Source organism: Streptomyces changchenzhani, from assembly GCF_039766235.1.
GTDB lineage: Bacteria > Actinomycetota > Actinomycetes > Streptomycetales > Streptomycetaceae > Streptomyces.
This window is the reverse complement of record NZ_JBDHNH010000010.1, coordinates 285,089-366,942: the sequence shown is the minus strand read 5'-3', so window position 1 is coordinate 366,942 and position 81,854 is coordinate 285,089. Positions and strand designations below refer to the sequence as shown.

General features: G+C 69.3%; 65 protein-coding genes and 4 pseudogenes (1 of these 69 cut by a window edge). 47 read left to right on the top strand and 22 right to left on the bottom strand.

Annotated features, from left to right (window positions below; translation table 11 throughout):
• The 3 genes from ABCR94_RS30125 to ABCR94_RS30115 all read left to right on the top strand — a co-directional run.
• Window positions 1–376 (top strand): hypothetical protein (locus tag ABCR94_RS30125; RefSeq protein WP_347123586.1); only part of this gene is annotated, 376 nt, incomplete at its 5' end.
• A gap of 559 nt (window positions 377–935) precedes the next feature.
• Window positions 936–1,253, top strand: coding sequence for a transposase (locus tag ABCR94_RS30120; protein WP_347123584.1), 318 nt, complete (start codon window positions 936–938; stop codon window positions 1,251–1,253).
• A 5-nt stretch (window positions 1,254–1,258) separates the two neighbouring features.
• Window positions 1,259–1,858 carry an IS3 family transposase gene (locus ABCR94_RS30115; RefSeq protein ID WP_347123631.1) on the top strand — a complete coding sequence of 200 codons (600 nt, stop codon included), beginning with the start codon at window positions 1,259–1,261 and terminating at the stop codon, window positions 1,856–1,858.
• Window positions 1,859–2,052: 194 nt separating this feature from the next.
• Here ABCR94_RS30115 and ABCR94_RS30110 read toward each other — a convergent pair whose 3' ends face one another.
• The gene (locus ABCR94_RS30110; RefSeq protein ID WP_347123583.1) at window positions 2,053–2,601 is read right to left on the bottom strand and encodes an SMI1/KNR4 family protein; all 549 of its coding nucleotides are present in this window, start codon (window positions 2,599–2,601) and stop codon (window positions 2,053–2,055) included.
• Window positions 2,595–10,760 (bottom strand): DNRLRE domain-containing protein, encoded by an 8,166-nt coding sequence (locus ABCR94_RS30105; RefSeq protein ID WP_347123582.1) that lies wholly within the window; start codon window positions 10,758–10,760, stop codon window positions 2,595–2,597. The genes ABCR94_RS30110 and ABCR94_RS30105 overlap by 7 nt, the downstream gene beginning before the upstream one ends.
• A 252-nt stretch (window positions 10,761–11,012) precedes the next feature.
• Here ABCR94_RS30105 and ABCR94_RS30100 point away from each other — a divergent pair, with 252 nt between their 5' ends.
• On the top strand, window positions 11,013–11,636 hold the full coding sequence (locus ABCR94_RS30100) for a hypothetical protein (protein ID WP_347123581.1): 624 nt from the start codon (window positions 11,013–11,015) through the stop codon (window positions 11,634–11,636).
• The gene (locus tag ABCR94_RS30095; RefSeq protein ID WP_347123579.1) at window positions 11,636–14,083 is read left to right on the top strand and encodes an N-acetylmuramoyl-L-alanine amidase; all 2,448 of its coding nucleotides are present in this window, start codon (window positions 11,636–11,638) and stop codon (window positions 14,081–14,083) included. Before ABCR94_RS30100 ends, ABCR94_RS30095 begins: the two co-directional genes overlap by 1 nt.
• 209 nt (window positions 14,084–14,292) lie before the next feature.
• Here the strand turns inward: ABCR94_RS30095 and ABCR94_RS30090 are convergent, their stop codons facing one another.
• Both ABCR94_RS30090 and ABCR94_RS30085 read right to left on the bottom strand, forming a co-directional pair.
• Window positions 14,293–15,177, bottom strand: a complete 885-nt coding sequence (locus ABCR94_RS30090) for a sigma-70 family RNA polymerase sigma factor (protein ID WP_347123629.1) — start codon at window positions 15,175–15,177, stop codon at window positions 14,293–14,295.
• A complete protein-coding gene (locus ABCR94_RS30085) occupies window positions 15,177–15,503 on the bottom strand; it encodes a hypothetical protein (protein WP_347123577.1) in 327 nt (108 codons plus the stop codon). The genes ABCR94_RS30090 and ABCR94_RS30085 overlap by 1 nt, the downstream gene beginning before the upstream one ends.
• Window positions 15,504–15,663: 160 nt before the next feature.
• Between ABCR94_RS30085 and pcaDC the strand changes: the two genes are divergently transcribed.
• From pcaDC to ABCR94_RS30045, 8 genes are all read left to right on the top strand, one after another.
• The gene (gene pcaDC / locus ABCR94_RS30080) at window positions 15,664–16,962 is read left to right on the top strand and encodes a bifunctional 3-oxoadipate enol-lactonase/4-carboxymuconolactone decarboxylase PcaDC (RefSeq protein ID WP_347123575.1); all 1,299 of its coding nucleotides are present in this window, start codon (window positions 15,664–15,666) and stop codon (window positions 16,960–16,962) included.
• Between the two features lie 12 nt (window positions 16,963–16,974).
• On the top strand, window positions 16,975–17,607 hold the full coding sequence (locus tag ABCR94_RS30075) for an MBL fold metallo-hydrolase (protein ID WP_347123573.1): 633 nt from the start codon (window positions 16,975–16,977) through the stop codon (window positions 17,605–17,607).
• A gap of 30 nt (window positions 17,608–17,637) precedes the next feature.
• Window positions 17,638–18,417: an exodeoxyribonuclease III gene (locus ABCR94_RS30070; RefSeq protein ID WP_347123572.1), complete on the top strand. Its 780-nt coding sequence runs from the start codon at window positions 17,638–17,640 to the stop codon at window positions 18,415–18,417.
• Between the two features lie 85 nt (window positions 18,418–18,502).
• A complete protein-coding gene (locus ABCR94_RS30065) occupies window positions 18,503–18,949 on the top strand; it encodes a DUF6278 family protein (protein ID WP_347123570.1) in 447 nt (148 codons plus the stop codon).
• Window positions 18,950–19,083: 134 nt separating this feature from the next.
• Window positions 19,084–19,827, top strand: a complete 744-nt coding sequence (locus ABCR94_RS30060; protein WP_347123568.1) for an amino acid ABC transporter ATP-binding protein — start codon at window positions 19,084–19,086, stop codon at window positions 19,825–19,827.
• Window positions 19,828–19,845: 18 nt separating this feature from the next.
• Window positions 19,846–20,751, top strand: coding sequence for a glutamate ABC transporter substrate-binding protein (locus ABCR94_RS30055; RefSeq protein ID WP_347123566.1), 906 nt, complete (start codon window positions 19,846–19,848; stop codon window positions 20,749–20,751).
• A 7-nt stretch (window positions 20,752–20,758) separates the two neighbouring features.
• Window positions 20,759–21,403: an amino acid ABC transporter permease gene (locus ABCR94_RS30050; protein WP_347123564.1), complete on the top strand. Its 645-nt coding sequence runs from the start codon at window positions 20,759–20,761 to the stop codon at window positions 21,401–21,403.
• Complete coding sequence (locus tag ABCR94_RS30045) at window positions 21,400–22,260, top strand: amino acid ABC transporter permease (protein WP_347123562.1); 861 nt, start codon at window positions 21,400–21,402, stop codon at window positions 22,258–22,260. Before ABCR94_RS30050 ends, ABCR94_RS30045 begins: the two co-directional genes overlap by 4 nt.
• Window positions 22,261–22,318: 58 nt before the next feature.
• On the opposite strand, the gene ABCR94_RS30040 is transcribed toward ABCR94_RS30045, so the two are convergent.
• Window positions 22,319–23,917 carry a CocE/NonD family hydrolase gene (locus ABCR94_RS30040; protein ID WP_347123560.1) on the bottom strand — a complete coding sequence of 533 codons (1,599 nt, stop codon included), beginning with the start codon at window positions 23,915–23,917 and terminating at the stop codon, window positions 22,319–22,321.
• Between the two features lie 150 nt (window positions 23,918–24,067).
• Window positions 24,068–24,553 (bottom strand): annotated as a pseudogene (locus ABCR94_RS30035) (L,D-transpeptidase); the annotation flags it as partial.
• Window positions 24,554–24,683: 130 nt separating this feature from the next.
• Here ABCR94_RS30035 and ABCR94_RS30030 point away from each other — a divergent pair.
• The 3 genes from ABCR94_RS30030 to ABCR94_RS30020 are packed head-to-tail and all read left to right on the top strand — an operon-like array spanning window position 24,684 to window position 28,836.
• Complete coding sequence (locus ABCR94_RS30030) at window positions 24,684–25,844, top strand: tyrosine-type recombinase/integrase (protein WP_347118536.1); 1,161 nt, start codon at window positions 24,684–24,686, stop codon at window positions 25,842–25,844.
• Window positions 25,841–28,318: a site-specific integrase gene (locus tag ABCR94_RS30025; RefSeq protein WP_347118538.1), complete on the top strand. Its 2,478-nt coding sequence runs from the start codon at window positions 25,841–25,843 to the stop codon at window positions 28,316–28,318. Before ABCR94_RS30030 ends, ABCR94_RS30025 begins: the two co-directional genes overlap by 4 nt.
• Window positions 28,315–28,836, top strand: a complete 522-nt coding sequence (locus ABCR94_RS30020) for a DUF6262 family protein (protein ID WP_347118540.1) — start codon at window positions 28,315–28,317, stop codon at window positions 28,834–28,836. Before ABCR94_RS30025 ends, ABCR94_RS30020 begins: the two co-directional genes overlap by 4 nt.
• Before the next feature lie 202 nt (window positions 28,837–29,038).
• Here the strand turns inward: ABCR94_RS30020 and ABCR94_RS30015 are convergent.
• Window positions 29,039–29,728, bottom strand: a pseudogene (locus ABCR94_RS30015) (Ig-like domain-containing protein); the annotation flags it as partial.
• Between the two features lie 151 nt (window positions 29,729–29,879).
• Window positions 29,880–30,626, bottom strand: coding sequence for a hypothetical protein (locus tag ABCR94_RS30010; protein WP_347123558.1), 747 nt, complete (start codon window positions 30,624–30,626; stop codon window positions 29,880–29,882).
• A gap of 115 nt (window positions 30,627–30,741) precedes the next feature.
• Here ABCR94_RS30010 and ggt point away from each other — a divergent pair, with 115 nt between their 5' ends.
• Window positions 30,742–32,574 (top strand): gamma-glutamyltransferase, encoded by a 1,833-nt coding sequence (gene ggt / locus ABCR94_RS30005; RefSeq protein WP_347123557.1) that lies wholly within the window; start codon window positions 30,742–30,744, stop codon window positions 32,572–32,574.
• 194 nt (window positions 32,575–32,768) lie between these two features.
• Here the strand turns inward: ggt and map are convergent, their stop codons facing one another.
• A complete protein-coding gene (map, locus tag ABCR94_RS30000; protein ID WP_347123555.1) occupies window positions 32,769–33,536 on the bottom strand; it encodes a type I methionyl aminopeptidase in 768 nt (255 codons plus the stop codon).
• 50 nt (window positions 33,537–33,586) lie between these two features.
• Between map and ABCR94_RS29995 the strand changes: the two genes are divergently transcribed.
• The 12 genes and pseudogenes from ABCR94_RS29995 (at window position 33,587) to ABCR94_RS29940 (ending at window position 45,587) form a co-directional block, all read left to right on the top strand.
• A complete protein-coding gene (locus tag ABCR94_RS29995) occupies window positions 33,587–33,838 on the top strand; it encodes a helix-turn-helix domain-containing protein (protein ID WP_347123553.1) in 252 nt (83 codons plus the stop codon).
• A gap of 46 nt (window positions 33,839–33,884) precedes the next feature.
• Window positions 33,885–34,274, top strand: a complete 390-nt coding sequence (locus tag ABCR94_RS29990) for a PPOX class F420-dependent oxidoreductase (protein WP_347123551.1) — start codon at window positions 33,885–33,887, stop codon at window positions 34,272–34,274.
• Between the two features lie 156 nt (window positions 34,275–34,430).
• Window positions 34,431–35,864, top strand: a complete 1,434-nt coding sequence (locus tag ABCR94_RS29985; RefSeq protein WP_347123549.1) for a hypothetical protein — start codon at window positions 34,431–34,433, stop codon at window positions 35,862–35,864.
• A 164-nt stretch (window positions 35,865–36,028) separates the two neighbouring features.
• Entirely contained in the window at window positions 36,029–36,871 is an 843-nt protein-coding gene (locus ABCR94_RS29980) for a nitrilase-related carbon-nitrogen hydrolase (RefSeq protein ID WP_347123548.1), read from the top strand.
• The gene (locus tag ABCR94_RS29975; protein ID WP_347123546.1) at window positions 36,868–38,154 is read left to right on the top strand and encodes an aspartate aminotransferase family protein; all 1,287 of its coding nucleotides are present in this window, start codon (window positions 36,868–36,870) and stop codon (window positions 38,152–38,154) included. Before ABCR94_RS29980 ends, ABCR94_RS29975 begins: the two co-directional genes overlap by 4 nt.
• Window positions 38,155–38,215: 61 nt before the next feature.
• Window positions 38,216–39,619 (top strand): dihydropyrimidinase, encoded by a 1,404-nt coding sequence (gene hydA / locus ABCR94_RS29970; protein WP_347123545.1) that lies wholly within the window; start codon window positions 38,216–38,218, stop codon window positions 39,617–39,619.
• 11 nt (window positions 39,620–39,630) lie between these two features.
• On the top strand, window positions 39,631–40,632 hold the full coding sequence (locus tag ABCR94_RS29965) for a TIGR03842 family LLM class F420-dependent oxidoreductase (RefSeq protein WP_347123543.1): 1,002 nt from the start codon (window positions 39,631–39,633) through the stop codon (window positions 40,630–40,632).
• A gap of 3 nt (window positions 40,633–40,635) precedes the next feature.
• A pseudogene (locus ABCR94_RS29960) lies at window positions 40,636–40,782 on the top strand (cytosine permease); the annotation flags it as partial.
• A gap of 200 nt (window positions 40,783–40,982) precedes the next feature.
• Window positions 40,983–41,795 (top strand): inositol monophosphatase family protein, encoded by an 813-nt coding sequence (locus tag ABCR94_RS29955; RefSeq protein ID WP_347123541.1) that lies wholly within the window; start codon window positions 40,983–40,985, stop codon window positions 41,793–41,795.
• 263 nt (window positions 41,796–42,058) lie between these two features.
• Entirely contained in the window at window positions 42,059–43,477 is a 1,419-nt protein-coding gene (locus ABCR94_RS29950) for a phytoene desaturase family protein (RefSeq protein ID WP_347123539.1), read from the top strand.
• A 114-nt stretch (window positions 43,478–43,591) separates the two neighbouring features.
• Complete coding sequence (locus ABCR94_RS29945; protein WP_347123627.1) at window positions 43,592–45,055, top strand: AlkA N-terminal domain-containing protein; 1,464 nt, start codon at window positions 43,592–43,594, stop codon at window positions 45,053–45,055.
• A 25-nt stretch (window positions 45,056–45,080) separates the two neighbouring features.
• On the top strand, window positions 45,081–45,587 hold the full coding sequence (locus ABCR94_RS29940) for a methylated-DNA--[protein]-cysteine S-methyltransferase (RefSeq protein WP_347123537.1): 507 nt from the start codon (window positions 45,081–45,083) through the stop codon (window positions 45,585–45,587).
• Between the two features lie 41 nt (window positions 45,588–45,628).
• Here the strand turns inward: ABCR94_RS29940 and ABCR94_RS29935 are convergent, their stop codons facing one another.
• Window positions 45,629–46,801 carry a hypothetical protein gene (locus ABCR94_RS29935; RefSeq protein ID WP_347123535.1) on the bottom strand — a complete coding sequence of 391 codons (1,173 nt, stop codon included), beginning with the start codon at window positions 46,799–46,801 and terminating at the stop codon, window positions 45,629–45,631.
• Between the two features lie 384 nt (window positions 46,802–47,185).
• Here ABCR94_RS29935 and ABCR94_RS29930 point away from each other — a divergent pair, with 384 nt between their 5' ends.
• The 3 genes from ABCR94_RS29930 (at window position 47,186) to ABCR94_RS29920 (ending at window position 50,242) form a co-directional block, all read left to right on the top strand.
• Complete coding sequence (locus ABCR94_RS29930; RefSeq protein WP_347123533.1) at window positions 47,186–47,407, top strand: hypothetical protein; 222 nt, start codon at window positions 47,186–47,188, stop codon at window positions 47,405–47,407.
• Window positions 47,408–47,555: 148 nt separating this feature from the next.
• A complete protein-coding gene (locus ABCR94_RS29925) occupies window positions 47,556–48,710 on the top strand; it encodes a glycerate kinase (RefSeq protein WP_347123531.1) in 1,155 nt (384 codons plus the stop codon).
• A gap of 224 nt (window positions 48,711–48,934) precedes the next feature.
• The gene (locus ABCR94_RS29920) at window positions 48,935–50,242 is read left to right on the top strand and encodes an MFS transporter (protein ID WP_347123530.1); all 1,308 of its coding nucleotides are present in this window, start codon (window positions 48,935–48,937) and stop codon (window positions 50,240–50,242) included.
• On the opposite strand, the gene ABCR94_RS29915 is transcribed toward ABCR94_RS29920, so the two are convergent.
• Window positions 50,142–51,338 (bottom strand): PucR family transcriptional regulator, encoded by a 1,197-nt coding sequence (locus ABCR94_RS29915; RefSeq protein WP_347123528.1) that lies wholly within the window; start codon window positions 51,336–51,338, stop codon window positions 50,142–50,144. The genes ABCR94_RS29920 and ABCR94_RS29915 overlap by 101 nt on opposite strands.
• 193 nt (window positions 51,339–51,531) lie before the next feature.
• On the opposite strand from ABCR94_RS29915, the gene ABCR94_RS29910 reads away from it, so the two are divergent.
• The 5 genes from ABCR94_RS29910 (at window position 51,532) to ABCR94_RS29890 (ending at window position 56,467) form a co-directional block, all read left to right on the top strand.
• Window positions 51,532–52,332: an ABC transporter ATP-binding protein gene (locus tag ABCR94_RS29910; protein ID WP_347123526.1), complete on the top strand. Its 801-nt coding sequence runs from the start codon at window positions 51,532–51,534 to the stop codon at window positions 52,330–52,332.
• Window positions 52,329–53,168 (top strand): ABC transporter ATP-binding protein, encoded by an 840-nt coding sequence (locus tag ABCR94_RS29905; protein ID WP_347123625.1) that lies wholly within the window; start codon window positions 52,329–52,331, stop codon window positions 53,166–53,168. Before ABCR94_RS29910 ends, ABCR94_RS29905 begins: the two co-directional genes overlap by 4 nt.
• Window positions 53,165–54,055, top strand: coding sequence for a branched-chain amino acid ABC transporter permease (locus ABCR94_RS29900; RefSeq protein WP_347123524.1), 891 nt, complete (start codon window positions 53,165–53,167; stop codon window positions 54,053–54,055). Before ABCR94_RS29905 ends, ABCR94_RS29900 begins: the two co-directional genes overlap by 4 nt.
• Before the next feature lie 82 nt (window positions 54,056–54,137).
• A complete protein-coding gene (locus ABCR94_RS29895) occupies window positions 54,138–55,217 on the top strand; it encodes a branched-chain amino acid ABC transporter permease (RefSeq protein WP_521978146.1) in 1,080 nt (359 codons plus the stop codon).
• On the top strand, window positions 55,214–56,467 hold the full coding sequence (locus ABCR94_RS29890) for an ABC transporter substrate-binding protein (RefSeq protein WP_347123522.1): 1,254 nt from the start codon (window positions 55,214–55,216) through the stop codon (window positions 56,465–56,467). Before ABCR94_RS29895 ends, ABCR94_RS29890 begins: the two co-directional genes overlap by 4 nt.
• Window positions 56,468–56,570: 103 nt before the next feature.
• Here ABCR94_RS29890 and pssA read toward each other — a convergent pair whose 3' ends face one another.
• The 9 genes from pssA to ABCR94_RS29845 form a co-directional block, all read right to left on the bottom strand.
• Window positions 56,571–57,425 carry a CDP-diacylglycerol--serine O-phosphatidyltransferase gene (gene pssA, locus ABCR94_RS29885; protein ID WP_347123520.1) on the bottom strand — a complete coding sequence of 285 codons (855 nt, stop codon included), beginning with the start codon at window positions 57,423–57,425 and terminating at the stop codon, window positions 56,571–56,573.
• Entirely contained in the window at window positions 57,412–58,068 is a 657-nt protein-coding gene (locus tag ABCR94_RS29880; protein ID WP_347123518.1) for a phosphatidylserine decarboxylase, read from the bottom strand. Before ABCR94_RS29880 ends, pssA begins: the two co-directional genes overlap by 14 nt.
• A 169-nt stretch (window positions 58,069–58,237) precedes the next feature.
• Complete coding sequence (locus ABCR94_RS29875) at window positions 58,238–59,443, bottom strand: acyl-CoA dehydrogenase family protein (RefSeq protein ID WP_347123516.1); 1,206 nt, start codon at window positions 59,441–59,443, stop codon at window positions 58,238–58,240.
• Window positions 59,440–59,958 carry a MaoC family dehydratase gene (locus ABCR94_RS29870; RefSeq protein WP_347123514.1) on the bottom strand — a complete coding sequence of 173 codons (519 nt, stop codon included), beginning with the start codon at window positions 59,956–59,958 and terminating at the stop codon, window positions 59,440–59,442. Before ABCR94_RS29870 ends, ABCR94_RS29875 begins: the two co-directional genes overlap by 4 nt.
• Before the next feature lie 2 nt (window positions 59,959–59,960).
• Window positions 59,961–60,926: an HpcH/HpaI aldolase/citrate lyase family protein gene (locus tag ABCR94_RS29865; RefSeq protein WP_347123513.1), complete on the bottom strand. Its 966-nt coding sequence runs from the start codon at window positions 60,924–60,926 to the stop codon at window positions 59,961–59,963.
• The gene (locus tag ABCR94_RS29860) at window positions 60,923–62,935 is read right to left on the bottom strand and encodes an ethylmalonyl-CoA mutase (RefSeq protein WP_347123512.1); all 2,013 of its coding nucleotides are present in this window, start codon (window positions 62,933–62,935) and stop codon (window positions 60,923–60,925) included. The genes ABCR94_RS29865 and ABCR94_RS29860 overlap by 4 nt, the downstream gene beginning before the upstream one ends.
• Complete coding sequence (gene ccrA / locus ABCR94_RS29855) at window positions 62,935–64,296, bottom strand: crotonyl-CoA carboxylase/reductase (protein ID WP_521978117.1); 1,362 nt, start codon at window positions 64,294–64,296, stop codon at window positions 62,935–62,937. Before ccrA ends, ABCR94_RS29860 begins: the two co-directional genes overlap by 1 nt.
• Before the next feature lie 521 nt (window positions 64,297–64,817).
• Window positions 64,818–65,660, bottom strand: coding sequence for a TetR family transcriptional regulator (locus tag ABCR94_RS29850; protein ID WP_347123510.1), 843 nt, complete (start codon window positions 65,658–65,660; stop codon window positions 64,818–64,820).
• A gap of 79 nt (window positions 65,661–65,739) precedes the next feature.
• Window positions 65,740–67,545, bottom strand: coding sequence for a 3-hydroxyacyl-CoA dehydrogenase family protein (locus tag ABCR94_RS29845; RefSeq protein WP_347123508.1), 1,806 nt, complete (start codon window positions 67,543–67,545; stop codon window positions 65,740–65,742).
• 376 nt (window positions 67,546–67,921) lie between these two features.
• Here ABCR94_RS29845 and ABCR94_RS29840 point away from each other — a divergent pair, with 376 nt between their 5' ends.
• The gene (locus tag ABCR94_RS29840; RefSeq protein ID WP_347123506.1) at window positions 67,922–68,497 is read left to right on the top strand and encodes an adenylosuccinate lyase; all 576 of its coding nucleotides are present in this window, start codon (window positions 67,922–67,924) and stop codon (window positions 68,495–68,497) included.
• Here ABCR94_RS29840 and ABCR94_RS29835 read toward each other — a convergent pair.
• Both ABCR94_RS29835 and ABCR94_RS29830 read right to left on the bottom strand, forming a co-directional pair.
• Complete coding sequence (locus ABCR94_RS29835) at window positions 68,446–69,018, bottom strand: GNAT family N-acetyltransferase (RefSeq protein ID WP_347123504.1); 573 nt, start codon at window positions 69,016–69,018, stop codon at window positions 68,446–68,448. The genes ABCR94_RS29840 and ABCR94_RS29835 overlap by 52 nt on opposite strands.
• Window positions 69,019–69,139: 121 nt before the next feature.
• On the bottom strand, window positions 69,140–70,738 hold the full coding sequence (locus tag ABCR94_RS29830; protein WP_347123502.1) for an alpha/beta hydrolase: 1,599 nt from the start codon (window positions 70,736–70,738) through the stop codon (window positions 69,140–69,142).
• Window positions 70,739–71,156: 418 nt separating this feature from the next.
• Between ABCR94_RS29830 and ABCR94_RS29825 the strand changes: the two genes are divergently transcribed.
• The 9 genes and pseudogenes from ABCR94_RS29825 to ABCR94_RS29785 all read left to right on the top strand — a co-directional run.
• Window positions 71,157–71,603 carry an SRPBCC family protein gene (locus tag ABCR94_RS29825; RefSeq protein WP_347123501.1) on the top strand — a complete coding sequence of 149 codons (447 nt, stop codon included), beginning with the start codon at window positions 71,157–71,159 and terminating at the stop codon, window positions 71,601–71,603.
• Between the two features lie 233 nt (window positions 71,604–71,836).
• Entirely contained in the window at window positions 71,837–74,260 is a 2,424-nt protein-coding gene (locus ABCR94_RS29820) for an MFS transporter (RefSeq protein WP_521978112.1), read from the top strand.
• Between the two features lie 145 nt (window positions 74,261–74,405).
• Window positions 74,406–76,919 (top strand): ATP-binding SpoIIE family protein phosphatase, encoded by a 2,514-nt coding sequence (locus ABCR94_RS29815; protein WP_347123499.1) that lies wholly within the window; start codon window positions 74,406–74,408, stop codon window positions 76,917–76,919.
• A gap of 120 nt (window positions 76,920–77,039) precedes the next feature.
• On the top strand, window positions 77,040–77,765 hold the full coding sequence (locus ABCR94_RS29810; protein WP_347123497.1) for a class I SAM-dependent methyltransferase: 726 nt from the start codon (window positions 77,040–77,042) through the stop codon (window positions 77,763–77,765).
• Between the two features lie 127 nt (window positions 77,766–77,892).
• Window positions 77,893–78,546 carry a GntR family transcriptional regulator gene (locus tag ABCR94_RS29805; protein WP_347123495.1) on the top strand — a complete coding sequence of 218 codons (654 nt, stop codon included), beginning with the start codon at window positions 77,893–77,895 and terminating at the stop codon, window positions 78,544–78,546.
• Window positions 78,543–79,494, top strand: a pseudogene (locus ABCR94_RS29800) (dihydrodipicolinate synthase family protein). Before ABCR94_RS29805 ends, ABCR94_RS29800 begins: the two are co-directional and overlap by 4 nt.
• Window positions 79,416–80,510 (top strand): Gfo/Idh/MocA family protein, encoded by a 1,095-nt coding sequence (locus tag ABCR94_RS29795; protein WP_521978144.1) that lies wholly within the window; start codon window positions 79,416–79,418, stop codon window positions 80,508–80,510. Before ABCR94_RS29800 ends, ABCR94_RS29795 begins: the two are co-directional and overlap by 79 nt.
• A complete protein-coding gene (locus ABCR94_RS29790; protein WP_521978109.1) occupies window positions 80,507–81,376 on the top strand; it encodes a DUF6807 domain-containing protein in 870 nt (289 codons plus the stop codon). The genes ABCR94_RS29795 and ABCR94_RS29790 overlap by 4 nt, the downstream gene beginning before the upstream one ends.
• Window positions 81,373–81,854 carry the start of a glycoside hydrolase family 43 protein gene (locus ABCR94_RS29785; protein WP_347123493.1) on the top strand. The gene runs 1,084 nt beyond the window's last position, so the window shows 482 of its 1,566 coding nt (coding positions 1–482); it begins with the start codon at window positions 81,373–81,375; its stop codon lies beyond the right edge, outside the window. Before ABCR94_RS29790 ends, ABCR94_RS29785 begins: the two co-directional genes overlap by 4 nt.

Below are 81,854 nucleotides of genomic sequence, written 5' to 3'. Positions count from 1 at the left end.
GGCTGATGGGGCATTGCGGGAAGTGCCGGATCGACCGAGATCGGACTTTGAGGCGTGGCCGGACCGGGACTCTGATCTGTACGATTTCCTTCCCATGGCCTTCGTCCGGCCCATCCTGCTTCCCGAATTGAGTAAGGAGCCGGCCAACCGCGAAGTCTTGGTTCCATGCTTCGAGTTCATCGAAGGATTGGCCAGTAATGAAGATGAATACATTCAAGGAGCTCTATATTTTGAGGTTTACGAACAATTCCTCAGGGGGCGTGATGTGCTGGCCAAGGCCCTCGAGTTCAGCCTCCCCGTAACCCGTTCAAGCGTCATTCGTATGTTGACCGAAAATTACCCGGAAACGTTCAGGGAATTCAACCTAAAAATCTGACAACGTCGGTTGATAATAACTCACACCAATCCCGTGCATAGTGATCAGGACTGCCGCAATAGCGGCAATTTGACAGCTGTCAGCAAGAGATTCCAGACGCGCATCATGGAGCGCTGGGCATCTGGACAAGCCGCGCTCGCCATGGCCGCCGTCGACGCCCATTCCGGCTATTGGGGGATCCGTGGGGCCGACGCCAGCGCACCAGCAGCTTCTTGGCACCGGTGCACTGCGGAGCCGCAGCCTCAACCGCCAAAAAGGATCAAGGTCCGGGCCGCCCGACCAGCGACGCAAAACGCCTGACGGTCCATCAGAGCGAGCGTCAAATGAGCGTCACGAGCCCTATTTCAGCGTCAAGATATCGCCCCGTAACGCCCACACTGCACATAATGTGCACGCACAAAACCGCAGGTCAGGCGCCCTTTGTGGCAGGAAACAAGTTGGCACCGCTGAGGGGATAGCCAAGTGCATCCCAATTCGCCTGACAAGGCCGTACAGAAACGACCTATGAACCGTTCCGGGTTTGATCGAGGCTCGATCTTTTGGAAGGATCGAGTGCGTTATGGCGAAGCAATATCCGAAGGAGCTCAAGGAGCGGGCCGTGCGTCTGGTCCTGGAGACTCGTGATCAGTACAAGACCGAGTCCGCGGCGATCCGCTCGATCGGAGCGAAGCTCGACATCGGGCCGGAGTCCTTGCGGAACTGGGTGCGGCAGGCAGAAGTCGACGCCGGTGCCCGGACCGGGACCACAACCGAGGAATCCGCCCAGCTCAAGGCCCTGAAGAGGGAGGTCGCCGAGCTGAAGCGGGCGAACGAGATCCTCAAGGCTGCGGCAAGTTTCTTCGCGGCCGAGCTCGACCGGCCACACACACGCTCGTAGCGTTCATCGACGAGCACCGGGACCGCTTCGGCGGAGTCGAGCCGATCTGCAGGACGCTCACCGAGCACGACTGCAGCATCCACCCGTCCACCTACTACGCACACAAGAAGCGCCCACCGTCGGCCCGTGCCATGCGGGACGCGGAACTGGCACTCCTGATCGTGGAGATCTTCCGGGACAACTACAGCGTCTACGGAGCCCGCAAGATCTGGGCCGAACTGAAACGGCAAGGTCATCAGGTGGCCCGGTGCACCGTCGAGCGCCTGATGAAGGCCGAAGGCATCACGGGAGCGGTGCGCGGGAAGAAGATCGTCACCACCAAGGCGGACAAGGAAGCAGAGCGGGCCCCGGACCGGCTGGGCCGGCAGTTTGTGGCCAGCGCCCCGAACCGGGTCTGGGTCGCAGACTTCACCTACGTGGCCACCTGGTCCGGCACCGTCTACGTCGCCTTCGTCGTCGACACCTTCTCCCGCCGGATCGTCGGCTGGTCCGCCGCGACGAACAAGCAGACACCGCTCGTGCTGTCCGCACTCGAAATGGGCCTGTGGCAGCGCGACCGCGCGAACACCCCAGTCATATGCACCGCCGACTCCACGGTGAGATAGGCCACGTCCCGCCAGCCGAATACGAAGCCGTCCACTACCAACAGCAGACAAATCTGCAGGTCACAGCCACAATCTAGAGTCTCTACCGAATCCGGAACGGTTCACTGTGCCCCGCCCGATGACATCGGGCGGGGCACAGTGGGAGCCTTCACGCGGGCGGCGTCAGCCGATGGCGTGGTGGGGACTTGCATGTGTCAGGTGGCGGACCTTCGGTCGTGGCCCATCACCTGGGGGTGCTCGCTCGGGAAGTTCGCCGGCATGCCCGGGATGTCGATGGTCCGCCGGTAGGTGGCGGCCAGGAATTCCACGACACCCATCTCGAACTCCGACCAGTCCCCGTTGCGACCGAAGACGACCACCGGCCACGCATCCGGATCGGGGGAGTTCATCTTCCAGTAGAGCTGGTCCCCCGAGTAGGACTCACCCCAGCACAACACACCACCGGGCTCGGGGTACGGAGCGTATCCCTCGGTCTCGTCGATTTCCCAGAGGTCCCTGAGGATCTCTGAGCTGTACCGGCGACCGGCGACGAAATTCGTCTCGAACCCGGGCGCCGGGAGCGCCACCGACAGAAAGTCATCGATGACCAGCGTGGGATACGCCTCCGCCAGGACGCGGTAGTCCGCGGGGAGCGCCGTACCCAACCCGCCTTCCAATGCCGCCCAGTCCACACGGCGAGGCGATCCCGCTCTCCACCGCGTCATCGTGGGGAGCGCCGCCTCCAGCTCTTCAATCCTCAGCATGTGGTCTGCCAATCCTGGACGTTCTTGATGGTGGTGGCTGAGAACAACTGACCCTCCTTCGTGGACGCGGTCATCGTAATGCTCTCCGCGAGGCCGCCCGCGTCCGCATAGTTGACCTTTCCGGCGTATTGCACCCAGTTACCGGCCTTCAGCTGCTTCTCCATCTTGATCTCGCAGCGTCTCATACCGCTGGTGTTCATCCGAGCGAACCCCGTGAACAGATTCTCTTTGGACCAGACACCGCCGACCTTGTCGCCGATGATGTGCGAGCGGTGGTAGATGGGATTGTCGTTGGAGTCCAGGTTGTTGCCCTCCGGGAACCCGTACACATTCACCGTCCCGCCGTCGCTCCTCTTCGCGCCCACGGGCTTGTAGTCGCTCGGGCAGAGCAGTGCGCTCGCTCCTTGAGCACGGCCTTTCTCGTCCGTCGGCTGGTACTGGTGACGCTCCTCCTTGGGCTGGGAGTCACACCGCTCCTTGTTCTCCGTGTCGTTGTCGGAGCCCGAGTCACCGCCCGGCCGGCCCCTGGGGGCAGGGGCCGGCGTCGGCTCGTCCTCTTGACCGGCATCTTCGATGGCCCCATCGATGGCCTCACCGGCCTCCTGGGCCGCCGTGACCACTACCGCGGTCGTGACCGTGGCCACCACCGTGGCGGCGATGATCTCCACGGCGGGGATCGCTATCAGGATGAGCGGGAAGAAGTGCCCGTCGATCTCGACGTTGCTCACCGGGTTGCCGCCGGTGAAGGCGTAGCGGTTGCCGGTGAACGGGTCGCTGCCGAGGCTCATGTCGGCGAGGGCGCCGTTGTACATGTCCCGCGAGGTGAAGCGGTTCAGGCCCGGGCTGTAGTCGCGGAAGCCCATGTCGTAGGTTCCGCTAGCGGCGTCCCATCGCTTCGCGTTGAAGCGGTAGGAGTTGTACATCTCCTTCTCGGGCTGGGCGGCATCGGGCTTGTCGATGCCGGTGAACTCGGAGGTGTCGTCGCTGCCGTAGGCCGTGTACCCGTACGTCGACGCGGTGTTGCCGTTCTTGTCGGTGAGGGTCTCGGCGTCGGTGTGGCCGTTGTAGCCGTAGACGCCCAGGTCCTCGGTGCCGTCGCTGTTCTGCTTGATCTGCGACAGCCGCTCGCCCCACGGGCTGTACTGGTAAGACGTGGTGATCTCACCGGCTACCCGCTCGTCGAGTATCTCCCCGGACATGCCGAGGTAGTTGAAGTCGGTGGTCTTGGTTCCCTCCGTCTTGGCCGTGGTGCGGTCCAGCGGGTCAAAGGCGTACTTGGTGGTCCGCGACGTCCCGTCGGGCTGCGCCTTGGTGTGCTCAACGACATGGTCGAAACCGTCGTACGTGTTGTCCGCCAGGACCTTGCCGCCGGACGTGACGTTGTCCATGCGGCCGTAGGCGTCGTAGTTGTACGTCTGGAGGACGCCGCCGGTGGTCGCGTTCAGCAGCCGGTTGCGGTCGTAGGTGAAGCTGGTCGTCGTGCCCTTGAGGTTCTGGCTGATGACGTTGGCGTTGTCGTCGTGGACATACGTCTCCGTGCCGGCGCCGTTGCCCGCCTTGGTCATCTTCGCGAGCCGGTTGGCCGGGTCGTAGGTGTAGTCCGTGGTGGAGTCGAGGTACGCCGAGTGGTTGTCGGCGTTCATCTTCTTCGAGACGTCCTGCGACTTATTGCCGTTGGCGTCGTAGCCGTAGGTGTGCGAGGCGACCAGCGTGGTGCCGTCGGCCTTGTTCTCGACGGTGCTCCTGAGAGTCCCGTTCAGGTAGTAGCCGTAGTCGACCGTGTTCTTGTTGGCCTTGGTCTCCTTCAGCCGCTCGCCGCGGTCGTTGTAGGTGTACTCGGCGATCTTCGGGCCGGCGTCCGATGCACTCTTTCCGACCTTGACCGTCTTGACGAGGTCCCGCAGGTCGTAGGTGTACTGCGAGTACTGGTCGGGGTGAGTAACGGTCTCCGGCTGGCCGTTGGCATCGTAGGCGTACGAGGTGGACTTCTTCTCCTGGCCGGCGAGCGCCTCGGTGACCTTCTGGACCTGGTTGAAGCCGTCGTAGGTCATCGTGTACGCGTCGACCTTGGTGCCTGAAGAGGTGTCGTCGATCGACGTGGTGTTGCCGTTGGCGTCGTAGGCGTACGCGAAGGACCTGCGCTCCGTGCCCGCGGACGGTGCGTCCGAACGGGTCTTCAGCAAACCGTCCTGGTAGTACGTCCAGTTCATCGTCCGCGACGCCGTACCGCCGGCCGAGGTCAGCGTCCGCGAGGCCTGCTGTCCCATCGCGTCGTAGTCGTATGCGGTGCGGATGTCCCATGGGTCGAGGGCAGTCTTGGGCCAGCCGTTGTCCCAGTAGGTGTAATCGGCGTCGTTGCGGACCGTCTGGCCCTCCGAGGGCGGTGCTGAGACCTTCTTGACCCGTCCCACCTCGTCGTACACGGTCTGCGTGTAGACGTTCGGGCTGTTGTAGCGGGAGTCCGCCGGGTCGTACGGCAGGTACGCCTTGACCGGCCGGTTGAGCCTGTCGAACTCGGTACGGGTGGCGAAGTCCTCGCTGTTGGAGGTGTTCGCACCGCGGGGAGAGACGACCTTGGTGCGGTTGCCGACCTGGTCGTACTCGAACTTGGTCGTGCGGACCGTGGTTCCCAGGTAGGGAACCCGCTGCTCGGCTACCGCGCCCCGCTCGTCGTAGACGGTCTCGGTCTTGTTGCGCTCCGGGTCCGTCGTCTCCTTGGGCTTCGAGTCGCGGTCGTAGCCGATGGTGGTGTACTTGCCGGCGGCATCCGTGACCTTGACGACCCGGTGGTTCAGGTCGTAGACGGTCTTGGACGTGTAGTCCGTCGTATCGGCGGTGGCGTTCTTCTTCGGGTCGCCGACCGTGACCAGGTTGCCGACGTTGTCGTACTCGTAGGAGACCTTGTCGCCATCCGAGTTCAGCACGGAGCTGATCTGATAGGTCGCGTCGTAATTGTTGGTGGTGACGTAGTCCGTCAGGTCGGCGGTGGTCGCTGAGCCCTTCGGCTCGGTCGATGACTTGAGGTTGCCGACCTTGTCGTAGGTGTAGGTGCTCTTCCGACCGGTGGTGACGTTGTTGGCCGGGGCGCTGGCCTCCGTGATCAGGTCGTTGCCGTCGTAGACCGCCTCGGAGACCGCACCGTTCGGCGCCGTGGACTTGGTGATGTTGTCGTTCGCGTCATAGGCCGGTGCCGGCGTGGTGATGAAGAGACCCGCGGCCTGGTCCTTCGGGACCGTGCTGACGAGCGGGCGGCCGAAGGTGTCATACGTCTGCGTCTTCGACTTGTTGAGCGCGTCGGCGACCTGGGTGACCTGGCCGCGCTCGTCGTAGACGTACTTCGCCGCGTGCGACTCGGGATCGGTGATGGTCTTCGGGTAGCCGACCTCGTGGTAGTCCGAGTTGACGGTGGCGTTGCCGTTGGCGTCGGTGGCCTTGGCCAGCTGCCCGAAACCGTCGTAGTCGTACTTCGTGGTGTAGTCGTCGGCGGTCGACGATGCCACGCCCTTGGGGTCGGTGACCGTCTTCACATTGCCGAAGGAGTCATAGCCGAACTGCCAGGTACGGCCCTCCTGGGAGGTCTTCGTGAACAGGTCCGCGGAGTACCCGTCCAGACGCGTCTGGTACAGGTACTTCGAGGAGTTCGGCAGACTGCCGTCGTTCGCCGGGTTGCAGTAGTAGGTGGCGATCAGCTGCTCGGACGTCCAGGACTTGGTCGTCTCCGCATCCCACTGCCGCAGCGGATAGCCGGTCTTCTGGTCGAAGCAGAAGGCCGTCTTGGCGCCGTTCGCCTCCTCCAGATACGTGACGTTGTTGTCGGCGTCCCAGTTCATCTTGGCCGGCTCGGACTTGGCGTTGGTGACCTGCACCTGCCGTCCGAAGTCGTCCGTGACGTAGTCGGAGGCGTGCGCCTCGGCGTCCGTCACCTTGGTGTCCGTGAACTTGTTGTTTGCGGCATTCACCTGGTACGCGAAGCCCGTGTTCCCGTTCCGCCGGTCGGTGACCGCCTTGGTCCACCAGTGGTACTTCGGGTCGTCGCCTGCCTTCGGCTCGTTGTACGCCATGTCGGTCGCGTTGCCGCGCGGGTCGGTGGCCTTGACCAGCTTGACGTTCTTCTTTCCTTGGACGGCGTCATAGGTGAACTTGAAGACCTTCGGCGCACCGCTGGTCGAGCCTTCACCATCGATGAACTGCCCGAGCAGGCCCTCCTCGGTGTAGTAGAAGGAGACCTTGCGGCCCGAGATGTCCGTCATGGACTTCACGTGGTCGTAGATCTTGGAGTTGTTCAGGTTGGTGCCGGTGACCTTGGCGCCGGTGGCATCGATGTACTCGTAGGTCGCGTCACCCTTGCTGTAGTAATCGAGCGTCAGCGTCTGGCGGCCGGCCGGGTCGGTGACATACGCGAGGAACTTGACCGGCTTGCCGTGGGCCTTGCGCTCCTCGTAGGTGAACGACTGCGTGTTGCCGTTCTGGTCCACGGCCGACGTCATGTATCCGTCGCAGCCGAACAGGAACCGGGTACCGTCCGGACGGGTCATCGTCCAGGCGTCCGGGATCGGGTCCTTCGCCGGCGTGCAGTCCAGGTTCGCCTTCGGGGCGAGCTTGTAGTGCACACCCGCCGGGGCCTTCCAGCTGCCGTCCGGCTCCTTGCGGAAGACGTGCGTCGTGCCGTCGCCGTCCGGGAGTCTGATCTCGGTCGGGTTCGACTTCGGGTGCAGCTCCAGCGGCGCACCCATCCGGATGGGCCCGGCCGCCTGCCCGGACCAGCCCGCGCCGAGCACCGTGTCCGAAGTGTCCAGCGAGTTGTAGGAGAAGCGGGCGAAGGTATTCAGACCGCGGCCCGGGTTGGTGAACGCGTTGTACGACCACACGGCGTTACCGGCCGCGAGGTTGTTCATCACCGTGGAACCGGCGCCGGTGTTCTTGCCGGAGTAGGCGTAGAACTTCTCCAGGCCGATCTGGTTAGAGGTGGGGTCCTCGACCGCGACGTTCTGCTTCAGCGACGGAATGCCGCCGGTACCGGCGGACAGCCAGCTGCCGTCGGAGATCTTACGGACGTCCCAGCCCAGCACATAGTCGGTGCGCTTGTTCCCCGAGTCCGAGTTGATCGGCGTCGATACTTGCGCCTTGATGGTCGCAGACTTGCCCGGCAGCAGCGCCGGGATTGCCGTCTTCAGCTGGTTGCCGCCGGTCGTGACATCCGTGCCGTCGGGCAGTTTCCAGGTGTACGACAGCTCGCGCTCACCCGCCGCCCACGCCGCTGCGGTGGTGTTGGTGACCGTGAAGTCCACCGTGTAGGTGGAGTTCGGGGTCATCCGGGCCGGCGTCTGCGGCGCGTAGTACGTGTCCTCCGTCGTCGCATCCACGTAGATGACCTGCATGTACGGACGCAGCTGCGGGTCGGCGGCCTCGGCGTTCAGGAACAGGGTGCGCTCTTGCGGCCCGGTGCCCGACTCGTCCTTCAGCTTGACCGCAACGCCCTTGTTGGCGATCGGGGTCTTCACCCAGGACTGCATGAGGCCGGTGGCGTCCCACCAGTGCCGGCCGACGTCTGTGACCTGGGTGACGGTGTCGGAGACGGTGGCGGACATGTCGCCGCCGGCCGTGGTCCAGGGGGTGGTGGCGGTGGCGTTGTTCCAGGTGGCGGTGGTTTCGGTGAAGTCCTTGGTCAGGGAGTGGAGTTCGTAGATCGCGCCGTTGGTGTCGGTGGTGGACTCGGCGCCCCACATGTACATCTTGTTCTCCAGCACCGTGGCGGTGCTGGGGATGGCGGTGGTGGGGAACTTCAGTACGGCGCGTGTCTTGCCGTACGTGGTGGAGTTGTTGCCGACGCTCAGCCAGCTCTGGCCCACGCCGAAGGACTGGATCGTGTCCTGGTTGACGGTCGGCTGGGCGGAGGAGAGCGTGGTGTCGGTGACGCCTCCCTGGCTGCCCTGGATGATTTTCATCGTCCGGCCGGCCTTCGGAATGCCCACCACGCGGGTCGGTGAGCCGAGCAGCTGCCCGTCCGTGGTCTTGACCGCGAGCTGGTAGTAGTACGACTTCTCGATCTCCGCGGAGGAGGAGTCCGGGGTCGGTACCGCGGTGGTGTCCGTGTAGGCGGTGGCGGCCTTGTCGACCGGCGCAACCAGGGTCGCCGCGGACGGCGTGAAGACCTGCTGGGTGGAACGGTGCAGCTGGTACTCGGTAATGTCCAGGCTGGTGTCACCGGTGGAGTTGGTGTACTTCGGCCAGGACAGTTCGGGGCCCGTGGAGTGCACCACGGTCGGCGAGTTGAGCGAGGTGCCCACCTTGCCGTACGTCACCGTCAGCCGCGGGATCGTCGAGGTCTCACCGCCGTAGGCGCTGCCGTCGCCCGCCTCGTAGCGCGGACCGCCGGTCAGGGTGCCGGCCAGGGTGTCGTCCTTGGCCTGGAGCACGAAGCCGTAGTTGGCGGCGGTGCCCGACACCCACTTCTGGACGGTGTCGGTGACCGCGAGATTGTGCCACTGGTTGTACTCGCCCGTGTTCTTCACGATCTGGGCGGGGTTCACCAGGCGGATCGAGTCGGCGAGGGTACGGGTGGTGGAGCTGCCCGTGTCACCGAGGACGATCTTGCCGGTGTTGCCCTTGGCGAAGTACCGCTCGGTGGTGTCCAGCGCCTTCCAGGTGCCGGCCGTGCCGGTCTGGTTGAGCGTGTAGGAGTTGACCCCGTCCCGGTGGGTGACCGTGTACGGGGCGGCAGTGGCCGCGTCCGAGGCCGCCGGGTAGTGCGCCTCCACCCGGTACGAGGCGGTCTCCGCGACCTGGGGCTGCCAGGTGTAGGACTCGCCGGTCGCGGTGTTCTTGTTGTACGCGAAGTCGTCGTTGGTTGCCGCCCCGCCGGTCGTGGTGCCCCGGGGCCACTCACCGACCGCCGCCGTGCCCGCGTCTCCGTCGTCGATCGAGGTGGTGGTGCCGGACAGCTCGCCCACCAGCGCGCTGGTGTTGTTCCAGGTCGCCGTCGTCTCGTCCCAGGTGCCGGTCGCCCGGTGCGCCTCGATGGTGACGTCGTTGGCGTTGGTGGTGTGCGCCTGGTCGAAATACATGTTCAGGCGCGCGGAGTCGACCTTCGTGCCCGCCGGGATCTCGGTCAGCGGAAACTTGATCAGCGACCGGGCGATGCCCGTGTCGGTCTTGCCGGCCGACAGCTTCCAGGAGCTGTTGAAGTTCACCGCGGGCTGGTCAGACATGACCATCGTGTCCTGCGAGGCCGTCGGCGACGGCGCGATGGTGATCGTCGGGTCGATCACCACCGGGTACTGGCGCTGCTTCGCCGCGAGCCACTTGGCGTCCGGCGTGACGGTCAGCTTCCAGTTCTTGCCGTCGCGGGTGAGCTTCTGGCTGACCTCGGTGGAGTACGTGCCCCCGGTCGGCGACCGCCGGTCCTTTTTGGCGTCCGTCATGTAGGGCGCCGGGATCACCATCACCGGGGTGTTCGGCAGCTCACCGTAGAGGGCGACCGAGCCGTCCTTGCGGGCCTTCGGCGTCAGCCCGTCGGTATTCAGCGTGAAAGTGTACGCCACCGGGCCCGACGGAGCCTGGGCCAGGACGATGTTCTCCTTGACCTGCCCCCGGCCCACCCGGTACTGCAGATCCGCGCCGGACACGGCGTCCTGGTACGTGACCGTGTCGCCCTTGGCCTGCGGCTTCAGTGACTTGCCGGCGCCCTTCAGGCCCATCGTGACCGAGCGGCCGTCCGGCGCCTTGAAACGCAGCAGCCTCTCGGCGTCCGAGCCGAACCAACTCTGACCGGTATTCGCGGTGTTCGCGAAGTCGAAGCCCTTGGTCTTCGTCGAATGAAGCGCGGTGTCGATCGGCTTCCAGGACTTCCCGGACTTGTACGAGACCGGCACGGCCGCCAGGTCGGCCTCGACCCGGCCGTCCGACATCTGCCAGAACCGCGCCTGCGCAGTGCGCCGCTCCGTCAGCTCCTTGACCCGCTTGGGCTTCGGCAGCTTCTTGCCCTTGGGCAGCTTCTGCCGGCTGGGTATCTCCAACTGACCGCCGGTGGGCGGCTTGTTGTCGTCATCGTCGTCGTCGGAGAACCAGCTTTTGAAGGTGTCTACGACCCCCTTGTCATCGCCGGTGGACGATGAAGCCGGGGCCGCATACGCGACCTGCGGAAGCAGCGTTCCCGCCATCGCCGAGACTATTAGACAGGAGACATATCTCCTGTACGGAACTTTCACGCCTGCACCTTTCGATTTCCGCGCACAATTTGCGCGCACACGAATGCCATAACCGAATGGACGAGACGCGAAATCAAGGCACACCACTGGTCAGAGGCGCACCGAGAGACGCCTCCCACCAACCCAGACCAGGGGCCGACCGTGGCAGCGTGATTCTTAGCTGGTCTTCATCTCTCAAGTCAACCAGGCACACATTCCCGACAGTTGACTCTGCCGGACGGCTATTTGCCCGCTATTTCCGCTCGCTCGACTTTGCCGATTCTGATGGTGTATAACCCGTACTTCTGCACCGAGTTGATTCACCGTCAGGAATTCGCACCGACCGAAAGCCGGACCTCCATGCCACCGACGGAAACGACGGAAACGACCGAAAGCCCCGAAACCTCGGAATTGCCGAAGCCGAAGGGCACGGACCGGCATGCGTTCGTCATCGCCGGAGTCCTGCTGGCCGCCTGCGGCGGGCTCGTCCTCTACGGCGTGCTCAACACGGACGACAAGCCCACCCCGCGCGCCGTCCCCACCGCCGAGGTCAGCTACGAGGTCACCGGCAAGGGCACGGTCGAGATCTCCTACCTCGCGCGCAGCGAGTCCGGCGATGCCACCGTCGAGAAGGCCGCGAAGCTGCCCTGGAAGAAGACCGTCCGGGTGCCGCTCGGCAAGGCCCCCAGCATCAACATCGTCCTGGACCAGAAGGGCGGCCAGGCCGGCTGCGCCCTCGCCATCCGCGGCAAACACGTCCAGAGCGCCACCGCCTTCGGCAAGTACGGCCGCGCCACCTGCACCGGTGAACTGCCCGCGCCCGCCGCCACGGAAGAGAGCACCGGCTGATGTCATCCACAGCGCGCGCTGCGACACGTACCGCCGTCGCGACCGCCGTCGTCCTCAGCGCCGTCGGCCTGACCGCCCCGGCCCAGACCGCCTCCGCCGCACCCACCGGCAGCGTGCACACCGTCGCCGTGCCCGCCGGGGCCGATCCCGCACAGCGTGCCCTCTCCGCCCGCTCCACCGAGCCGTTCAGCATGGTCGGCGTCACCTGGGACGACCCGTACGCGCAGCTCGGCGGGTCGGCGCAGATACGCACGCGGTCCAGCGCGACCGGAAAGTGGTCCGGCTGGCGGGCGCTTGACACAGATGTCCGTACGCCGGAGTCGGGGCCCGACCACGCCAAGCGCGGGGTGCGCGCGGGCACGCAGCCGCTGTGGACCGGCACTGCCGACGGCGTCCAGGCACGCATCACCGGTAGCAAGGGACGGAAGCTTCCGCAGGGGCTGCGCGTCGACCTGGTCGATCCGGACGGCGGGACCACGCCCCGTACCAGCGCCTCGAACACCGCGGCCGAGGCCACTGCGGCCACCGCCACCGCGGCCGGGCAGCCGCCCATCACCTCGCGGGCCGGCTGGGGCGCCGACGAGTCGATCGTCGCCGGCCCGCCCACGTACACGACCGACACCAAGGCCGTGTTCGTCCACCACACGGCTGGCACCAACGCCTACACCTGCGCCGAGTCGGCCTCGGTCATCCGCGGCATCTTCACCTACCACGTGAAGAGCAACGGCTGGAACGACATCGGCTACAACTTCCTGGTCGACAAGTGCGGAACGCTCTTCGAGGGCCGCGCGGGCGGCGTCGACAAGCCCGTCTACGGCGCGCACACCTACGGCTTCAACACCGATACGAGCGGCGTCGCCGTCCTCGGCGACTACAACACGGCGACGACCACCGCCGTCGTACGCGAATCGATCGCGAAGCTCGCCGCGTGGAAGCTCGGCCGGTACGGGATCAACCCGTCCGGGACCGTGGTGATGGCCGCCGGCGCCGACAACGGCAAGTTCACGGCGGGCCAGCTGGTCACCATGAACCGGGTATCCGGGCACCGTGACGGCTATCCGACCGAGTGCCCGGGCAACAACCTCTACGCCGATCTGCCCGCCATCCGCACCCTCGCCGCTGCCGCCAACTCCCCTGCGGACAAGGGCGACTTCAACCGCGATGGCCATGCCGACCCCGCCGCAGGCGTCCCGCAGGCCACCGTGGGCGGCTTCGCGACCGCCGGCCAGGTATCCGTCGTGCCCGGCGGGCGCAGCGGCCCCTACGCCGCGGCCAAGGCCGCCATCAGCCAGGACACCGCGGGTGTGCCGGACGCCTCCGAGGCGGGCGACGCCTTCGGGCGGGCCACCGCGTACGGGGACCTCGACCATGACGGCTACGCGGATCTCGTCATCGGCGCGCCCGGCGAGGAACTCACCGCGGGGGCGAGTGACGAGGGTGCGCTGACCGTACTCCGTGGCACCGCCAACGGCCTTGTCGCGCAAGGTGCTTCGATCAGCCCCAAGCAGAGCGGCGACCGCTTCGGCGAAGCCATCGCCACTGGGGACTTCGACGCGGACGGCGGTGGCGACATCCTCGCAGTGGCCGCCGGCAGCGGACGCGCGTACGCCGTCGACGGCGCCGACCGCACCTTCTCCGCCCCCGCCGTACTCGCCGAGGGACCGGTCCAGGACGCGGACATCGCGACCGGCGACTTCGACCACGACGGCTTCACGGACGCGGCGATCACCTTCAGTACGGCTGCGGGGCCCTCCCTGACCGTGCTGCGCGGTTCGGCGGCCGGGCTGCGGACCGCCGACCCGGCCGTCCTCACCGGGGCGGGCGGCCGCTCCGTCGCCGCGGGCGACCTGAACGGTGACGGGTACGCCGACCTCGCCGTCGGCCGGCCCGATGCGCCGAACGGCGGGCAGATCGCGACGTACCACGGCTCGGCGGACGGCCTCACGACCACCACAGCGCCCGCCATCGACCAGGCCACCGCGGGTGTGCCGGGCGGCGCCGAGGAAGGTGACGGGCTCGGCACCTCGGTCGCCGTCGGCGACACCGACGGCGACGGGTACGCCGACGTCCTGGCCGGGCTGCCCGGCGAGGACCTCACGGCCGGCGGCGCGGACCAGGCCGACGCAGGCGCGGTGCTGCTCGCGCACGGGAGCCCGGAAGGGCTGAGCGCGGCTGGATCGGCGACGTACAACACCGACCAGGCCGGAGTGCCGGGCGCGGCCGAGGCCGCCGACCGGCTCGGATCCGCGGTGGCCGTCGCCGACTTCACCGGGGACGGCTATGCCGACCTCGGCATCGGCTCCGATGGCGAAAACGCGGGCGACGGCACCGTACTCACGCTGAACAGCGGAGCGTCGGGTGTCGTCCCGGCGAGCGGGCTCTACTTCGGACCGGCCACGCTCGGCACGCCCGTCGCAGCCCACATCGGAACCGTGTTGGCGCCATAGCACCCCGAGACGATCTGGCTCCGGACTCCTACCTCAGACACCAGCCGCAAGCTAACTAGCCGGTAGCTCCCGCGTCGTCAGGTGGCCCGTTTTCTCGTACTCGGACACCTCGTTGGGCTGATCGGGTGAATCGGGCTTGGCGAGGCGACCCGGCTTCGCAGGGTCACCTCGCCAAGTGTTTCGTCACGGCGCTGGGCGGAGGAGTTGTGTCAGTCGTCGAGAACGGCGAGGTCGAGTTGGCGGAGGCGGTCCGGGTCCGCGATCACTTCGATTTCGGTGATCTTGTCATCTGTGATCGTGAAGCTGAGTATCAGGAACAGCCGTCCGTGGGGGGCCATCGCGAGTCCGACCGCTCCGGTGACCAGCGCCGGTCCGGTGAACCGGGCCCGTCCCGTGGCGGCCATCGCGCCCTTGGCCACGGTGTGAGCACCGCGGACCACGATGGGTTCGGGGGTGGGGCCGACCGCCTTGTCCGCTCGGTGCACCACGCCGGGATGGAGCAGTGCGACCAGCGCGTCGAAGTCCCCGCCGCGGGTGGCGGCCAGGAAGGCGTCGACGACTCGACGCTGGAGGGTCAGATCGGCGTCGGACACTGGGGCGCCCCCTTTGACCCGGCGGCGGGCGCGGCTCGCGAGCTGTCTGGCCGTGGCCGGGGAACGCTCGATCATCGGGCCGATCTCGTCGAAGGGCACGGTGAACATGTCGTGCAGTACGAAGGCGAGCCGCTCGGCCGGCGTCAGCGTGTCGAGCACCACCAGCAGTGCCAGCCCGACCGAGTCGGCCAGCAACGCTTCCTGCTCGGGGTCGCGCCCGTCCTCGTGGCCGAGGGCCGGGACGGGCACCTGCACGTCAAGGGGATCCTCGCGCCGCGCCTGGCGCGTGCGCAGCATGTTCAGACACACCCGTGCCACCACCGTGGTCAACCACCCGGTGAGGTTCTCGACGCTGCTGGTGTCCGCGCGACTGATGCGCAGCCAGGCTTCCTGGACGGCGTCATCGGCCTCGCTGAGCGCGCCGAGCATCCGGTAGGCCACCGCTCGCAGGTGAGTCCGGTCCAGGGCCGAGCTGCGGAGCAGGTCCACCAGCAGGCGGATCACCGGCCCCGGTAGCCCGTCCGGTCAGCGGTCCCGCCCGACGCCTTTCGGGCCACCCGCTGGTGCCGGCTCTTCTCGTACTGCTCCACCCAGGTTCGGCTACTGCGCCAGGTGCCGTCAGCGGCCTTGACTGCTTTGAGGCGGCTCCGCGCCGCAGCGTCGCGAAGGGCGCGTTCGGTCATGTTCTCGGTGACCAGCGCGGCCAGGGGTACGTGCTTCACGGGCCCTGCCACGGCGGGCAGGACGAAGCGGTAGAGGCTGGCGGTCACACCGCGTGCGATCATCTCCGCGAGCGGACCGGGCTCGCCGTGGTCGGCGCGCTGCATGGCTCGCAGGTACTTGGCAGAGAGGGGTACACGCCGGTGAGCGCGTACCTGGGCTCTCGAGAGTTCCAGCAGTGCCGGATTTGCCGTCACGAGGGAGGCAGGACCCGCAAGGTCCACCCCGGCGATGTGACATCTCGTGACAGATGAGAGGGTCGGACGAGTGAGCGAGACACCGAAGAACACCCTCCAATACCGCTTTGACGGGCCAGAAGACGCCCCGGTCCTGATCTTGGGTCCCTCACTGGGTACCACATGGCACATGTGGGACCGGCAGATACCGGAGCTGATCCGTCAGTGGCGGGTGTTCCGCTTCGACCTGCCCGGGCACGGCGGCGCCCCCGCCCACCCCGCCGCCTCCGTCACCGACCTGGCCGACCGGCTCCTCGCGACCATCGACGGCCTGGGCGTGCAGCGTTTCGGCTACGCGGGCTGCTCCATCGGCGGCGCCATCGGCGCCGAGCTCGCGCTGCGCCACCCCCACCGCATAGCCTCGCTGGGCCTGGTCGCGGCCTCGCCCCGGTTCGGCACCGCCGACGAGTTCCGCCAGCGCGGTGTGATCGTGCGGACCAACGGCCTGGAACCGATGGCGGCCACCGCGCCGTCGCGCTGGTTCACCCATGGCTTCGTCGCCGCCCAGCCCGCGATCGTCGAGTGGGCCGTCCAGATGGTCCGCACCACCGACCCCGGTTGCTACATCGCCGCCTGCGAGGCGCTGGCCGCCTTCGACGTACGCGCCGAACTGGGCCGTATCGGCGTCCCGACTCTCGTCCTGGTCGGCTCCGACGACCAGGTGACCGGGCCCGCCGAGGCCCGCACCCTGGTCGCCGGGATCCCCGACGCCCGCCTGGCGCTGGTCCCCGGAGCCTCCCACCTGGCCCCCGTCGAGCAGCCCGCCGCCGTCACCGACTTGCTCGTACGGCACTTCTCCACCGCCTGGCAGGCCGCGCCGGGCACGGCCACCGGCATGCAGGCGATCCAGGCCCCGCCCCTGCTGTCGGCGATCTCAGCGCCCACCGGTCCGGTCGCCGAGATCGCCGCGGCCGTGCAGCCCGAGGCCGTCATCGACCAGGGCGGTCGGGCGGACCTGTACGCCGCCGGGCTCAAGGTCCGCCGTGAGGTGCTCGGCGATGCCCATGTGGACCGGGCGCTGGGCGACGCCGACGCCTTCACCGGCGACTTCCAGGAGCTCATCACCCGCTACGCGTGGGGCGAGGTGTGGACCAGGGGAGGGATCGACCGCCGTACCCGCAGCGTCATCACCCTCACCGCGCTGGTCGCGGGCGGTCACCTGGAGGAGCTGGCGTTCCACACCCGCGCTGCCCTGCGCAACGGCCTGACCCCCGCCGAGATCAAGGAAGTGCTGCTCCACACGGCCGTCTACTGCGGTGTTCCGGCGGCGAACTCGGCCTTCAAGGTCGCGCAGGCCGTCATTCAGCAGGAGACCACTCCGCAGGCGTAGCAGGATGGACGTATGAAGCTGACGAAGAGGACCCACGCCTGCATCGGCCTGGAGAAGGACGGCCGACGGCTGGTCATCGACCCGGGCGCCTTCAGCGAGGAGGACGCGGCGGTGGGAGCGGACGTCATCCTCGTGACGCACGAGCACCTCGACCACTTCCACGAGGACCGGCTGCGAGCCGGTCTGGAGTCCAACCCAGGCGCCGCGATCTGGACCCTGCGCAGCGTCGCCGACCAGCTCTCGGCGGCCTTCCCCGGCCGGGTGCACACCGTCGGCCACGGCGACACCTTCACGGCGGCCGGCTTCGACGTACAGGTGCACGGCGAACTGCACGCCGTCATCCACCCGGACATCCCACGCGTCACCAACGTCGGGTTCCTCGTGGACGGCTCGCTCTTCCATCCGGGCGACGCGCTCACCGTCCCCGACCACCCGGTCGAGACGCTGATGCTCCCGGTGATGGCCCCCTGGTCGAAGATCTCCGAGGTCATCGACTATGTGCGCGAGGTGAAGCCGCGGCGTGCCATCGACATCCACGACGCGCTGCTCACCGACCTGGCCCGGCCGATCTACGACTCACAGATCGGCTCACTGGGCGGCGCGGACCACAGCAGGCTGACCCCGGGCGAGTCGACCGACCTGTGAGTGTCACACCCCGCGGATAACATGACGTACATGCGCATCGCCACCTGGAACGTCAATTCGATCACCGCCCGGCTGCCCCGGCTGCTGGCCTGGCTGGAGAGCACAGGCACCGATGTGCTGTGCATTCAGGAGACCAAGACCACCGCCGAGGGCTTCCCGGCCGACCAGCTGCGCGAGCTCGGTTACGAGTCCGCGGTCAACGCCACCGGCCGGTGGAACGGCGTGGCCGTGGTCTCCAGGGTCGGCCTCGAAGACGTCGTCACCGGCCTGCCCGACGGCCCGGACTACGAGGGTGTGCAGGAGCCGCGGGCGATCTCCGCGACCTGTGGGCCGCTCCGCCTGTGGTCGGTCTATGTGCCCAACGGCCGCGAGGTCGCGCACGACCACTACGCGTACAAGCTGCGCTGGTTCGAGGCGCTCCACAAGGCGGTGGCGGTGGACACGGCGGGCGAGCGCCCGTTCGCCGTCCTCGGCGACTTCAATGTCGCCCCCACCGACGACGACGTCTGGAACCCCGCGCTCTTCGAAGGGGCCACGCATGTGACCCCCGCCGAGCGCGCGGCGCTCACCGCGCTGCGTGACGCCGGACTCTCCGATGTGATGCCCCGCCCGCTGAAGTACGACCGGCCGTTCACCTTCTGGGACTACCGCGAGCTCGGCTTCCCCAAGAACAAGGGCATGCGCATCGACCTGGTCTACGGCAACACCCCCTTCGTGGCCGCGGTCAAGGACAGCTATGTGGACCGCGAGGAGCGCAAGGGCAAGGGCTCGTCCGACCACGCGCCGGTGGTCGTCGACCTCGACCTCTGACCTGGCCGGCGCCTCGGCCTCCGAGGCGAAAAGGTACCCGCGCGCCGGTGGTGCACATGGCAGGACAAATGCGAGGCTGAGCAGTATGAAGAACATTCCTTTTCTGGACAACTGGCGCAAGCGGCATGCCACGGCGCGCGGCGCGGCCGTGTTCGCCATCGATGCCGACGCCGACCAGGAAGGTATCGCCGAGCTGTTCTCCGAGTGCGAGCTGCTCCGCGTCCGGGTGGCCCAGGCCGGTCTGGAACTGGACGACTCCCCGGCCTCGTTGGAGGCGCTCGACCAGCTGCCGCCCCGCTGGCGCGACGACCCCGAGGAGCTGCCCTGGCTGGGCAACGACGCGGGCCTCTACCTCGGCACGGTGATCGTGCGTACGGTCCCGGGGGCGCTCTGGCAGCTGTGGCCGAGCGGCCAGCCGGTGGTCAGGCTGGCCTCGGGTCGCGAGATCAATGTGGTGGAGGCCGGTCTGGACTGGGCGGTCAACGGTGCGCCCGAGCTCTCCCAGGTGTACGGGGAAGCGGCCGAGGCCTGACCGTCCTCGGGCCCAGGTCTTTAAACTCTTTAGTGCACCTTATGCCCTATTTGAGCGTGTCGAGTGTGAAGTCCCTTATCGGGATGGATAGTTTGCGCTGACCTCGACACAGCTGAGAGTGGGTAGGGCAGCGTATGGCCGTCGATCCGTTGATCGAGCTGCGTGACGTCAACAAGTACTACGGGAAGTTGCACGTCCTGCAGGACATCAATCTCACCGTCACACGCGGTGAGGTGGTGGTAGTCATCGGTCCGTCCGGCTCGGGCAAGTCGACGCTCTGCCGGGCGATGAACCGGCTGGAGACGATCGAGTCCGGCAGCATCCGCATCGACGGCAGACCCGTCCCCGAAGAGGGGCGCGCCCTCGCGCAACTGCGGGCCGAGGTGGGGATGGTGTTCCAGTCCTTCAACCTCTTCGCGCACAAGACCGTGCTGGCCAATGTCTCCCTGGCGCAGCTCAAGGTCCGTAAACGCAAGAAGGAAGACGCCGACAAGCGCTCCCGCGAACTCCTTGAACGCGTCGGACTCGCCGACCAGGCCGACAAGCTCCCGGCCCAGCTCTCCGGCGGCCAGCAGCAGCGCGTGGCCATCGCCCGCGCCCTCGCCATGGACCCCAAGGTTCTTCTCTTCGACGAGCCGACCTCCGCGCTCGACCCGGAGATGATCAACGAGGTCCTTGAAGTCATGCAGCAGCTGGCCCGCGAGGGCATGACGATGGTCGTCGTCACCCACGAGATGGGCTTCGCCCGCTCGGCGGCCAACCGCGTCGTCTTCATGTCGGACGGCTGCATCATCGAGGACCGCACGCCCGAAGACTTCTTCACCGCCCCTTCGAGCGACCGGGCCAAGGACTTCCTCTCCAAGATTCTCAAGCACTGACGGGCGGTGTACGGACTCATGAAGCGCATGCCACGCGCCCTCGCCGCCCTCGTGCTCGTCCTGCTCGCCGCCGCCTGCGGCAAGGAGGGCAGTCCACCGGTGAAGGGCCCGCAGCCCGACGAACTGCCCAAGTACACGGTGGCGAAGGGCTTCGAGCTGCCGGCCTCCCGCACCTGGGAGAAGGCGAAGCGCCGAGGCCATCTCCTTGTCGGGGCCAAGGAGGACCAGCCGTACATGGGCGAGAAGGACCCGGCCAGCGGCGTCTACTCCGGGTTCGACATCGAGATCGCCAAGATGGTCGCCGCCTCGCTGGGCTTCGAACCGCAGAAGACCCAGTTCAAGACGATCGCCTCGGCCAACCGTGAAACCGCCCTGCAGAACGGCCAGATCGACTATTACGTCGGCACGTACACCATCAACGACAACCGCAAGAAGCTCGTCGGCTTCGCGGGCCCGTACTACATGGGCGGCCAGTCGCTGCTCGTGCGCACCGACGAGACCGACATCAACGGGCCCAAGGACCTCGACGGCAAACGGGTCTGCTCGGCCGCCGGATCGACCCCGTACCAGCGGATCGACGCCGACTATCCGAAAGCCGATCTTGTCGCGTACGACACCTACTCGGTCTGCGTCGACAACCTGCTGACGTTCCAGGTCGACGCCGTCACCACCGATGACGCCATCCTCATCGGCTACGCGGCCAAGGTGCCCGAGGAGCTCAAGATCGTCGGCAAGCTCTTCTCCGAGGAGCCGTACGGGATCGGTGTCCCGCGCGGCGACAACGCGCTGCGGCTGGCCATCGACGACGCGATCGAGGCCAACGAGAAGAACGGGAACTGGACGAAGGCGTACGACGCGACGCTCGGTCTCTCCGGCGTGCCGGCCCCCAAGCCGCCCGCGATCGACCGCTACCCGGAGAGCTGAGGACATCGTGAACGTACTCACCGAGAATTTCTCTCTCTACGGCAAGGGCTTCCTCGGCACCGTCGAGCTCACGGTCTACGCCTCGGTGCTCGCGCTGGTGCTCGGCTTCCTCATGGCCTCCTGCCGGGTCGCCCCCGTCGGATCCCTCCGGGCGCTGGGCACCGTCTGGGTCACCGTGCTGCGCAACACCCCCCTGACACTGCTGTTCTTCGCCGTCCTGCTCGGCCTGCCGCGCTTCGGGCTCATCCTGCCCTTCCAGCTCTTCGCGGTGCTCGCGCTCGGCTGCTACACCTCGGCCTTCATCTGCGAGGCGATGCGCTCCGGCATCAACACCGTGCCGCTGGGGCAGGGCGAGGCCGCCCGCAGCCTGGGGATGACCTTCGGCCAGACCCTGAGCACCGTCGTGCTGCCGCAGGCCTTCCGCTCGGTGATCCCGCCCGTCGGTTCGACGCTCATCGCGCTCGCCAAGAACTCGGCGATCGCCGGTGCGTTCAGCGTCACCGAGCTGCTCGGCACCTACAAGACCCTCAACGAGCTGGGCTACAGCATCATCTGGACGTTCGTCTGGATCGCCGTCGGCTACCTGATCATCACCCTGTCCATCAGTGCGCTCGTCAACGTGCTGGAGAAGCGCTGGGGAGTCGCCCGATGACCGCCACTTCCACCGCCCTCTACGACGTCCCGGGGCCCAAGACCCGCAAGCGGCACTTCCTGTACGGCGTTGCGTCGACCGCCCTCATCGCCGCGCTGCTCGGCTGGGTGCTGAATCTGCTCTTCGACACCAACCAGTTCACGTCGGCCAAGTGGAACCCCTTCCAGTACAAGGGAATCCAGGAGCTCCTGCTGCGCGGCCTGGGCAACACGCTCAAGGCCTTCGCGTACGCCGCGGTCCTGTCGGTCGCGCTCGGCGCGGTCCTCGCGACGGGCCGGCTCTCCGAACACCGCGCACTGCGGTGGGTGGCGACGCTGCTGGTCGAATTCTTCCGCGCCATGCCCGTATTGGTGATGATTTTCTTCATCTTCGTGGCGCTGAAGGTCCAGCCGCTGCCCGCGCTGGTGGCCGGACTGACGCTCTACAACGGCTCGGTGCTCGCCGAGGTGTTCCGTACGGGGGTCAACTCCGTGGAAAGGGGGCAGCGGGAGGCTGCGTACGCGCTCGGCATGCGCAAAACCCAGGTCATGACGTTCGTCCTGGTGCCACAGGGGGTCCGCGCGATGCTGCCGACCATCATCAGTCAGCTCGTGGTCGCGCTGAAGGACACCTCGCTCGGCTACCTGATCACCTATGAGGAGTTCCTCCACGTCGGCAAGCTCATCGCGTCGAATCTCGACTACGATTTGCCGTTCATCCCCGTAGTGATGGTGATCTCGCCGATCTACATCGGGATGTGCATGCTGCTCTCCTGGTTCGCCCAGTGGGTGGCCGAGCGGGAGCAGCGCAACCCCAAGAACGAGGCCGTGGACGTATCCAAGGCCGAGCCGGGCACGCTGCTGCCGGGCGTGCGGTAGTTCAAAGGGCAACTGCCCGAGTTTGAAGGGCACATGCCTGCCCGGCAGCAGCCGGAGATCAGTTGTCGCGCAAGGGGACCGTCAGGTACGACGGGTCGGTCCCCGGCGATGAGAAGGTCAGCTGCGCGCCGGACGGGTTGTGTTCGATGTAGAGCGGGTCGACGGTGTCGACCACCACGGCCAGTCGGTGGCCGGCCGGTACGTCGTAGGCCGTGGAGAACAACTCCAGGTCGACGGCGAACGGCTGGCCCGGCGCCTGGTCGTGGAAGGTGTACGGCGCATTGCTGACCAGCTTGCCGAGGCCGAGCGGCCCCACGTCGTAGAGGTATGCGACGAGGGTGCCGCTCTCCTTGGTACTGGTGACCGTCGTGTGCAGCTTGCTGGTGCCGCGCACGCGCTGCGCCTCGGCGTACCGCTCGGACTGCCAGACCGAGGCGAAGGAACGCGGCAGCAGCGGAACTGAGGCGATGGGGGGAAGCCTCAGGAACTGGTCGAGCGCGTTGGACAGGAACACCACTCCGCCGTTGGCGCCCGAGTCCACGTTCGCGTAGATCTTCTTGGTGCCGCCGAGGTCGATCTTGTGCTGGTTCGCGCCGACCGACTTCCAGTCGGGGTAGCCCTCGTAGCCGTTGGTGGAACGGGACTTGAGCTGGACGGGCTGCTCGCGGTCGATGCCGTTGTCGGCGCCGTTGAGGTGGTGGTCGAACCAGCGCTGGGCGTTGGTCCAGACGTCATTGGGCAGCCCGAGCAGGCCGGTGGCCTCGGCGGTGGCGTGGTCGCCAGGACGGAACTCCAGGCGCTTGGGTCCGGTGAGCTTCTCGTAGAACTTCGCGTACTGGTTCGGCGGGAAGAGCGTGTCGCCCCAGGCGTTGCCCAGCATCACGGCCGAGCCGTTCTTGTTGATCTGATCGAGGTAGTTGGCGGGGGAGCGCTTCCTGCCCCACTCGATCATGTCCGGTTCCTTGGCGAGGTTGGAGCCGAGGAAGTCCTTCATGGTCTGCTGGAGTTCGGGGCTCGGGCGGCCGGTGAGGTTTCCGGCGCCGGTGAGCACCGCGGCGGCCTGGAGGTGCTGGGTGCGCCCGCTGTAGATCGATTCGATGAGGTCGGCCCAGCCGCTGAGGGCCACCACCGCCTTGATCCGCTTGTCGTGCCCTGCTGCCAGCAGGCTGATACCGGCGCCGTACGAGACGCCCGCCATGCCCACCTTCCGGGGGTCGGCCGGGGTGTTGGCGAGCGCCCAGTCGATCACCTTGGAGGCATCGGCGATGTCCGGTGGGCCCGCCACCTCGATGTTGCCGCCGGACTGCCAGAAGCCGCGGACGTTGTAACTGACCACGACATAACCGGAGTCGGCGAGCTTCTTGGCCTGCGCGAGGTATTCGATCTGCGGTACGGCCCAACTGGTGGGCAGCACGATCACCGGATAGGAGCGGACGCCGTCGGCGCCCGCCGGGGTGAAGACATTGGCCTTGAGTACGGTGCCGCCGTCGCCGGCGATGTCGACGAACCGGACGCCGGGTGTCGCGGCCGGTGCGGCTTGTTGTACGGCGGGGTCGGCCACGGCCATCGGTGACTGGCCGGTGGCCGTGGTGGCGAGCAGGGCAGCGGCGGCGGCGCCGACGGTGGAGACGCGCAGAGCTGTGCGGGGGGATCTCACGGGTCACTCCTCACTCGTGTAAGTGCAAAGTGACCCGACGGTAACCTCCGTCGCTTACCGCTGGTAACCGGTCGGTAAGTTACGTGCGAGTAACGATTGTTGGATGTGGTGTCAGTAGGAGCGTGTTAGTGGCTCCCGGGGCGGCCCGGCTCAGCGCAGGGCGCTCTTCGCCTGCCAGTCGGTCCAGGAGAGGTTCCACTCGCCGTAGCCGTTGTTGATCGCCTGGGTGCCCTTGGCATCGTCGCCGGTGACCTCGAACGGGTCGCCGACCTGGACCTGGTCGTAGATCGACCGGGCATCGGAGTCGCTCATGCCGATGCAGCCCGAGCTCTTGTTGGCGCTGCCGAAGTAGCCGGCGTTCCAGGGCGCGGCGTGCGCGTACATCCCGGACCAGGTGAGGCGCATCGAGTAGTCGACCATCTTGTCGTAGGCGTCGCCCAGGCCCACGGTCTCGGAGCGCATATTGATCGTGCCCTCCTTCGACATCAGTACGGTCCTGCCGCGCCAGGAGGCCTTCTCGCCGCCCGGGGTGCCGGCCGACATGGCGACGTCCGCGACCTGCCGGCCGTCGCGCACCAGCTTCAGCCGGTGGTTGTCGAGGTCGACCTTGACGACCTGGTTCTTGCCGATGGTCAGGTTCTCTGGGGGTTCCCTGGCCGTGGCGTGACGTCGTACCTGACCCCTTCGTTGGGGGTGCTGCGACAGTTCTCGGGGGGTGTGGCTCTGTGGCTGGTCGTGCTGATCGAGTCATGGAGAAGGAGTAGAAGTGCGTGCATTCCCTGTGGTGCTCCCGTCGGGCACCCGGTACTGGACCGTGGTGGACGACGACTTGGGCGTCGTCGAGGAGCCGGATCGCTTCCTGCAGGAACTGCGCTTGGCGCGTGGTCGTGCGGAGACGACGACGAAGGCGTACGCGGAGGGCATCTGCCTGTTTCTGCTGTGGTGCCTGCTCACCCGGCGCGACTGGCGGACCGCGGCCCGGGACATGGGTCTGTTCATGATCTGGCTGAAGTGGACGCCAGGCAGGGGTGGTTCGCGTCAGGTCGTGGTGCCAGGGCCAGGGTCGAAGCCGGTACGGGGTGAGATCCGGATCAACAAGGTGCTCACCGCGGTGCGGATGTTCCTGCTACATGCAGTGGCGAACAAGGCGGTCTCGGCCTGGGTGTTGGAACAGCTCTATGAGATCGGGGACGACCTGGACCTGCCCGAGGTTGCCCGAGCTGAGAGCGGGGGCATGCGCTATCGGATGAGGGCCAGGCACAGCGTCCAGGAGCCGGAGACGGACATCGACCGGGCCAGCGACGAGGAGGTCGTGGCGATGTTCCTGGCCTGTCGTTCTGCCCGTGACCGGCTGACCTTGCTACTCCTCACCCGTGTCGGTCTGCGGCCGGGGCAGGTCGCCGGGCTGCACCGCAACGATCCTCACCTGATGATGGACTCGCGGGCCCTGGGGTGCTCGGTCGAGGGCGCCCACGTTCACGTCACGCGACGGCAGAACGAGAACGGCGCCTGGTCGAAGTCCAAGAAGTCGTGGGCCATGCCGGTGGACCATCTGGTGGTGATGGCGTTCGACCAGTACGCCCTGGAACGGCACGAAGTACTGGGCTCGGGCGGCAGTGACTTCTTGCTCGTCAACCTCTTCCGCCCTCCCCACGGCTCACCGATCACCACGGACGCGATCGGTGAGCTCTGCGAGTCCCTGGCCCGGCGAGCGGGTCTGGGCCGGATGGTCACGCCGCGCATGGGCCGGCACGCGATGGCCAGCAACGTGGCCGATGCCGGCGGCAGCCTGGACGAAGTCCAGGCCCTCCTGGGTCAGAAGAACCCGGAGTCGGCCCGCCCCTACCTGCACCCCAAGCCGTCGAGGCTCCGGGACGCGGTCGAGCGGGTTCCCTCTCCGCGCGAGTTCGTGGAGGGGGACCGGTGACCACAGCGACGATCGCGTTGCCGGAGCCGGGGCCGACGCCCGACGAGACTCTGATGAGGGAAGTGACGGAGGAGTTCCTCCAGCTCATCGGCTGGGATCCATCCGTCCGAATCGTCACCTTCCCGCGCTCCCACCCGCTGTTCGGCAGCCGGATCTGTCCCGTCGAGGGCTGCGACAAGATGGCCTACACCCCTCGTGAGCGGGCCCTTTGCCGGGGCTGCGAGAGGAGGATGAAGGAGTCCGGGCAGCCGCTGGAGGAGTTCGTGGCCACGGCCAAGTACAACTGGCGGTCGATCGGCACCCAGCCCTGCCTGGTGCCTGGATGCGCCCGGCCCCGTCGAACGATTCGCCAGGCTCTCTGCGACGCGCACTGCTACCAGCAGCAGAAGATCCATCGCCTGACGATCGAGAAGTTCCTCCAGCTGCCGGGCCTGCAGCCGTTCGAGAGCCTCGGACCCTGCGTGGTCGCTGCCTGCTACCGGGACCGCGCCAACGCCGAGTACTGCCCGCCGCACCGCCAGACACGCAACATTCTGCGCCGCACCGGCAGGCTGGAGGACGTCGAGTTCTGGCACCGGACCGCGCCGGCGGTGGTCGAGCACGGCGTCGTCAGCCTGCGCGGCCTGCCCGACCAAGTGGTCGCCGAAGTTCTCTACTGCCTGCAAGACCGCAACGCCAAGGGAGTCAAGCAGAAAGATCAGGAGCTTCGTCCGCTTGTCGATGCCGTCCGGGCTCAGCAGCTGTCGTCGATCAAGGAGCTCGATCCCGGTCCGATGAAGTTGAGCGGCAAGCGGATGGCTATCGGCTTCCTCAAGCACCTCGACCGCTTCGGTTTGTCGGCCGAGACCGAACGGCACAAGGACACCTGGGACGGAGCCGCCTTCGGGCTGGACAGGGGATTCCTCCACTTCGAGGACATCTCTCAGCAGTGGCTGCGCAAGGCCGTCCAGCAGTGGGCGATCGACGATCTCCCCCGCCGGAGAGGGAAGAAACCCATCGCCCCCCTTCAGCGCCAGATCAGGTCCATCGCCATGCTCTCCAAGAGCCTGCGCCTGAACCGGGACGACGACGGGCGCGATCCACGCCTTCTGGGCAGGGACGACATCGTTCTCTTCCTCAACCGTCTGCTGTTCCTTCAGCTCCAAGGCGAGATCTCGGTCTTGCATCGGTACTGGGACGCTCGCAACGTCCGACGCTTGCTCACCCGCATGAGAACCCTGGGGCTGACCCAGCCCGGACAGCTCCTGCACGGCCTCCCCGACAACTTCGCCCTCCGAGAAGAGGACGTGCCCGAGTACGACGAGGACGACGACGCCGGACGCGACCTCCCGGTCGAGGTGATGCGTCAGCTCTGCCAGCACCTGGACAGTCTCGACCCGAACGGTCACCAGCTCAGCCGGACGGCGACGGAACTCCTCATCGACACCGGCCGCCGCCCCGACGAAATCTCCTCCCTGCCCCTGGAGTGCCTGGGACGGGATGGCGACGGCAATCCAGAGCTGATTTATGACAACCACAAGTCCCTGCGCAAGGACCGCCGTCTTCCGATCGCCGCGGCGACCGCTGCCTTGATCATCACCCAGCAGAAGCGGACCCTCGCACGGTTCCCCAACACCCCACGCAAGGAGCTCGCTCTCCTTCCCTCGCCGGTGGCCAACCCGAACGGCGCCAAGGCCATCAGCAGCGCCTGGATCGGCGAAGTCCACCGAGCATGGGTCGCCACCCTGCCGGAGATCTCGGTCCCCGTCGTCGTGGAGGAGGACGGCAAGCGAGTCAAGAAGATGCTGCCCTTCGACAAGTCGAAGATCTACCTCTACGCCTACCGGCATACCTACGCCCAGCGCCACGCGGACAAGAACGTGGCGCCTGACGTGCTCAGGGTTTTGATGGATCACCGGCGACTCGACACGACTCAACGGTATTACCGGGTTAGTGACAAGCGCCGCCGCGAGGCCGTCAACCGGGTCACTGCCATGCAGTTCGACCGGAAGGGTAACCGGATCTGGCGTCAGGCCGAGACCCTACTGGAGTCCGAGCACGCCCGCCGGGGCGTCGGCGAAGTACAGGTTCCCTACGGGCTCTGCACCGAACCGAGCAACGTCTCCGCCGGCGGCGAAGACTGCCCCGTCCGGTTCCGCTGCGTCGGCTGCGAACACTTCCGCACCGACGTGTCCTACCTCCCCGACCTGGAGGCATACCTCGCCGATCTCCTGCGCGGCCGGGAGCGACTGGCAGCCTTCACCGCCGACTCCTGGGCAAAGGCCGAGGCGATGCCGTCCGACGAGGAGATCACGCGCGTCCGCCGCCTGATCAAACGCGTCAAGGAGCAACTCGGGGAACTCACCGAGGAAGACAAAATGCAGATCGAGGAAGCCGTCACCGTGCTCCGCCGCAGCCGGCGAGTCATCTCACTCGGCATGCCCCGAGTGCGGCCAGAACTGCCCGACTACCGCGGCGGAGGGTCCGCCACATGACATCCATGATCGAGGGGAAGAAGGCCGACTCGGCCCGGCGCCGGGAACGGGTCATCAAGGCCCTGGATGCGGCCGTGAAGAGTGGGGGCGACCTCACGGTCTCCGGGCTCGCCAGAGCCGCGCGCGTCGACCGGACCTTCCTCTATCGCCACCGCGACCTGCTCGAACGCCTCCACGTCGCTGCCAGCACTCCGGTCGAGGACGGCAGAGTGGCGGCCGTCAGCCGAGTCTCGCTCCAGACCGACCTCGCCAACGCTCTGGAGCGCAACAAACGCCTTGCCGCACGAGTCCGGCAGCTCGAGAAGCGTCTATCGACCGAGCTCGGCGAGCGAGTCTGGGAGGCGTCCGGACTCGCAACGCCTACCGACATCGACGACCTCCAGCGCCGCGTCACCCTGCTGGAACAAGAACTCGCCGACACCAGCGGCGAGTTGGAGGACAGAACAGAGGAACTGGAAGCCGCTCGGGCCGCGAACCGCGAACTCACGCGAGCCTTGAACCAACCCCAGCCACGCTGACCAAGCGCCAGTCCGGTTCCGACTCGGTGGCCCCCCCGTCGGCGGGGCCACCACCGCGTTCAGGCACAACATCAGAATCACCCGATCCGGGGATAGCACCACACCTGTTGCAATGGCTAGGCTCTTCTACACCAGCGTTGAGCTGCACCAATGTGAGCTTCACAAGCACGGCATCCGCTGGGACCCCCAGAGAAGCGGCGTTCGTCTTGTAGTCACGGACGAACCAGCCGCCGTCGGTGCCGGAGTCGACGCCGCTGAGGTCGGCGTCGAGCGTGACCTTGGTGCCGGCCTTCCAGTACTCCTTGGGCCGCCAGTCGACCCTGGCCTTGCCGGACCAGTCCTCCATCCAGCCCCAGGAGCCCTCGGTGTTGTTCGAGGTGCTGACCTTGAGGTTCTTCTCCACCTCGGCCTTGTTCTTCACCGGGTGGTCGAAGACGATCGACAGTGGCTGGGCGATGCCGACGGTGGAATTCTTGCCGGGGGCCAGGCTCAGCTTGTTGACCTTGTCCGGCGCGGCGGTGGCGAAGGACGCCTTCGCCGTGCCGCCGGCGTCGGCCCTGGCCTCGACGGTGTACTTGGTGCCGGGCGCGGCCCTGCGGGCCGACGTCCAGGTCTTCCCGTCCGCGGATATCTTCCCGTCGAGCTTCTCGCCGCCGCCGTTCGCGACGGTGACCTGCTGCAGCTTGCCGTCGGCCAGCGTCACTTTCACCGGCTGCCCGGCCTTGGCCTGCTCGCCCTGGAGGTTCACCGAGATCTCGGCGGGCTTCTCGGACACGTCGGCCGCGCCCTCCTGTCCGGCCCCGCCGCCGGAGCAGGCGGAGAGCGCGGCGGCAAGCGCCGCGGTGCCGATGGCCAGGGTGCGCGTGCGGCTCGACGTGCGTATGCGGCTCAACTCGAAAACCTCCGGTGCGATGTCTGTCTCCAGGGCAGAGCTGATTCGCGGCCTTCGGGTTGCGGAAATCATGAAAAATCCCTGGAACACGGGTGTGACAAGGCTCTCCGTCGGTTCCCGAGTGTGACCGACCGGCTACCCCGGCTACCGGCTACCCGATCGCCCGGTGGGAGGTGCGTACCGCCGGTATCGGGGCCTGCGAGGCCGCGGTCACATCGGCGATCAGCTCCACCATGTCCGGTCCGTACGCCTGCGAGTTGATGACCTTCAGCAGCAGGGTGAACGACTTGTCGCCGTGCTTGCGGGCCAGCTTCTCGTGGTTGCGGGCGAGATAGTGCGTCGCCGCCTGGTTGGTGATCGCGCGCTGCCCGCAGAAGAGGAAGACCGGTCTGGCGTCCTGCCCCGCGGTCAGGCGTGCGAGCAGGACGTACTCGGACACGCCGGTCTCCAGACGGTAGCGCTCGCCGCCTATCTGGAACGCGCCGCGGTCCGGGCCGGGATCGGAGTCGGTGTTCATCCTGACGCCGGGGAGAAGGGAATGAAGGTGAGCTGCCATCCGGCGATTTGAGCCGGGACCACCCACACAGAATTCCGTGCGTTCGCCGAAGCCCTGCTGTGCGATGTCGTGCGAGAGGATCTGGGCGTGTGCCCCGCAGTCCTTGATGAGGGCGGAGAGTTCGAGGAGCGCGAAGACGTCGTAGCGATGCACCGAGCTGTCGCTGGCGCCCGGTTCGCGGTTCACCACGAGCAATGATTCGGAGTTCTTGGGCAGCCCGAAGAAAGCCTGCTTGCGGCGCAGCTTGCGCCGCCACAGGTACGTACGGGCCAGCCAGCCGAGGGAAGCGGTGACCCCGGCGGCGATCACGCCCAGCACGATGTTGCGTACGTCGTCACTCATGGGGCGGCATGCTAGCGGCCCTGCGCACTGTATGCGGACCGATGTTCGAGGTGGTCCTGCCGGAAGAGGTGAGGTGAGGTTACGCTGCGCGGACGGTCAACGACTGGAGGTACGCATGCGCCGCACCACCGTACGGAGATTGTCGGTCTGGGCCGTCGCGGCGGCGGTGGCATCGGTCGGCGCCACGCCGCCGCCGTCCGCCGCCCCGGCCCCCGCCCCCTCGCCCGCCACGGCCAAGCCGCCGCCCGCCAAGACGCCGGTCGCCGCCGGGTATGGGGGAGCGGTCGCCAGTGTCGACGCGGATGCCTCGGCGGCCGGGATCGAAGTGCTCAGGAACGGCGGAAACGCGGTGGACGCGGCCGTCGCCACGGCGGCGGCGCTCGGTGTCACCGAGCCCTATTCGGCGGGCATCGGCGGTGGCGGCTACTTCGTCCACTACGACGCCAAGTCCCGTACCGTGCGCACGATCGACGGCCGTGAGACGGCCCCGCGCAGCGCGGACAAGTCACTGTTCCTTGAGGACGGCAAGCCGATCCCCTTCGAGCAGGCGGTCACCAGCGGACTCGGCGTCGGCGCCCCGGGCACCCCGGCCACCTGGCGGGCGGCGCTCGACAAGTGGGGCAGCGAATCGCTGCGCACACTGCTGAAACCGGCCGAGAAGCTCGCGCGCGACGGCTTCACCGTCGACCCGACCTTCCGCACCCAGACCCAGGCCAACGAGGCGCGGTTCAGGGACTTCCCCGACACGGCGGAGCTGTTCCTGCCGGGCGGCGAACTGCCGGTGGTCGGCTCCCGGTTCAAGAACCCCGACCTGGCTCGCACCTACCGCGAGTTGGGCCGCGAGGGCGTCGACGAGCTGTACCGGGGCGACCTGGCACGCGACATCGTCCGCACCGTGCGCAAGCCGCCCGTGGACCCGAAGTCGCAGCGGGTGGCCCGGCCCGGTGATCTGACCGCGAAGGATCTGCGGGCGTACGACGTGCTGGGGCAGGCACCGACAAAGGTGTCCTACCGCGGGCTCGACGTGTACGGCATCGCCCCGTCGTCGTCCGGCGGTACGAGCGTCGGCGAGGCGCTCAACATCCTTGAGCGGACCGACCTTTCGGCCGCATCGCAGACCGCGTATCTGCACCGCTTCATCGAGTCGAGCCGGATCGCGTTCGCGGACCGGGGGCGCTGGCTCGGCGACCCGGCCTTCGAGGACGTACCGACCCGCGAGCTTCTGTCGCAGCGCTTCGCCGATTCGCGCGAGTGCCTCATCAAGGACGACGCGGTGCTCACCAGCCCGCTCGCGCCGGCCGATCCGCGAAACCCGACGGCGTGCAAGGCCGGTGGGAAGGCTGCCCCGACGACGTTCGAGGGGGAGAACACAACACACCTGACCGCGGCCGACAAGTGGGGCAACGTCGTCGCGTACACGCTGACCATCGAGTCGACGGGCGGCAGTGGCATCACGGTCCCCGGCCGTGGCTTCCTCCTCAACAATGAGCTGACCGACTTCTCGTTCGCGCCGGCCAGTCCGGCGGTCCACGACCCGAACCTGCCCGGTCCCGGCAAGCGTCCGAGGTCGTCGATCTCGCCGACGATCGTGCTGGAGAACGGCCGTCCGCTCCTCGCCCTCGGCTCGCCGGGCGGCGCGACCATCATCACGACGGTGCTCCAGACCCTGACGGGCCATCTGGACCGGGGGCTGCCGCTGGTCGACGCGATCGCGGCGCCGCGCGCGAGTCAGCGCAATCAGGCCACCACCGAGCTCGAACCGGGGCTGTGGAACAGCCCGGAGCGGGCCCGGCTCGAAGCCCTCGGGCATGCCTTCAGGCAGAACCCGGAGATCGGTGCGACGACCGGGGTGCAGCGACTGCCGGACGGGCGGTGGCTGGCGGCGGCGGAGAAGGTGCGGCGCGGCGGCGGCTCGGCGATGGTGGTGCGGCCTGCCGGTCCCCGGTGACGCGTAGCCCGGCGCCGGGGTCCGGTATCGCGGACTCCGGCGCCGGGCCGCCGGGCGGGCTCGTTGTGGCCGGCCCCTCCGGCGGGGCCGGGTAATGAGGGCCCCGGTCATGCGGAGCCCGGTCCTCGGGCGGTGCCCCGAGGGCCGCCGGACAGGCGCGGCGAAACCCCGCCCGTCCGGTGGCCCGGGGTGGTTCAGAGCAGGGTCAGGATGCGCGGGCCCACATCCGTGATCGCCACCGTGTGCTCCGCGTGGGACGCGCGGCTGCCGTCCGACGTACGCAGGGTCCAGCCGTCGGGGGCCGTGTGGAAGACGTCCCCGCCGCCCCCGATCAGCATCGGCTCGATCGCCAGCACCATCCCGCGTCGCAGCGCCAGTCCCTGCCGGGGACGCCCCTCGTTGGGGACCTCGGGAGCCTCGTGCATGCTGCGGCCCACTCCGTGGCCGGCGAAGCCCTCCGGGATGCCGTACCCCGCGGATCGGCAGACGCGGCCGATCGCGTGCGAGATGTTGCCGATGCGGTTGCCGACGACCGCCGCCGCGATGCCCGCGTCCAGGGCCTCGCGGGCCGTGTCCACCAGGCGGATGTCCTCGGGGCGTGGCGTGCCGACGACGAAGCTGATGGCCGAGTCGCCGACCCAGCCGGCCAGCTTCGCGCCGCAGTCGATGCTCACCAGATCTCCGTCGCGCAGCCGGTATCCGTCCGGGATGCCGTGCGCGATCGCGTCATTGACGGAGGTGCAGATGACGCCGGGAAAGGGGACGGACGCCCACCCCGGGTGATAGTTCAGGAAGGGCGAGGTCGCGCCCGCCTCCCGCAGCACCTCGCGCGCCGCCTCGTCCAGCTCACGCAGCCCGACGCCGACGCCCGCCGCTTCCCGTACCGCCGTGAGGGCCTGGGCGACCACCCGGCCTGCCTGTCGCATCGCGTCCACCGAAGAATCCGTCTTGATCTCAACCATGCCAATTACTATACCGGTCATGAGCGGCCGGGCGGTATTACAATGACGGGATGGTACGTACCCCTCTCACCCCAGAAGAGCACGAGCGCGGCGAGCGGCTCGGGCGGCTGATCCGCCAGGCGCGCGGCGCACGCACCATGGTGGACGTCGCGTCCCACGCGGGCCTGTCCCCGGAAACCCTCCGCAAGATCGAGACGGGCCGCGCCCCGACCCCCGCTTTCTTCACCGTGGCGGCGCTGGCCTCGGTGCTCGGCCTGTCGATGGACGAGATCGTGACGCGGTGCGCCCTGGTGCCCGCGTGAGGCCGGTTCCGCGGTCCGCCGCGCCGTACGACGTAGTGTCGCGGGCATGACTTCCGACCAGCTCGAACCGCTTGGCCGCGCCCCGTACGTCAGCCTGACCACCTTCCGCAAGAACGACACCGCCGTCGCCACGCCCGTCTGGGCCGCGTCCGACGGCACGGAGCTCTTCGTGTGGACCAAGTCGGACTCCTGGAAGGTCAAGCGCATCCGCAATGATGGCCGGGTGCTCGTCACAGCCTGCGACGTCCGCGGTCGCATCGCCGAGGGCGCGCCGTCGGCGGAGGGTGCGGCTCGGCTGCTCGAAGAAGCGGCGATGCGCGATCTGCGCAAGCTGCTGGCCCGCAAGTACACCTGGAAGTTCTGGTTCATCGAGTGGCCGGCCTTGGTTTTCCGGCTCGGCAAGCGTCCGCACACCGGGATCGCCATCCGACTGTGACGCGGGCGCCCTGGGTGTCCTGGGCGTCCTGGCGCCCCGGCAATCTGATCGCGTCGGAAAAGCGCGCGTAGCCGTGCCGTAACACAACTGCGGTCGAATGCCTGCGGACCGGTTGGTTCCAGGTGGCGGTGGGCGGCAGGGGCGGCAGGGGCGGTTATGGCGTTGGGTCAACTCCCGGTGGATATTGGGGTGTTCGCGCGCTATCTGGGAGATCTGACCGCATTGCTCGATACGGGCGGTGGCTGGTGCGGGGTCTTCTGGCGGCGCGATCCCGAGGGCATGCGCGCCTGCCTGGAGGGGACCGAACTCCCGCCGTGGGACGTGGTGGAGGCGCTGCTCCAGGACTTGGCCACCACGCACGGGACACAGGCCGCGGAGCATGAGGCCGTACGCGCACGAGCACTTCACACCGCGGCCGCGATGGAGCACGACCGGCGGCCCGACGGGCGCGCGGCGCTCGCGGAGCGGCTCGGGGCGATGCGGCGGGAGCAGACGTACGCGGTCGGCCGGGAGCGGGAGCTGACGGACCGTCTGCGGGATTCCGTGGACGGCGTCGACGCGGAGCGGGTCGGCCTTGAACTCGCCTGGGTGCGGGACGACCGCGAACGCGCGGCGGCCCGCTGTGCGGAGATCACCGACCGGCTCGCGGCCCTGGACGCCTGGGAGGGCCACGACGTCGTCCAGCCCTCCGCCCCGGTCCGCCCGCCGGCGCCGGACACCTGGTTCCGCGCGCAGGACACTACGCAGGACACGACGCAGGACGCCGCAGCGGATGGGTCGGGGGAGCCGTCGGACCCATACGCGCCGGGCTCCTACGGCTCGTCCGACGCCGATCCCGCTCCCAGTCCCAGTCCCGCTCCCGCTCCCGCCGCGCGGCGGCGCCCCCGGGGCGCCCGCTACGCCGGGCTGGACGACGACAGCGACGACGGGGGCGGGGTCTTCACCGTGCCCGGCCTGTCCGCGCCCGCGGCGGCCGGGCCCCGGGGGGCCAGGTACGCCGGAGTGGCGGAGGAGGAAGCGGTGGAGGTGCCGGGATCCGAGCCCGACCGGGAGCAGGCGGCCGAAGGCGAACGTGCCGCCTCCGACGCCGTCACCGTCCTCGTACGGCTTCGGGTCGAGGGGCGCAGCGGTGAGGCCCACGCCCTGCTCTGCGAGGCCGCCGCCTGGCCCGTCGACCGGCTGCCCGTACTCGCCGGGGCCCTGCATCGCGCGGGCCTTGCCGCCGACTGGGGGACCCTGCTGTGGGAAGCGGCTTCGCTGCCGCCCCACCGGGTGGCCGCGATGGCCGGCGCGCTGGACGCGGCGGGGCTCGCCGAGGACGGCCGGCAGCTGCTCCGGCAGTGCGTCGCCCGCCCCGCACCCGAGGTCGCGGCGACCCTGCTGGCGCTGGACGCCGCCGGGCAGCAGCGCGAAGTGCGCTCCCTGGCCGATGCGTTCGTTCGGGTCCGTACCCCCGAGGACTGCGCCCACCTCGCGCAGAGCGACCCGCACCGGCTGGTCCCCCTGCTGCTGGACGCCGCGCGCGACGCGGGACCGGGAAGGCACCGCGATGTGGCCCACGCCTTGCGGGTGGCCGGAATCGCACGGTGAACACATGGCCCGTCCGTCACCCCCTCGGGTGCGAAACATGATCGACTCAGCGGGTTGACGACGATGGTCTTGCCCCACTCCCCGACGGGGCTTACGTTCATCCCTCCACGTCCCGAATCTACGGGCGTAGAAGGTCTCTGACGTCCCGTTGAAGGAGACAAGTCATGGCCAACGTCGTACGCGCCGCACTCGTCCAGGCGACCTGGACAGGCGACACCGAATCCATGATCGCCAAGCACGAGGAACACGCCCGCGAGGCGGCCCGGCAGGGCGCGAAGATCATCGGCTTCCAGGAGGTGTTCAACGCTCCCTACTTCTGCCAGGTGCAGGAGGCCGAGCACTACCGCTGGGCGGAGGCCGTCCCGGACGGGCCGACCGTCCGCCGTATGCAGGACCTCGCCCGCGAGACCGGCATGGTCGTCGTCGTCCCCGTCTTCGAGCGCGAGCAGTCCGGCTTCTACTTCAACACCGCAGCCGTGATCGACGCCGACGGAAGCTACCTCGGCAAGTACCGCAAACACCACATCCCCCAGGTCAAGGGCTTCTGGGAGAAGTACTACTTCAAGCCGGGGAACCTGGGCTGGCCGGTCTTCGAGACGGCCGTCGGCACGGTCGGCGTCTACATCTGCTACGACCGGCACTTCCCCGAGGGCTGGCGCCAACTCGGTCTCAACGGCGCCCAGATCGTCTACAACCCCTCCGCCACGTCCCGCGGCCTGTCCGCCCATCTCTGGCAGCTGGAACAGCCCGCGGCGGCCGTCGCCAACGAGTACTTCATCGCCGCCATCAACCGGGTCGGCGAGGAGGAGTACGGCGACAACGACTTCTACGGCACCAGCTACTTCGTCGACCCGCGCGGCCAGTTCGTGGGGGAGGTCGCGAGCGACAAGGCGGAGGAACTCCTCGTACGCGACCTCGACTTCGACCTCATCGAGGAAGTACGCCAGCAGTGGGCGTTCTACCGAGACCGCCGTCCCGACGCGTACGAAGGACTGGTACAGCCGTGAGCAGTCTCCACGACCGACACAAGGCGGTCATCCCCGACTGGGTCGCTCTCTACTACCGGCAGCCGATCGAGATCACCCACGGTGAGGGCCGGCACGTCTGGGACGCCGAGGGCAAGAAGTACCTCGACTTCTTCGGCGGCATCCTCACCACCATGACCGCCCACGCGCTCCCCGAGGTCACCAAGGCCGTCACCGAGCAGGCCGGCCGGATCATCCACTCCTCGACGCTGTACCTCGACCGCCCCATGGTCGAGCTCGCCGAGCGGATCGCGGCCCTCTCCGGCATCCCCGACGCGCGGGTCTTCTTCACCACGTCGGGCACCGAGGCCAATGACACCGCGCTGCTCCTCGCCACCACGTACCGCCGTTCCAACCAGCTCCTGGCGATGCGCAACAGCTACCACGGCCGGTCCTTCTCCACCGTGTCCATCACCGGGAACCGCGGCTGGTCCCCGACCAGCCTCTCGCCGCTCCAGACGATGTACGTCCACGGGGGCGTCCGCAGCCGCGGTCCGTACGCGCAACTGTCGGACGCGCAGTTCACCGAGGCGTGCGTCGCCGACCTCGAAGACGTACTCGGCCAGACCGGCGGGCAGGTCGCGGCGCTCATCGCGGAGCCCATCCAGGGCGTCGGCGGTTTCACCTCACCGCCCGACGGCCTGTACGCCGCGTTCCGAGAAGTCCTCGACCGGCACGGCATCCTGTGGATCTCCGACGAGGTGCAGACCGGCTGGGGGCGTACGGGAGACCACTTCTGGGGCTGGCAGGCGCACGCCGAGAACGGCCCGCCGGACATCCTCACCTTCGCCAAGGGCATCGGCAACGGCATGTCCATCGGCGGGGTCGTCGCCCGCGCCGAAGTCATGAACTGCCTTCAGGCCAACTCCATCTCGACGTTCGGCGGCAGCCCCATCACGATGGCCGCGGGCCTCGCCAACCTGGCGTACCTCCAGGAGCACGACCTCCAGGGAAACGCCCGCCGGGTCGGCGGGCTGCTCCTGGAGCGGCTGCGCGCGATCGGCGCGAGCGTGCCGTACGTACGCGAGGTGCGCGGGCGCGGCCTGATGGCGGCCATCGAGCTGGTGAAGCCGGGCACCGACGAGGCGTCGCCCGAGGCCGCAGCCGCCGTCCTGGAGGCCGCGCGCGAAAACGGCCTCCTGATCGGCAAGGGCGGCGGCCACAACACCAGCGTGCTGCGCATCGCCCCGCCGCTGACCCTCACCGTCGCTGAGGCGGAGGAGGGCGCGCGCATCCTCGACCGGGCACTGCGGGAAGCGCACTGAGCCACAAAGGCGCGGAGCCGCCCGGGTGCGTACCGGGCGGCTCCGTCGGAAAGGAGCATAAATGGTGAACCGTACCGTTGTCCGCGGAGGCCTTGTCATCACGGCCTCCGACGAAATGCACGCCGACGTCCTGATCGAGGACGGGCGGATCGCCGCACTCGCCTCGCACGGCAGCGACGCGGCCGAGAGCTGGACCGCCGAGCGCACCATCGAAGCGGCCGGCAAGTACGTCATCCCGGGCGGGGTCGACGCGCACACCCACATGGAACTGCCCTTCGGCGGCACCGCGGCCTCCGACACCTTCGAGACGGGGACCCGGGCGGCGGCCTGGGGCGGCACCACGACCATCGTGGACTTCGCCGTGCAGAGCGTCGGGCACGCCCTGCGCGAAGGGCTTGACACCTGGTACGCGAAGGCCGACGGGCAGTGCGCCATCGACTACGCGTTCCACATGATCATGTCCGACGTCAATGAGTCGTCGCTCAAGGAGATGGACCTCCTGGTGGCGGAGGGCATCACCTCCTTCAAGCTCTTCATGGCATACCCCGGGGTCTTCTACAGCGACGACGGCCGGATCCTGCGCGCCATGCAGCGCTCCGCGCACAACGGCGGGCTGATCATGATGCACGCCGAGAACGGCATCGCCATCGACGTACTCGTCGAGCAGGCACTCGCCGAGGGCCGTACCGATCCTCGCTACCACGGTGAAGTCCGCAAGGTCCTCCTGGAGGCCGAGGCCACCCACCGCGCCATCCAGCTCGCCCGGGTCGCCGAGGCCCCGCTGTACGTCGTACACGTATCGGCCGAGGAAGCTCTCGCCGAGCTGGCCGTCGCCCGCGACAAGGGGCTCAACGTCTTCGGCGAGACCTGCCCGCAGTACCTCTTCCTGTCCACCGACAACCTCGCCGAGCCCGATTTCGAGGGCGCCAAGTACGTCTGCTCCACGCCCCTGAGGCCGCGCGAGCACCAGGCGGCGCTGTGGCGCGGGCTGCGAACCAACGACCTCCAGGTGGTGTCCACCGACCACTGCCCGTTCTGCTTCACCGGGCAGAAGGAGCTGGGCCGCGGCGACTTCTCGAAGATCCCCAACGGCCTGCCGGGCGTCGAGAACCGCATGGACCTGCTGCACCAGGCGGTCGTCGACGGACACATCTCGCGCCGCCGCTGGATCGAGATCGCCTGCGCCACGCCCGCGCGGATGTTCGGCCTCTACCCGAAGAAGGGGACGATCGCGCCGGGCGCCGACGCCGACATCGTCATCTACGACCCGCACGCAGAGCAAGTCGTCTCCGCCGCCACCCACCATATGAACGTCGACTACTCGGCGTACGAGGGCAAGCGGCTCACCGGCCGCGTCGAGAGCGTGCTCTCGCGCGGTGAAGTGGTCATCAACGAGCGGGAGTTCACCGGCCGTGCGGGGCACGGCCGCTACACCCCCCGCGCCACCTGTCAGTACCTGAACTAGGAGCTGTCGTCATGGATTTCGGACTCGTCCTGCAGGCCGACCCGCCGGCCTCCGCGGTCGTCGGCCTGATGCGCCGTGCGGAACGCAACGGCTTCCGCTACGGCTGGACCTTCGACTCCGCCGTGCTGTGGCAGGAGCCCTTCGTCATCTACAGCCGCATCCTGGAGCACACGGAGCGGCTGATCGTCGGGCCGATGGTCACCAACCCCGGCACCCGCACCTGGGAGGTCACCGCATCGACCTTCGCCACCCTCAACGAGATGTACGGCAACCGGACGGTGTGCGGCATCGGCCGGGGCGACTCCGCGATGCGCGTCGCGGGCCGCAAGCCCAACACCCTCGCCCGCCTCGGCGAGGCGATCGGCGTCATCCGCGATCTGGCCGAGGGCCGGGAGGCCGAGGTCGAAGGGCAGTCCCTGCGGCTGCCCTGGGTGAAGGACGGCAGCCTGCCCGTGTGGATGGCGGCGTACGGGCCCAAGGCGCTCGCCATGGCCGGGGAGAAGGCCGACGGCTTCATCCTTCAGCTCGCCGACCCGTTCCTGACGGAGTGGATGGTCAAGGCGGTACGGACTGCCGCGTCGGACGCGGGACGCGACCCGGCGTCCGTCACCATCTGCGTCGCCGCGCCCGCGTACATCGGTGACGACCTGGCCCACGCACGCGAACAGTGCCGGTGGTTCGGCGGGATGGTCGGCAACCATGTCGCTGATTTGGTCGCCAAGTACGGCGAGCACTCCGGTCTCGTGCCGGAGGACCTCACCGCGTACATCAAGCAGCGCGAAGGGTACGACTACAGTCACCATGGGCGGACCGGGAACCCGGACACGGCGTTCGTGCCCGACGACATCGTGGACCGCTTCTGCCTGCTGGGTCCTGCCGAGGCGCACATCGAGAAGCTGAAGGCGCTGCGGGCGCTGGGCGTCGACCAGTTCGCGGTGTACGACATGCACGACGCCAAGGAGACGACGATCGACGCGTACGGCGCCACGGTCATCCCGGCGCTCAACTCCTGAGAGAGGCCCGGGGGTCGCTACTGGTACACCGGCAGCTGGAACTGGCGGGCAGTGCCGGCCTTCGCGGTCGGAGGCGTCCTCGCGGTCGGCGGATCCTATTCGGCGCCGGGCAAGGTCCTTCGGTATACCGTCGCGACCGTACGGTCCCTCTTCGAGGCCGAGTGGCATTCGTCTGCCGAGATCTACCTTCCGGGTGGCGAACTCCCGCAGCCGGGGCGGCTGTGCGTCGTCGCGCGCGACCCGGAAACGGGCGTGCTGTCCGCCGCGGCGAACACCAGGGGAATGCAGGGTTACGCGGTCGGGCGTTGACCGTACCCTTGGCTGTCGGCGGTCCGTGCTTTGCTGGACGCATGATCGATGACAAGTTGTCCGACGTGGAAGAGGCTGTCCGCAAGGCGGCGGCCGCCGAGATCATGCCGCGGCACCAGCAGCTCGCCGCGCACGAGATCATTGAGAAGACCGGGCCGCACGATCTGGTGACGGTTGCCGACCGCCGGGCCGAGGAGCACCTCACGGCTTCGCTGACCCGGCTGCTGCCCGGTTCTGTTGTTGTGGGCGAGGAGTCCGTCCACGAGGACCCTTCGGTGTACGACGCGCTGCGCGGCGACGCGCCGGTGTGGATCGTCGACCCCGTCGACGGGACCCGCCAGTTCGTCCGCGGCGAGGCGGGATTCTGCACGCTGGTCGCCCTCGCGCACCGGGGCGAGGTGCTCGCCTCCTGGACGTACGCGCCGGTGCTCGACGAGATGGCCGTCGCGGTGCGGGGCGGCGGCGCCCGGCTGAACGGGGAGCCGCTGCGAGCGGGCTCGCCGGTGCCCGGCGCGGCGCTCCGGGTGGCCATGTCCCACCCGGACTACACGACGCCGGAGCAGAAGCGGGCCCTGCTCGGGCTGAACGTCGACGGCGTCGACGCCCGGCCGTGCGGCTCGGCGGGGCTGGAGTACCTGGGCGTCGCCCGGGGCGCGCTGGACGCCATTGCCTTTTCGTGGGAGCTGGCCTGGGACCATGCGGCCGGGCTGCTGCTGGTCGAGGAGGCGGGCGGGGCGCAGTCGACGCTCTCGGGGGAGCGGTTTCGGGTGGCGGGGGGCAATGCGTTGCCGTTCACCGCGGCTCGGGATGCGGGGACTGTGGCTCGGGTGATGGGGCTGCTGGGCGGGGAGTGAGGTGTGGGTGTGGCTCGGGTGCGGGTGCGGGGGTGGCTCGGGTGCGGTGCCGGGGGCCATGGCCTGCGGGAGCGGCGTTCGGGACTGCATGATTTAGGCGCACTGCGGGGTCGCCGAAGGCCCTGGCGGGGAAGAGGCCCACAAATCACGCTTTACGTCCCGAACACCACTCCCTCCGGCCCCGACCCCCTCCCGGCGTTCTGAAGCTGCTGCCCAGGAATATCCTGGGGCTCTTGGCCACCGGCTGACAAAGGAGTCCGAAGGTGCCGTCGATGCTCGATGCCGTCGTCGTAGGGGCGGGGCCCAATGGACTGACCGCCGCTGTCGAACTTGCCCGCCGGGGCTTCTCGGTGGAGGTGTTCGAGGCGCGGGACACGATCGGTGGTGGCGCCAGGACCGAGGAACTCACGCTGCCCGGGTTCCGGCACGACCCCTGTTCCGCCGTCCACCCGCTGGGCGCGGGCTCGCCGGCATTCAACGCGATGCCGCTGGGTCGGTACGGGCTGGAGTGGCTGCATGCCGAGCTGCCGATGGCCCATCCGTGGGACGACGGCACGGCCGCGGTGCTGTCGCGCTCGGTCGCCGAGACCGCCGCGTCCTTCGGGTCGCGTGACGCGGGTACGTACCGGCGACTGGTCGCGCCTTACCTCGGGAAGTGGGACACCCTGGCGCGGGACTTCATGTCGCTGCCGCTGACGGCGCTGCCGCGCGATCCGCTCACCCTGGCGCGCTTCGGGATCGACGGGCTGCCGCCGTCGACCTGGCTCATGCGTCGTTTTCGAGATGAGAAGGCGCGGGCGTTGTTCGCCGGGCTTGTGGCTCATGTGATCGCGCCGCTGGGCGGGATCGCCACCGGTGCGGTGGGGCTGGTGTTCGCGCTGGCCGCGCATGCGGGGGGCTGGCCGGTGGCCCGGGGCGGGTCGCAGTCGATCTCGGACGCGCTGGCCGCGTATCTGCGGGATCTGGGCGGCACGATTCATACGGGGTTCGAGGTGAAGCGGCTTGATGATCTGCCGCCCGCTCGTTCGTATGTGTTTGATACGTCGCCCACTGCCCTGGCCCGCATTGCGGGGTTGGGGAGGGCGTATGAGAACTATCGGTACGGTGCGAGTGTTTTCAAGATCGACTACGCGCTGGACGGGCCGGTTCCGTGGACGGCGGAGGAGGCTCGGCGGGCCGGCACCGTTCAGGTGGGTCCCAGTGCCGGCGAGATCGACACCGCGCTGCGCCAGGCCTCGGGTGGTACGGCGCCCGAGACTCCGTTCCTGATCACCGCCCAGCCCAGTCTGGTGGACCCGTCGCGTGCGCCTGAGGGCAAGCAGGTCTTCTGGGCGTACGGCCATGTCCCGCACGGTTGGGACGGCGACCTGACGGAGGCGATCGAGCGGCAGATCGAGCGCTTCGCCCCCGGCTTCCGCGATCTGGTTCTGGCCCGCGCCACGGCGGGCCCGCCGGAGCTCGCGGCGCGCAACGCGAACTATGTGGGGGGAGACATCGCCTGCGGCGCGGCCTCCGGGCTGCAACTGCTGCTGCGCCCCAAGCTGTCGCTCTTTCCGTACGCGACACAGCACCCGGCGGTCTTCATCTGCTCGTCGGCGACCCCGCCCGGCCCGGGTGTCCACGGCATGTCGGGGCACAACGCGGCGAAGGCTGTGTGGCGACACCTGCGAGTGATGGGTTGAGGAGCGTGGCGGGGCCGTAGTTCGGGCAGGCCCTGGCTGTCGCACCTTGATGTCGGATTTTCGCCAGCCCTGATGGGTTGGGTGGCCGATGCTTGAGTTATGCATATCGACGCCATGCACAACGATACGGAGCGCTGCGTGCGGGCTGTTCAGTCGAAGGATCAGCGTTTCGACGGGTGGTTCTTCACTGCGGTTCTGACCACCCGGATCTACTGCCGCCCCAGCTGCCCCGTCGTGCCGCCCAAAGTCGAGAACATGACTTTCCTGCCGAGCGCGGCCGCCTGCCAGCAGGCCGGTTTCCGGGCCTGCAAGCGCTGCCGCCCCGACACCAGTCCCGGCTCCCCGCAGTGGAACGCCCGCGCCGATGTCGTCGCCCGCGCCATGCGCCTGATCAGCGACGGCATCGTCGACCGCGAAGGGGTGCCGGGGGTCGCGGGGCGTCTCGGGTACAGCACCCGGCAGGTCGAGCGCCAGCTCCTCGCCGAGCTGGGCGCGGGTCCGCTCGCCCTGGCCCGTGCCCAGCGCGCCCAGACCGCACGGCTCCTCATCGAGACGACCCCGTTGCCCATGGCCGACGTCGCCTTCGCCTCCGGGTTCTCCTCGGTTCGTACGTTCAACGACACGGTTCGCGAGGTCTTCGCGCTCTCCCCCTCGGAGCTGCGCGCCCGCGGCGCCAAGCAGCCGCAGACGCCGGGGGTGATCTCGCTGCGGCTGCCGTTCCGCGCCCCGCTCAACCCCGATAACCTCTTCGGCCACCTCGCCGCGACCGCCGTCCCCGGCGTCGAGGAGTGGCGCGACGGGGCGTACCGGCGCACGCTCGATCTGCCGTACGGGCACGGCATCGCGAGCCTCGCCCCGCGGCCCGACCACATCGCCTGCCTGCTCTCGCTCACCGACCTGCGCGATCTGACCATCGCCATCAGCCGCTGCCGCTGGCTGCTCGACCTCGACGCCGACCCGGTCGCTGTCGACGGCCAGCTGCGCACCGACCCGCTGCTGGCCCCGCTCGTCGACAAGGCCCCGGGCCGCCGGGTGCCGCGTACCACCGACGCGGCGGAGTTCGCGGTACGGGCCGTGCTCGGCCAGCAGGTCTCCACGGCCGCCGCCCGTACCCACGCGGCCCGCCTCGTCGCGGCGCACGGCGTGCCCGTCGACGACCCGGCCGGTGGACTCACCCACCTCTTCCCGACCTCCGGCGCGCTCGCCGGTCTTGACCCCGAGGCGCTCGCGCTGCCGCGCAGCCGCCGGTCCACGCTCACTTCGCTGGTCTCGTCGCTCGCCGAAGGAACGCTGCGGCTCGGCATCGACAGCGACTGGGACCAGGCGCGGGCCCAGCTCATGGCCCTGCCCGGATTCGGCCCCTGGACGGTCGAGGTGATCGCGATGCGCGCGCTCGGCGACCCCGACGCGTTCCTGCCGACGGACCTCGGAATCCGGCGCGCTGCACAGGAGTTGGGGCTCCCGTCGACGCCCGCCGCGTTCACGGCGCGGGCAGCGGCCTGGCGGCCGTGGCGGGCGTACGCCGTCCAGTACCTGTGGGCCACCGAGGACCACGCCATCAACCATCTCCCCGCGTAGGGACACGCCAGAAGGCCAGGACGACATGACGTACAAGCAGCATTCTGTTATCGACAGCCCCTACGGTCCGCTGACGCTCGTTGCGACTGAGGGCATGCTGTCGGCCGTCTACATGACCGACCAGCGCCACCGCCCGTCCCAAGAGACCTTCGGCGACCGCGACCCGGGCCCCTTCGGTGAGACCGTCCGCCAGCTCGACGCGTACTTCGCGGGCGAGCTGACGGAGTTCGACCTGCCGCTGCGCCTGGCGGGCACCCCCTTCCAGCAGAGCGTCTGGGAGCAGCTCCAGCAGATCCCGTACGGCGAGACCTGGTCGTACGGCGGACTGGCCGAGCGCATCGGCAACCCGGCAGCCTCCCGCGCGGTGGGCCTCGCCAACGGCAAGAACCCGGTCAGCATCATCGTTCCCTGCCACCGTGTCATCGGCGCCGCGGGCAGCCTCACCGGCTACGGCGGCGGCCTGGACCGAAAGCAGCGGCTGCTGGCCTTCGAGAGCGGAGTGGCGGCCGACGAGCAGGAGTCGCTGTTCTGACCCGGAGCCCCGTGAGCCCGGCCTGACCCGAACGACACCTCCTAGCCCCCGATTCTCTTGAACGGGGTCGGGGTGCTGCCGGTCCAGCGGTGCAGCCGGGAGACGGCCGTCTGCTTGGTGACGCCGCCCTCCTGGACCGTGCCGGCCTCGGTGAGGTAGTAGCGGCTGCCGCCGAGCGCGAGCAGCCCGTACTGACCGCCTGACTCCCAGCCGTAGGTGTTCGACGGCGCGTGGTGCAGGCCCTTGGGGAGCAGGGACAGCAGCTTGCCGCGCTCCGGCTCGGGCTGGCCGGTGATGGGGCCGTTGACCGGGCGCTTCGAGCCGTCCGCGATGAACAGCGAGTAGTTGGGGAAGTGTGGCTTGGCGCCCTTGTAGACGGCCATCAGCCAGTTGCCCTTGGCGGCGTCGTACGCCAGGTTCTGCACGCCGTAGCGGGTGTTGCCGGTGAAGACGAAGAACTTGCCGCCGACCCGCCCGGGGCCGCTGGTGTGCGGAGCGCTCTCCGGCAGCGGACGCTCGTACTGGTGCCAGGCGCGTACGTCGTACTGGAGCAGGACCTGATGGTCGTTGTCCTTGCGGGAGGTGTTCGAGTAGACGCCGTACGCGACGGTCAGCTGCTGCCTGCCGCCGCGCCCGCTGTCGAGGTCGGGGCCGAACGAGACACCGTCGATGCCGCTGCACCCGTACCGGTGGTCGGGAGTGTTCGCGGTGTCCCCGTCGAACTTCCCGTCGCCGTTCATGTCGGCCGTGTAGTCCTCCACGACCTCCTTGAGATAGACGGTGGACACCACATCGGTGGTCCTCGCGTCCATGCCCATGCGGGCGATGTGGTCCACGTCGACGATCGCGATGTAGAAGGCCTTCGCGGACTTGTACTCCAGCGAGCCGTAGACCCGGCCGTCCCTCTCGTTGAAGTCCAGGTCGCCGAGGTGCCCGGTGAAGCCGGATACGGAACCCACCGGTTTGCCGCTCAGGTCGGTTTTGACGAGCAGGTTCGTGAAGGAGAAATACATGAACCCCTTGCGCCGGTCGATGGCCACACCCTGGACGTGCCCGGACTTCCAGGCACCTCCGTCGATCTCGGTGGGCAGATGTCTCGCCGTGCCGGCCGCGGCCGGCACGGCGGGTTCCACCGCGCCGGCCGACAGGGTGCCCTGGGCGACCAGGGCGCCGGCGGCGAGGGCGGTCAGGACTCCACCGATGAATGTGCGCATGGGCTCTCCAGGTTCGTAGCGGAACGGAAGAACGGATGACGCCGGGGACGTTAGGCCGCGCTGTCGACCAGTCGGTGCACATCGGTACAACACGGCGTGAAGGTGCCGAGTCAACAGACCGTAGGGCGCTGGGCAGTTGGCGGACAGTCCTGATTCGGCCGAGCTGCTTCCGGGCAGTGGTCGACCTGCTCCGTGCCACCCGCGACCGGTATGTCCACGCCGATTGTGCCGCAGCGGGCCATGGTGCGCCCGGCGAGTTCCGCGGCGCCGGGCGGGCCGGGCTCCCCCCTTCCGCCCGTCGCGCGTGGGAGGTTTGTCCCGTTTCACGGATACCCGAGAGCTCGCCGAGCCGTTCGAACCGTTGGAAAGAGAGGCAGGTGCCGGATGAAGCGATGTGCGCACGTACTGGCGACGGCCGTGGTGGCCGGAGCGACCGTGCTGGCGGGCGGCGGGCCCGCGTCGGCCGTCGACGGGCCCGGACCGGTGGTGCAGACCGGCGACATCGACCTGCTGGAGGACGTCTTCGAGCACATCAGCGTGCCGATCGTCGACGGTGGCAGGGCGGTGCACCAGATGTACGACTCCCGCGCGACCGCCGCCGGCTGACCGGATCCCACGGGGGCGCCAAACGCTGCGAAATGGTCGCCATTCGGTCGAAGTGGCCCGGCCGCGGCGGACACCCATGGGCAGGTGCTCCCGCCTCGGATATGGTCGGGGCGGCGCGACTGCCTGTTCGAAAGCAAGGGATGACAAGGTGACGGACGGAGCAGTAACTGAGACCGCGTGCGTGCTCGTCGCAGCGGACAAGTTCAAGGGTTCGCTCACGGCCGTGCAGGTCGCGGAGCGGGTGACGGCCGGGCTTCGGCGGGTCGTCCCCGACGTACACGTCGAGGCTCTGCCCGTCGCGGACGGCGGCGACGGCACAGTGGCGGCGGCGGTCGCCGCCGGGTTCGAGCGCCGGGAGGTACGGGTCACCGGGCCGCTCGGTGAGCAGCGGACCGCGGCCTTCGCGCTGCGCGACGGCACGGCGGTTGTCGAAATGGCGGAGGCCTCGGGCCTCCAGCACCTCCCCGAGGGCGTGTTCGCACCCCTCACCTCCACGACGTACGGCTCCGGCGAGCTGCTGCGCGCGGCGCTCGACGCGGGCGCCCGCACGATCGTCTTCGGCGTCGGCGGCAGTGCCACGACCGACGGCGGCGCGGGCATGCTGGCCGCGCTCGGCGCACGCTTCCTGGACGAGACAGGCGAGCCCGTCGGCCCCGGTGGCGGCGGCCTGCGCGACCTGGTGACCGCAGACCTCGCGGGCATCGACCCCCGCTTCGCCGACGTGGACCTCGTCCTCGCCAGCGATGTCGACAACCCGCTGACCGGGCCCAAGGGCGCGGCCGCCGTGTACGGACCCCAGAAGGGCGCCACCGAGGAGGACGTCGCCACACTCGACGCCGCCCTCGGGCACTACGCGTCGGTGCTGGAGAAGGCCGTCGGCCCGCGGGCCGCCAGGTACGCCCTCTCCCCGGGCGCGGGCGCGGCGGGCGGCATCGGCTACGGGGCGCTCGTCGGCCTCGGCGCGAGCTTCCGCCCCGGCATTGAGGTCATGCTCGACGTCCTGGGCTTCGCGGCCGCCCTGGAGCGGGCCACGCTGGTCATCACCGGCGAGGGCTCCCTCGACGAGCAGACCCTGCACGGCAAGGCGCCCGCGGGCGTCGCCGCGGCGGCCCGTGCGAAGAACATCGAGGTCGTCGCGGTCTGCGGCCGACTTGCCCTCCTCCCGGAGGCGCTGGGCAGGGCCGGCATACGGCGTGCCTACTCGCTGGCGGAACTGGAGCCGGACCAGGCCCGGTCCATGGCGGAGGCGGGGCCGCTCCTGGAGCGCGCCGCGGAGGCCATCGCGCGGGACTTCCTGCTCTGACGGCAGCCCTCCGGGTAGTCACCCGACAGGGGCGGGGCTCATGCTCCGCCCCTGTCGGCATGTGTGGTGTGCCTGTTAACGTGTCGCGCGTGATCTTCCCTCGCGGCGTATAGGACTCGCTCCGCCGACCGCACCCGCCCTCGACGGCCGGTGCGGCGCTCAGGAGTCCCCGTACGCCCGCAGCGCCCCCTGACGCGCGCTGCCCACCGAGGGAATCACCCACCATGTCTGTGACCCCGTCGGCGCCTTCGCGCGCCGCGACCTACCGCGCTGTCCTGCGCACCCCGCACTCCCGCCGCCCCTTCGCCGCCGCGCTGCTCGGGCGGCTGTCCTACGGGGTGGTGCCACTCGCCCTCATCCTCACCGTCCAGGCCGCCACCGGCAGTTACGCGTCGGCCGGCAGTGCCATGGCCCTCTTCGGGCTGGCCAGTGTCCTGCTGTCGCCCGCCAGGGCGGCCCTCATCGACCGGTACGGGGCGCGGCGCGCGCTGCCGCCGATGACCCTCGCCTACGCCGCGCTCCTCGTCGCCCTGGCCGCCGTCACCCGGTGGCCCGACGCTCCCGCCGCGCTCCTGGTGGGTGCGGCGGCCGTGACCGGCGCCTGTACGCCCCCGCTCGGGCCCGTCGTACGGGCCGTCTGGAGCCGGCTGCTGACCGACCGGCAGCTGCTTCAACGCGCCTACAGTCTCGACGGCGTGGCCGAGGAACTCCTTTACGTATCAGGGCCGTTGCTGGCCGGACTGCTGGCCACTCTCCTGCTGCCCGCCGCCGGTCTGGTGGTCGGCGCCGCACTGATCCTGGTCGGCGGCCTCGGCCTCGCCACCTCCACGGCCGTCCGCACGTCGGACGCCGCTTCCCGGGCTTCCGCCGACGCGGTACGCGACGAGGGCGCGGCGGCCGGGCGCAGGCCCGTCGCGCGGGCGCTGCGCGCGCCGATCGCGGCCGCTGCGGGACTCGGCCTGTGCATCGGCGCCGTGGAGCTGCTGATCGTCGCCTTCGCCGACCAGCATCAGCGGCCCGCCGCCGTCTCCTGGGTACTGGCGGCCCTGTCCGCGGGCAGCGCCGTCGGCGGCCTCGCGTACGGCGCCGTCAACTGGCTTACCCCGGACCGGGTACGCCTGCCGCTCCTGGTCGCGGGGCTCGGCCTCGCCCTGGCGCCCGCCGGGCTCTCGCCCCACCTGTATGTGCTCATCGGCGCGGCCGGGCTCGCCGGGATCTTCGTCGCCCCGGCGCTGACCACCGCCTATCTGATCGCCGACGCGTCCGTACCCGAGAGCGACCGCACCCGCGCCGGCGCCTGGGTCAACACCGCCTTCAACGCCGGGGCTTCGGCCGGTGCGGCGTCCTTCGGGCTGCTGGTGGGCCGGGTCCCGCTCCCCGTCTGCTTCGCCCTCGCAGCGGCCCCCGTACTGCTGGCCGCCGCCCTGAGCATCACGCGCCCGAAAGCCGGAAAGCGTCCAGGGCCAGCGTCATCTCGATCAGGTCCCGCGGCCGGGAAAGCGAACGAGCCGTCAACTGCTCAAGTCTCCTGAGGCGGTTGAACACCGTATTGCGGTGGCAGTACAGCCGCGTGGCCGCCCGCCCCGCCGCCCCCTCGCACTTCAGCCACGCGTCCAGCGTCTCCAGGAGCACCGCGCGGTCGCCGGGGTCCAGGTCGAGCAGCGGGCCGAACACATCGGCGACCAGCCGCGCGGCCAGATCCGGCTGGCTCACCACCAGAGCCGTCGGCAGCCGCTGATCCAGCCGTACGATGCCCACCTCCGCACCGCAGGTGCGCAGCGCCGTCTCGGCCAGCCGACGGGCAGGACCGAGGTCCGCCAGGCCCGCCACCACCGGGCTGATGCCGCCGGTGCCCGCGCACCGGCGGCCCAGCTCGTCGGCGAGCTCCGCGAGGCCGGCGTCGTCGCCGAGCGCGACGACGCCGACCTCGTGGTCCGTGCGCATCCGCCAGAAGAAACGCATACCGGCGGCGGCGGCGACCCGGTGGAACGGCTCACGGTTCTCGCGCCGCTCCACCCGCAGCACCACCACCGCGTACCGGCCGTACTCCGGCAGATCGAGGCCCGCCGCCGCGCGCGCCGCGAGCCCGGGGGCCGACTGGCCGTCCAACAGGGCGTCCAGCAGGGCCTGTACGCGCTCGTCGGTGCGCAGCTGCATCTCCTGCTCGGTGCTGCGGTAGGCGTCAGCGACCGTCGCGGCCTGCCGGTCCACGGCCGCCCACATCTGCGCCACGGTGTGCACCAGCACGGGCAGCGCGTCGGGCTCCTTCTCGCTCACGATCTCCAGGAGCTCGTCCCAGACGAGATATCCGGCATGCCGGTACGCGTAGAGCAGCAGATCCAGCGGGAGCCCCTGCTCGGCACGGCGCCGGCCCAGGCGCTCCGCGTACTCCAGATCCCTGCGCGGCGCCGAGCGTGAGGCGGCGATGGTCTCGATGCCGTGCCGCAGCGCCTCGTTGATCTGCTGCCAGTGCTCGTCACCCGGCACCGCGAGGTCGTACTGGGGCGAATGCGAACGCAGTTGGCCGATCAGCAGGTCGGTGAGGTGCGGAACGCGCTCAAGGAGCGCGTCGGAGACGCTTGCCAGGACCGACCACTCACGATCGGTGCGCGCTCTGCGGCCACTCATGGCTGGTGAGGATGCCACCGAAAGTGCGCCGGGCGACAGACCCTTGTGCCCGTGCACAATCCGGATCTGCCGCCGCTGGTCATACGCAGCGATTCCGCCCCGCGCCGTGGACGGTGCGGCCCACCGGTGCTGACCTGTGTCCCTGTACTGGACAGCAGGGTGAATGGGTGAATCGCTGGAGGGGGGGACGGGTATGGCCTCGCTGGAAGTGAGTGGGCTGTCCGTGGGCTACGGCCCGGTGCGCGCGCTGCGCGACGTCTCGCTCCGGGTGCCGCCCGGCGCCGTCGTCGCGGTCCTCGGCGGCAACGGGGCGGGCAAGTCGACTCTCCTGCGCGCCATTTCACGCACCTTGCGATTCCACCGGGGCGCCGCGACCGGGGGCGCCGTTGTCTTCGACGGGCGCGCCCTTGACCGGATGAACGCGGCGCAGGTCGTCGCGGCCGGAGTGGTCCAAGTCCCCGAAGGGCGGCAGGTGTTCGCCCGGATGACGGTCGGCGACAATCTGCGGGCCGGCGCGCTGGGCGCGCGCGGCGGACGCAAGGAGAACGCCGCGGCGCTCGCCCGGGTCCACGAGCTCTTCCCGGTCCTGGCCGAACGCGCCCACCAGCGGGCCGGTCTCCTGTCCGGCGGTGAGCAGCAAATGCTCGCACTGGGAAGGGCGTTGATGGCCCGCCCCCGGCTCCTCCTCCTCGACGAGCCGTCGCTCGGCCTCGCCCCGCTGATGGCCGCCCGGATCGCCGAAACCGTCCGGGAGATCAACGCCACAGGTACGTCGGTCCTGCTGGTGGAGCAGAACGCGGCCCTCGCGCTGCGCCTCGCCTCGATCGCGTACGTCCTGGACGTGGGCGAAGTGGCCCTGTCGGGCCCGGCGGACGAACTGGCCGCGTCCGACGAGGTGCGCCGCCGCTATCTCGGCGTCGTCGACGAGACGGCGGCCGAGGACGCGGTACGGGCCGAAGCGGTCGCCCCCACCCTGCGCAGGTGGACGCCATGACACCGGAACTCGACGCGGAATCAAACGCATCCGCCCCCGGCGACCGCGTACCCGCCCTGCACGTACGCGACTTGACCGTACGCTTCGCCGGGCTGACCGCCCTGGACAGCGTCTCGTTCACCGTCGAGCCCGGCAGCGTGCACGCCGTCATCGGGCCCAACGGCGCGGGGAAATCCACCTGCTTCAACGTCCTGTCCGGCGTCTACCGCGCCACCTCGGGCAGCGTCCGCCTCGGGGCCACCGAACTGACCGGCCTCGCCCCGCACCGCATCGCCGGACTCGGCATCGCCCGGACCTTCCAGAACCTCGCGCTGCCACCCCACTCCACCGTCGCCGACAGCCTGCTCCTCGGCCGCCACCGGCTCACCCGCGCCGGGTTCCTCGCCACCGGGCTCCGGCTGCCCGCAGCCGCCCGCGAGGCGCGGCTGCACCGTGAACGGGTGCGGGAGATCGCGGCGTTCGTCGGCCTGGAACAGGACCTGGGCACACCGGCCGGGGCGCTGCCGTACGGAAAGCAGAAGCTCGTCGAGCTCGGCCGCGCGCTGTGCATGGAGCCGGACATCCTGCTCCTCGACGAGCCCGTCGCGGGTATGACCGCCGACGAGCGACGCCGCACGGCGGCCGTCGTCGCGGGCGTACGCGACAGCCTCGGCATCTCGATCGTGCTGGTCGAACACGACATGGGGGTGGTGATGCGGCTCGCGGACGCGGTGACCGTACTCGACTTCGGACGCAGGATCGCGGGCGGCACACCCGCGCAGGTGCAGAGCGACCCGGCCGTCGTCCGCGCCTATCTCGGCGGGGGCGCGGCCGACGCAGAAGGGGGAGCGTCGTGACGACCTTCGCCGAACTGCTGCTCGGCGGGCTGTCCATCGGCTCGGTGTACGCCCTGATCGCCCTCGGATTCGTCGTCATCTTCAAGGCCACCGAGGTCGTCAACTTCGCCCACGCCTCGCTGCTCCTCGCGGGCGGCTACGTCACCGCCGTACTCCACGACGACATCGGCTTCTGGGCCGCGCTGGCGGTCGGCGCGGGCAGCGCCGCACTCGTCGGTGCCGCAATCGAATTCCTGGTGATGCGCCGCTACCGCGGCTCCGACCACAGCGTCCTCGCCATCGTCACCATCGGCGTCGACATCCTGCTCCTCACCGAACTGACCCGCCGTATCGGCACCGACGTACTCGCCGTGGGCGACCCGTGGGGCGACAGCCTCCTGACGATCGGGCCGGTCACCATCGCCCACACCCGCATCGCCGCCTTCGTCTCCGCGGCCCTGCTCATCACCGTCTTCCTGCTGGCCTTCCGCCACACGTCCTGGGGCGTGTCGATGCGGGCCGCCGCCGAGAACCCGCAGACAGCGGCGCTGATGGGCGTGCGCCTGGGCCGGGTCTCGCTCGCCGCCTGGGCGGTGGCGGGCGCGCTGGCGGCCGTCGCCGCGCTCTTCCTGACGGTCTTCCCGACCCCCGGCCTGGAGCGGGCGACATCCCTGGCCGCGCTCAAGGCGTTCCCGGCCGCGATCCTCGGCGGCCTGGACTCGACGACGGGGGCGCTCGCGGGCGGCCTGATCGTCGGCGTCACGGAGTCCCTCGCCACGGGCTACCAGAGCGATCTGTCCTTCCTGGGCCGCGGCATCGGCGACCTCGCCCCGTACCTGGTCATGGTCGTCGTGCTGCTGATCCGACCGGCGGGCCTGTTCGGCACGAAGGAGCTGGCCCGTGTCTGACCCCACCCGCCCGCGAGACGCGGCCCCCCGCCCGGACCCGGCGGACGACCCCGGCCCGGCGCCGGCGGGGGAGAGCCCCGCGCTGCCGTCCCGCGCCCCTCTGGCGGCGGTGCGGCGCCCCCGTACGTACGCCTGGCTCCTCGGCAGCGTCCTGCTGCTTGCGCTGCCCTTCTACCTCGACCGCTTCTGGCTCCAGGCCGGGCTCTTCGCGATGGCCGCGGCCATCGGCGCCATCGGCATCAACCTGCTCACCGGCGCCACCGGCCAGCTCTCCATGGGGCACGCCTTCTTCCTGGCCGTCGGCGCGTACGGCTACTGCGTCCTGGCGGGCGAGAACAGCGTCGAGAGCGGGCACCGGCTGACCGGCCTCGGGCTGCCCAGCTGGCTCGCGGCCGTCCTCGCCGTGCTCATCGCCGGGCTCGCGGGCGGCCTCTTCAGCCCCATCGCGGGCCGCCTGCGCGGTGCCTACCTTGGCATCGCCACCCTCGCGCTGATCTTCATCGGGCAGCACGTCCTGTTCAACGCCCGCGATCTGACCGGCGGGTTCAACGGACGGACCGTACCGACCCTGTCCGTATTCGGCTTCGACTTCGACGACACCGAGGTTGTCGTCGCGGCCGTCCCCTTCGAGTCGGCCGAGAAGCTCTGGTACGCGGGCCTCGTCGCCCTGGCCGCCGGGGCGCTCTTCGCCCGCGGCGTCCTGCGCGGCCGTCCGGGCCGGGCCATGAACGCCATCCGTGACCACCGCATCGCCGCGGGCGTGATGGGCGTCCCCGTGGCCCGCTACCGGGCCGCGGTCTTCGTCCTGTCCTCGATGTACGCGGGCCTGGCCGGGGTCCTGCTCGCCCTGGTCTTCCAGCGGACCGTGCCCGAGTACTTCGGCATGATCTTGTCCCTCGAATACCTCGCCATGATCGCGATCGGCGGCCTCGGCACGGTCGCGGGAGCCGTCGTCGGCGCCGCCTTCGTCTCGCTGCTGCCCCGCTTCCTCGATCGCTACAGCGACGCACTCCCGCTGATCTCGGCCCCCGGCACGGGCGGGGTCTCGCCGGGCGAGGCGTCCCGCTATCTGTACGGCGCCGCGGTGGTCGCGGTGGTGCTGTTCCTGCCCGGCGGCCTCACGCGTCTCATCACTCCAGTCACTCCAGGGGAGAAGAAATGAAGACACGAAGGTACGCGGCGGTGCTGGCCGTACTGGCTCTCACCGTCGCCGGGTGCAGCGAAAAGGCAGGCAAGAGCGACGACGGGAAACAGGACGCGGAGGGCGTCAGGACGGGCGACGGCGTCACCGCCAAGACCATCCCGCTCGGCGTCCTCACCGACATGACCGGGGTCTACGCCTCCCTCGGCAAGAGCGTCACCCAGGCCCAGCAGCTGTGGGTGAAGCAGACCAACGCGGCGGGCGGCATCTGCGGCCGCACCATCGAGCTGACCGTGCGCGACCACGGCTACGACCCGCAAAAGGCCGTCGCCGCGTACACCGAGCTCGAACCGAAGGTGCTGGGCTTCGCCCAGTTCATCGGCTCGCCCTTCGTCGCCGCCGTCAAGCAGCGCATCGACGGGCAGGACAAGGGGCTCGTCCTGCCGCAGGCCTGGTCCTCCTCGCTCCTTGGCAGCCCGTACGTCCGGGTCGTCGGCGCCACGTACGACGTCGAGACCATCAACGCCGTCGACTTCCTGCTCGCCGAGAAGCGGATCAAGAAGGGCGACAAGATCGGCCATGTCTACTTCGAGGGCGACTACGGCGAGAACGCACTGGTCGGCTCGAAGTACGCGGCGAAGGAAGCGGGCCTGACCGTCGTCGAGCAGAAGATCAAACCGACCGACAACGATATGTCGGCCCAGGTCGCGGCGCTCAAGCAGGCCGGCGTCAAGGCGATCGTCATCAGCGCCGGCCCCCGCCAGGCGGCCTCACTGGTCGGCGTCGCCGCGGCCGGCAAATTCGCCGTACCGATCATCGGCAACAACTCGGCGTTCGCCCCACAGCTGCTCGGCACCCAGGCCGGGCCCGCCCTGACCAAGGACTACTACGTCGCCGCATCGACCCTGCCCATCGGCTCCCAGGAGGCCGCACCGGCCAAGCTCGCCAAGGAGTACGCGGCCGCGTACCCCAAGGACGGCCTCGACAACGGCGTCGTCGCGGGCTACACCGCAGCCAAGATCTACGGCGAGGTCCTGAAGAAGGCCTGCGCCGACAAGAACCTCACCCGTGAGGGCATCGACAAGGCGCTGCTCACCCTCAATGCCTTCGACAGCGGCTTCGGTCTCACCCACGATTTCTCGGACCCGGCCGCGCCGTCCACCCGCGAAAGCCTGATCATGAAGCCGGACAAGACGGTGCCGGGCGGCCTGAAGGTCGTACGCGAGGCGCAGGTGGCGAAGGCCGCCGAGTCCTTCACGATCGGCGGCTGACCAACCGCCCACGACGACGCCCACAACGACGCCTACGAGGAACAAGAGGGGCCCCGGACCGTCACCGGTCCGGGGCCCCTCTCGCAGCGTCTTCAGGCCACCGCTACGGCAGCTGGGCCGCACGCGCCTCGCGGCGGTTGTAGCGGAAGGTGTTCACACGCCGCGCCGTGGCGAAGAGCGGAATCACCGCGCCCAGGACCACCTGTAGCGCACAGCCGGTCTGCAGGAGCAGCTGCCCGCCCGGGGCGTCGAACGCCCAGGCAGCGAGCAACCCCATCGCGGCCACGATCCAGCCGAGCATCGCCACCGCGAGGACACCCCGCGGCTTCGGGTACTCGACCCGGCTCACCATCAGCCACGCCACACCGATGATCGCGAGCAGCGTCGGCACGAAGGGCAGCTCCAGCAGCACGATCGAGACGACCGTCAGCGCACCGAAGGGGCTCGGCATGCCCTGGAACATGCCGTCCTTCAGCGTCACGCAGGAGAATCTGGCAAGCCGCAGGACCACCGCCAGCAGCACCACGATCGCCGCCAGCGCGGAGACCCGCTGCTGGGCGTCGTCCGCGACCATTCCGTACACCAGCACGAAGTACGCCGGGGCCAGCCCGAAGCTGATCAGGTCGGAGAGGTTGTCCAGCTCCGCACCCATCGGCGAGCTGCGCAGCTTGCGCGCCACGAGCCCGTCGCAGAGGTCGAAGATCGCCGCGAGCAGCATCAGGACGACGGCGGTGGCGGCGCTGTTGCGCGCCATGCCGCTCTCGTTGCTGCCCGTGAGGTGCGGAATGAGGATCCCGGTGGTGGTGAAGTACACCGCCATGAATCCGCATGTCGCGTTGCCGAGGGTGAGGGTGTCCGCTATCGACAGCCTCATCGACAGCGGCATGTCCTTCGCGTCGTCCTCGTCGTCGGCCTCCGGCACCCAGCCGGCCTGTGTCTCGGGATCAATCACGGTCAATGCGAGTCACCCCCGCGGTAGTGGTCTGGCCGACCTCGACCGCTACGTCGATACCTTCCGGAAGGTAGATGTCGACACGTGAGCCGAACCGGATCAGGCCGATGCGCTCGCCCTGCTCCAGCTTCGTGCCCTGAGGTACGTACGGGACAATGCGCCGTGCGACCGCGCCGGCGATCTGCACCATCTCGATGTCACCGAGCTCGGTGTCGAAGTGCCAGACAACGCGCTCGTTGTTCTCGCTCTCCTTGTTGAACGCCGGAACGAATCCACCGGGGATGTGTTCGACGGACGTCACCGTGCCCGCGAGGGGCGCGCGGTTGACGTGGACGTTCAGCGGGCTCATGAAGATCGCGACGCGGGTCCGCCCGTCCTTCCACGGCATGATGCTCTGCACCACTCCGTCGGCTGGGGAGATGACCCGGCCCTGAGTGATCTCGCGCTCGGGGTCGCGGAAGAACCACAGCATGCCCGCCGCGAGCGCGGTGGTGGGCACGGCTACAGCGGCCCAGCGGCCGGACTTGCGAGCCCGGACAAGGCTGAGCGCCGCGGTGGCGACAGTCGGCAGAAGCCACGGCGATGCTCCGCGAGCAAGGCGTCCCTTAAGGAGACCGTCGCGTGGTGCAGAGGTTTGGCTGTGGGGCATGGATGACCTTCGTAGCGGATGATGCCGCGCTGGTAACGGGGGACGGCGGCTTTCCGGCGATGTTAGCGGTTACGAGCCACAACTGGGCAAGCCAGAAGCCGAGTCGGCGGCCTGAAGGTGATAACAGGGTGTGATCTATTTCGCGGCGATTTCACCGCGAAAAGGACAATTACCCCTGGAATCGGTACTCTTCGAGGAGGCGACGACCGATGATCATTTTCTGGATCTCGGCGGTACCTTCACCGATCAGCAGCATCGGCGCCTCCCGGTAGAGACGCTCGATCTCGTACTCCTTCGAGAACCCGTAACCACCGTGGATACGGAAGGCGTCCTCGACTACCTCCTTGCAGTATTCGGAGGCGAGGTACTTCGCCATCCCTGCCTCAAGGTCGTTTCGTTCCCCGGAGTCCTTTTTGCGCGCTGCATTTACCATCATCGCATGCGCGGCCTCAACCTTGGTAGCCATCTCGGCGAGCTTGAACTGAATCGCCTGATGCTGGGCGATCGGCTTGCCGAAAGTGTGGCGCTGCTGGGCATATGAGACACCCAACTCGAACGCACGGTGTGCGACCCCGCAACCACGCGCCGCCACATTGACTCGCCCGACCTCTACCCCGTCCATCATTTGGTAAAACCCTCGGCCGGTCGTCCCGCCGAGCACCCGATTGGCCGGAATGCGCAGTCCGTCCATGATCAACTCGGTGGTGTCGACCCCCTTGTAACCCATCTTGTCGATCTTCCCGGGGATGGTCAGGCCCGGCCGGACCTCACCGAAGCCCGGCTCCTTCTCCACCAGGAAGGTCGTCATCGACTTGTGCGGGGCGGTGCCCTCGGGGTGTCCTTCGTCACTCCGGCACAACACGGCCACCAGATTTGCCGTTCCGCCGTTCGTCAGCCACATCTTCTGGCCGTTCAGGACGTACTCGTCGCCGTCCCGCACACCCTTCGACGTGATGGCCGCCACGTCGGAGCCGAGCGCCGGCTCGGACATCGAGAACGCGCCGCGCACCTCGCCCAGTGCCATCCGCGGCAGGAAGGTGTCCTTCTGCTCCTGCGTGCCGTGCTGCTTGAGCATGTACGCCACGATGAAGTGGGTGTTGATGATGCCCGAGACGCTCATCCAGCCGCGGGCGATCTCCTCGACGCACAGCGCGTACGTGAGAAGGGACTCGCCCAGACCGCCGTACTCCTCGGGGATCATCAGCCCGAACAGGCCGAGCTCCTTGAGGCCTTCGACGATCTGCGTCGGGTACTCGTCCCGGTGCTCCAGCTCCGTCGCGACCGGGATGATCTCCTTGTCGACGAAGTTCCTTACGGTGGCCAGGATTTCCTGCTGGATGTCGGTCAGACCGGCGGTCTGGGCGAGACGGCTCATCGCTGCTTCTCCTGGCTCTTCGGCTCGGGGCGGCCGGGCTGCTCGCCGCCGCGCTCCTTGATGTACGTCTCGGTCGGCACCATCACCTTGCGCCGGAACACGCAGACCACGGTGCCGTCCTGCTTGTAACCCTTGGTCTCGACGTAGACGATCCCGCGGTCGCTCTTGGACTTCGACGGCGTCTTGTTCAGGACGGTCGTCTCGCCGTACAGCGTGTCGCCGTGGAAGGTCGGCGCGATGTGCTTGAGCGACTCGACCTCCAGGTTGGCGATGGCCTTGCCGGAGACGTCGGGGACCGACATGCCGAGCAGCAGCGAGTAGATGTAGTTGCCGACGACGACATTCTTGCCGAAGTCGGTTGTGTTCTCGGCGTAGTTGCTGTCCATGTGCAGCGGGTGGTGGTTCATGGTGAGCAGACAGAAGAGGTGGTCGTCGTACTCCGTGACGGTCTTCCCGGGCCAGTGCTTGTAGACCGCACCGACCTCGAACTCCTCGTACGTGCGTCCGAACTGCATGCTCAGGCCTCCGGGATCTCGAACTTGGAGGTGCGCTCCAGGCCGGCCGCGCGGCCCTTGCCGGAGACGACGAGCGCCATCTTGCGGCTGGCCTCGTCGATCATCTCGTCACCGAGCATCGCGGAGCCCTTCCTGCCGCCGGCCTCGGACGTGCAGTAGTCGTACGCGTCGAGGATCAGCTCGGCGTGGTCGTAGTCCTCCTGGGACGGCGAGAAGACCTCGTTGGCGGCCTCGACCTGGCCGGGGTGCAGCACCCACTTGCCGTCGAATCCCAGGGCCGCCGCGCGGCCCGCGACCTCGCGGTACGCGTCCACGTCACGGATCTGCAGGAAGGGACCGTCGATCGCCTGGAGGTCGTGCATACGGGCGGCCATCAGGATGCGCATCAGGATGTAGTGGTACGCGTCGGCGCCGTAGCCGGGCGGCTGCATGCCGACGACCAGGGTCTTCATGTTGATCGACGCCATGAAGTCGGCCGGGCCGAAGACGATGGTCTCCATCCGCGGCGAGGCGGCGGCGATCTCGTCGACGTTCACCAGGCCCTTGGCGTTCTCGATCTGCGCCTCGATGCCGATCTTGCCGACCTCGAAGCCCATCGTCTTCTCGATCTGAGTCAGCATCAGGTCGAGGGCGACGATCTGCTGGGCGTCCTGGACCTTCGGCAGCATGATGCAGTCGAGGTTCTGGCCCGCGCCCTCGACGACCGTGACGACATCGCGGTACGTCCAGTGGGTGGTCCAGTCGTTGACCCGCACGACCCGGGTCTTGCCCGTCCAGTCACCGTTGTTGAGCGCGTCGACAATGGTGTGCCGGGCGCCTTCCTTGGCGAGCGGCGCGCACGCGTCCTCCAGGTCGAGGAAGACCTGGTCGGCAGGCAGACCCTGGGCCTTCTCCAGGAAGCGGGGGTTGGACCCCGGTACGGCGAGACAGGAACGGCGCGGGCGCAGGCGGTTGGCGGGCGTGGTCATGCGGGGACCTCCAGAGGGTCGAGCTTGTTCGCTTTCCGGATCTCGTCGACGATACGGCCGATGATCTCCGTGATACCGAAGTCCTTGGGTGTGAAGACCGCGGCGACACCTGCCTTCTTCAGGGCCTCGCCATCGGCGTTGGGGATGATGCCGCCGACGATGACGGGTACGTCCCAGGCGCCGGCGGCGCGCAGCCGCTCCAGCACGTCGGGCACCAGCTCGGCGTGCGAGCCGGACAGGATGGACAGGCCCACGCAGTGCACGTCCTCGTCGATGGCGGCGGCCACGATCTCCTCGGGGGTGAGCCTGATGCCCTGGTAGACCACCTCGAAGCCCGCGTCGCGGGCCCGTACGGCGATCTGCTCGGCGCCGTTGGAGTGCCCGTCGAGGCCGGGCTTGCCGACCAGCAGGCGCAGCCGGCCCGAGCCCAGCTCGTCCGCGGTGCGCGTCACCATGTCCCGTACCGCGGCCAGTGGCGTCCCGCGCTCGGCGGTGACCGCCACCGGCGCGCTGGACACCCCGGTGGGCGCTCGGAACTCGCCGAAGACGTCGCGCAGCGCCCAGGACCACTCGCCGGTGGTGACGCCCGCGCGGGCGCACTCGACGGTGGCGGCCATCAGGTTGCCGGTGCCGGCGGCGGTGGCCTTGAGGGCGGCCAGGGAGTCCTGCGCGCGGCTTTCCTCGCGGTTGTCGCGCCACTCGTGGAGAGCGGCGACGACGCGGGCCTCGTTGGCGGGGTCGACCGTCATGATCGCGGTGTCGAGGTCCGCGGTGAGCGGGTTGGGCTCGGTCGACTCGTAGCAGTTGACGCCGACGATCTTCTCGTCGCCGCCCTCGATCCGGGCCCGCCGCTCGGCGTGCGAGGACACGAGCTGCGACTTGAGGTAGCCCGACTCGACGGCCGCCATCGCGCCGCCCATCGCCTCGATGCGGTCGATCTCGGCGAAGGACTCCTCCACCAGGGACTGCACCTTGGCCTCGATGACGTGCGAGCCCTCGAAGATGTCCTCGTACTCAAGCAGGTCGCTCTCCAGGGCGAGGACCTGCTGGATGCGCAGCGACCACTGCTGGTCCCAGGGGCGGGGGAGCCCCAGGGCCTCGTTCCAGGCCGGCAGCTGCACGGCACGCGCGCGTGCGTCCTTGGAGAGGGTGACGGCCAGCATTTCGAGGACGATGCGCTGGACGTTGTTCTCCGGCTGGGCCTCGGTCAGACCCAGCGAGTTGACCTGCACGCCGTAGCGGAAGCGGCGCTGCTTTTCGTTCTCGATGCCGTACCGCTCGCGCGTGATCCTGTCCCAGATGCGGCCGAAGGCCCGCATCTTGCACATCTCCTCGACGAAGCGGACACCCGCGTTGACGAAGAAGGAGATCCGCGCGACGACGTCGCCGAACTGCTCGGGCGGCACCTGCCCGCTGTCCCGCACCGCGTCGAGCACGGCGACGGCCGTGCTCATCGCGTACGCGACCTCCTGGACCGGCGTGGCGCCCGCCTCCTGGAGGTGGTAGCTGCAGATGTTGATCGGGTTCCACTTGGGGAGGTTGGCCACCGTGTACGTGATCATGTCGGTGGTCAGCCGCAGGCTGGGCACCGGCGGGAAGACGTGCGTCCCGCGCGACAGGTATTCCTTGACGATGTCGTTCTGCGTCGTCCCCGACAGCTTGGTGATGTCGGCGCCCTGCTCCTCGGCGACCACCTGGTACATCGCGAGCAGCCACATGGCCGTCGCGTTGATGGTCATCGAGGTGTTCATCTGCTCCAGCGGGATGTCCTGGAACAGCCGCCGCATGTCGCCGAGATGGGACACCGGGACCCCGACCCGGCCCACCTCCCCGCGCGCGAGGATGTGGTCCGGGTCGTAGCCGGTCTGCGTCGGCAGGTCGAAGGCGACCGAGAGACCGGTCTGGCCCTTGGCGAGGTTGTTGCGGTACAGCTCGTTGGACGCCTCGGCGGTCGAGTGACCGGCGTACGTCCGCATCAGCCAGGGCCGGTCCTTCTTGCGTTCAGTCATTACACATTCCTGAAGCGGTTGATCGCGTCGAGGTGCTCGGCACGCTTCTCCTCGTCGCGCACGCCCATCCCCTCGCGGGGCGCCAGCGCCAGGACGCCGACCTTGCCCTGGTGGAGGTTGCGGTGGACGTCGTAGGCGGCCTGGCCGGTGTCCTCCAGGGAGTACACCTTCGACAGGGTGGGGTGGATCTTGCCCTTGCCGACGAGGCGGTTGGCCTCCCAGGCTTCGCGGTAGTTGGCGAAGTGCGAGCCGACGATCTTCTTCAGTGACATCCACAGGTAGCGGTTGTCGTACTCGTGGTTGTACCCGGAGGTCGACGCGCAGGTGACGATGGTGCCGCCCTTGCGGGTCACGTAGACGCTGGCGCCGAAGGTCTCGCGGCCCGGGTGCTCGAAGACGATGTCGACGTCCTCGCCGCCGGTGAGTTCACGGATGCGCTTGCCGAAGCGCTTCCACTCGCGCGGGTCCTGGTTGTGCTCGTCCTTCCAGAACTTGTAGCCCTCCGCGTTGCGGTCGATGATCGCGTCGGCGCCCATCCTGCGGCAGATCTCCGCCTTCTGGTCGCTGGACACGACGCAGATGGGGTTGGCGCCGCCGGCCAGGGCGAACTGGGTGGCGTAGGAGCCGAGACCGCCGCTGGCGCCCCAGATCAGCACGTTGTCGCCCTGCTTCATACCGGCGCCGTTGCGGGAGACGAGCTGGCGGTACGCCGTCGAGTTGACCAGGCCGGGCGCGGCGGCCTCCTCCCAGCTCAGGTGGGGTGCCTTGGGCATCAGCTGGTTGGACTTGACGAGCGCGATCTCGGCGAGACCGCCGAAGTTGGTCTCGAAGCCCCAGATGCGCTGCTCGGGGTCGAGCATCGTGTCGTTGTGGCCGTCGGAGCTTTCCAGCTCGACGGACAGGCAGTGCGCGACGACCTCGTCACCCGGCTTCCAGGCATTGACGCCAGGACCGGTACGCAGCACGACGCCGGACAGGTCGGAGCCGATGACGTGGTACGGGAGGTCGTGGCGCTTGCTGAGGTCGCTGAGCCTGCCGTATCGCTCCAGGAAGCTGAAGGTGGACACGGGCTCGAAGATCGAGGTCCAGACGGAGTTGTAGTTGACCGAACTGGCCATGACGGCCACCAGGGCCTCACCAGGACCGAGTTCGGGCACCGGCACGTTCTCCACATGGAGGGACTTGCGCGGGTCCTTGTCCCGGCTGTCGACGCCGGCGAACATGTCCGCCTCGTCCTTGTGCACGGTCACCGCGCGGTACGACTCGGGGATGGGCAGCGCTGCGAAGTCTGCGGCAGTGCCCGCGGCGGAGCCGCTGTTCGATTCGGTCGACGCCACAATGGCGTCCAGGATTTCCTTCACGGTGTTGCCTCCGGCGGGTGGGGTCTCCCCTTTTCGAGCGCAGCCGAGAACTTGGGGAAGTTGAGGGAAACGCTCTTGAGGGATACGTCGGGGTGCTGTGGAGGTGTGCCGTCGGTTCGGCGGTCGTGCGGTTTCGGCGGCGCGGGTAGCGCGGGAGGTTGCCTGTGACGCAGGCGTCCGGGCACACAAACACGTGGCTTGCGGGGACAACCGGCGTACGAAAGGTCTCTGCACGCCGGCCGCCCGGACAACATCAACGTATGACACCCCGTGTCACCTGACAAGGCACTGAGTGCCAACAATTTCTCTCAGATGTCACCTGGGTGGCACACCTGAGCAATGTCGGGAGCTTAGAGGGGTGGATTTGGGATATTTCGTGCCCCGCCCGGATCGGGGAGGGGCACAGGAGGAAGGGGCGGGCCCGAGATCGGTGCGGCGAGCATAAGGGCGCCGTGCGGGCCCTGCATGTCGGCGGCGGCCTCTCCGGGGGCGATGGCGCCCGGCCGGAGCCCCCAGGGCCGTCAGTGGTTCTTGAGGGCTTCCTCGATGGTGCGCATGACCTCGTCCAGCGGGGCGTCCGTGCGGGCCACCGTCACCAGGACGTCGCCGCTGCGGCTCACCGACGCGGCCGGCGCGGGCTTGGCCCGGGCGGCCGTACGGCCCGCGCCGATGCCCGTACCGAAGGTGTCGCGCACGATCGCGAACGCGTGGTCCAGCTGGGTTTCCACGTCGCCCTGGCCGCCCGCCCGCAGCCAGCGCCGCAGCACATGGTTGTGCGCCGTCACCACGGCGGACGCGGCCACCTCCGCGAGCAGCGGGTCGTCGTTGTCGTCGCGGTGGTCGTCCTCGTCGAAGTGGCCGAGGAGATAGCGGGTGAACAGCCGCTCGTAACGGGCCACCGAGGCGATCTCCGCCTCGCGCAGGGTCGGTACCTCGCGAGTGAGCTTGTAGCGCGCCACCGACACCGCGGGGGAGGCGGCGTACATCCGCATGACTTCCTTGATGCCCCGGCAGACCGTGTCGAGCGGATGCTCGTGCGGGGACGCCGCGTTGAGGACCGCCTCCGCCCGCACCAGCGTGTCGTCGTGGTCCGGGAAAATCGCTTCTTCCTTGGAGCGGAAGTGCCGGAAGAAGGTCCGCCGGGCCACTCCGCCGGCGGCGGCGATCTCGTCGACGGTTGTTGCCTCGTACCCCTTGGTGGCGAACAGCTCCATCGCCGCGGCCGACAACTCCCGGCGCATCTTCAGCCGCTGCGCCGCCGCACGACTGCCGGCGGCGCTCTCGGGCGCGTCGGGGGCGCCGTTCGTTCGGGACGGCCGTCTGGGGGAGTCAGCGGGCTGGGACATGCCCCGAACGTACTGCATCTGCGCAGGAGAGCGCGCCTGTGGGTGCGGGCCGCCGCCGGGGTCCAGCAGCCCGCCCCACCCTGCCACGCCCGCCTGCTCAGCGTCCGGCATACTCCCGGAAGCCGCGGCCGGTCTTGCGGCCGAGACAGCCCGCCGCCACCAGATGCTCCAGCAGCGGGGCGGGCGCCAGGCCCGGGTCGCGGAACTCTCGGTGCAACACCTGCTCGATGGCGAGCGAGACATCAAGACCGACGACGTCGAGGAGCTCGAAGGGGCCCATCGGATAGCCGCCGCCCAGCTTCATCGCGGCGTCGATGTCGTCGATGGTCGCGTAGTGCTCCTGGACCATCTTGATCGCGTTGTTCAGGTACGGGAAGAGCAGCGCGTTCACGATGAACCCGGCCCGGTCCCCGCAGTCCACCGGGTGCTTGCGGATCTTCGCGCACACCTCGTGGGCCGTCGCGTGGACCGCGTCGGAGGTGAGGACCGTACGGACCACCTCGACCAGCTTCATCGCGGGCGCCGGGTTGAAGAAGTGCATCCCGATGACGTCCTGCGGGCGCGAGGTGGCGCGGGCGCAGGCGACGACGGGCAGTGAGGACGTCGTGGTGGCGAGCACCGCCCCCGGCTTGCAGATCTTGTCGAGCGTCGCGAAGAGCTGCTGCTTGACCTCCAGGTCCTCGGCGACGGCCTCCAGGGCCAGGTCGACGTCGGCGAAGGCGTCGAGGGACCCGGCCGGGGCGACCCGGTCCAGTGCCGCCTCGCGCGCCTCGGCCGTCATCCTGCCCTTGTCGACAGAGCGCGAAAGAGACTTGGCGATACGGGCCTTGGCCTTCTCTGCCTTCTCCAGACCGCGCGCCGCGAGCACCACGTCGTAACCGGCCTTCGCGAAGACCTCCGCGATGCCCGACGCCATGGTCCCCGACCCGGCGACGCCCACCGAGCGCACCTCGCGGCCCGGCGTCGCCCCCGCGTCCTCGCGCGGGGTGAGGGTGTCGGGCACCACGTCCGCGCTGCCCGATGCCTCGTACGTGTAGAAACCGCGCCCGGACTTGCGGCCGCTCAGCCCGGCCTCACTGAGCTGCTTGAGGACGGGGGCGGGCGCGTGCAGCCGGTCGTGGGACTCGGAGTACATCGCGTCGAGCACGGTACGGGCCGTGTCGATGCCGATCAGGTCGAGCAGCGCCAGGGGGCCCATCGGCAGGCCGCAGCCCAGCTTCATCGCGGCGTCGATGTCCTCGCGGGATGCGTACTTGGCCTCGTACATCGCGGCGGCCTGGTTGAGATAGCCGAAGAGCAGGCCGTCGGCGATGAAACCGGGCCGGTCGCCGACCGCGACCGGCTCCTTGCCCAGCTCACGCGCGAGCGCCGTGACCGCGTCGACCGCCTGCGGCGCGGTCAGCACCGATGAGACGACCTCGACGAGCTTCATCGCGGGCGCCGGGTTGAAGAAGTGCATCCCCAGGACGCGCTCGGGGTGCGCGGAGTCGGCGGCCAGGCGGGTCACGGACAGTGCGTTGGTGCCGGTCGCCAGGATCGTGGTGGGGCGCACGATGGAGTCGAGGGCGCGGAAGACCTGGTGCTTGGCCTCGTACGTCTCGGGCACGACCTCGATCACCAGGTCGGCGTCCGCCGCCGCCTGGAGGTCGGAAAACGTACGGAACCGGGCGAGGGCGTCGCGCCGCTCCTCCTCGGTGATGCGCCCGCGCCGCACGGCGCGGGCGGTCGAGGCGTCCAGCGCGGCGACGGCCTGCTGAGCGGCGGTGTCGCTGATGTCGATGCCGATGACTTCACGGCCGGCGCGGGCCAGGACCTCGATGATGCCGGTGCCCATGGTGCCGAGGCCGATCACGGCGACGGTTTGGAGGGGGCCGGGGCTGGGCGGGGTGGACTGACGGTCCATCGCGGGACTCCAGTGCATGAGTGACGACTGAGGGGGAGCACGCGGACGCCGATGTCCGGTACGCCGAAGGGCGCACCGCGCGGCGAGGTTGCGTGCGGAGTTCGCGTGCGAGAGGCGCATGCGAGAAGTGCGTGCCGTGCTGCGGGGCCGACGGACTCTGTCCCGAGGTCGCGTCGTAAGCGAAAAGCCGAACCGACAAAGCACTCGCGACGGCTGCGTCACCAGGCCGTCATGAGATCTACCAAGCAGCGGGGGATTGCCCGCTCAATTGAGGGTAACTGGCGAGTAACGAGCGCGCCAGCCCTGGCCGGGTGTGATCTGGGACGCCGTGACGAGACGGACACGGCCCGTGTGCGGCGCGGATACGCTGGCGGACATGGACGAGGAATTACGGTCGCTCGCGGGCCGGGTACGTGGCGAAGCAGGGACATCGGCCGAACAGGTCGCCTACGAGCGGCTGCTCGCCACCGAGGACCAGGACGAATTGGCCGGCGTGCTCGTCGAGACCCAGCGGCCCCTGTGGGCGCGGGAGGTCGCCGCCTTCCGGCTCGGCTGCGCGGGGGACCGGCGGGCGTTCGAGACGCTGGTGCTGCTCCTCAACCACCGGGAACCCCAGCGATGCGCGTCCGCGGCGTACGCGCTGGCGCGGCTTGGCGACCCGCGCACCGCCCGCGCCGCCGCCGCGCTCGCGACCAACGGGCTGCGCACCGCGTACGCGCTGCACCCGGTGCGGTTGCTGACCGAACTGCGGGCGCCCGAGACCGTACCGGCGCTGATCGCGACCCTGCGCGGGCTGCTCAAGCCGCACGAACCGAACTGGCGGGTGGCGCTGGCCTGCGTCGAGGGCTTGGGGCAGCTGCGCGACAAACGGGCCAGGCCGGTGCTCGAAGCGGCCCTGGATCACCCGAGGCTGACAGCGGCGGCGTCCGCCGCGCTCAGTCGCCTCACGTAGCGCACCTCGGGTACCGAAACGCCGTCGAGCTCGAAGGGCTCCTCCGTCCCGTCGAACGCGAAGCCCGCCTTCTCGTAGAAGCGGCGGGCGCGGGCGTTCTCCGCGAGGACCCACAGGAAGATGCGCGGGAAGCCGTCGCGGGCCGCGCGGGCCAGCATCTCCGCCAGCAGGGCGCGGCCGGCGCCGGTCGAGTGCTGCTCGGGCAGGACGTAGATGGCGTACAGCTCGGCGTCCACGGCCGGCTCCCGATGCGGAGGGGGCGCGTCCGCGTCCTCGCGGTACGGGCCGTAGCAAGCCCAGCCGATCACCCGGCCGTCGCGCTCGGCGACGATGTTGCCGACCGCGCCGCCGTCCCCGGTGAGCCGCGCGCGGCGCCGGGCGGCGTCCGCCTCGACGCTCATCGCGTCGAGGTGCCGCTGGGGGACCATCCCGACGTACGCGCTCTGCCAGCCGCGCACCCGCACGGTGGCGACGGCCTTGCAGTCGTCGATGGTCATGTCCCGCAGGTGTACGCCGTTCATGGAACCGCACCCTAGCCAGGGCGGGGCTGCCGGGCACCCGCATTTTCGCGCGGTGGCGGCCCGTGGGTGCGGGGCGAAGGCTTCCCCGCACCCACGGGCCGGCTACCGGCTGCTTGTGACGTCAGCCGCGGAAGCCGATCAGGCCGTGCAGCGTGCTGCCCTTCGACGTGTCCGGCCGCGCCGCGCGCGCACCCGACTCGGCAGGAAGCGGTTTGGGGTCGGGCTGCGTTTTGCAGACCGCGTCCGCGTCACCGCCGCCGCTCGCGCGCGGGACCTTGCCCGTGGCGAGATAGTCCGTCAGGTACCGGTCGAGGCAGGCGTTTCCGCTCAGCGCGATGCCGTGATTGCCGCCGCCCTCCTCGACGACCAGGCTGGAGCCGCGCAGGGCGCGGTGGACGGTGACTGCGCCCTCGAACGGTGTGGCCGCGTCGTCGGTTGCCTGGAAGAGCAGCGTCGGCGGCAGCTTGTGGTTGCGTACGCTCGGCGGCTCCAGCGAGTCCGTGGGCCAGAAGGCGCACGGCGCGTTGTACCAGGCGTTGTACCAGGTGGAGAAGGGTGCCTTGGCGTGCACCGTCCAGTTGTCGTGGCGCCAGGTGTGCCAGTCGCGTGGCCACGGCGCGTCCCGGCACTCCACCGAGGTGTAGACCGAGTACCCGTTGCCGCCGGCTGCGTCGACGGCCGCGAAGTTCCCGAAGGCCGCGACCAGCGGCCCGGAGTCCTTGTCGTTCACGTACGACGCGAACGCCTCGGCGAGATACGGCCAGTAGCCGTTGAAGTAGCCGCCGGGCAGGAAGGTGTCCTCCAGCTCGGCCGGGCCGACCTTCTTGCCCGCCGGGCTCTTCTTGACCGCCGCCCGCATCGCGTACCACTTGGCCTCGACCTTCGCCGGGTCGCTGCCGAGCTTGTACGCCGTGTGGTGTGTGGCGACCCAGGCGGCGAACGCCTTGTGCCGGGTGTCGAACGCGTAGTCCTGCGCGAGGTTGGCGTCGTACCAGACGTCCGTCGGGTCGACGATGCTGTCGAGCGCCAGGCGCCGTACCCGCTCCGGGAAGAGCTTCGCGTACACGGCGCCGAGGTAGGTGCCGTAGGAGTAGCCGAAGTAGTTGATCTGCTGGGCGCCGAGTGCCTGGCGGATGACGTCCAGGTCGTTGGCGGCGCTCACCGTGTCGATGTGGGGGAGGAGGTCCCCGTACTTCTTGCCGCAGGCGTCCGCGAAGGCCTTGGCCCTGGCCAGATTGGCCCGCTCGTCCTTCTCGGTGGAGGGCACCGAGTCGGGGCGTACGGGGGAGAAGTGCCCGGTGCGGCAGTTCAGGGCGGGCTTGCTCTTGCCCACGCCACGCGGGTCGAAGCCGATGACGTCGTACTGCGCGGCGAGCTTCTTGGGCAGCGCGGACGACACGAACCCGGCCATCGAGAGCCCGCTGCCACCGGGGCCGCCCGGGTTCACCAGGAGCGGGCCCTGGAAGGTCTTCGCCGTGTGCTTGACGCGCGACAGAGCCAGGGTGATCTTTCTGCCGCCCGGGTCCGTGTGGTCGAGGGGCACTTCGACCGAGGAGCACTCCAGCTTCGGATACTTCGTGGTGGCGCAGCCGGTCCACTTGAGTGCGGCGCGCGGTGCGGCGGAGCCGGCCTGGTCGGTGGCGCCCGCGGACGGTACGGCCGTAATCATTCCGGCCACCGTCGCGGACACGGCGAACAGAATTCCTGCGCGTTTTTTCACTTGGCCTCCCAGTGTGGAGAGATGGCGGCTGTGAGCGATACAGCCCCGGCCGAATCGTGCCCGAAAAAGCGCACGTAAGGAGCTGTTCCGGCCGTTTTATGATGGGCGTGGCGTCAGAGCAGGGTGAGCTGGGTGGGGCCGGCTCGGGTCGCTCAGCCCTGGGAACGCGTCGGGGGACTCCGGGACCCGATGGGCCTATCCCGAACTCCGTTGCCGGTTCGTGCACTTGGCGGGTGACCCCCCGGTAGGGGCGGGGGTTTCAGCCGGATTGTTCCAGCGCAGGTGCGCCTGCCCGGTACCAGGAATCTCGGAATGGAGCACCTGTTCCCTTCTTTGCCGCAACCCCGATTATGGGCGGTCGTACCGGAGGTGGTTGGGTAAGCCGCACCCCCGAAAATCGAGTGCTGGAGGAACAGGCATGGCGCAGGTCGAGGCCACGACGGAGCGAATCATCGCGGCGGATGCGGAGGCGGTGTTCGATGCGCTGGCCGACTACCGCGCCACGCGCGCGAAGGTCCTGCCCGAGCACTTCAGTGAGTACGAGGTGCGCGAGGGCGGCGACGGCGAGGGCACCCTCGTTCATTGGAAGCTCCAGGCCACCAGCAAGCGCATCCGTGACTGCCTGCTCGATGTGACTGAGCCGACCGACGGTCAGCTCGTCGAGAAGGACCGCAACTCGTCCATGGTCACCACCTGGACCGTCACCCCGGCCGGCGAGGGCAAGTCCAAGGTGGTCGTCACCTCCGTCTGGGACGGCGCCGGCGGTATCGGCGGGTTCTTCGAGCGGACCTTCGCGCCCAAGGGCCTCGGTCGGATCCACGACGCACTCCTCGCCAACCTCGCAGCCGAGGTGGAGAAGAAGTAGCCCCCGCCAGCGGCCGCCGGCCTCCGCCGTCATCCCTCCGGGGTTGACGCGCTCTCACCGGAACGAGTGGTCTTCCGTACCGGCCGGTTGTGCGCCGTACGTGCTCCCACCGGGGACGGAACCGCCCGCGTACGCCTCCCACGTCAATCGTCTGACTTGCTCCCAGTTGTCGCGTAATGCGAAAAATGGGCGGCGCAGGTGTCACGGCGCGTGTGTGACGAGGGGAGCAGTACGTGGGCGGGACCACTCTGACGAAGGACGGGCAGGCCACACAGTGGCCCGCTCCCGAACCGGCCGTGGGGGCGGCGCCCCCGCCGCCCGGCGTCCTGGGGACAACTCCGGTTCAGGCCGAGCCGCTCAGCCCACGCCGTATCCGGCTGGTCTTCTGCGGGCTGATGCTCGCGCTGCTGCTCGCGGCGCTGGAGCAGATGATCGTCGCCACCGCCCTGCCGAAGATCGTCGGCGAACTCCAGGGCCTGGACCGGATGTCGTGGGCGATCACCGCCTATCTGTTGACCTCCACGATCGGCCTGCCGATCTACGGAAAGCTGGGCGACCTCTTCGGCCGCAAGGGCATCTTCCAGTTCGCGATCGTCGTGTTCATCGTGGGCTCGGCACTGGCCGGCTGGTCGCGCACCATGGACCAGCTCATCGCCTTCCGCGCCATCCAGGGCATCGGCGCGGGCGGCCTCATGATCGGCGTCCAGGCGATCATCGCGGACATCGTGCCGCCCAGGGACCGCGGCCGTTTCATGGGTCTCATCGGCGCCGCGTTCGGCCTCGCGTCCGTCGCGGGACCGCTGCTCGGCGGCTTCTTCACCGACCATGCCTCCTGGCGCTGGTGCTTCTACATCAATGTGCCCTTCGGCCTGGTCACCATGGCCGTGATCGCTGTTGTGCTCAAGGTCCCCAAGCCCACCGTGCGGCCGCGGCTCGATGTGCTCGGCGCGATCCTGCTCGCCGCCGCCTCCACCTGCCTCGTCCTGCTGACCAGTTGGGGCGGTACGGAGTACGACTGGGACTCGCGCGTCATCCTGGGTCTCGCCGCGGGCGCCGCCGGAACGACGCTGCTGTTCATCGTCGTTGAGCACCACGCACCCGAACCGCTGATTCCGCTGCGGCTGTTCCGCGACTCGATCTTCAACATCACCGGTCTGGTCGGCGCTGTCGTCGGCATCGCGCTCGTCGGCGCCGCCAGCTATCTGCCGACCTTCCTTCAGATGGTCGACGGCGCGAGCGCCACCGAGTCAGGGCTGCTGATGCTGCCGATGATGGGCGGCGTCGTCGTCGCCTCGATCGTCTCCGGACAGCTCATCAGCCGCACCGGCCACTACCGGATCTACCCCGTCATCGGCGGGGCGTGCTCCGCGCTCGGCATGTGGCTGCTGTCCCGCCTCGAAGTCGACACCTCGCGGCTGCACTACAGCATCTGGATGGCTGTCCTCGGCATCGGCATCGGTCTGGTCCTGCCGGTGCTGGTCCTCGCCGTGCAGAACTCGGTGCACCCCGCGGACCTCGGCACGGCAACGAGCGCCAACACCTACTTCCGGCAGATCGGCGGCAGCGTCGGCGCGGCCGTCTTCGGCACGCTCTTCGCGGGACGGCTCACCGACGCCCTCGCCGACAGGCTGCCCGCCGGCGCGGGCCTGCCCGATCCGGCGGGCATCACCCCGCAACTGGTGCACGCCATGCCGCCCGCCCTGCGTGACGCCTACATCGAGGCGTACGCCGAGGCCATGCCGCGGATCTTCCTCTACCTCGTGCCGGTGCTCGTGCTCGGCCTGCTCATCGCCTGCTTCCTCAAGGAGAAACCGCTGGTGTCCCACAACGCCCCCACGGCCGAGCCCACGGCCGAGCACGCCGCCGTCCCCGCGGCCCGCATCACCGCGCCCTATCTGTCGGGCGTCCCGGTCTGCGGCACCGTCCAGCACCACGACGGCAGCACCGTCCCACGCGCCGCCCTCACGCTCATCGATGTGACGGGACGCCAGGTCGGGCGCGGCGCGAGCGGTGACGACGGGCGGTACGCGATGAGCGTGCCGGGAGCCGGGGCGTACGTCCTGATCGCGGCGGCCGGGGGGCACCAGCCGCAGGCGGTCACCGTCACGGTCGGCGAACGGACCGTCGACCTCGATGTGGTGCTCGGCGGCGCGGGCCGGCTCTCCGGGGTCGTCCTCACGGCGGACGGCAGCCCGGTGCGGGACGCCGCGGTGACCCTCACCGACGTACGCGGCGATGTCGTCGCCTCCACGCGCACCGGGCGCGAGGGTGGTTACGTGATTACCGAGCTGGTGGCGGGGGAGTACACCCTGGCCGCGAGCGCCCCCGCGTTCCGCCCCGCCGCGCTCCCGGTGAGCGTGCAGGCCGCGCGTGAGACCCGGCAGGACATCGAGCTGGCGGGCGGCGCGGTGCTGCGCGGCACGGTACGGGCCAGTGCGGGCCGGCCGGTCGAGGACGCCAGGGTGACCCTCCTGGACGCCGCGGGCAATGTCGTGGACACCCTGACCACGGGCCCCGACGGGACCTTCCGCTTCGTCGACCTGTCGTCCGGCGAGTACACGGTGATCGCCGCGGGATACCCGCCGGTGGCCACCGTGCTTCAGGTCGCCGGTGGCGGACGTACCGAACGTGATCTCCAACTGGGCCACGAGGACTGACCTTTACGCGGGACCCGGGTCGGCCGACAGGGCCGTACGCGCGGGCGCACGACCTTTTCGGTCGTTGGCTCCCGCGCAGTGGGCCGATGGCCGTACGGTGGTGAGGACGCAGATCCTCGCGGCGGGAAGGGAGCCTGCACCCCCAATGGACATCGACCGCGGAACTCCGCCGACGCAGCCTCAGCAGGCCGTCACCGGCCGGATCCCCCTTGCCGTGGTCGTCGTGGACAGTGCCGGACTCGTGTCGCACTGGTCGACCGGTGCACGGCGGCTGTTCGGGCCCGCCCGGGAGGAAGCGGTGGGTCGCCCCGCGACCGACCTGATGCCGGTCTCCGGCGCGCTCGCGGATGACGCCGCCTACACGGCGTACGAGTCCTACGAGGGGCTCGGCCCGGGGCTCGACGACTCGCTGAACGGGCTCACCGCCTATCCGGCCGCGGGCCGGGCCAGGCTCTCCGAGCCCGGGCGCGCGCCGCTCGATGTGCTGTGGTGGGCCTACCCGCTGGTCGGTCCGGGCCCCGAGCGTCTCCTCGTACTCGCGGCGGACGCCGCCCAGTTGGAGAGGGAGCAGGCGGACGAGGGTGACCGGGACGGGGAGGACGACGACGGTACGGAGCGGATAGCGCCCGGCTTCGCCCTGCACACCGAGTTCAGCGGCGCCGAGGAGCTGGCCGGGCGGCTGCCCGAGATCCTGCCGAGCATGAGCGTGGGCGAATCGAGCCGGATCGTCGCCCAGGTGCTCGAACTGGGCTACCCCGTACTGGAATTCAGCCGACATGACCGGGTGCCCGTCACGCCCGACTGGGGTGTGCCGCGGCGGGCGGAGCGCCGAGCGCGACGGCGGGCGGCGGAGGCTGCCGCGGCCGCCGGGGAGCGGCCCGTCGCCGCAGTGCCCGACGAGGACGTCGACCTCGAATACGCGGCCGTCCGCGAGCGGCTCGAATTCCTCAACGAGGTGAGCGGGCGCATCGGTTCCTCGCTCGATCTCTCCCGCACGATCCTGGAAGTCAGCGCGGCCGTGGTGCCGCGCTTCACCGATGTCGCGGGCACCTATCTGCGCGAGCAGGTCATCGCGGGCGAGGGCTTCCCCGACGGGCCGCCCGACGCGACCACCATGTGGTATCGCGTCGCCGTGGAGCATGTCGACGCGCCGGGGCGCTGGGACGACGTGGTGCCGGTCGGTGAGTCGATGCCCTTCCCGGTGCACACGCCGTTCTTCCAGTGCATGACCACAGGTGACCCGGTGCTGGTGCCGCGCATCAGCGAGGAGATGGGCACCGCCATCGCCTCGCAGTTCGAGAAGCGCGACATCCGCCCCCTGATCAACGGGCGCTCGATGCTGGTGGTGCCGCTCAAGGCGCGCAATGTGGTGCTGGGGTTCATGATCCTGCTGCGGCACCCCGGGCGCGTCCTGTTCAACGACATGGACCGGGTCACCGGCGCCGAACTGGCCGCCCGCGCGGGCCTGGTCCTCGACAACGCCCGTATGTACACGCACCAGGAGACCGTCGCCGAGACCCTCCAGGACAGCATGCTGCCGAAGATCGCACCCCGGATGGCCGGCTGCGACACCGCGACGCGCTACCTCCCCGGCACCCTCCTGGGGCGCGTCGGCGGCGACTGGTTCGACTCGATCAAGCTGCCCGGGTCGCGGACCGCGCTGGTCGTCGGTGACGTCATGGGGCACGGGCTCAACTCGGCAGCGATGATGGGCCAGTTGCGTACCGCCGTGCAGACCATGGCCGCCCTCGACCTGCCGCCCGAGCAGCTCCTGCGCAACCTCGACGACCTGGCGCAGCGCCTCGGCGAGCACTACCTGGCGACCTGTCTGTACGCCGTCTACGACCCGATCCGCAGCGAACTGCTGATGGCGAACGCGGGACACATCCCGCCCGTGGTCGTGCGGGCGGCCGACGGCCACAGCGACCTTCTCGACCTGCCGACGGGTGCGCCGATCGGCGTCGGCGGAGTTCCCTTCGAGTCCGTACGGATCCCCGTCGAGCCCGGAGACCGCCTCATCATGTGCACGGACGGCCTGGTCGAGGTGCGGGGCGAGGACATCGGCGTGGGGCTGGCGACGCTGTGCGAGTCGGCGGCGCACCCGGCGGCCTCGATGGACGACGCCTGCGACACCATCATCCGCGCCCTGGCCGCGTCGTCCTGGAAAGAGGGCCAGGGCGGACGCAAGGACGACGTCGCGCTGCTGATGGCCAGGCTCAACGGCATCCCGGAGCAGGACGTGGCGGTGTGGCAGCTCGCCCGCGACCCGCAGGAGGTGGGCCGGGCGCGGCGGCTCGTGCGGGGGCAGCTGGCGGTCTGGGGCGTCGAAGAGGTAGCGGACCAGGTGGAGTTGCTGGTCAGCGAGGTCGTCACCAACGCGGTGCGGCACGCCAGGCACCACCCGGTCGAGCTGAGGCTCGTACGCACCGACGCACTGCTCTGCGAGGTCGGGGACGACAGCCACACCCTGCCGGCGCTGATGAGCGCGGGGCCCGGCGACGAGGCGGGGCGCGGGCTTGCGGTGGTGAGCGCGCTGGCGCGGGAGTGGGGCACGAGCCGCACCGGCGACGGCAAGATGGTGTGGTTCGAGGTGCCGCTGCCGTACCAGGGGCGGGGCGGGCGGATGATGCGTACGAGTCGTGCGCCCGGGCGTGCGTGAAGTGCACCGGATCGAACGCCGAGTGAAAGTACGCGCCGAGTGCTTGTCGGCGTAACCCAGGCGCGGTAGACCGATCTTGACGTGATGTCAGAGCGGTGATCTCACCCTGGGGAGCTGGGCATGAGCGTGACGAGTCGGTACAAGGGCGCCTGGGAAGGTTTCTGGCGGGAGGCCACCGGCGAGCCCGGGTCGGTCTTCTGGGACGCGGAACCGGCCCTCACCGTGGGCCTGCATCTCGCCCTCTTCGAGCCGCACATGGCGGAACCGGGCCTCGCGATGCTCGACCTCGGCTGCGGCCACGGCACCCAGACGCTTTTCCTGGCCGACCGGTACCCCCGGGTGGCGGGCGTCGATCTGGCCGCCGCCGCCATCGAGCACGCCAAGCGTCTTGATCCGCTCGGCCAGATCCGGTTCCAGCAGCTCGACGCCTCGGACAAGGAGGCGGTGCGCGGCCTCCATGCCGAACTGGGCGACGCGCAGGTCTACATGCGGGGAGTACTGCACCAGTGCGAGCCCGCCGACCGGCAGCCGTTGGTGGACGCCATCGCGGTGCTGGTGGGTGAGCGGGGCAGGGCGTTCGTGGTGGAACTCTCCGAGGGGGCGCGGCCGGTGCTGATGGACCTCGCGCAGGGGCCCGCCGGGCCGCCGCCCAAGCTTGCGCCGATCTTCGCGCACGGCATCGCGCCGGGCGTGCTGCCGGACGCGCAAGTGGCCGGGCTCTTCTCGTCGGCGGGCCTCACAGTGCTCGCAAGAGGTGAACTACCTCTGAGTACAGCGGAGTTCGACGCGAGCGGGACGCGGATCGAGCTTCCGTCGAAGTGGCTGGTGGTCGGCCGCTCGTCGTGAGGGCGCCGCCCCGGAAGGGAAAGTTTTGTAAGAAGCGTTGACGAACGAAAAGCCAGGGCTCTAACTTCATCGCGTCGTACTTCGTACGTCATATATGAGACGCGATACGCGAGATGTGAGAGCGCCCATGGCCTTCGCCCCCAGCCCCATTCCTTCGCGCACCCAGTACGTCCTGGAGGCGATCAAGCACGCCATCCTGACCGGCCGCCTCCTGCCCGGCCAGGCGCTGGTCGAGACCGACCTGGCCGCGCAGTTCGGGGTGTCGAAGACGCCCGTCCGCGAGGCGCTCAAGACCCTCGCCGGCACCGGGCTCGTCGTCATGAACCAGTACAAGGGCGTCACCGTCCGCATGGTCGACGCGACGATGGCGCGCGAGGTGTACGACGTACGACTGCTGCTGGAGCCCGAGGCGCTGCGCCGCACCGTCAGGGGCCGCGCCTCCCTCGACGCCGCCCAGGAGGCCCTCGTCCAGGCGGAGACGGCGTCGGACAAGGCCGAACGCTCGCTCGCCAACCGGGACTTCCACCGGGCGCTCTACCTGCCCTGTGGCAATCCGCTGCTGTGCAGGATGCTCGATCAGGTGCGCGACCAGGCCGCGCTGGTGTCGGCCGTCGCCTGGGCCGCCGAGCCCACCTGGCAGCGGGAGGCCGCCGAGCACCAGCAGATCCTGCGGCTCGCGCTCGCCGGGGACGCCGAGGGATCGGCCCGCGCGCTGCACGAGCACATCACGTCCTTCGTCGCCCGCGCGTTCCCCGAGGCCGACGGGGGCGAGGACATATGACCGGCCCGGCAACAGAGTCCGCGACAGACCGGGACGTGCCTCTGCGGGCGGCGCTCGCGGACGTCGTGGCCATCCCGGTCACCCCCTTCGCGGCCGACGGCACGCTGGACACCGATGCCCACCGCGCCCTGCTGCGCAGACTGCTCGACGGCGGGGTGCGCACCCTCACCCCCAACGGCAACACCGGCGAGTTCTATGCGCTCTCACCCGAGGAGCGCACCGCCGTGACGGAGCTGACCGTCGATGAGGTGGGGGACCGGGCGACGGTCGTGGTCGGTGTCGGACACGACGTGCCGACCGCGGTCGCCGCCGCCGAGCACGCCCGCGCCACCGGCGCGCACATGATCATGGTCCATCAGCCGGTGCATCCCTACGTGGCGCAGGAAGGCTGGACCGACTACCACCGCTCCGTCGCCGACGCCGTCCCCGAGCTCGGCGTCGTCCCGTACATCCGCAACCCGCAGCTGGACGCCGGACGGCTCGCCGAGCTCGGGGGAGCTGTGCCCCAACGTCATCGGCGTGAAGTACGCCGTTCCCGATGCCGCCCGCTTCGCCGCCTTCGCCCGGGACGCCGGGCTCGACCGGTTCGTCTGGGTGGCCGGCCTCGCCGAGCTGTATGCGCCCTCGTACTGGGCCGGGGGAGCGACCGGCTTCACCTCCGGCCTGGTCAACGTCGCCCCGTCCGTCTCGCTGGCCCTCCTGGAAGCCCTGCGCGCGGGCGACTACCCGGGCGCGATGAAGGTCTGGGAGCTGATCCGCCCCTTCGAGGAGCTGCGCGCGGTCCAGCAGTCGGCGAACAACGTCACCGTCGTCAAGGAGGCACTGGCCGCGCAGGCGCCCGCGGCCACGGCCGCTGGCACCTCACCAACATCCGGCGCCTGGAGCAGCTCGGCCTGGTCACGCTCGCCGGTATCTGCGAGCTGCGGCCCCTGGACGCCGAGGAGCTGAGCGGCTTCGGCCGACCCGAGCAGTCCGACGACTTCGCCGCCCTCCTCGACTCCACCGGAGCCCGCGTCGCTGTCATCTGCACCCCGATCCAGACCCACACGGACCTGGCCCTCACCGCCGCGTCGCGCGGAGTGGACATCCTGCTGGAGAAACCCCCGGCCGCCTCGTACGCCGATTTCCAGCGGCTGACCGACGGCCTGCGGGAGGCGGGCAGTGTCTGCCAGATCGGTTTCCAGTCCCTCGGCTCGCACGCCCTCACCGTCATCCGCGAGCTGGTGGCCGACGATGCCATCGGGACTGTGCACGGCATCGGCGCCGCGGGCGCCTGGGTCCGCGACGCCGCCTACTACGCACGCGCACCCTGGGCCGGGCGACGGCGCCTGGACGGCGCGGACGTGGTCGACGGGGTGCTCACCAACCCGCTCGCGCACGCCGTGACCACCGCGCTCGCGCTGGCTGGCAGCGACCGCGCCGAGGATGTCACGGGCATCGAGACCGAGCTGTACCGGGCCAACGACATCGAGGCCGACGACACCTCCTGCGTACGCGTCAGCACGGGACGCGGCATCACCGTCACCGTCGCCGTGACGCTGTGCGCGGAGCAGAGCCGCGAGCCGTACGTCGTCCTGCACGGCGACCGGGGCTGCATCACCCTGCGCTACAAGGACGACCACGTACTGGTGCAGCGGGCCGGGCACGGGCCCGAGGAGAGCGTCCACGGGCGCACCGACCTGCTGGAGAACCTCGTCGAGCACCTCGCGGGCCGCGCCGACCTGCTCGCCGGGCCGGAGCGTACCGGCGCCTTCATGCGCGTCGTCGATGCGGTGCGCCTGGCGCCGGCTCCCAGGCCGCTGCCCCCATCGGCCTGGCGCACCGAACTGGGCGAGTCCGCCCCGCGCCGTGTCGTGCCCGGCATCGACGGCCTGGTCGCGGCGAGTGCCGACAGCCTCGCCCTCTTCTCCGAGCTGGGCGCCCCCTGGGCCCGCGCCTCCACGCCCGGTGCGGTGGCCCGGTGAACACTGCGCTGACCCTGAGCTGCGCCAGCCGCCCTGTGGCCCGCTACACGTACCTGCCGACGACCGCCCCGGCGCTCTCGCCGCGGCCCTATCTGCACCCCGTCACCACACTCGGCGGCAGGACCGTCACCGAGGAGCTGCCCGACGACCACCGCCACCACCTGGGGGCCGGTGTCGCCGTCCCCGACGTCGGGGGCCACAACTTCTGGGGCGGACGCACCTTCACGCGCGTCCGCGGCTCGGTCGAGATGAACAACCACGGATTCCAGACGCACACCGAATTCAAGCTCAGCGACTCGGACGGATGTGTCGAAGAGCTCAGCTGGCAGGCCGGCGGTGTCCAGCTGTTGCGCGAAATGCGCACGGTCGCGGTGACCGAACTGACCTCATCCGCATACGCGTTGGACTTCACCTTCGCGCTCACCAACACCACGGGCGCGGACCTGGCCATCGGGAGCCCCGCCACCAACGGGCGCCCCGGCGCAGCCTACGGAGGCTTCTTCTGGCGCGCGCCCAAGGAGCGGGCCGCGCCGGACGTCTTCGCCGAAGGGCCGGACGGCGAACACACGGAACACACGGAACACACGGAACACACCCTCAACGGCTCCCGCCGCGCCTGGCTCGCGCTCGCCGGTGACGGCTGGACCCTGGTGTTCGCCGGAGCGACGGCCCGTACCCGGGAGGACCCCTGGTTCGTACGGGCCAACGAGTACCCGGGCGTCGGCTCCTCGCTCGCGCACACGGAGCCGCTGCTCGTCACGGCAGGCGCGACCGTCGTACGACGGGTCATCACCGTCGTCGTCGCCGACGGCAGGCCCGGCCGGGCCGAGGCCGCCGCCCTCGTCCGCAAGGCGGTCACGTCATGACGGAGCGTGCACAGGCCCCGTGGACCGCCGACCTCGGCGACGGCACCTACCGAAACCCCGTGCTGCACGCCGACTGGTCAGACCCCGACGTGGTGCGCGTCGACGACTACTACCTGACCGCGTCCAGCTTCGGCCGGGCGCCCGGCCTCCCGCTGCTGCACTCGCGCGACCTCGTCAACTGGACGCTCGTCGGGCACGCCCTGGAGCGCCTCGAACCGGCTCGTGCCTTTGCCGAACCCCGGCCCGACTGCGGGGTCTGGGCCCCGTCACTGCGTCATCACGCCGGCCGCTTCTGGATCTTCTGGGGCGACCCGGACCACGGCATCCACCAGGTCAATGCCCACGACATCCGCGGTCCGTGGACCGCCCCGCACCTGGTCAAGGCGGGCAAGGGGCTCATCGACGCCTGCCCGCTGTGGGACGAGGAGACGGGCGAGGCCCACCTCGTGCACGCCTGGGCCAAATCCCGCTCCGGCAT

Coding starts and splice junctions, on each gene's coding strand:
- ABCR94_RS30120 (WP_347123584.1), top strand. CDS start 936: ATGGCGAAGCAATATCCGAAGGAGCTCAAGGAGCGGGCCGTGCGTCTG.
- ABCR94_RS30110 (WP_347123583.1), bottom strand. CDS start 2,601: ATGCTGAGGATTGAAGAGCTGGAGGCGGCGCTCCCCACGATGACGCGG.
- ABCR94_RS30105 (WP_347123582.1), bottom strand. CDS start 10,760: ATGGCGGGAACGCTGCTTCCGCAGGTCGCGTATGCGGCCCCGGCTTCA.
- ABCR94_RS30095 (WP_347123579.1), top strand. CDS start 11,636: ATGTCATCCACAGCGCGCGCTGCGACACGTACCGCCGTCGCGACCGCC.
- ABCR94_RS30085 (WP_347123577.1), bottom strand. CDS start 15,503: ATGCAGCGCGCCGACCACGGCGAGCCCGGTCCGCTCGCGGAGATGATC.
- ABCR94_RS30075 (WP_347123573.1), top strand. CDS start 16,975: ATGAAGCTGACGAAGAGGACCCACGCCTGCATCGGCCTGGAGAAGGAC.
- ABCR94_RS30070 (WP_347123572.1), top strand. CDS start 17,638: ATGCGCATCGCCACCTGGAACGTCAATTCGATCACCGCCCGGCTGCCC.
- ABCR94_RS30065 (WP_347123570.1), top strand. CDS start 18,503: ATGAAGAACATTCCTTTTCTGGACAACTGGCGCAAGCGGCATGCCACG.
- ABCR94_RS30060 (WP_347123568.1), top strand. CDS start 19,084: ATGGCCGTCGATCCGTTGATCGAGCTGCGTGACGTCAACAAGTACTAC.
- ABCR94_RS30055 (WP_347123566.1), top strand. CDS start 19,846: ATGAAGCGCATGCCACGCGCCCTCGCCGCCCTCGTGCTCGTCCTGCTC.
- ABCR94_RS30045 (WP_347123562.1), top strand. CDS start 21,400: ATGACCGCCACTTCCACCGCCCTCTACGACGTCCCGGGGCCCAAGACC.
- ABCR94_RS30020 (WP_347118540.1), top strand. CDS start 28,315: ATGACATCCATGATCGAGGGGAAGAAGGCCGACTCGGCCCGGCGCCGG.
- ABCR94_RS30010 (WP_347123558.1), bottom strand. CDS start 30,626: ATGAGTGACGACGTACGCAACATCGTGCTGGGCGTGATCGCCGCCGGG.
- ggt (WP_347123557.1), top strand. CDS start 30,742: ATGCGCCGCACCACCGTACGGAGATTGTCGGTCTGGGCCGTCGCGGCG.
- map (WP_347123555.1), bottom strand. CDS start 33,536: ATGGTTGAGATCAAGACGGATTCTTCGGTGGACGCGATGCGACAGGCA.
- ABCR94_RS29995 (WP_347123553.1), top strand. CDS start 33,587: ATGGTACGTACCCCTCTCACCCCAGAAGAGCACGAGCGCGGCGAGCGG.
- ABCR94_RS29990 (WP_347123551.1), top strand. CDS start 33,885: ATGACTTCCGACCAGCTCGAACCGCTTGGCCGCGCCCCGTACGTCAGC.
- ABCR94_RS29985 (WP_347123549.1), top strand. CDS start 34,431: ATGGCGTTGGGTCAACTCCCGGTGGATATTGGGGTGTTCGCGCGCTAT.
- ABCR94_RS29980 (WP_347123548.1), top strand. CDS start 36,029: ATGGCCAACGTCGTACGCGCCGCACTCGTCCAGGCGACCTGGACAGGC.
- hydA (WP_347123545.1), top strand. CDS start 38,216: ATGGTGAACCGTACCGTTGTCCGCGGAGGCCTTGTCATCACGGCCTCC.
- ABCR94_RS29965 (WP_347123543.1), top strand. CDS start 39,631: ATGGATTTCGGACTCGTCCTGCAGGCCGACCCGCCGGCCTCCGCGGTC.
- ABCR94_RS29955 (WP_347123541.1), top strand. CDS start 40,983: ATGATCGATGACAAGTTGTCCGACGTGGAAGAGGCTGTCCGCAAGGCG.
- ABCR94_RS29945 (WP_347123627.1), top strand. CDS start 43,592: ATGCACAACGATACGGAGCGCTGCGTGCGGGCTGTTCAGTCGAAGGAT.
- ABCR94_RS29940 (WP_347123537.1), top strand. CDS start 45,081: ATGACGTACAAGCAGCATTCTGTTATCGACAGCCCCTACGGTCCGCTG.
- ABCR94_RS29935 (WP_347123535.1), bottom strand. CDS start 46,801: ATGCGCACATTCATCGGTGGAGTCCTGACCGCCCTCGCCGCCGGCGCC.
- ABCR94_RS29930 (WP_347123533.1), top strand. CDS start 47,186: ATGAAGCGATGTGCGCACGTACTGGCGACGGCCGTGGTGGCCGGAGCG.
- ABCR94_RS29920 (WP_347123530.1), top strand. CDS start 48,935: ATGTCTGTGACCCCGTCGGCGCCTTCGCGCGCCGCGACCTACCGCGCT.
- ABCR94_RS29915 (WP_347123528.1), bottom strand. CDS start 51,338: ATGAGTGGCCGCAGAGCGCGCACCGATCGTGAGTGGTCGGTCCTGGCA.
- ABCR94_RS29910 (WP_347123526.1), top strand. CDS start 51,532: ATGGCCTCGCTGGAAGTGAGTGGGCTGTCCGTGGGCTACGGCCCGGTG.
- ABCR94_RS29905 (WP_347123625.1), top strand. CDS start 52,329: ATGACACCGGAACTCGACGCGGAATCAAACGCATCCGCCCCCGGCGAC.
- ABCR94_RS29890 (WP_347123522.1), top strand. CDS start 55,214: ATGAAGACACGAAGGTACGCGGCGGTGCTGGCCGTACTGGCTCTCACC.
- ABCR94_RS29880 (WP_347123518.1), bottom strand. CDS start 58,068: ATGCCCCACAGCCAAACCTCTGCACCACGCGACGGTCTCCTTAAGGGA.
- ABCR94_RS29875 (WP_347123516.1), bottom strand. CDS start 59,443: ATGAGCCGTCTCGCCCAGACCGCCGGTCTGACCGACATCCAGCAGGAA.
- ABCR94_RS29870 (WP_347123514.1), bottom strand. CDS start 59,958: ATGCAGTTCGGACGCACGTACGAGGAGTTCGAGGTCGGTGCGGTCTAC.
- ABCR94_RS29865 (WP_347123513.1), bottom strand. CDS start 60,926: ATGACCACGCCCGCCAACCGCCTGCGCCCGCGCCGTTCCTGTCTCGCC.
- ABCR94_RS29860 (WP_347123512.1), bottom strand. CDS start 62,935: ATGACTGAACGCAAGAAGGACCGGCCCTGGCTGATGCGGACGTACGCC.
- ABCR94_RS29850 (WP_347123510.1), bottom strand. CDS start 65,660: ATGCAGTACGTTCGGGGCATGTCCCAGCCCGCTGACTCCCCCAGACGG.
- ABCR94_RS29845 (WP_347123508.1), bottom strand. CDS start 67,545: ATGGACCGTCAGTCCACCCCGCCCAGCCCCGGCCCCCTCCAAACCGTC.
- ABCR94_RS29840 (WP_347123506.1), top strand. CDS start 67,922: ATGGACGAGGAATTACGGTCGCTCGCGGGCCGGGTACGTGGCGAAGCA.
- ABCR94_RS29835 (WP_347123504.1), bottom strand. CDS start 69,018: ATGAACGGCGTACACCTGCGGGACATGACCATCGACGACTGCAAGGCC.
- ABCR94_RS29825 (WP_347123501.1), top strand. CDS start 71,157: ATGGCGCAGGTCGAGGCCACGACGGAGCGAATCATCGCGGCGGATGCG.
- ABCR94_RS29815 (WP_347123499.1), top strand. CDS start 74,406: ATGGACATCGACCGCGGAACTCCGCCGACGCAGCCTCAGCAGGCCGTC.
- ABCR94_RS29810 (WP_347123497.1), top strand. CDS start 77,040: ATGAGCGTGACGAGTCGGTACAAGGGCGCCTGGGAAGGTTTCTGGCGG.
- ABCR94_RS29805 (WP_347123495.1), top strand. CDS start 77,893: ATGGCCTTCGCCCCCAGCCCCATTCCTTCGCGCACCCAGTACGTCCTG.